At 65.0% G+C, this 114221-nt stretch carries 103 protein-coding genes, 1 tRNA gene and 1 pseudogene (2 of these 105 only partly in view); 42 read left to right on the forward strand and 63 right to left on the reverse strand.

The features are described from left to right. From BJ6T_RS03430 to BJ6T_RS03495, 14 genes are all read left to right on the forward strand, one after another. On the forward strand, nt 1–1087 hold the 3' portion of the coding sequence (locus tag BJ6T_RS03430; RefSeq protein WP_141378753.1) for a hypothetical protein. Its footprint begins 143 nt before the window's first position; only the last 1087 of its 1230 coding nucleotides appear in the window; the start codon falls outside the window, past its left edge; it ends in the stop codon at nt 1085–1087. Beyond that, a complete protein-coding gene (locus BJ6T_RS03435) occupies nt 1084–1767 on the forward strand; it encodes a tail fiber domain-containing protein (RefSeq protein WP_014490892.1) in 684 nt (227 codons plus the stop codon). The genes BJ6T_RS03430 and BJ6T_RS03435 overlap by 4 nt, the downstream gene beginning before the upstream one ends. 101 nt (nt 1768–1868) lie before the next feature. Continuing rightward, a complete protein-coding gene (locus tag BJ6T_RS03440) occupies nt 1869–3191 on the forward strand; it encodes a UbiA family prenyltransferase (RefSeq protein ID WP_014490893.1) in 1323 nt (440 codons plus the stop codon). Nucleotides 3192–3308: 117 nt separating this feature from the next. Then, the gene (locus BJ6T_RS03445; protein ID WP_014490894.1) at nt 3309–3923 is read left to right on the forward strand and encodes a ribonuclease D; all 615 of its coding nucleotides are present in this window, start codon (nt 3309–3311) and stop codon (nt 3921–3923) included. Between the two features lie 145 nt (nt 3924–4068). Further along, on the forward strand, nt 4069–4800 hold the full coding sequence (gene lptC / locus BJ6T_RS03450; RefSeq protein ID WP_028169711.1) for an LPS export ABC transporter periplasmic protein LptC: 732 nt from the start codon (nt 4069–4071) through the stop codon (nt 4798–4800). A 5-nt stretch (nt 4801–4805) separates the two neighbouring features. Next, nucleotides 4806–5522 (forward strand): LptA/OstA family protein, encoded by a 717-nt coding sequence (locus BJ6T_RS03455; RefSeq protein ID WP_014490896.1) that lies wholly within the window; start codon nt 4806–4808, stop codon nt 5520–5522. Nucleotides 5523–5768: 246 nt separating this feature from the next. Then, on the forward strand, nt 5769–6779 hold the full coding sequence (gene lptB / locus BJ6T_RS03460; RefSeq protein WP_014490897.1) for an LPS export ABC transporter ATP-binding protein: 1011 nt from the start codon (nt 5769–5771) through the stop codon (nt 6777–6779). An 89-nt stretch (nt 6780–6868) separates the two neighbouring features. After that, nucleotides 6869–8482, forward strand: a complete 1614-nt coding sequence (gene rpoN, locus BJ6T_RS03465; RefSeq protein ID WP_014490898.1) for an RNA polymerase factor sigma-54 — start codon at nt 6869–6871, stop codon at nt 8480–8482. An 84-nt stretch (nt 8483–8566) separates the two neighbouring features. Then, entirely contained in the window at nt 8567–9166 is a 600-nt protein-coding gene (gene hpf / locus BJ6T_RS03470) for a ribosome hibernation-promoting factor, HPF/YfiA family (RefSeq protein ID WP_014490899.1), read from the forward strand. Between the two features lie 221 nt (nt 9167–9387). After that, the gene (gene ptsN, locus BJ6T_RS03475; protein WP_008141251.1) at nt 9388–9849 is read left to right on the forward strand and encodes a PTS IIA-like nitrogen regulatory protein PtsN; all 462 of its coding nucleotides are present in this window, start codon (nt 9388–9390) and stop codon (nt 9847–9849) included. A 275-nt stretch (nt 9850–10124) separates the two neighbouring features. After that, a complete protein-coding gene (locus tag BJ6T_RS03480) occupies nt 10125–11861 on the forward strand; it encodes a ShlB/FhaC/HecB family hemolysin secretion/activation protein (protein ID WP_014490900.1) in 1737 nt (578 codons plus the stop codon). A gap of 19 nt (nt 11862–11880) precedes the next feature. After that, complete coding sequence (locus BJ6T_RS03485; protein WP_014490901.1) at nt 11881–14070, forward strand: two-partner secretion domain-containing protein; 2190 nt, start codon at nt 11881–11883, stop codon at nt 14068–14070. A 161-nt stretch (nt 14071–14231) separates the two neighbouring features. Beyond that, nucleotides 14232–15392 (forward strand): MBG domain-containing protein, encoded by a 1161-nt coding sequence (locus BJ6T_RS03490; RefSeq protein WP_144037980.1) that lies wholly within the window; start codon nt 14232–14234, stop codon nt 15390–15392. A 210-nt stretch (nt 15393–15602) separates the two neighbouring features. Next, nucleotides 15603–16715 carry a tetratricopeptide repeat protein gene (locus BJ6T_RS03495; protein WP_014490903.1) on the forward strand — a complete coding sequence of 371 codons (1113 nt, stop codon included), beginning with the start codon at nt 15603–15605 and terminating at the stop codon, nt 16713–16715. Nucleotides 16716–16881: 166 nt separating this feature from the next. On the opposite strand, the gene BJ6T_RS03500 is transcribed toward BJ6T_RS03495, so the two are convergent. After that, nucleotides 16882–17520 carry a TetR/AcrR family transcriptional regulator gene (locus tag BJ6T_RS03500; RefSeq protein ID WP_014490904.1) on the reverse strand — a complete coding sequence of 213 codons (639 nt, stop codon included), beginning with the start codon at nt 17518–17520 and terminating at the stop codon, nt 16882–16884. Nucleotides 17521–17799: 279 nt separating this feature from the next. On the opposite strand from BJ6T_RS03500, the gene BJ6T_RS03505 reads away from it, so the two are divergent. The 4 genes from BJ6T_RS03505 to BJ6T_RS03520 all read left to right on the forward strand — a co-directional run bounded on the left by BJ6T_RS03505 (nt 17800) and on the right by BJ6T_RS03520 (nt 22390). Beyond that, nucleotides 17800–18603 (forward strand): SDR family NAD(P)-dependent oxidoreductase, encoded by an 804-nt coding sequence (locus BJ6T_RS03505; RefSeq protein ID WP_028169715.1) that lies wholly within the window; start codon nt 17800–17802, stop codon nt 18601–18603. 36 nt (nt 18604–18639) lie between these two features. After that, the gene (locus BJ6T_RS03510) at nt 18640–19770 is read left to right on the forward strand and encodes a DUF5938 domain-containing protein (RefSeq protein ID WP_014490906.1); all 1131 of its coding nucleotides are present in this window, start codon (nt 18640–18642) and stop codon (nt 19768–19770) included. Nucleotides 19771–19827: 57 nt separating this feature from the next. After that, on the forward strand, nt 19828–21366 hold the full coding sequence (locus tag BJ6T_RS03515) for an acyl-CoA synthetase (protein ID WP_014490907.1): 1539 nt from the start codon (nt 19828–19830) through the stop codon (nt 21364–21366). A 172-nt stretch (nt 21367–21538) separates the two neighbouring features. Further along, nucleotides 21539–22390, forward strand: coding sequence for a DUF1194 domain-containing protein (locus BJ6T_RS03520; RefSeq protein WP_014490908.1), 852 nt, complete (start codon nt 21539–21541; stop codon nt 22388–22390). A 175-nt stretch (nt 22391–22565) separates the two neighbouring features. Here the strand turns inward: BJ6T_RS03520 and BJ6T_RS03525 are convergent, their stop codons facing one another. The 8 genes from BJ6T_RS03525 to BJ6T_RS03560 form a co-directional block, all read right to left on the reverse strand. Then, nucleotides 22566–22838 (reverse strand): BQ00720 family protein, encoded by a 273-nt coding sequence (locus BJ6T_RS03525; protein ID WP_011083553.1) that lies wholly within the window; start codon nt 22836–22838, stop codon nt 22566–22568. A 51-nt stretch (nt 22839–22889) separates the two neighbouring features. Then, nucleotides 22890–23315 (reverse strand): Hsp20 family protein, encoded by a 426-nt coding sequence (locus BJ6T_RS03530; RefSeq protein ID WP_014438749.1) that lies wholly within the window; start codon nt 23313–23315, stop codon nt 22890–22892. 329 nt (nt 23316–23644) lie between these two features. Beyond that, nucleotides 23645–24730 (reverse strand): sn-glycerol-3-phosphate import ATP-binding protein UgpC, encoded by a 1086-nt coding sequence (locus BJ6T_RS03535; protein ID WP_014490909.1) that lies wholly within the window; start codon nt 24728–24730, stop codon nt 23645–23647. A 6-nt stretch (nt 24731–24736) separates the two neighbouring features. Next, nucleotides 24737–25585 (reverse strand): sn-glycerol-3-phosphate ABC transporter permease UgpE, encoded by an 849-nt coding sequence (gene ugpE / locus BJ6T_RS03540; RefSeq protein WP_014490910.1) that lies wholly within the window; start codon nt 25583–25585, stop codon nt 24737–24739. Continuing rightward, the gene (ugpA, locus tag BJ6T_RS03545; protein ID WP_028169716.1) at nt 25585–26466 is read right to left on the reverse strand and encodes a sn-glycerol-3-phosphate ABC transporter permease UgpA; all 882 of its coding nucleotides are present in this window, start codon (nt 26464–26466) and stop codon (nt 25585–25587) included. Before ugpA ends, ugpE begins: the two co-directional genes overlap by 1 nt. A gap of 49 nt (nt 26467–26515) precedes the next feature. Continuing rightward, nucleotides 26516–27832 (reverse strand): sn-glycerol-3-phosphate ABC transporter substrate-binding protein UgpB, encoded by a 1317-nt coding sequence (gene ugpB / locus BJ6T_RS03550; protein ID WP_014490912.1) that lies wholly within the window; start codon nt 27830–27832, stop codon nt 26516–26518. A 383-nt stretch (nt 27833–28215) separates the two neighbouring features. Further along, a complete protein-coding gene (locus tag BJ6T_RS03555) occupies nt 28216–29418 on the reverse strand; it encodes a CaiB/BaiF CoA transferase family protein (protein ID WP_014490913.1) in 1203 nt (400 codons plus the stop codon). Nucleotides 29419–29601: 183 nt separating this feature from the next. Next, nucleotides 29602–30027, reverse strand: a complete 426-nt coding sequence (locus BJ6T_RS03560) for an organic hydroperoxide resistance protein (RefSeq protein WP_014490914.1) — start codon at nt 30025–30027, stop codon at nt 29602–29604. Nucleotides 30028–30181: 154 nt separating this feature from the next. On the opposite strand from BJ6T_RS03560, the gene BJ6T_RS03565 reads away from it, so the two are divergent. Further along, on the forward strand, nt 30182–30640 hold the full coding sequence (locus BJ6T_RS03565) for a MarR family winged helix-turn-helix transcriptional regulator (protein WP_014490915.1): 459 nt from the start codon (nt 30182–30184) through the stop codon (nt 30638–30640). Between the two features lie 4 nt (nt 30641–30644). Here the strand turns inward: BJ6T_RS03565 and BJ6T_RS46900 are convergent, their stop codons facing one another. The 3 genes from BJ6T_RS46900 to BJ6T_RS03580 all read right to left on the reverse strand — a co-directional run bounded on the left by BJ6T_RS46900 (nt 30645) and on the right by BJ6T_RS03580 (nt 31601). After that, on the reverse strand, nt 30645–30881 hold the full coding sequence (locus BJ6T_RS46900; protein WP_028169717.1) for a GIY-YIG nuclease family protein: 237 nt from the start codon (nt 30879–30881) through the stop codon (nt 30645–30647). A gap of 140 nt (nt 30882–31021) precedes the next feature. Continuing rightward, a tRNA-Ala gene (locus BJ6T_RS03575) sits at nt 31022–31097 on the reverse strand. A gap of 96 nt (nt 31098–31193) precedes the next feature. After that, the gene (locus BJ6T_RS03580) at nt 31194–31601 is read right to left on the reverse strand and encodes a TIGR02300 family protein (RefSeq protein ID WP_014490916.1); all 408 of its coding nucleotides are present in this window, start codon (nt 31599–31601) and stop codon (nt 31194–31196) included. Nucleotides 31602–31771: 170 nt separating this feature from the next. Between BJ6T_RS03580 and aroA the strand changes: the two genes are divergently transcribed. The 12 genes from aroA (at nt 31772) to BJ6T_RS03640 (ending at nt 43829) form a co-directional block, all read left to right on the forward strand. Next, complete coding sequence (aroA, locus tag BJ6T_RS03585; RefSeq protein ID WP_014490917.1) at nt 31772–33109, forward strand: 3-phosphoshikimate 1-carboxyvinyltransferase; 1338 nt, start codon at nt 31772–31774, stop codon at nt 33107–33109. Beyond that, nucleotides 33106–33744 (forward strand): (d)CMP kinase, encoded by a 639-nt coding sequence (gene cmk / locus BJ6T_RS03590; RefSeq protein ID WP_014490918.1) that lies wholly within the window; start codon nt 33106–33108, stop codon nt 33742–33744. The genes aroA and cmk overlap by 4 nt, the downstream gene beginning before the upstream one ends. A gap of 266 nt (nt 33745–34010) precedes the next feature. Next, nucleotides 34011–35714, forward strand: a complete 1704-nt coding sequence (gene rpsA, locus BJ6T_RS03595; protein ID WP_014490919.1) for a 30S ribosomal protein S1 — start codon at nt 34011–34013, stop codon at nt 35712–35714. 254 nt (nt 35715–35968) lie between these two features. Beyond that, nucleotides 35969–36949, forward strand: coding sequence for a signal peptide peptidase SppA (sppA, locus tag BJ6T_RS03600; RefSeq protein ID WP_014490920.1), 981 nt, complete (start codon nt 35969–35971; stop codon nt 36947–36949). 171 nt (nt 36950–37120) lie between these two features. After that, on the forward strand, nt 37121–37426 hold the full coding sequence (locus BJ6T_RS03605) for an integration host factor subunit beta (RefSeq protein ID WP_007598410.1): 306 nt from the start codon (nt 37121–37123) through the stop codon (nt 37424–37426). 71 nt (nt 37427–37497) lie between these two features. Further along, nucleotides 37498–37890, forward strand: a complete 393-nt coding sequence (locus BJ6T_RS03610; protein ID WP_014490921.1) for a lipopolysaccharide assembly protein LapA domain-containing protein — start codon at nt 37498–37500, stop codon at nt 37888–37890. A 66-nt stretch (nt 37891–37956) separates the two neighbouring features. Further along, the gene (locus tag BJ6T_RS03615; protein WP_014490922.1) at nt 37957–38628 is read left to right on the forward strand and encodes a phosphoribosylanthranilate isomerase; all 672 of its coding nucleotides are present in this window, start codon (nt 37957–37959) and stop codon (nt 38626–38628) included. Continuing rightward, nucleotides 38625–39842 carry a tryptophan synthase subunit beta gene (trpB, locus tag BJ6T_RS03620; RefSeq protein ID WP_014490923.1) on the forward strand — a complete coding sequence of 406 codons (1218 nt, stop codon included), beginning with the start codon at nt 38625–38627 and terminating at the stop codon, nt 39840–39842. The genes BJ6T_RS03615 and trpB overlap by 4 nt, the downstream gene beginning before the upstream one ends. Continuing rightward, nucleotides 39839–40675, forward strand: coding sequence for a tryptophan synthase subunit alpha (gene trpA, locus BJ6T_RS03625; RefSeq protein ID WP_014490924.1), 837 nt, complete (start codon nt 39839–39841; stop codon nt 40673–40675). The genes trpB and trpA overlap by 4 nt, the downstream gene beginning before the upstream one ends. Nucleotides 40676–40787: 112 nt before the next feature. After that, nucleotides 40788–41729, forward strand: coding sequence for an acetyl-CoA carboxylase, carboxyltransferase subunit beta (gene accD / locus BJ6T_RS03630; protein WP_014490925.1), 942 nt, complete (start codon nt 40788–40790; stop codon nt 41727–41729). Then, nucleotides 41726–43069 (forward strand): bifunctional folylpolyglutamate synthase/dihydrofolate synthase, encoded by a 1344-nt coding sequence (locus BJ6T_RS03635; protein WP_014490926.1) that lies wholly within the window; start codon nt 41726–41728, stop codon nt 43067–43069. Before accD ends, BJ6T_RS03635 begins: the two co-directional genes overlap by 4 nt. Before the next feature lie 19 nt (nt 43070–43088). Further along, on the forward strand, nt 43089–43829 hold the full coding sequence (locus BJ6T_RS03640) for a metallophosphoesterase family protein (RefSeq protein ID WP_014490927.1): 741 nt from the start codon (nt 43089–43091) through the stop codon (nt 43827–43829). Between the two features lie 153 nt (nt 43830–43982). Here BJ6T_RS03640 and trxA read toward each other — a convergent pair whose 3' ends face one another. From trxA to ubiE, 15 genes are all read right to left on the reverse strand, one after another. After that, nucleotides 43983–44303, reverse strand: coding sequence for a thioredoxin (gene trxA, locus BJ6T_RS03645; RefSeq protein WP_008540017.1), 321 nt, complete (start codon nt 44301–44303; stop codon nt 43983–43985). 67 nt (nt 44304–44370) lie between these two features. Continuing rightward, nucleotides 44371–47883, reverse strand: coding sequence for a double-strand break repair helicase AddA (gene addA / locus BJ6T_RS03650; RefSeq protein ID WP_014490928.1), 3513 nt, complete (start codon nt 47881–47883; stop codon nt 44371–44373). Then, a complete protein-coding gene (gene addB, locus BJ6T_RS03655; protein WP_014490929.1) occupies nt 47877–51023 on the reverse strand; it encodes a double-strand break repair protein AddB in 3147 nt (1048 codons plus the stop codon). Before addB ends, addA begins: the two co-directional genes overlap by 7 nt. Nucleotides 51024–51267: 244 nt before the next feature. Next, nucleotides 51268–51990, reverse strand: coding sequence for a nucleotidyltransferase family protein (locus BJ6T_RS03660; protein ID WP_014490930.1), 723 nt, complete (start codon nt 51988–51990; stop codon nt 51268–51270). A gap of 155 nt (nt 51991–52145) precedes the next feature. Next, nucleotides 52146–52463 (reverse strand): PilZ domain-containing protein, encoded by a 318-nt coding sequence (locus tag BJ6T_RS03665; protein ID WP_014490931.1) that lies wholly within the window; start codon nt 52461–52463, stop codon nt 52146–52148. A gap of 89 nt (nt 52464–52552) precedes the next feature. Then, nucleotides 52553–54121: a bifunctional tRNA (adenosine(37)-N6)-threonylcarbamoyltransferase complex ATPase subunit type 1 TsaE/phosphotransferase gene (locus BJ6T_RS03670; RefSeq protein WP_014490932.1), complete on the reverse strand. Its 1569-nt coding sequence runs from the start codon at nt 54119–54121 to the stop codon at nt 52553–52555. Then, nucleotides 54118–56622 (reverse strand): sensor histidine kinase, encoded by a 2505-nt coding sequence (locus BJ6T_RS03675; RefSeq protein ID WP_014490933.1) that lies wholly within the window; start codon nt 56620–56622, stop codon nt 54118–54120. Before BJ6T_RS03675 ends, BJ6T_RS03670 begins: the two co-directional genes overlap by 4 nt. Before the next feature lie 198 nt (nt 56623–56820). Next, a complete protein-coding gene (locus BJ6T_RS03680) occupies nt 56821–57420 on the reverse strand; it encodes a TetR/AcrR family transcriptional regulator (protein WP_014490934.1) in 600 nt (199 codons plus the stop codon). 10 nt (nt 57421–57430) lie between these two features. After that, the gene (locus BJ6T_RS03685) at nt 57431–58105 is read right to left on the reverse strand and encodes a cupin domain-containing protein (protein WP_014490935.1); all 675 of its coding nucleotides are present in this window, start codon (nt 58103–58105) and stop codon (nt 57431–57433) included. Between the two features lie 11 nt (nt 58106–58116). Continuing rightward, on the reverse strand, nt 58117–58827 hold the full coding sequence (locus tag BJ6T_RS03690; RefSeq protein WP_014490936.1) for an SDR family NAD(P)-dependent oxidoreductase: 711 nt from the start codon (nt 58825–58827) through the stop codon (nt 58117–58119). Between the two features lie 3 nt (nt 58828–58830). Continuing rightward, nucleotides 58831–59229, reverse strand: coding sequence for an MAPEG family protein (locus BJ6T_RS03695; protein ID WP_028169719.1), 399 nt, complete (start codon nt 59227–59229; stop codon nt 58831–58833). A gap of 133 nt (nt 59230–59362) precedes the next feature. Beyond that, nucleotides 59363–59821 (reverse strand): dUTP diphosphatase, encoded by a 459-nt coding sequence (gene dut / locus BJ6T_RS03700; protein ID WP_014490938.1) that lies wholly within the window; start codon nt 59819–59821, stop codon nt 59363–59365. Next, entirely contained in the window at nt 59818–61269 is a 1452-nt protein-coding gene (gene coaBC, locus BJ6T_RS03705) for a bifunctional phosphopantothenoylcysteine decarboxylase/phosphopantothenate--cysteine ligase CoaBC (RefSeq protein ID WP_014490939.1), read from the reverse strand. Before coaBC ends, dut begins: the two co-directional genes overlap by 4 nt. Nucleotides 61270–61326: 57 nt before the next feature. Continuing rightward, nucleotides 61327–62901 carry a 2-polyprenylphenol 6-hydroxylase gene (ubiB, locus tag BJ6T_RS03710; RefSeq protein WP_014490940.1) on the reverse strand — a complete coding sequence of 525 codons (1575 nt, stop codon included), beginning with the start codon at nt 62899–62901 and terminating at the stop codon, nt 61327–61329. Next, complete coding sequence (gene ubiE / locus BJ6T_RS03715; RefSeq protein WP_014490941.1) at nt 62898–63659, reverse strand: bifunctional demethylmenaquinone methyltransferase/2-methoxy-6-polyprenyl-1,4-benzoquinol methylase UbiE; 762 nt, start codon at nt 63657–63659, stop codon at nt 62898–62900. The genes ubiB and ubiE overlap by 4 nt, the downstream gene beginning before the upstream one ends. An 81-nt stretch (nt 63660–63740) precedes the next feature. On the opposite strand from ubiE, the gene mutM reads away from it, so the two are divergent. Beyond that, nucleotides 63741–64640 carry a bifunctional DNA-formamidopyrimidine glycosylase/DNA-(apurinic or apyrimidinic site) lyase gene (mutM, locus tag BJ6T_RS03720; RefSeq protein WP_014490942.1) on the forward strand — a complete coding sequence of 300 codons (900 nt, stop codon included), beginning with the start codon at nt 63741–63743 and terminating at the stop codon, nt 64638–64640. Between the two features lie 221 nt (nt 64641–64861). Here mutM and BJ6T_RS03725 read toward each other — a convergent pair whose 3' ends face one another. Then, nucleotides 64862–65605 (reverse strand): nucleotide-binding protein, encoded by a 744-nt coding sequence (locus BJ6T_RS03725; protein ID WP_014490943.1) that lies wholly within the window; start codon nt 65603–65605, stop codon nt 64862–64864. A 243-nt stretch (nt 65606–65848) separates the two neighbouring features. Here BJ6T_RS03725 and ggt point away from each other — a divergent pair, with 243 nt between their 5' ends. Beyond that, complete coding sequence (gene ggt, locus BJ6T_RS03730; protein WP_014490944.1) at nt 65849–67528, forward strand: gamma-glutamyltransferase; 1680 nt, start codon at nt 65849–65851, stop codon at nt 67526–67528. A gap of 69 nt (nt 67529–67597) precedes the next feature. On the opposite strand, the gene BJ6T_RS03735 is transcribed toward ggt, so the two are convergent. Beyond that, nucleotides 67598–69079 carry an aldehyde dehydrogenase gene (locus BJ6T_RS03735; protein WP_014490945.1) on the reverse strand — a complete coding sequence of 494 codons (1482 nt, stop codon included), beginning with the start codon at nt 69077–69079 and terminating at the stop codon, nt 67598–67600. A gap of 329 nt (nt 69080–69408) precedes the next feature. Then, nucleotides 69409–70767 carry a serine protease gene (locus tag BJ6T_RS03740; protein WP_028169720.1) on the reverse strand — a complete coding sequence of 453 codons (1359 nt, stop codon included), beginning with the start codon at nt 70765–70767 and terminating at the stop codon, nt 69409–69411. A gap of 91 nt (nt 70768–70858) precedes the next feature. Here BJ6T_RS03740 and BJ6T_RS03745 point away from each other — a divergent pair, with 91 nt between their 5' ends. Then, a complete protein-coding gene (locus BJ6T_RS03745; RefSeq protein ID WP_014490947.1) occupies nt 70859–71662 on the forward strand; it encodes a HesA/MoeB/ThiF family protein in 804 nt (267 codons plus the stop codon). Between the two features lie 9 nt (nt 71663–71671). Here the strand turns inward: BJ6T_RS03745 and BJ6T_RS03750 are convergent, their stop codons facing one another. After that, nucleotides 71672–72679 carry an aldo/keto reductase gene (locus tag BJ6T_RS03750; protein WP_014490948.1) on the reverse strand — a complete coding sequence of 336 codons (1008 nt, stop codon included), beginning with the start codon at nt 72677–72679 and terminating at the stop codon, nt 71672–71674. A gap of 119 nt (nt 72680–72798) precedes the next feature. Between BJ6T_RS03750 and BJ6T_RS03755 the strand changes: the two genes are divergently transcribed. Next, the gene (locus BJ6T_RS03755) at nt 72799–73710 is read left to right on the forward strand and encodes a LysR family transcriptional regulator (protein ID WP_014490949.1); all 912 of its coding nucleotides are present in this window, start codon (nt 72799–72801) and stop codon (nt 73708–73710) included. Nucleotides 73711–73713: 3 nt separating this feature from the next. Here BJ6T_RS03755 and BJ6T_RS03760 read toward each other — a convergent pair whose 3' ends face one another. After that, nucleotides 73714–74715: a 2-hydroxyacid dehydrogenase gene (locus BJ6T_RS03760; protein WP_014490950.1), complete on the reverse strand. Its 1002-nt coding sequence runs from the start codon at nt 74713–74715 to the stop codon at nt 73714–73716. Between the two features lie 312 nt (nt 74716–75027). On the opposite strand from BJ6T_RS03760, the gene BJ6T_RS03765 reads away from it, so the two are divergent. Continuing rightward, a complete protein-coding gene (locus BJ6T_RS03765) occupies nt 75028–75558 on the forward strand; it encodes an SH3 domain-containing protein (protein WP_014490951.1) in 531 nt (176 codons plus the stop codon). Between the two features lie 178 nt (nt 75559–75736). Here the strand turns inward: BJ6T_RS03765 and irrA are convergent, their stop codons facing one another. Then, nucleotides 75737–76228, reverse strand: coding sequence for an iron response transcriptional regulator IrrA (irrA, locus tag BJ6T_RS03770; RefSeq protein WP_014490952.1), 492 nt, complete (start codon nt 76226–76228; stop codon nt 75737–75739). A 363-nt stretch (nt 76229–76591) separates the two neighbouring features. On the opposite strand from irrA, the gene fabA reads away from it, so the two are divergent. The 3 genes from fabA to fabI all read left to right on the forward strand — a co-directional run bounded on the left by fabA (nt 76592) and on the right by fabI (nt 79313). Beyond that, entirely contained in the window at nt 76592–77113 is a 522-nt protein-coding gene (gene fabA / locus BJ6T_RS03775) for a 3-hydroxyacyl-[acyl-carrier-protein] dehydratase FabA (protein ID WP_014490953.1), read from the forward strand. Between the two features lie 39 nt (nt 77114–77152). Beyond that, entirely contained in the window at nt 77153–78376 is a 1224-nt protein-coding gene (gene fabB, locus BJ6T_RS03780) for a beta-ketoacyl-ACP synthase I (RefSeq protein WP_028155417.1), read from the forward strand. A gap of 139 nt (nt 78377–78515) precedes the next feature. Next, nucleotides 78516–79313, forward strand: coding sequence for an enoyl-ACP reductase FabI (gene fabI / locus BJ6T_RS03785; protein ID WP_014490955.1), 798 nt, complete (start codon nt 78516–78518; stop codon nt 79311–79313). A 160-nt stretch (nt 79314–79473) separates the two neighbouring features. On the opposite strand, the gene BJ6T_RS03790 is transcribed toward fabI, so the two are convergent. From BJ6T_RS03790 to BJ6T_RS03815, 6 genes and pseudogenes are all read right to left on the reverse strand, one after another. Further along, on the reverse strand, nt 79474–80070 hold the full coding sequence (locus BJ6T_RS03790; RefSeq protein WP_014490956.1) for a glutathione S-transferase family protein: 597 nt from the start codon (nt 80068–80070) through the stop codon (nt 79474–79476). A 166-nt stretch (nt 80071–80236) separates the two neighbouring features. Further along, on the reverse strand, nt 80237–80503 hold the full coding sequence (locus BJ6T_RS03795; protein ID WP_014490957.1) for a hypothetical protein: 267 nt from the start codon (nt 80501–80503) through the stop codon (nt 80237–80239). Nucleotides 80504–80682: 179 nt separating this feature from the next. Beyond that, entirely contained in the window at nt 80683–81039 is a 357-nt protein-coding gene (locus BJ6T_RS03800) for a hypothetical protein (protein ID WP_014490958.1), read from the reverse strand. Nucleotides 81040–81074: 35 nt separating this feature from the next. After that, nucleotides 81075–81899: a hypothetical protein gene (locus tag BJ6T_RS03805; protein WP_014490959.1), complete on the reverse strand. Its 825-nt coding sequence runs from the start codon at nt 81897–81899 to the stop codon at nt 81075–81077. Nucleotides 81900–81989: 90 nt separating this feature from the next. Then, nucleotides 81990–82446 (reverse strand): annotated as a pseudogene (locus tag BJ6T_RS03810) (GNAT family N-acetyltransferase). A 79-nt stretch (nt 82447–82525) separates the two neighbouring features. Further along, nucleotides 82526–83452 carry a hydrogen peroxide-inducible genes activator gene (locus BJ6T_RS03815; protein WP_014490961.1) on the reverse strand — a complete coding sequence of 309 codons (927 nt, stop codon included), beginning with the start codon at nt 83450–83452 and terminating at the stop codon, nt 82526–82528. A gap of 112 nt (nt 83453–83564) precedes the next feature. On the opposite strand from BJ6T_RS03815, the gene katG reads away from it, so the two are divergent. Beyond that, nucleotides 83565–85730: a catalase/peroxidase HPI gene (katG, locus tag BJ6T_RS03820; RefSeq protein ID WP_014490962.1), complete on the forward strand. Its 2166-nt coding sequence runs from the start codon at nt 83565–83567 to the stop codon at nt 85728–85730. Between the two features lie 77 nt (nt 85731–85807). Here the strand turns inward: katG and pnp are convergent, their stop codons facing one another. From pnp to rimP, 8 genes are all read right to left on the reverse strand, one after another. After that, nucleotides 85808–87961 (reverse strand): polyribonucleotide nucleotidyltransferase, encoded by a 2154-nt coding sequence (gene pnp / locus BJ6T_RS03825; RefSeq protein WP_014490963.1) that lies wholly within the window; start codon nt 87959–87961, stop codon nt 85808–85810. Nucleotides 87962–88337: 376 nt separating this feature from the next. Next, entirely contained in the window at nt 88338–88607 is a 270-nt protein-coding gene (gene rpsO / locus BJ6T_RS03830; protein WP_008131787.1) for a 30S ribosomal protein S15, read from the reverse strand. 2 nt (nt 88608–88609) lie between these two features. Then, nucleotides 88610–89728: a tRNA pseudouridine(55) synthase TruB gene (gene truB, locus BJ6T_RS03835; protein WP_014490964.1), complete on the reverse strand. Its 1119-nt coding sequence runs from the start codon at nt 89726–89728 to the stop codon at nt 88610–88612. Beyond that, nucleotides 89728–90156 (reverse strand): 30S ribosome-binding factor RbfA, encoded by a 429-nt coding sequence (gene rbfA, locus BJ6T_RS03840; RefSeq protein WP_014490965.1) that lies wholly within the window; start codon nt 90154–90156, stop codon nt 89728–89730. The genes truB and rbfA overlap by 1 nt, the downstream gene beginning before the upstream one ends. A gap of 155 nt (nt 90157–90311) precedes the next feature. Further along, the gene (infB, locus tag BJ6T_RS03845) at nt 90312–93020 is read right to left on the reverse strand and encodes a translation initiation factor IF-2 (protein ID WP_014490966.1); all 2709 of its coding nucleotides are present in this window, start codon (nt 93018–93020) and stop codon (nt 90312–90314) included. Nucleotides 93021–93092: 72 nt separating this feature from the next. Further along, nucleotides 93093–93776, reverse strand: coding sequence for an RNA-binding protein (locus BJ6T_RS03850; RefSeq protein WP_014490967.1), 684 nt, complete (start codon nt 93774–93776; stop codon nt 93093–93095). A 23-nt stretch (nt 93777–93799) separates the two neighbouring features. Beyond that, nucleotides 93800–95410 (reverse strand): transcription termination factor NusA, encoded by a 1611-nt coding sequence (gene nusA, locus BJ6T_RS03855; RefSeq protein WP_014490968.1) that lies wholly within the window; start codon nt 95408–95410, stop codon nt 93800–93802. Nucleotides 95411–95412: 2 nt separating this feature from the next. Next, on the reverse strand, nt 95413–96171 hold the full coding sequence (rimP, locus tag BJ6T_RS03860) for a ribosome maturation factor RimP (RefSeq protein WP_014490969.1): 759 nt from the start codon (nt 96169–96171) through the stop codon (nt 95413–95415). Between the two features lie 385 nt (nt 96172–96556). On the opposite strand from rimP, the gene BJ6T_RS03865 reads away from it, so the two are divergent. Then, on the forward strand, nt 96557–97639 hold the full coding sequence (locus tag BJ6T_RS03865; RefSeq protein ID WP_014490970.1) for a DUF2336 domain-containing protein: 1083 nt from the start codon (nt 96557–96559) through the stop codon (nt 97637–97639). Here the strand turns inward: BJ6T_RS03865 and trmB are convergent. The 12 genes from trmB to tsaB form a co-directional block, all read right to left on the reverse strand. After that, a complete protein-coding gene (trmB, locus tag BJ6T_RS03870) occupies nt 97636–98346 on the reverse strand; it encodes a tRNA (guanosine(46)-N7)-methyltransferase TrmB (protein ID WP_014490971.1) in 711 nt (236 codons plus the stop codon). The genes BJ6T_RS03865 and trmB overlap by 4 nt on opposite strands. Then, nucleotides 98343–99500 carry a M20 family metallopeptidase gene (locus tag BJ6T_RS03875; protein ID WP_014490972.1) on the reverse strand — a complete coding sequence of 386 codons (1158 nt, stop codon included), beginning with the start codon at nt 99498–99500 and terminating at the stop codon, nt 98343–98345. Before BJ6T_RS03875 ends, trmB begins: the two co-directional genes overlap by 4 nt. A gap of 86 nt (nt 99501–99586) precedes the next feature. Further along, nucleotides 99587–100000, reverse strand: coding sequence for a helix-turn-helix domain-containing protein (locus tag BJ6T_RS03880; RefSeq protein WP_008131807.1), 414 nt, complete (start codon nt 99998–100000; stop codon nt 99587–99589). 220 nt (nt 100001–100220) lie between these two features. Beyond that, the gene (lnt, locus tag BJ6T_RS03885; RefSeq protein WP_014490973.1) at nt 100221–101834 is read right to left on the reverse strand and encodes an apolipoprotein N-acyltransferase; all 1614 of its coding nucleotides are present in this window, start codon (nt 101832–101834) and stop codon (nt 100221–100223) included. Next, complete coding sequence (locus BJ6T_RS03890; protein WP_028169723.1) at nt 101831–102949, reverse strand: hemolysin family protein; 1119 nt, start codon at nt 102947–102949, stop codon at nt 101831–101833. The genes lnt and BJ6T_RS03890 overlap by 4 nt, the downstream gene beginning before the upstream one ends. A gap of 1 nt (nt 102950) precedes the next feature. Beyond that, nucleotides 102951–103439 (reverse strand): rRNA maturation RNase YbeY, encoded by a 489-nt coding sequence (gene ybeY / locus BJ6T_RS03895; RefSeq protein WP_014490975.1) that lies wholly within the window; start codon nt 103437–103439, stop codon nt 102951–102953. 82 nt (nt 103440–103521) lie between these two features. After that, nucleotides 103522–104517, reverse strand: a complete 996-nt coding sequence (locus BJ6T_RS03900; protein ID WP_014490976.1) for a PhoH family protein — start codon at nt 104515–104517, stop codon at nt 103522–103524. 64 nt (nt 104518–104581) lie between these two features. Then, complete coding sequence (miaB, locus tag BJ6T_RS03905; protein WP_014490977.1) at nt 104582–105976, reverse strand: tRNA (N6-isopentenyl adenosine(37)-C2)-methylthiotransferase MiaB; 1395 nt, start codon at nt 105974–105976, stop codon at nt 104582–104584. A gap of 181 nt (nt 105977–106157) precedes the next feature. Next, on the reverse strand, nt 106158–106838 hold the full coding sequence (locus tag BJ6T_RS03910; RefSeq protein WP_014490978.1) for an HAD family hydrolase: 681 nt from the start codon (nt 106836–106838) through the stop codon (nt 106158–106160). A gap of 4 nt (nt 106839–106842) precedes the next feature. Next, nucleotides 106843–107298, reverse strand: coding sequence for a Fur family transcriptional regulator (locus BJ6T_RS03915; protein ID WP_014490979.1), 456 nt, complete (start codon nt 107296–107298; stop codon nt 106843–106845). A gap of 38 nt (nt 107299–107336) precedes the next feature. After that, a complete protein-coding gene (gene rimI, locus BJ6T_RS03920) occupies nt 107337–107822 on the reverse strand; it encodes a ribosomal protein S18-alanine N-acetyltransferase (RefSeq protein ID WP_014490980.1) in 486 nt (161 codons plus the stop codon). Further along, nucleotides 107819–108514 (reverse strand): tRNA (adenosine(37)-N6)-threonylcarbamoyltransferase complex dimerization subunit type 1 TsaB, encoded by a 696-nt coding sequence (tsaB, locus tag BJ6T_RS03925; protein WP_014490981.1) that lies wholly within the window; start codon nt 108512–108514, stop codon nt 107819–107821. The genes rimI and tsaB overlap by 4 nt, the downstream gene beginning before the upstream one ends. Nucleotides 108515–108820: 306 nt before the next feature. Between tsaB and BJ6T_RS03930 the strand changes: the two genes are divergently transcribed. Then, nucleotides 108821–110506: a methyl-accepting chemotaxis protein gene (locus BJ6T_RS03930; RefSeq protein WP_028169725.1), complete on the forward strand. Its 1686-nt coding sequence runs from the start codon at nt 108821–108823 to the stop codon at nt 110504–110506. A gap of 108 nt (nt 110507–110614) precedes the next feature. Here BJ6T_RS03930 and BJ6T_RS03935 read toward each other — a convergent pair whose 3' ends face one another. The 4 genes from BJ6T_RS03935 to murJ form a co-directional block, all read right to left on the reverse strand. Further along, a complete protein-coding gene (locus BJ6T_RS03935; protein ID WP_014490983.1) occupies nt 110615–111184 on the reverse strand; it encodes a NifU family protein in 570 nt (189 codons plus the stop codon). 158 nt (nt 111185–111342) lie between these two features. Next, nucleotides 111343–111837, reverse strand: coding sequence for a universal stress protein (locus tag BJ6T_RS03940; protein ID WP_014490984.1), 495 nt, complete (start codon nt 111835–111837; stop codon nt 111343–111345). A 109-nt stretch (nt 111838–111946) separates the two neighbouring features. Then, complete coding sequence (gene trpS / locus BJ6T_RS03945) at nt 111947–112999, reverse strand: tryptophan--tRNA ligase (RefSeq protein WP_014490985.1); 1053 nt, start codon at nt 112997–112999, stop codon at nt 111947–111949. Between the two features lie 75 nt (nt 113000–113074). Next, a protein-coding gene (gene murJ, locus BJ6T_RS03950; protein WP_014490986.1) for a murein biosynthesis integral membrane protein MurJ crosses the window boundary here: on the reverse strand, nt 113075–114221 show its 3' portion. Its footprint extends 404 nt past the window's final position; 1147 of the gene's 1551 nt are visible here — the last part of the coding sequence; its start codon lies beyond the right edge, outside the window; its stop codon occupies nt 113075–113077.

The following is a 114221-nucleotide window of genomic DNA, read 5'->3' on the forward strand; positions in this document are numbered from 1 at the left end:
CTGGAGCGGTACGCGAGGTTTCCCTGCCAGCGGCTCGACGGCGGCGGGCGCCGGTACACAGGTCTATGCACCCTTGACGATTCAGGCGAGCGGGCAACCGCTCGAAAACGTGAAAGTCGATCTGCTGGGCCGGGGCGGCTATGTCTGGTCGCGGCAGTCGACGCCCGGGCTGACCGGCAGCGTCACGACCACGACCGATACGGTCGTATCGGGGACAGCAACCTATCTCGGCATTCCCGGAATTCAGCCGTTTGTCTCCATGAGCGTCAACCTTCCCTCGGGGACGACGGCTCTCTATGGCAGCGCGGCGAATGCGCGGATGGATCAGGACATCGTCGACCTCGCAACCTTTGGCGAGGGTTTGAACATCGGGCCGACTGTCGGCGTTAACCTGCCCATCGGGGAGCAACTCATCGTGACGCTCAGCTCCGGCTATACATGGCGCGGCGCATATCGCATGGAAGCGCTGCTTGATCCCGCAAGCACAGAGCCGCAGGCAACCACATTGGTGGGGCCGGGACGGGTGGCGGCGCAGACTGCGTCTCTCGGTTACCAGCTGGCAAATCTGACGTTGCTGGTTTCGGCGTCCTACGCCCGGGAGACCGCGACCTACCTGGATCACATCTCGTCCTATGCGCTCGGCGACCGCTACACGCTGTCCGGAACGGCCGGATACGCATGGACCCAATCGTCGAGCACGACTTTCACGGCGTCGTGGACCAACGCCGAGAAGAACAGGGTCCTCGATCCGGACCTGATGAAGATCATTCCCGAGTCGTTTCTTTCCAACAGCGCCGTGTATCGATACCGTCTCGAGCACAGTTTCGCGGTCGGCGGGTGGACGATTGCGCCGATGGTCAACTTCATGCGGCGCGACCAGAATTCCTACAGTCCGGTCACGCAGCAGTTCATTCCGGCAAAGGCCCGCATGGGGACCGGAGGTTCGGTGCAATACGCGATCCGAGAAGGGATGTCCCTGAAGGCGAGTGCGGAGCGCTTCTGGATCAATGAGAACTTGACCGCGCTGACGCCCGACCTGAGCGTTCGCGGATGGATCGCAACGTTTGGCGGGAGTGTGAGATTTTGACACGCGTCGTGATCGGACTGAGCGGCCTCGTTCTCGTTGCGGCGTTGATCGGCGATATCCTGGCGTCCGGTGCGGTGCTGGCGCAAGCGAACTGCCCCGAAGGGAGGAACGCCAGTGGTGCATGCGTCAACGGCGGTCTCGCCGGGTCGCTGCGCCAGCGGGCGATCATCTTCTCGCAACCCAAGCTTTCGTATACCGGCGCGCCGGTCTCACAGAGCCGTGGCGACGGCCAGGACACAAACACCCCGAGATCAATCGAGAGGTCCTACGACAAATATGGACCACCTCCGCCGCAGCCCGTGCCGGCGGTGGTTCCGACAGTGCCGCCAACGCCGCCTCCGCCCGTGACGTCTGACCGGCGGCTCAAGCGCGACATCTTCCGGCTCGGATGTCTCGACAGCGGCATCTGCTTCTACCGGTTTCGCTATCTCTGGGACGACACTTTCTATGTCGGTGTGATGGCCCAGGAGGTTGAGCGGATCGCGCCGGATGCAGTGGTGCACGGCCCCGACGGCTATCTTCGCGTCCGCTACGATCTGCTCGGACTGCAGTTCCGCACCTGGAGTGAGGAAGGCGGCTCAACGCTATCCCCATCATATCTCCCTAACAAGATTGCGGTTTTCGTCATATCTGCAGGTGCTTTGCATCCGCTTTCGGCCGCTCTTTCATCCCCGAATTAAGCCGCCCTTAGCGAATGCCCGCTAGGCTTTCGACCATCCCTTTCCTTGCTCCCCGGCCTTCGGGCCGGTCAGTCAATTTGCGGTCAGTCGAGCGTTTTCGGATGGAGCAGCCTGCCTGGCAGTACGAGTCTGGCGCCCCGACGTCGTCGGTCACGGCGGCGGCTGCGCGGACGCTGGTCATCGATCTCGAAGGCGCCCTGCTGCGGTCCGAACTCCTGATGGAGGCGCTGTTCTCGAGCCCGGCCCGCCTGCTGGCGCGGTTCGGGGCGGGCGGACGGCCGGGCATGGCGGCACTCACGGATGTGCTGGCGCAGGCCGACATCGACTACGCCCACCTGCCCTATGATTCCGACGTGCTGAACCAGGCGCTGGCGGCGCGCGCGCGTGGCGAAAAAATCTATCTGGTCGCGGGCCGCCTTGCGGGCCATGCGGCGGGCATCGCCGCGCATCTCGGTTTCGACGGCGTCGTGACGCCGGCCGATCTCGCGGCGGGCGAGCTTCCATTCGATCGCGGCGCGATCGATCGCATCGAGACCCGTGACAGCCGCCACCCCGGCCTGAAGACCTGGACGAAGGCGCTGCGGGTCTATCAATACGCCAAGAACACGCTGGTGTTCGTGCCCGCGATCACAGCGCATCAGATGAACCTCCCGACGCTCGGCTACGCGCTGCTGGCGTTCGCGGCGTTCTCGGCCTGTGCGTCGGGCGCCTATCTGATGAACGATCTGCTGGATCTCGCAGCCGACCGCCAGCATCCGACCAAACGGCATCGCGCGCTCGCGGCCGGCACCCTGCCGATCTCGTCCGCGCTGCTGGCGATCCCCGCGCTGTGGCTGCTCGCGGTTGCCGCCAGCCTCTGCATCTCGCCCTTGTTCCTTGGCGTGCTCGGCGGCTATCTCGCCACCACCATCGCCTATTCGCTCGCGCTCAAGCGCAAGATGCTGGTCGACGTCGTGACGCTCGCCGGCCTCTACACGCTGCGCATCATCGCCGGCGCGGTCGGCGTCGGCGTGGTGCTGTCGGAATGGCTCTTGATCTTCTCGCTGTTCGTGTTCACCTCGCTGGCGCTGATCAAGCGCTTCAGCGAGCTCAGCATGCGCGAGAGCGCCGGTCTTGCCGATCCCTCCAACCGCGATTACAGGATCACCGACCTGCACATCATCGGCGCGATGGCGGCGGCGAGTGCCATGAACGCGGTGACCGTGTTCTCGCTCTACGTCTCCTCCTCGGCGGTGACGCCGCTGTACAGCCGTCCCTGGATGCTGTGGCTGCTCAACCCGCTGCTGCTCTACTGGTTCGGCCGCGCCCTGATGATGGCGCATCGCCGCGAGATGCCCGACGATCCGATTCTCTACACTTTTCGCGATGGTGCCAGCCGCGCGACGGTGGCGGCGATGATCTGCATCATGCTGGCGGCGATCTGACCGCGCCCCGGCGGGACCAGCTGCCGCTTGCGCGGCCCGCCGCCAGTGGCTACATCGCGGGCAATCCGATTAGCCTATGATGCCGACCGACCAATTCGATTGAGGTTTTGAAACGCCATGACCGTACGCCTGCATCGCGGCGACCTGCCCGACCTGTCCCGCTACACCGGAGCGGTGGCGATCGACACCGAGACCATGGGGCTGAACCCGCACCGCGACCGGCTCTGCGTGGTGCAGCTCTCGCCCGGCGACGGCAGCGCCGACGTCGTGCAGATCCCCAAAGGCCACACCGACGCGCCGAACCTGAAGGCCCTGCTGGCCAATCCCGCGATCACGAAAATCTTCCATTTCGCGCGGTTCGACGTCGCGGTGCTGTACGAGACGTTTGGCGTCATGACCGGCCCGATTTATTGCACCAAGATTGCCTCCCGCCTGACCCGCACCTACACCGACCGGCATGGCCTCAAGGACCTCGTGCGCGAGGTGCTCAATGTCGACCTCTCCAAGCAGCAACAGTCCAGCGACTGGGGTTCCGACAGCCTGACCGAGCCGCAGCTCGCCTACGCCGCCTCCGACGTGCTGCACCTTCATGCCCTGCGCGAGCGGCTCGACGCCATGCTGGTGCGGGAAGGCCGCACCGCGCTGGCAAAAGCCTGTTTCGACTTCCTGCCGACCCGCGCCCTGCTCGACCTCCAGGGCTGGGCGGAAGAGGACATTTTCGCGCATTCCTGAGGCCTCCGGCCGCTGTTAGCTTAGGGCTGCCGCCCCGTTTCGGACACTTTCGTGCGGCCTGTCGCAGGCTGCATGTTCAGGCGGCGCCGGATACAATGGCGTGCGCCCTCAACCGGACGAGACGAGCGACACCTCGGGAGCTCAGGTGAATTCGGCCCAGAATCCAACCTACGACGCCGCGCTTGCGGCGAAGTTTGCCAACGCGGCGCGCCACAGCCGCCTGGTGCGGATTCTGCGCATCGCGGTGCCGGTGACGGTGGCTGCGTCCATGGCGGCGATCGTCGCCGTCTCGACCTTCCTCAATCCCTTCCAGATCCCCGTGAAGCTCGACTCCGGAAATCTCGTGGTGACAGGCACCAAGATCACGATGGAATCGCCGCATCTGGCGGGCTTCACGCCGGACCAGCGGCCCTACGAGCTCTGGGCCAAGACCGCGACGCAGGACATCACCGATCCTGATCATGTCGATCTCAACGATTTGCGCGCGAAGGTGCTGATGGAAGACAAATCGACTTTGCTGCTCGATGCCCGCACCGGCCGCTTCGACAACAAGCAGCAGCAGCTCGACCTGCGCAAGGATATCTTCCTGCGCACCTCGACCGGCTACGAGGCACGGCTGGACTCGGCCTTCGTCGACATGGGCAAGGGAACGGTCTCCTCGGATGAGCATGTCGACGTCAAGCTGACCAACGGCACGCTGACCGCCGACCGGCTGCGGATCACGGAAGGCGGTGAGGTCATCCGCTTCGAGGGCAATGTGGTGATGCATCTGGACAAGCTGGATGACCCCGCCGTCGCCCAGCCTGCACCGGCCGAGCAGCCCGCGCCGCCTGTGAAGACACGCACGCCTCAGAACAAGTCTGCCAATTCAAAGTGATTTTCATGATGGGATTCTTTTCGCGCAACGAAGACAAGCGGTGCGCCATTCTCGGTGCGGCTGCGCTCGCCGTCGGTGTCGCGCTGGTCGCAACCGGTGCGGCCGTCGCGCAGAGCACGATGCAAGGCGTGCCCAACGCGATGCAGGGCTTTTCGCAAAACCGCGACCAGCCGATCCAGATCGAAGCGGCCTCGCTCGAGATGCGCGACAAGAAGAAGGAGGCGACCTTCTCCGGCAATGTGAAGGTCATCCAGGGCGACACCACCATGACGTCGAAGACGCTCGTGGTGTTTTACGATTCGGGCGGGGACAAGCCGGCCACGCCGCAGCCTGCACCTGCGAAAGGGGCGAAGGCGGCCCCGATGCAGTCGGCGACGCCGGGCCCGGGCGGCAGTTCCTCGATCAAGCGGCTGGAGGCGCGCGGCAATGTGGTCGTCACCCAGAAGGACCAGGTGGTGACCGGCGAGACCGCCGTGTTCGACACCAAGACCAACCTCATCACCATGCTCGGCGGCGTCGTCCTCACGCAGTGCAAGAACGTGTTGCGCGGCGACCGTCTGGCGGTCGACATGACCACGGGCGTCTCGCGGGTGGAATCCGACAGCGGCAGGGTGCAGGCATTGCTGCCGCAGGGCGGCAGCAATGATTGCGGATCGGGGAGCCCGGGCAAGCCCGCTGCGGCGCCGCCGATGCAATTGCCGGGCGCAGGCAAGCAAAAGTAAATTCCTGAAGTAACTTCAAGTGCTTGGGCCAGATGCTCCGGATCCGAGGTTGAAGCTTGCCCGGCGAGGCTGTATCTAGCGCGAAGGGCATTCCAAGCGGGGTTCGCCGCTTTTCGGGCGTGTTTCACTGGGCATGAGACATCCCTTCACTCATGCTGTGCCGGCGAATCGCAAGGCCGGTGCGGCAGATGGCGGGATCACGCGCGGATCATCGCGCAGGATTGTCGTGAAAGGCTAGAAGGCGGGATGGTCGATCTCTTCAGCATGTTCCGTCGGCGCCCCGCCAAGCGCGGCCGGCCAGGATTTGCGCGCCAGGACATCACCGTCCTCGGTGACAGCGTCGGCGGTCTCGTGCCCAGCCCGGTGCGCGATGCATCGCCGATCGGCCGTGACCAGCCGATGCGCGCGCCCGACCATTTCCAGGCCGACTACCAAGCCGATTACCAGACCGAGCCGCCGCGTGCCCAGGCGGTGCATCCCGTGAGGGCCGCCAGCAGGCCCAACGGCGCCGGCGGGCCGCAGCTGCTGAAGCGGCCGGGCTTCCTGGCTGTGCATAGCGTGGAAAAGAGTTTCGGCAGCCGCCAGGTGGTGCGCGGCGTCAGCATCTATGTGCGCCGCGGCGAAGCCGTCGGCCTGCTCGGCCCGAACGGCGCCGGCAAGACCACCGTGTTCTACATGATCACCGGCCTGATCAAGCCCGATCGCGGCGCGATCGAGCTTGACGGCCACGACGTCACCAAGCTGCCGATGTATCAGCGCGCGCGGCTCGGCATCGGCTATCTGCCGCAGGAAGCCTCGATCTTTCGCGGCCTCACCGTCGAGCAGAACATCCGCGCGGTGCTCGAAGTGGTCGAGCCCTCGCGCAAGAAGCGCGAGCAGCAGCTCGATTCGCTGCTCGACGAATTCAACATCACGCGCTTGCGGAAATCGCCGTCGATCGCGCTGTCGGGCGGCGAGCGCCGCCGCGTCGAGATTGCGCGCGCGCTGGCGACGCGTCCGAACTACATGCTGCTCGACGAGCCTTTCGCGGGCATCGATCCGATCGCGGTCGGCGACATTCAGGACCTCGTCCGCCATCTCACCAACCGCGGCATCGGCGTGCTGATCACCGACCACAATGTGCGCGAGACGCTCGGCCTGACCGATCGCGCCTATATCGTCTATGCCGGTGAAATCTTGACCGAGGGCAGCCCGGATGAGATCGTCGCCGATCCCGACGTTCGCCGGCTTTACCTTGGCGAGGAATTCCGCCTCTAGCCCTTTTTCGCGTTCGTCAAGCCGTGTACATCGGGCTTGGACTAGGATAAGCAAAAATCGGACCAACTTTTGGGATCGGTTCTTGCTTCATGGCGCTCACGCAGAGATTAGAGTTCCGGCAATCGCAGTCGCTGGTCATGACGCCGCAGCTGATGCAGGCGATCAAGCTGCTGCAATTGTCCAATCTCGATCTCACGACCTTCGTGGAAGAGGAACTCGAGCGGAACCCCCTGCTGGAGCGGGCCAACGACGAGGCCCCCGCGGGTGAAGCCCCGGCCGAGACCGGCCAGTTCAGCGATTCCGACGGGAGGCACAACGACGAGCCGGGCGGCGGTCCGGGCGAGGCGTTCGAGCCGGGCCAGGAAGAATGGATGAGCAAGGATCTCGGCACCCGCGCCGAGATCGAGCAGACCCTGGACACGGGCCTGGACAACGTCTTCTCCGAGGAACCGGCCGAGGCCGCCGCGCGCAACGCCCAGGATGCGGCGCCGACCACCTATACCGAATGGGGCGGCGGCGCCTCCGGCGACGAGGATTACAATCTCGAAGCCTTCGTCGCCGCGGAGATCACGCTCGGTGACCATCTTGCCGAGCAGCTGTCGGTCGCCTTCACCGGCCCGGCGCAGCGCATGATCGGCCAGTACCTGATCGACCTCGTCGACGAGGCCGGCTATCTGCCGCCGGATCTCGGCCAGGCCGCCGAGCGCCTTGGCGCATCGCAAGCCGACGTCGAGGACGTCCTTGCCGTGCTGCAAAAATTCGATCCGCCCGGCGTCTGCGCGCGCAATTTGAGCGAATGCCTGGCGATCCAGCTCCGCGAGCTCGACCGCTACGACCCGGCGATGCAGGCCCTCGTCGAGCACCTCGATCTGCTGGCGAAGCGCGACATCGCTTCGTTGCGCAAGCTCTGCGGCGTCGACGACGAGGACATCGCCGACATGATCGGCGAGATCCGCCGCCTCAATCCCAAGCCCGGCATGAAGTTCGGCTCGGCGCGGCTCCAGACCATGGTGCCCGACGTCTATGTCCGCCCGGGCCCGGATGGCGGCTGGCATGTCGAGCTCAACAGCGACACCTTGCCGCGCGTGCTGGTCAACCAGACCTATTATTCCGAGCTGTCGAAGAAGATCGGCAAGGACGGCGACAAGTCCTATTTCACCGACGCGCTCCAGAACGCGACCTGGCTGGTGCGCGCGCTCGATCAGCGGGCCCGCACCATCCTGAAAGTTGCAACGGAAATCGTGCGCCAGCAGGACGGCTTCTTCACCCACGGCGTGGCGCATCTGCGGCCGCTGAATCTGAAGGCCGTGGCCGACGCCATCCAGATGCATGAATCCACGGTGTCGCGCGTCACCGCCAACAAGTACATGGCGACAAATCGCGGCACATTCGAATTGAAATATTTCTTCACGGCCTCGATCGCCTCCGCCGACGGCGGCGAGGCGCATTCCGCCGAGGCCGTGCGCCACCACATCAAGCAGCTGATCGATTCGGAAGCGCCGGCGGCGATCCTGTCGGATGACACCATCGTGGAACGCTTACGCGCCTCGGGAATTGATATTGCCCGCCGCACGGTCGCGAAGTATCGCGAAGCCATGCGCATTCCCTCGTCGGTACAACGCCGCCGTGACAAGCAGAGCGCTCTTGGTAACGTCCTCTCCACCGCAATGCCCGATCGCTCCCGCAACACCGAGCCGGCCTGATTGCGCTGGCGCGAAATCGGGCTACTCTCGATCCCCCATCGAGACCGATCCAAGCTGGGCATTTAAAACCAAGCGAGGCATCACATGACCCTCAGAATCTCGGGAAAGAGCGTCAGCGTCGGCGACGCCCTGCGCGGCCGCGTGACCGATCGGACCGACGAGGTCCTGCGTAAATATTTCGACGGGAACTATTCCGGCCACATCACCCTGAGCAAGGATGGCTTCGGCTTCCGCACCGACTGTGCCCTGCATCTTGATACGGGAATTACGCTGGAGGCCGATTCGAACGCGCCGGATGCCTATGCCAGCGCCGACCAAGCGCTCCTGATGATCGAGAAGCGGCTCAAGCGCTACAAGAGTCGGCTCAAGGACCGCTCGGCCCGCAAGGCCCATGTCGCCTCCGCCGCTCTCGCCGCCCTCGATGCCACGAGCTACGTGCTGGAGGCGCCGGGCGAGGGTGAGGATGAGGACGAAATCACCGGCTACAGCCCCGTCATCATCGCCGAGGCCACCACCTCGCTGAAACAGCTGTCGGTGAGCGAGGCCGTGATGGAGCTGGACCTCAGCGGAGCGCCCTGCCTGGTATTCCAGCACGGCTCCAGCGGCCGGGTGAACATCATTTACCGCCGGGCCGACGGCAATGTCGGCTGGATCGACCCGCCGGGGGCCAAACCGGACGGTTAAGGGCCGGAACCGGCCCCCGTACCAACCGCAGCCCTTGACAATGAGCGGGGCAAAGCCGCACGCAGCAGTTGGCACCGGGATTGCGTTGGAGTAGAAGCGCCCCACATCAGGATCGGGGCTAAGTCCCCCTCCTGCTTCACCTTCTTGATGCCGGCCAGGCCTGGTTTGACCAAGCTGGCCAATTCGGAACCTGACGGTTTAATTCACCTCGGAAACCTTCCATGCCGATTACCGATCTGGTCGCACCCGAGGCGATTCTCCCGGCATTGAAGGTCAACAGCAAGAAGCAGGCGCTGCAGGAGCTCGCGGCCAAGGCCGCCGAGCTGACCGGGCAGAACGAACGCTCCGTGTTCGAGGTGCTGCTGCAGCGTGAGAAGCTCGGCACCACCGCGGTCGGCTACGGCGTAGCCATTCCGCACGGCAAGCTGCCCAAGCTCGAAAAGATCTTTGGCCTATTCGCGCGCCTCGATCGCCCGATCGATTTCGAGGCGATGGACGGCCAGCCGGTCGATCTCGTCTTCCTGCTGCTCGCCCCCGAAGGCGCCGGCGCCGATCACCTCAAGGCGCTCGCCCGCATCGCTCGCCTCCTGCGCGACCAGGATATCGCCAAGAAGCTCCGCGCCTCGCGCGACGCCCAGGCGATCTATTCGGTGCTGGCGCTGCCGCCCGCGACCGCGGCGTAACGTCGCCAGTCCTCTTCGCCCGCAGAGAAGCGGAATCGATCCACGCAATTGCCAATGCACGCCGGCCATCTCCGTGGCATGCGCGCGGGATGTCGTGATCGCGTAACAACCGGCAAGATGACGCGAAAAAAATTCCCCATTTGAGACGTCCGGCACATCGCGTCATGTCGGCGTCCGCTAAGGACGGCTAGGAACGCAAGTGGCGCTCGAATCAACGCGCCGTCCTGCGCTTTCGCTGATGTCGTTACCTATCGCCCGAAGGTCGGGCCCATAGGATGAAAGTGGTTGGCGCGGTGCAGTGCAGGGCTATTGTGGTGGGGCTAGTCATAGCAGGTACCGCAGTCCCGGCCGTCGCGCAGGAAGCCGGATCGCTGCTCCGGGAGATGCAGCGGCAGCAGGAGTTGCAGCGGCAGGAAAGGCTGCCGGCCCCTGACGAGATTCGACCGTGGCAGCCGCCCGCCGCCATCCCCGACCGGGGCGAGCGCATCATCGTGAAGGGCGTTCGCTTCACCGGCAAGGTGGAGCTGCTGCCACAGGCCGAGCGCGAGCAACTCGCTGCCTCGGTGCGCGGCAAGCGCCTCGGCATCAAAGGGCTCTATGCGTTGGCCGATCAGGTGACGGCCGTGCTCCAGGGCCGCGGCCGGTTGCTGGCGCGCGCGCTGCTGCCGCCTCAGGACATCACCAACGGCATCGTCACGATCGAGATCGCCGAGGGCGCGCTCAAGACCATCACGCTCGACCGCGCCAGGGGCGTGCGCGTGCGTGAGGACCTGTTGCGCGCGATCATCGAGGGTCGTCTCAAGCCGGACGGCGTGACGCGGCAGGATCTGGAAGACGCGCTGTTGCGGATGAACGACCTGCCTGGCGTGTCGGTGCATGCCAAGCTCGCGCCGGGCGATGCGCCGAACACCAGCAAGCTCGTCGTCGGCGTCGCGCAGGCGCCCGTCGTCGGGGGCGGCCTCTGGGGCGACAATTACGGCAGCGCCAACGTCGGCAAGGCGCAGGGCAACGGGCTCATCTCGCTCACCGACGTGTCCGGCTACGGCGACCTGACGCGGCTTTCCGGCACGCTGTCGCAAGGGCAGGAGTACGGCTCGCTGACGACGAGCGTGCCGCTCGGCGCCAGCGGCTTCATTGCCAATGCGAACTATAGCTATCTCGACTACCACAACATCGACGCCATCGGCCGCGCCCTCGGCCTCACCGGTTTTGCCCATTTCGCCAATGGCGGCGTCGACTACAGCCTCATCCGCTCGCGCGATTTCAACCTCCAGCTCGGCGGCGCCGTGACCTGGAAGGCGCTGGTCGACGACAGTATCGTCGGAAAGCTTCAGGACAAGCGCTCGACCTCCGGCACGCTCAGTCTCAACGGCGACCGGCGCGACGCGCTGCTCGGCGGCGGCATCACCAATTGGTCGGTGAGCTGGACTTTTGGCGATCTCGATCTTTCGCGCCTGTCGGGCGCGCTCGCGGCGGACCTGGCCGGGCTCCGGACGCAAGGGCAGTTCAACCGGATCAATGCCGCGGTCGCCCGGCTTCAGGCCTTGCCCGGCGACTTCGCACTGTTCGGTCGCCTCTACGGGCAATGGGCCGACAAGAACCTCGATTCCTCGGAAGATTTTGCGCTGGGCGGCCCGTTCGGCGTGCGCGGCTATCCCGTCGGCGAGGCGCGCGGCGACATGGGCGTGCTCGGCACGCTCGAGCTCCGCTACTACGCGCCGCTGCCTGTGCGGTTCGGCAGCCTGCAACTCGCGAGCTTCCTGGACGGCGGCTACGTCAAGATCAACGTGTCGCCGAACGGCATCGCGCCGGTCACTGTCTGCGGCTGTAACGAATACGGGCTCGCCAGCGCCGGCCTCGCCGCGCGCTGGACGCGCGAATGGCTGAACGTCTCGGCGAACTGGGCCCATACGCTGGGCGACAATCCCGGACGTTCCATCATCACCGGGGCCAATGTCGATGGCGTCAAGGCCAACGATCAGTTCTGGCTGCAAGCCGGCATTCGCTTCTGATGTTTCGAGGGGGCACGCGATGACATCGACCCTGCCGCGGATGCGACTCGCAATCGCGCTGTCCGCGACCACGATGCTGACGCCGCCGGCGCTGGCGCAGACGCTGCCGACCGGCGGCCAGGTCGTATCGGGACAGGCCACGATCAGTCAGTCCGGCAACGCCATGACGATCAACCAGTCGAGCGACCGGATGATCGCCAACTGGCAGAGTTTTTCGATCGGCGCCGGCAGCTCCGTGACCTTCAATCAGCCCGGCGCATCCTCGGTCGCGCTGAACCGCGTCGTCGGCCAGGACCCGTCAAGAATCCTCGGCAGCCTCAGCGCCAATGGCCAAGTGTTCCTGATCAATCCGAACGGCATCGCCATCGGCAAGACCGGCAGCGTGCAGACCGGCGGCTTCGTCGCCTCCACGCTCGGCATCAGCAACGCTGATTTTCTGGCCGGCCGCTACAATTTCACCGGCAGCGGCGGCGCGATCACCAATGAGGGCAGCATCTCCGGCAAGGTGGTGGCGCTGATCTCGCCGAGCGTCAGCAATTCCGGCAGCATCACCGGCAGCACGGCGCTCGCCGCCGGCACCGACGTGCTGCTCGACTTCAACGGCGACGGCATGCTCTCGGTCGAGGTCAAGGCCTCCACCGTCAAGACGCTGGCCGAGAACAAGGGATTGATCCGCGCCGATGGCGGGCTCGCCATCCTCACCGCCAAGGGCGCGAGCGACGCCATGAAGGGCGTGGTCAACAACACCGGCGTGGTGCAGGCCGCGAGCATCGGCAGCAGGAACGGCCGCATCCTTCTGCTCGGCGACGCCAGGCACGGCGAGGTCAATGCCGGCGGCACGCTGCGGGCCCGCTCGGTCGAAACCTCCGCCGCCAAGGTCAATCTCGCCGCCGACCTGAAGGTCGATACGCTGGGCGGGCATTGGCTGATCGATCCCGTCAACATCACCATCGACGCGAACTACGCCAGTGCCTTGCAGACCGCGTTGGCGAGCGGCGACGTGACGGTGACGACCTCGGGCAGCGGCGCCGACGCGGGCAACGTCACGGTCAACTCCGCCGTCACCTGGGGCTCGCATATCCTGACGCTGCGGGCCGACAACAACATCGTCATCAATGCGCCGCTGACTTCGACCGGCACGACGAGCAGTGACGGCCTGGTCCTGCAATACGCACAGACCACGGCCACCGGTGGCTACACCATCAGCGCGCCGGTCAACCTGGCCGCGGGCAGCCTGTTCCAGACCCGGAAAGGATCTGACGCCGTCATCACCTATGCGGTGATCACCGACGTGAATGCCCTGCAGAACATCAACACCAACCGGTCCGGCAACTACGTGCTGGGCGCGAACATCGATGCCAGCGCCACGGCGGGCTGGAATGGTGGCGCCGGCTTCACACCGATCGGCGGCATCGGCGATATCAGCAGCTATTTTTCCGGCATTTTCGACGGGCTCGGTCACCACATCAGCAACCTGACCATCAACCGGCCGTCCAGCGATAACATCGGCCTGTTCGGCTACCTCGATGGCGGGACCATCCGCAATGTCGGATTGGAAGGCGGTAGCGTGACGGGCAACAATGCCGTCGGCGGGCTGGTGGGGTCGAGCGGCCTCTGGGTCTACGGCGGCACGAGCAGCGTCGCCTACAACACCATCAGCAACGTTTACAACACGGGCAATGTGACCGGCAGCGGCGCCATGGTCGGCGGGCTGGTCGGCGACGCCTATATCACGACGATCAGCAACTCATATGCCACCGGCACGGTTGCGGGTTATGGCGCCGCCGGCGGGCTGGGAGGGCGCGTCGTCGCCTCGTCCGTCTCCAACTCGTATGCGACCGGCAACGTGTCCGCTGTCTGGGACGGCGCTGGCGGGCTGATCGGGTACAATATCGGCACATGGATGGGACCGGGCCCTGCGGATTATGCCATCGGTACGGTGAGCCACTCTCATGCCACGGGTACGGTAACTGGCGGCGTCAATGTCGGTGGTTTGTTGGGGTACAGCAACATCGGTCTCGTCACCGACAGTTACGCCACCGGCAATGTCTCGGGCACAGGTTCTAATGGAGGCACAGGCACATCTGCCGGCGGACTGGTGGGGTTCGCCTCGTACAGCCAGGTCGAGCGATCTTACGCCACCGGCAACGTGTCCGGTGTCGATGCGGTCGGCGGGCTGGTGGGGGCGACTGGTACGGCGGCACGGTAAGCCAGTCTTACGCGACCGGCAATGTGTCCGGAACGAGGTCGGTCGGCGGGTTGGTCGGGCACAGCAATGAAGCCGTTTCAGTGCTCGATTCCTACGCCAAGGGAGCGGTTTCAGGAAATTCCGAGGTCGGCGGGCTGGTGGGGGTGAATCAGGAAAGCCACGTGGGCCGAAGCTACTTCGCGGGCACCGTGTCGGGAACCAGCAATGTCGGCGCGATCGTGGGGATGAACTGGGATGGCGGCGACGTCACCCAAAGCTATGCGAACAGGGACACGTCGGGGCAGAGCGCCGCCTGTGGCGCATCCTTCGGCGGCGGCATCTGCGATGGCGGCATGCTCACCACGGCACAGCTGCGCGATCCCTTCACCTTCATCAACAACGGCTTTGACTTCGTCGGCATCTGGGGCAAGTCCGTCAGCGGCGCCAACAACGGCATGCCGGTGCTGCGCGCGTTCGGCGACACCGTCTATGATGCCTATGTCAACGTCGCGGGCTCGGCCAGCACCACCTATGGCACGCTGGCCTCGCTCGGCGGATTGACGATGACCGGCGTGAACGCCAATCGCGTCACGCTCGGCTGGGGCAGCGCAGTCACCACCGCATTGGGCGCGGGCAGCTACAATCTCGGCGGCCCCGACGTTCTCAACGCGACCGGCTCGGGCGGCGCGGTCTATGTCGGCTCGGTCGCGGTCGGCCTCACCATCGACAGGGCGGCGCTCACCATCAGCGCCAACGCGTCCAAGATCTATGACGGCCTCGCCTTCTCCGGCGGCAGCGTCGCTTATTCCGGCTTCATGAACGGCGAGACTGCATCCGTACTGTCGGGCACGCTCAGCTATGGCGGCACCGCGCAGGGCGCGGTGAATGCCGGCCGCTACAGCCTGACGGCGTCGGGCCTCTCCTCGGCCAACTATGCGATCACCTATGTCGACGGTTCGCTGACCGTCAACAAGGCGCCGCTCACCATTGCAGTCAACGGCGTCACGAAGAATTACGACGGCGTGCTGTTCTCCGGCGGCAGCGCGATCTATTCCGGCTTCGTGAACGGGGAGGGGCTGTCCGCGCTATCAGGCACGCTCGTCTACGGCGGCTCGGCCCAGGGCACGCGCAATCCCGGGGTCTACAGCATCGCCGCCTCGGGGCTGACATCCGCGAACTACGACATCACCTATGTCGACGGCCGGCTCGCGATCATTCCGCGCGACGCAGGCGCCTGCTCGCTTGGGGCCGGCGGCAACCCGGTCTGCGGCGCCACTCCGCCCAATCCCGCTGCGCCCATCGGGCTGAACGACCAGGCGCCGATCGAGGTCGTGCTGCCTTAGAGCACCCAGCAGCGGCACAATCGCTGCACCTCGTGACGGCATTTGCGCCCACATGCTACGCCTGGTGAGACCGCAGAGGCGGCCCTCACGCGTTCGAACCGAAGCCCCGCCGTCTGCGACTTATTCTCGCAGCCGGGCGCTGTGATGTTTCCCCACCGGATTTGACCGTCGCGCGTCCCGGCGAGGCTTCGGTGCAGGGTTTTTTGAGCCATGAATTGCGCTTCGATCGGCCGGATTTTCGGCCTCCTTTGCTCGGTCACCATTGCCGAGACGGTTGCCGTTCATGCCGACGATACGTCCAACGACCGTGTCATCTCCGAAAAAACCGAGATCATCGCGGCTGATCCGACCAACGCGGTTGCCTACGAGCTGCGTGGCGAAGCCTGGCACCTCAAGCGCGACAAGGATCGCGCCTTCGAGGATTGCAGCGCCGCGATACGAATCGATCCGAATTTCGGGCGGGCTTACAACTGCCGCGGCCGCGCCTATTCGGCGAAGGGCGAACGGGATCGCGCTTTGGCCGATTACAACGAGGCCATTCGCCTCGATCCCGGCTACGGTCCGTCCTACACCTCCCGTGCCCTCGAATATTTCAACAAGCGCGATTTCGATCTCGCGATTACTGCCTTCACCGAGGCCGTCGAACGCAACCCCAAGCAAGCCTATTTTGCGATCGTCATGAGAGGCGAGGCGTATGCGGCGAAGGGCGACACCGATCGCGCCGTCGCCGATTACGACGAGGCGATGCGCCGCAATCCCTCCGCCGCATGGCCCTACGAGCTGCGAAGCACCGCCCATTTCGAGAAGGGCGAGTTCGATGCGGCGCTCGACGACTGCAACAGCGCGGTCCGTCTGGAGCCCAAGAGCGCCGGCGGCCATTACTGCCGGGCCGTCGTCCTCCTGAAAAAGGACGACGCCGATGGTGCCATTCGGGAGTTCGACGAGGTCACGAGGATCGCCCCGGCGTTCGTGAAGGCCTATCTCGCGCGCGCCGTCGCCTGGCACAAGAAGGGCGACGACAAACATGCCATTGCCGATTTCGACGAAGCGATCAGGCTGCAGCCGGGAAATTCGACGGCCTACAACAATCGCGCCGCTGCGTTTCGCGACATGGGCGAGCATGATCGCGCGCTCGCCGACTACAACGAGGCGATCCGGCTCGATCCCAACAACCAGGTCGCGTTGGTCAATCGCGGCCTCCTCTACATGAAACTGTCCGACGCCAAACATGCGCGCGCCGATTTCAACAGCGTGCTCGCGCTGCCGCCGGGCGACCAATGGGCCGTGGACACGGCGCGTGAAGGGCTTGGCTTTTTGAAGTGATGCGAGAGCAGGGCCGCGCTGCAACCCTACTCTCTGTCATTGCGAGGAGCGAAGCGACGAAGCAATCCAGAATCTCTCTGCGGAAAGATTCTGGATTGCTTCGCTGCGCTCGCAATGACGAGGAGAACGCAGGCGATCTATCACCCAAATGAAAACGGGCTGCGCGTCAGCAGACCGTCGGCAGCAGGCGCCGGACTTCGTCGAGCAGTTCGGGAATCGCCGTCCTGTCACCCGCGAGGTGCCTAAGCAGCGCATTTTGGAATAGACCGTCGAACAGCGCATAGAGCGCGGCGGGCGACGATGCCGGCCGCTTGCCGCCGAGCTCGGCATAGCGGGAGGCGATGCGCCAGATCATCGCTTCCAGGCTCTTGTCGATCTCGAGTACATCCTTGCGAAACGCCGCCTCGAACATCGCCTGCGAGCGCAGGTCGTACCAAAGGCGGTGCATACGGGCCTCGTTCTGCAGCGTTGCTGCGAGCTTGGCGAGGAAACCCTCCGTCAATTCGTCGCGGCTCGTTGCCGTCGCGACGACATCGTCATATCGCGTCACGCACTTCGCCTTGTAGTGGCGGACGCAGCAGCAGATCAGGTCGAGCTTGTCGCTGAAATAATAGTGGAACACGCCGTGCGTGAACGCCGAGTTCTGCGCGATTTCGCGCAGGCTGGTGCGTGCGAAGCCGAGCTCTCCAAGCGTTTCGAGCGCGGCCTCGGCAAGCTCGACGCGCCGCGCGTTGAACTTCTCGTCGCGCGGCACCTCGGCCGCATCAGCCACACGCCGGGCCGCTCCCGTCACCTGCCGCGCCATCTCGTCCCTTCCTCAGTCCCGTTCTTTCAAGGACTTATACCGCGTCGACCGCGGAACGCTCCATCCCCTCACAACCACTTCCTTTGACAACTGTCAAATTCGTTCTTGACAAGTGTCAAGATTTTGGCGGAGGTTCGCGCCAAGAATTTGGACAGTCGTCAAGACGTCCAACCATGGAGGAACGCCTCGCTGGGTGCCGCCGAAAGGCCTGCGCCCATCGACCTGGTGCGCGCCGATTGGCGCAGCACGAATCGATCACCAGCAACGGAGGAGTGCGTCATGAGTGGGAAGAGCCTTGCAGGCAGGAAAGCCCTGGTCACTGGCGGTGCCCGAGGAATCGGCGCGGCCATCGCGCAAGCGTTGGCGCGAGCTGGCGCCTCGATCATGATCGCCGACATCCTGGAAGAGACCGGCCGCGCCAGCGCAGTCGCTATCGCGAAGGAGGACGTCGCCACGGGCTTCGTCCAGCTCGACGTCACCGACGACGCTCAATGGGAGCGGGCGGTTGCCAAGACCGTCGCAACCCTCGGCGGCTACGACATTCTGATCAACAATGCCGGCATCGAGATCACGTCGCTGATCTCCGAGGTCAAGGCCGAGGACGCCCGGCGGATGTGCGACGTCAATATCGTTGGCACCGTGCTCGGCATGAAGCACGCCTTCCGTGCCATGCGCCCGGGCGGGCCGGCCGGCAAGGGCGGCGCCGTCGTCAACATCGCCTCGGTTGCGGCAACGATCGCCTTCCCGAGCATCGCGGTCTATTCGGGCACCAAATCCGCGGTTGACCGCATGACGCGGGTCGGAGCGATGGAAGCCGGCAAGCTCGGTTTCGGCGTGCGCGTCAACTGCATCTATCCGGGCCTGATCCCGACCGACATGGGCATGCAGCTCGCCAACGACATCGTCAAGGTCGGGCTCGCGGCTGACGTCAACGCCGCAGTCGGCTCGGTGGTGGAGCAAACCCCGCTCGGCCGTCTCGCCGAGGTCACGGACATCGGCGATGCCGCGGTGTTCCTGTGCTCGAACGAGGCGCGCTTCATCACCGGCATCGGACTGCCGGTCGATGGCGGCATGGGCATGTAGCAAACAACCAGACAACGAACATTTCGGAGGAACGCAATGAGTGCGAAGAAACCCGTCATCGTCTATGGCGCGTCCGGCTACACCGGCCGGCTGGTCTGCGAATATCTGCGCGAGTACAACATCCCCTTCATCGCCGCCGGCCGCAGCACCGAGAAGCTCAACGCTGCAATGAAGGCGAACGTGGCCGGCATCGAAACCGCCGACTACGAGGTGGTGGAAGTGCCGCACACCGTGAGCGCACTGACGGAGTTGTTCAATGGCGCCTCGGTGGTGCTCAACACCGTCGGTCCCTTCGCCAAGTTCGGCGGCGAGGTGGTGCAGGCCTGCTGGGCTTCCAGGTGCCACTACACCGACACCACCGGCGAGCAGGACTGGCTGATCACGCTCGAGCAGGAGTGGGGCACGAAGTTCGCCAATGCCGGGCTGCTGTTGGCGCCAGGCATCGCGCAGATGTACACCACCGGCGAGATCGCCGCGCAGCTGTGCCTGGAGACGCCCGGCCTCGACACGCTCGACATTGCCGTGTTCTGGGGTGGCAGTCCGACCATCGCATCGACGCAGACCATCCTGGTCAACGCCGCGATGGCCAAGGCCTACTACCTGGAGCAGAACAAGTACGTCGAGCATCAGCCCGATGCCGGCCTCTACAACCTCGCCATCCCCGGTCAGCACGAGCTGGCGCTGGCGTTGCCCTGGGGAGGCACCTCGCACCCGGTGTGGTTCAAGCGCGATCCGCGCGTGGCCAACGTGAAGGTGCTGGGCGGCGTGTTCAATCGCGCGCTGATGCTGGGCGTGCCGCAGATCGTCGCGGCCGCGCTGGAGGCGACCAAGGACATGAATCCCGACGACCGCTACGCCGCATTGGCGCAGACCGCCGCCGGTGTGATGAACACCATGCCGCCTCGCGAGAACCCGCGCGTCAACAAGTCGATGGATTCGGTGCATGCCTCCGGCCCGTTGGGGCGCGCGCACTGCATCATCTACGGCAACAGCAACTACAAGCAGACCGGCTTGATGCAGGCCTATGCCGCGGCGCACCTGCTGCAGCAGCCGCCGAAGCGCGTGGGGTTCGCCTCCGGCTGCCAGGCGTTCGGCCATCACGAGCTGCTCGGGCAGTTGCGCAGCTTCGGGCTCGTCAGCAAGCCGGTTCTGACCGTGCACGATTGAGTAAATCGCGGGTGGCGCGGACCTCCGCGTCACCCGCTACCGCTTCGGGTGTTGATCATGCGCTTCATCGATTACCTGGACAAAGGTGCTTCGCTCGGCGCCGACGCGCCGTGCCTCACCATGGATGGACGCGACCTCAGCTATCGCGACGTGCAGTTGCTGAGCTACCGCGTCGCGCGCGGGCTCGCGCGATCGGGGATTGCTGCCGGCGAGAAGGTCGCAATCCTTTCCGGCAACGATCCGGTCGCGTTTGCCTGCGTGTTCGGCATTTCCCGCGCAGGCGCGGTCTGGTGCCCGATCAATCCGCGTAACGAGGCGGCCGAAAATCGGCTCATCCTCGAGCAATTCGACTGCAGCCTGCTGTTGTTTCATTCAAGCTTCGCGTCGATGGTCGAGGCGGTGCGTGCAGAGCTGCCAAAGCTGCGCGCCGTCGTCTGCCTCGATGCCGAGTTGTCCTTCGCGCCCTCGTTCGAGGCCTGGCTCGCCGGTCTTGCGGACGACCATTATCAACGCGAGACGATCGACGATCTCGCGATGATCCCGGGCACCGGCGGCACCACCGGCAAGCCGAAGGGGGTCATGCTGTCGGGCCGCAACATCGAGGCGATGACGGCACTGACGCTGATGGGCTATCCGTTCAAGGGCCGCCCGGTCTACCTCGCGCTTGCGCCGCTGACCCACGCGGCCGGCGTGCTGTGTTTCCCGATCATGGCGCTCGGCGGCCGCATCGTGATCATGCATCACCCCGACATCGCAGAATTTCTCGATCTGATCGAGCGCTATCGCGTCACGCACACCTTCCTGCCGCCGACCGTGATCTACATGCTGCTCGATCATCCGAGGCTCGACTCCGCGAGGCTCGGGTCTCTGCAATGTTTCTGGTACGGCGCGGCGCCGATCTCGGCCGCGCGGCTTGCGGAAGCGCTCCAGCGTATCGGGCCGATGGCGCAGTTGTTCGGTCAGACCGAAGCGCCGATGATGATCTCGATGATGGCACCTGGCGAGCATTACAATGCCGACGGCACGATCGCGATGGAGCGTCTCGCCTCGGCCGGGCGGATCAGCCCGCTGGTGCAGGCCGGCATCATGGATGGCGACGGCAATTTGCTGCCGACCGGCGCCCGCGGCGAGATCGTGGTCCGCGGTTCGCTGGTGATGGAGGGCTATTACAAAAATCCCGAGGCTACGGCGGAAGCCTCTTCGCATGGCTGGCACCACACCGGCGACATCGGCTACATCGACGACGACGGCTACCTCTATATCGTCGATCGCGCCAAGGACATGATCATCACCGGCGGGTTCAACGTCTACTCGATCGAGGTCGAGAACGCGCTGCGGGCGCATGAGGCGGTGCAGGATTGCGCGGTGATCGGGCTGGCAGACGAAAAATGGGGTGAGCGGATCGTCGCCGTGGTGCAGCCCCGCGCCGGCCAAAGCGTCGATGCGACGGCGCTGGCTGCCTTCGTCAAGCAGCGGATCGGCAGCGTCAAGACACCGAAGCAGATCGAAGTCTGGGACGACCTGCCGCGTTCCAAGGTCGGCAAGGTGCTGAAGCCGGACATCCGCGCGCGGCTGGCGGAGCGTTCAGGCGGCTGAGGCGCATCTTGTTGCAGCGCCCATCGCTTCGAAGATATCCGCGAGACGCGCTGACGCGGACATTCGCGCGGGCACAAAACTCTCATCCGTGTCCGGGCAGGAAAGGCATGTTTCCGCTTTTCGATGCGCGTTTTGGGGGTCACCATGCTTTTGAACGGACGGGAGGGCCGCCATGCGCTGGTGTGTCTCGGTCGGAGCGGTGCTTGTTGCGGGGGCGATTGTCGGAGGTGACGTTGCCAGCATTGCCGCGCCGAGCCCGAAATCAGGGATAGCCGACGCCAGGGACAGCGCACTTTCCGTCAATGTCGAGCTCGTTATCGCCGTCGACGTCTCCTATTCGATGGATATGGACGAACTCGCCATTCAGCGCGAGGGCTATGCACAGGCCATCGTCTCGAAAGACTTTCTTCAGGCGCTAACGGCCCGTCCGGCCAGCAAGGTGGCTCTGACCTATTTCGAGTGGTCGATGTCGGGCGACGAGAGGATCATCATTCCCTGGCGGGTGATCGACGGTCCGGAATCGGCGGACGCCGTGGCGGCCGAGATCATGAAGATGCCGATTCGCCGAGGTTCGAGTACCTCGATCTCCGGCGCGATTAATTTCGCAGTGCGGCTGTTCGAAGAGAATCCCTATCGCGGGTCGCGGCGCGTCATCGATATTTCCGGCGATGGGCCGAACAACGACGGAGACCCCGTAACCGGCGCGCGCGACGCTGCCGTTGAGAAGGGCATCATCATCAACGGCCTGCCGATCATGGTGAAGGAGCCGTCCTTTGCAACGACCGATATCGAGAACCTCGATCTCTATTACGAGGACTGCGTGATCGGAGGGCCGGGCGCCTTCATCATGACAATCAAGGATCGCGAAAAATTCCAGGAAGCGATCCGGACCAAGCTTGTTCTCGAGGTTGCGGGCCTCACGCCGAAGGGGAGGATCGTCCCAACTGCCGGGAATGAGCCCCGGGTGTCCTGTCTGGTCGGCGAAGACAAATGGCGGGAGCGCGGGCGACGGAGCATGCGCTAATTGCCCGTCAGCAGCGAACCGACGTCATTCTCGATTCCCTTCTCCGAGCACCCGCTTCGGCGTTGAGCCCGATGCCAGCCGGAACTTCGACGCTTCGCCAGATGGCCATAAAAAATACGCGGGCCGCCTTGAGGCATGCCCGCGCACTTGAATTCGTCAGCTGTGCGCGCGTGCGTCAGTGCACGCTCACCGCTTGCAGCTCGTTGCTCCAGGCGTTGGCGACTGCGGCTTCGCGGCTGTCGGTCAGCATGATCGGCGTGCCGTCGGCGGCGTGGAGCGCGAAAAGCTTGAGGCCCGGCGCGATTTTCGGCGCTTCGGGAAACAGGCCCGGCACATCCTCGGAGCGGATCTGCTTCACATAGGCGATATGGCCTTCGCCGAGGGTTGCCAGCGTCTCGGGCGAGACGTTCTTGGCTTCGTATTCGAACGCAACGTGACCTTCACTCATGGTCTCGACTCCTTCACAGAAACTAAGCGGTCGAGTCCGCTACTCGTTCCATTATTCGTGCTCATTGATAGCGATTGTCTTAACGATCCTCTCCGGTTCAGGCCGGGCAAGATCGACCGACAGCAGCCCGTTCTTCAGATCCGCACCCAGCACGAGCATCCCCTCCGCCAGCACGAAGGTGCGCTGGAAGTGGCGCGCGGCGATGCCGCGATGGATGTATTGCCGGGTCTTGTCGTCCTGCTGACGCCCGCGAATCACGAGCTGGTTTTCCTCAATGGTTACATCGAGTTGGTCGCGGGTGAATCCGGCGACCGCCAGCGTGATCCGCAGCCGCTCGGGCTGGCCGTCCGACCGGTCGCACCTCTCGATATTGTAGGGAGGGTAGCCGTCGGCGCCTTTGACGACGCGGTCGAGCACACGCTCGATCTCGTCGAAGCCCAGAAGGAACGGACTGGAAAGCGTTGGAACACGAGACATAGTTTACAAAGTCCCCTCGAAGCGACTTTGGCATTTCAGGGCCCGGAAGCGGCGCCCCTTGGTCAGCAATATGGTCATAACCCCGTGTCGGTTCAAGGACGTAGCGGGGGCCTGTGGATGGGCCATGTCGCCGCGCCATGGCGCAGATCGTCATGGCCGGGCTTGTCCCGGCCATCCATGGCCTCACTCGTCGCGCCAAGAACGTGGTGCCCGGGACGAGCCCGGGCATGACGAATCGACGGACGATTTATCTCAATGAAAACAAGCCCCCGGCTACTGTGCATGGGGTTGTTTTTCACGTTTCTGATCGGCCGGCCCCTCGGAACCGGTCAGGCCTCGATCCGCGTCCGCCCGTCGCCGCTGAAAAGGTGCAGCTTCGCCCGCACCGCCGCGACCCGGATCCTCGCGCCGATGGCGGGGGCCTCGGTTCCGGGAACGCGGACGATGACCTCGCCGGGCGGCAGCTCGCCCGGGGTGGCGGCAACGCGCTGCTCGTCCTGGGCCCGGGTGCCGTAGACGAAGGTTTCCGCGCCGACGCGCTCGATCGCTTCGACCGTTAGCGGGAGCGCGACGCCGCCGGCCGGGGTCTGGTCGGTGATGACGAAATCTTCCGGGCGGATGCCGAGGATGCCGGCCTCCGTGGCGCTGCCGCCGAGCTGCGATTTGATCTCGTCGGCGCGCGTCGACATCAGGTTCATCGGCGGCGCCCCGATGAAGGAGGCGACGAAGGTCGTCGCCGGCTTCTCGTAGATCGCCAGCGGATTGCCGACCTGCTCGACCTGGCCGCCGTTCATCACCACGAGAATATCGGCGAGCGTCATCGCCTCGAGCTGGTCGTGGGTGACGTAGATCGACGTCGTGTTGAGCCGGCGCTGCAATTTGCGGATCTCGACCCGCATCGCGATGCGCAGCTTCGCGTCGAGGTTCGACAGCGGCTCGTCGAACAGAAACACCTTTGGCTGGCGCACGATGGCGCGGCCCATGGCGACGCGCTGGCGCTGGCCGCCGGAGAGCTGGCGCGGCTTGCGCTCCAGCATCGGCGCGAGCTCGAGCACGCGCGCGGCTTCCTCGACGCGGGTCTTGACCTCGGCTTCCGCCATGCCGCGGTTGCGCAGGCCGTAGGCCATGTTGTTGTAGACGCTCATATGCGGATAGAGCGCGTAGTTCTGGAACACCATCGCGATGTCGCGATCGGCGGGCTCGATCTGGTTGACGACGCGGCCGCCGATGTCGATCTCGCCGCCGGTGACGGTCTCGAGACCTGCGACCATGCGCAGCAGCGTGGACTTGCCGCAGCCGGAGGGGCCGACCAGCACGCAGAACTGACCGTCGGCGACGTCGACATTGACGCCCTTGATGGCCTCGAAGCCGCCCGTATAGGTCTTGCGGACGTTGCGCAGGGTGACGTTAGCCATGAAAACTCACTTTTCGGTCTCGACCAGGCCGCGCACGAACAATTTCTGCATGGCGACGACGACGAACACCGGCGGCAGCATGGCCAGCACGGCAGTCGCCATCACGATCGGCCATTCGGTCAGCGCATCGGTGGTGGTGATCATCTTGCGGATGCCGACCTGGATGGTCTGCATGTCGTCGCGCGTGGTGATCAACAGCGGCCAGAGATATTGATTCCAGCCGAGGATGAAGAGGATCACGAACAGCGCCGCCATGTTGGTGCGCGACAGCGGCAGCAGCGTATCCCAGAAGAAACGCAAGGGGCCGGCGCCGTCGATGCGCGAGGCCTCCAGCAGCTCGTCCGGCACGGTCATGAAGAACTGGCGGAACAGCAGCGTCGCGGTGGCCGACGCGATCAGCGGCAGCGCGAGGCCCGCATAGCTGTCGAGCATGTGCAGATCGGCGACGATCTTGTAGGTCGGGTAGATGCGCACCTCGACCGGCAGCATCAACGTGATGAAGATGATCCAGAAGATCGCCATCCGGAACGGAAAGCGGAAATACACGATCGCATAGGCCGAGATGATCGAGATCGCGATCTTGCCGATCGCGATTGCGAGCGCCATCACCAGCGAGTTCAGCATCATGTTGCCGACGGGCTCGCGGGTGGAGCCGCTCGTGCCGACGAAGATGGTCTGGTAGTAGACCTCGAAGAAGTGCCCGCCCGGCAGCAGCGACATCTGACCGTTGGCGATCAGCGCGTTGTCCTGGGTCGAGGCGACGATCGCGATGTAGACGGGGAACGCGACGATCGCGATCCCGACCCAGAGGATGAAATGGGCGACGTAGCGCCTGATACCCTCGTCCTCGACCATCAGTAGGTCACCTTGCGTTCGACGAAGCGGAACTGGATTCCCGTCAGCACGATGACCATGACCATCAGGATCACCGATTGCGCCGCGGAGCTGCCGAGATTGCCGCCGAGCAGGCCGTCGGAATAGACCTTGTAGACCAGCGTGACCGTCGACGTGCCGGGACCGCCGCGGGTCATGGTGTCGATGATGCCGAAGGTGTCGAAGAAGGCGTAGACGATGTTGACGACCAGCAGGAAGAAGATCGTGGGCGACAGCAGCGGGAAGGTCACGGTCCAGAACCGGCGCATCGGACGGGCGCCGTCGATCGCAGCGGCCTCGAACACGCTTCGGGGGATGGCCTGCAGGCCGGCGAGGAAGAACAGGAAATTATAGGAGATCTGCTTCCACGCCGCGGCGAGGATGATCAGCGCCGCCGCCTGGTTGCCGTCGAGCAGCGGATTCCAGTCGACGCCCACGCCGCGCAGATAGCGCGACAGCACGCCGAGCGAGGGATGCAGCATGAAGATCCAGAGCACGCCGACGACGGGCGGCGCCACCGCATAGGGCCAGATCAGCAGCGTGCGGTAGAGCATCGAGCCGCGCAGCGGCTTGTCGGCCATCACGGCCAGCAGCAGCGCGAACGACAGCGACGACACGGCGATCGCGAACGAGAAGAAGAAGGTCCGGACGACCGCCTCGAAATAGGCGGGGTCCTTGAACAGCTCGATGTAATTGTCGAGCCAGACAAAGGTGCTCGAGAGACCGAAGGCATCCTGGAGCAGGAAGGACTGGATCACCGCCTGCAGGGCAGGCCAGTAGAAGAATATCAGGACGATCGCGAGCTGCGGTGCAACCAGCGCGTAGGGCAATAGCCTTGATTGGAAAATGGCTTGCTTTTGCATGATGCCAGCTGAAGCGGCAGGCCGGCTTACCGGCCTGCCGCTCATCGCCTCACTTGACGGCGGTCTTTTCGAACTGACGCAGCATCGTGTTGCCGCGCTCGACCGCGGCGTCGAGCGCCTGCTTGGCGGTCTTCTTGCCGGCCAGCGCCTGCTCGATCTCTTCCGACCAGACGTCACGGAGCTGAACCATGTTGCCGAGACGCAAGCCGCGCGAATTCTCGGTCGGCTCCTTGTTGGTCAGCTCGAGCAGCGGGGTCTCGAGATAGGGCTGATCCTTGTAGAAACCTTCTTCCTTCGCCTTGGCGTAGGCCGCCTTGGTGATCGGCAGATAGCCCGAGGCCTTGTGGATGTAGACTTGGCGATCGGTGTCCGAGAGGAAGGTCAGGAACTTCGCGACGCCCTTGTATTCCTGGGCCGACTTGCCGCCCATGACCCAGAGCGAGGCGCCGCCGATGATCGAGTTCTGCGGCGCGCCCTTGGCGTCCGGATAATAAGGCATCGGCACGGCGGTGAAGTTGAACTTGGCCTGCGCCTTGACGTTGCCGAAGAACGCCGACGAGGTCAGGTAGATCGGGCATTCACCCGAGGTGAAGCGGCCTTCGCCGGTGTTGGTGCGGCCGGCATAGTCGTAGGTCTTGGTCTTCTGCAGCTCGACCAGGGTTTCGAGATGCTTGACCTGGAGCGGGCCGTTGAACTCCAGCACGGTGTCGAAACCGTCGAGGCCGTTGGCCTTGCTGGCGAGCGGCACGTTGTGCCAGGCGGAGAGCTGCTCAAGATTGACCCAGGTGACCCAGGAGCCGGAGAAGCCGCAGGTGTCATGACCCGCAGCCTTCAGCTTCTTGGCGGCCTCGAACGTTTCGGGCCAGGTCTTGGGGATCTCGACGTTCGCCTTCTTGAGCTCGTCGAGGTTGACCCACATGACGGTCGACGACGAATTGAACGGGAAGGACAGCATCTCGCCCTTCGAGGTCGAGTAGTAGCCGGTGATGGCGGGCAGGTAGATCTTGGGGTCGAACTTCTCGCCGGCCTCGGCCATCAGCTTGTAGACGGGTTTTACGGCGCCGGTCGCGGCCATCATGGTCGCGGTGCCGACTTCGAACACCTGCATGATGTGCGGGGCATTGCCGGCGCGAAACGCCGCGATGCCGGCGTTCATCGTATCGGGATAGTTGCCCTTGTAGGTCGGGATCACCTTGTAGTCGGTCTGCGAGGCGTTGAAGTCGGTGGCGAGCTTGACGATGACGTCGTTGTTGGCGCCGGTCATCGCGTGCCACCACTGGATTTCGGTCACGGCCAAGGCCGGCGATGCGCCCATGCCGATCGTGATCGCAACTGCGGCAGCCGCCCCAAAGTGTCGAAGAGCCATCAAGTAAACCTCCCTTGGCCGTCAAAAAGAAGCGCTTGCGCTAGCAGCGCCATATGACGTTCACATGACTGTGTAAGCGGGAGAAACGAAAGCAGCAAGCGCGGCCAAAAGGGAAGCCGTCAAATAGGCGAATGCCGAGCGCGCAGCCTCCTCCGTTCGCACATGCGTGCCCGCGCCGCAGTGCGGCATCATTGTGTGAGGCTGAAGATCAGGCTGCAGGCTCAAAAACCTCTCCCGCTTGCGGGAGAGGTCGCGCCGGAGGCGCGGGTGAGGGCTCTATCCTCTGGGGGATTGTCCCATTGCGGAGACACCCTCTCCCCAACCCTCTCCCGCAAGCGGGAGAGGGAGCGCACCTGCCCTGGCGCTCGATCGTCGTCGTTGTCTCAGCGCTTGCGCTCGGGGCCGCAGACGGTGCCCTTTTCGACCATCGCGTCGATCTCCGATTTGGAGTAGCCGAACTCGCCCAGCACCTCCTGGGAGTGCTGGCTGAATTTCGGCGGCAGGCGGCGCAGGCTCGGCTTGCTGCGATCCAGCCGGATCGGCGAGGCCACGCCCTTGTACCAGTCCTTCTCGATGACATCGCCGCGGGCGATCGTGTGCGCGTTGGTCAAGGCCTGGTCGATCTTCTGCACGGGACCTGCGGGCAGGCCGGCGGCGAGCAGACGATTGCACAGCGGTTCCGCCTCGTGCTGGCTGAACACGGCGGCCAACTCGGCCCGCAGCGCCTCGCGATTGGCGATGCGGTCCTTGTTGCGGGCAAAGCGCGGATCGGTGCCGAGCTCGGGCTTGCCGATTTCCTTGGCGAGCTTGCGGAAGGTGCCGTCATTGCCGACGCCGATGAAGATGTCGTCGGTCCTGGTCGGGAAGATCGCGTAAGGTACGAGGTTGGGATGTTCGTTGCCGGTGAGCGACGGCGGCTTGCCGTGCATGAAATAATTCGCGGTGTGCGGATGCATGATGGCAAGGCCGGTCTCGTACAGCGTCGTCTCCAGGAACTGGCCCTGGCCCGAGCGCTGCCGCTCCGACAGCGCCATCAGGATGCCGATCGCCGCATAGAGGCCGGTGGTGATGTCGACCAGCGGCACGCCGATCCGCATCGGACCGCTCTCGGGCGAACCGGTCGCCGCGATCATGCCGGTCATGGCCTGGATGATGGCGTCATAGCCGGGATTGCCGCCGCGCGGACCGTCGGCGCCGAAGCCGCAGATCCGGCAATGCACCAGGCGCGGAAATTTCTTGCTGAGCACATCGTTGCCGATGCCCCATTTCTCCAGCGTGCCCGGCTTGAAATTCTCGATCAGGACGTCGGCGGTCTCGAGCATCTTGAGCAGCACGACACGGCCGCCTTCGGAGGCGAGGTCGAGGCCGATCGAGCGCTTGTTGCGGTTGATGCCGATGAAATAGGCCGCGTCTTCCTCGTGGAACGGAGGGCCCCAGTCGCGTACCTCGTCGCCGGCGGGCGGCTCGACCTTGATCACGTCGGCGCCGTGGTCGGCGAGGATCTGGGTGCAGTAGGGACCGCCGAGCACGCGCGTGAGATCGATGACGCGCAGTCCGCTCATTGCGCCCAAAACGGCTTCGGTCATGCCTTCGCTTCCCCTGTGTCGATCATTGATCACAGGCCTAGCGAGGTTTTTTTGCGCCAGCAATGGCTTGGTGCGTAGGGGCGTATGCGGTGCCGCCGTGCCATCCCGGGGCGTGGCAAAACAAAAAATAAAGGGAAGCGGCCGGCCCGAGGGGGATCTCGGGCCAGCCAATCCGCCGTTTGATCAGACGACCGTCAGGCGAACGTCGACATTGCCGCGCGTGGCATTGGAGTAGGGACATACCTGGTGGGCCTTCTCGACCAGCGCCTCGGCTTCCGCGCGGGCAAGGCCCGGCAGCGAGACGGCGAGGTCGATGTCGAGACCGAAGCCGCCGGCCGAGCGCGGGCCGATGCCGACGGTGGAGGTGACCGAGGCGTCAGCCGGAACCTTCGGGCCGCCCTGCGAGGCCACGAACTTCATCGCGCCGATGAAGCAGGCGGCATAGCCGGCCGCAAACAGCTGCTCCGGATTGTTGCCGGCGCCGCCGCCGCCGCCGAGCTCCTTCGGCGTGGTGAGCTTGACGTCGAGCGCGCCGTCGAGGGTCGCCGCATGGCCGTCGCGGCCGCCGGTGGCCTTGGCGCTGGTCTTGTACAGGACGTTCACAGACATTTTCGTCTCCTCAGGTCTTCGGGTTGGGGTGGAACCTACATCGCAAACAATTAGATTGCGTGCAATTGAAATCTGCATGCCTCACATTTAATTGTTCGCAATTGAATGTACGGCCGCCCGGTCCCAGAATGGAGGAAACCGCGTGAGATTCTCGATGCCCCGGAAATTATCGGCGCTGGACCCGCAGCGCCTCGACAACCAGATCTGCTTCGCGGTCTATTCGGCCGCGCATGCCTTCAACCGGGTCTACAAGCCGCTGCTGGACCGGCTCGGCCTGACCTACCCGCAATATCTGGTGATGCTGGTGCTGTGGGAGCGCGACGACGTGCCGGTCAAGGACATCGGCGAAAAGCTGTTCCTGGACTCGGGCACGCTGACGCCGCTGCTCAAGCGCCTCGAGGCCGCGCACCTCGTCAAGCGCACGCGCTCGCGCGAGGACGAACGTCAGGTGCTGATCGCGCTGACCCCGCAGGGCCACGCCTTGAAGGAAAAAGCGCGCGCCGTGCCGCAATCCATCCTGGCGGCGTCGGATTGCTCGGTCTCGGAACTGGTCGCGATGAAGGACGAGATCGTGGCGCTGCGCGATCGGTTGAATGCGGTGATCGGGGAGTAGGGGGCTAGAAGCGCCTTTTGGCGAAGGCGCGGCCGGACGCTGACTTCAGGTACTTCTCGAACGCGACGGCCTGCTTCTCGTTGCTGAACGCAATGTAAGTCTTGAGACGCCAAGGTCCAAATTTCGAGGTGTGAGGCACCTCGCCGGCATTGTGCTTTGTCAGTCGGGCGCGCAGGTCGTCAGTGATCCCGACATAGAAGTGGAGGGAATCGAGGCTCTCGAGAATGTACACGTATTTCACGGCATGCTCCCCAGCTGTCGAGGGAGAGCTTACATCCGCTTTCGATCTGCTGAAGCCCGGCTTCGCCCTTCGGGCTACGCCGCGGCAGCCTTCGCCACGATAGGGCTTGCCGAGCCGAAGCTGGCGAAGCCAGCGAAGGCTGGTGGAGCCAGGCGGGATCGAACCGCCGACCTCTTGCATGCCATGCAAGCGCTCTCCCAGCTGAGCTATGGCCCCTTAGTCTTCCAGTTGGGAGGATCCTAGTGGATCACTCCCGACCGCCGAGCCTGGTGACTCGCGCGGTGCACCCTTTTTCACAGATCAGGGCTGATCTCAAGTCTCTTCATCACCTCCGACATCACCAATGATGTCGGTCACGTCCTCATCGCCCTCTTCTTCGTCGGCGATGAAGGTCGAATCATCGTCATCGTCGTCGTCGATGGTCTCGTCGACCTCGATATCGTCCTCGGATTCGGGCACCACCGCCTTGACCTTGCCGGTGTTCTCCTCGGCATCGGCCTCCTCGAGCGAGACCTCTTCGACCTCTGCCGGCTCCGGCGCGGTGTCGGCGGCCGCTGCGTGGCGGGCTTCGGCGCCGCGGGTTGCGCGAGCCGGCGCCACGGGCGCGATCGGCACGACTTCGCCGGTATAGGGCGAGATCACCGGATTCTTGTTGAGGTCGTAGAATTTCTTGCCCGTGGTCGGGCAAATACGTTTGGTTCCGAGTTCGGACTTGGCCACGGCAGGAATCCTGGGAATGTCTGAAAAGCGGTGTTTCACTTGGCTAGTTGGCGGCCCGCTGTCAATAGCGCATTACGGGGGAAAGACATGCCCGTGACGGCGGGCAGACCTTGTGGTACCTGCCCCGCGAGCCCCGCAGGGATGTTTCGGGCCTATCCAAGGACACAAACTTGACTGATTCCGACAAGCCGACGCCGCTTCAGTCGCGCGCAAGCGGTCCCCTGACCGGGAAAGTACGGGTCCCCGGGGACAAGTCGATCTCCCACCGCGCCCTCATCCTGGGCGCGCTCGCGGTCGGCGAGACCCGGATTTCGGGCCTGCTCGAGGGCGAGGACGTCCTCAACACCGCCAAATCCATGCAGGCGCTGGGCGCCAGGGTGGAGCGCACCGGAGATTTCGCCTGGAAGGTGAACGGCGTCGGCGTCGCCGGCTTTGCCGAGCCCAGGGCAGCGCTCGATTTCGGCAACTCCGGTACCGGCTGTCGGCTCGTCATGGGCGCCGTCGCCGGCTGCCCGATTTCGGCGGTTTTCGACGGCGATGCCTCGCTGCGCAGCCGCCCCATGCGCCGGATCCTCGACCCGCTCGAGAAGATGGGCGCCAAAGTGGTGTCCGGCGGCGAGGGCGGCCGTCTGCCGCTCACCGTCCAGGGCGCGCGCGATCCGCTGCCGATCACCTACAAGACCCCGGTCGCCTCGGCCCAGATCAAATCGGCCGTACTGCTGGCGGGCCTGGCCGCACCCGGCACCACGACGGTGATCGAGACCGAGGCCAGCCGCGACCATACCGAGCTGATGCTGAAGCACTTTGGCGCCGACATCACCTCCGCGCAGGAGGGCCAGCACGGCCGCCGCATCACGCTCGTTGGCCAGCCCGAACTGCATGGCGCCACCGTCGTGGTGCCCGCCGATCCCTCTTCGGCCGCCTTTCCGGTCGTCGCGGCGCTGATCGTCGAAGGCTCGGACGTCGTCCTGTCCGACGTGATGACCAATCCGCTGCGCACCGGCCTGTTCACCACGCTGCGCGAAATGGGCGCCTCGATCGAGGAAAGCGAAGTTCGCGGCGATGCCGGCGAGCCGATGGCGCAGCTGCGGGTGCGCGCGTCGAAACTACGCGGCGTCGAGGTGCCGCCGGAGCGCGCGCCCTCGATGATCGACGAATATCTCGTGCTGGCGGTGGCGGCTTCCTTCGCCGAGGGCACGACCATCATGCGCGGCCTCCAGGAGCTGCGCGTCAAGGAATCCGATCGGCTTGAGGCCACTGCCGACATGCTCCGCGTCAACGGCGTGAAGGTCGAGGTCTCCGGCGACGATCTGATCGTCGAGGGGCGCGGTCACGTTCCGGGCGGCGGCACTGTCGCCACGCACATGGATCATCGCATCGCGATGTCCGCGCTGGTGATGGGCTGCGCCTCCGACCAGCCCGTGACCGTCGACGACACCGCCTTCATCGCCACCAGTTTCCCGGATTTCATTCCGATGATGCGTTCGCTTGGGGCCGAGTTCTCATGATCATCGCCATCGACGGGCCCGCCGCCTCGGGCAAGGGGACGCTCGGCAAGCGCCTCGCCCATCATTACGGCTATCGTCATCTCGATACCGGCGTCATCTACCGCGCGGTGGCCTATGCCTTGATGGAATCCGGTCACGATCTCCGGGACGAGGCGGCTGCGGTGCAGGCTGCGCTGGAACTCGATCCCGAAAGGTTCGGCAATCCCGCCCTGAAGACCCAGGAGGCCGGCGAGGGCGCCTCGATCGTCTCGGCGATCCCCAGGGTTCGCGAGGTCCTGCTCAATTTCCAGCGGCAATTCGCCGCCGATCCGCCCGGCGCCGTGCTCGACGGCCGGGACATTGGAACCGTGATCTGCCCCCATGCCGACGTGAAGATTTTCGTGGTCGCCGATCCCAAGGTCCGCGCCCGCCGCCGGACCATGGAGGCCAAGGCGAGGGGCGAGGAGGCGGACGAGGCGGCGGTGCTCGCCGACATCATCCGGCGTGACGAGCGCGACAAGAACCGGCCGATTGCGCCCTTGAAACCGGCCCCGGATGCTTACTTGCTAGATAACTCCCAACTGGATATAGAAGGCGGCGTCCGGGCCGCCATCGACATTATCGAGGCCGTCCGAGCGGGCCGGTCGCGGGGTTAAGCCGCCGCCGTCATTGGAGGAAGCGCCCGCTCCCGCTCTTTGAGGTCGATAACCCCGGTCCCCTGTTTGGGCCCGGCGCGATCCAGGCTCCGGACCAAGATTTCCACGTATCGAACGCGCGGGCCTCAGCCGGCCCGCTTCCGCTGTTCCGCCTCCATGCCGGAGCAGCGGGCGGTCGCTCGAAGGTCTTGCGGACCTTCCGACACTGCGTGTGCGATACGCCCTTGAACCCAACGGCCGGCACGACATCCGCAACTGGAGAACAAATGGCTTCGACTTCTGCTGATACCTATAGCCCGTCGCGTGACGATTTCGCCGCGATGCTCGACGAGTCCTTCGCGGGTGGCAACCTGCAGGAAAGCTCAGTCGTCAAGGGCAAGGTGGTTGCAATTGAAAAAGACATGGCCGTCATCGACGTCGGCCTGAAGACCGAGGGCCGCGTCGCCCTGCGCGAATTTTCCGGCCCCGGCCGTGACAGCGAGATCAAGGTCGGCGACGAGGTCGAAGTGTTCCTCGATCGCATCGAGAACGCCCTCGGCGAAGCCGTGCTGTCGCGCGACAAGGCGCGCCGCGAGGAGAGCTGGGGCAAGCTCGAGAAGGCCTTCCAGAACAACGAGAAGGTCAACGGCGTCATCTTCAACCAGGTCAAGGGCGGCTTCACCGTCGACCTCGACGGTGCCGTGGCCTTCCTGCCGCGCTCGCAGGTCGACATCCGCCCGATCCGCGACGTTGCGCCGCTGATGAACAACTCGCAGCCGTTCCAGATCCTCAAGATGGATCGCCGCCGCGGCAACATCGTCGTCTCCCGCCGCACGGTGCTGGAAGAGACCCGCGCCGAGCAGCGTCAGGAGCTGGTGCAGAACCTCGAAGAGGGTCAGGTCATCGACGGCGTGGTCAAGAACATCACCGATTACGGTGCGTTCGTTGATCTCGGCGGTATCGACGGTCTGCTGCACGTCACCGACATCGCGTGGCGCCGCGTCAACCATCCGACCGAGGTGCTCTCGATCGGCCAGACCGTGAAGGTCAAGATCATCAAGATCAACCACGAGACGCACCGCATCTCGCTGGGCATGAAGCAGCTGCTGGACGATCCGTGGCAGGGCATCGAAGCCAAGTACCCGCTGGGTGCCCGCTTCACCGGCCGCGTCACCAACATCACCGACTACGGTGCGTTCGTCGAGCTCGAGCCGGGCATCGAAGGCCTGATCCACGTCTCCGAGATGTCGTGGACCAAGAAGAACATGCACCCCGGCAAGATCGTTTCGACCTCGCAGGAAGTCGAAGTGCAGGTGCTGGAAGTCGATTCCGTCAAGCGCCGCATCTCGCTCGGCCTCAAGCAGACCATGCGCAACCCCTGGGAGGTCTTCGTCGAAGGTCACCCGACCGGTTCGGTGGTCGAGGGCGAGGTCAAGAACAAGACCGAGTTCGGTCTGTTCCTGGGCCTCGAGGGCGACGTCGACGGCATGGTCCATCTCTCCGACCTCGACTGGAAGCTTCCGGGCGAGCAGGTGATCGACAACTACAAGAAGGGCGACGTGGTGAAAGCCGTGGTGCTCGATGTGGACGTCGAGAAGGAGCGCATCTCGCTCGGCATCAAGCAGCTCGAAGGCGACCCCTTCGCCGAGCCGGGCGATGTCAAGAAGGGCGCGGTCGTGACCTGCGAAGTGCTCGAAGTGAAGGAAAGCGGCATCGAGGTGAAGATCACCGGTACCGACTTCTCGACCTTCATCAAGCGTTCGGAGCTCGCCCGTGACCGCAACGACCAGCGCGCCGAGCGCTTCGCCGTCGGCGAGAAGGTCGATGCCCGCGTGATCCAGTTCGACAAGAAGGCCCGCAAGGTCCAGGTGTCGATCAAGGCGCTCGAAGTCGCCGAAGAGAAGGAAGCCATCGCGCAGTACGGCTCCTCCGATTCGGGGGCGACGCTCGGTGACATCCTCGGCACCGCGCTCAAGAACCGCGACAAGTAAGCGAAACACCCGTTTCGCAACCATCAAAGCCCCGGCGCGAGCCGGGGCTTTTTGTTGGACCCGTAGCCCGGATGGCGCGCAGCGAAATCCGGAGTCTTGCCACGATCGAAAGCGGTCCTCGATTGCGCTGCGCTCCATCCGGGCTACGCCAGCCTTGTTTTCTTCAAATTACGCCGCAATTGATGTATCCAGATAAGCCAATGGTCACGCTGTGACGGCACAACGCGCCCAGCCTTTCATTTGGAGATATTCCGATGTCGCTCGATTCGGACATCATCGTCGATCGCCGCAGGATTCGTCGCAAGCTGACGTTCTGGCGCGTGATGGCTGCGCTGATCGCGATCGCGGCGATTGCGGGCTTCGCGCTGATCGCGACACCCGGTGCGCGCGGCACGTTCGCATCCGCCGGTTCGATCGCGCGGGTCCAGATCGATGGCCTGATCCGCAGCGACTCCGATCGCACCCAGGCGCTGGAGCGACTGGAGAACTCGCAGGCCGCCGCCGTCATCGTTCACATCAACTCGCCGGGTGGCACCACCGCCGGCTCCGAGCAGCTTTATGACTCGCTTGTGCGGCTGAAGGCGAAGAAGCCGCTGGTTGTCGTGGTCGAAGGCCTCGCCGCGTCCGGTGGTTACATCACCGCGATCGCGAGCGACCACATCATTGCACAGCAGAGCTCGCTGGTCGGTTCGATCGGCGTGCTGTTCCAGTTTCCCAACGTCACGGAGCTGCTGAAGACCGTCGGTGTGAAGGTCGAGGAGGTCAAATCCTCGCCGCTGAAGGCCGCGCCGAATGGTTTTGAGCCGACCAGCCCCGAGGCCCGCGCCGCGCTCGATGCGCTGGTGAAGGATTCCTATGCCTGGTTCAAGGGATTGGTGAAGGAGCGGCGTGGCATGGATGACACGCAGCTCGAAAAAGTCGCCGATGGCCGCGTCTTCACCGGACGCCAGGCGATCGATCTCAAGCTGATCGATCAGCTCGGCGACGAGAAGACCGCCGTGACCTGGCTGGTCGAGCAGAAGGGCGTCAAGAAGGGCCTCACCGTCCGCGATTACAAGCTCCAGCCCCGCTTCGGCGATCTGCCGTTCCTCAAAACGGCTGCCGTCGTCACGCTGGAAGCGCTTGGTTTAGGCTCGATTGCGCATCAGATCGGGCAAACCGGCGTCGCGCAGGCTGTCGATCGGCTCGGAATGGATGGAATGCTGGCCCTGTGGCAGCCGGCCGCGTCAAATTGATGGAACCGGGCGAGCTTCAGAGGCTTTTCCCGTCTGGCGGGTAGCGGGGCAGCCCGCTTTTTCGGCATTTGTCACGCATTTTCCCGACGCTCAACCTTCATTTAGCGTCTTGACAGATCACAGTATTTTCACGGAAATGGTCATCCGCACGCTTCCGGGTCCTATCTCTCGATGATCAAATCCGAACTTGTTCAGCGTATCGCCGAGCACAACCCGCATCTGTACCAGCGGGATGTCGAGAACATTGTGAATGCGATTCTCGAAGAGATCGTAGCGGCTCTCGCGCGCGGTGATCGCGTCGAGTTGCGCGGCTTCGGTGCCTTCTCGGTCAAGCATCGCCCTGCGCGCGCAGGGCGCAATCCGCGCACCGGCGCCCATGTGCCCGTCGACCAGAAGAGCGTTCCGTTCTTCAAGACCGGCAAGGAAATGCGCGAACGGCTGAACCGCGACCATCCGGATCCAGGCGCGCCAGACTGAGACCGGCGCCAGGGTTTTCCGCGGTCGCGAGAGAGGCGGCCGGAAGCTTGATTCAAGGCGAGCGAAGCGAGATGCGAAAGTTCCTGACCGCGCTGATCGTGATTCCGGTAGGCCTGATCCTGGTGACCTTCGCCGTCGCCAACCGGCATCTCGTCACAGTCTCTTTCGACCCCTTCATTACGAACGACCCGTCATTGTCGGTGACGTTGCCGCTGTTCCTGCTCCTCATCCTGGTGGCGGCCCTCGGGGTCCTCGCGGGAGGCTGCGCGGTCTGGCTCGGCCAGCGGCACTGGCGGCGCGCGGCGCGCCGGAATGATGCGGATGCACGGGCTGCCAGGACAGAATTGGCCGATCTGCGGGCCCAGGCGGCCGCAGCGAAGCCCCAGCCCCGGCACCTCCCCGTTCCCGCCGGGGTTGGCCTTTACGGGCCCATCGGGCGAGACAAGCAGCGCGCGACGTTGTAGAAGCGGCCGCAACCGAAAACCCGGTTTTACGGCCGCAGACCTGCGGCCTTCACCTGCTTTGAGACCATGTCCCTGCTCGTCAAAATCTGTGGCCTGTCCACGCGCGAGACGCTCGAAACAGCGCTCGACGCCGGCGCCGACATGGTGGGGTTCGTGTTCTTTCCGCCGTCGCCGCGGCACGTCTCTCTGGAGCTTGGCCGCGACCTCGGCCGCCAGGTGAAGCGGCGCGCGCTCAAGGTCGCGCTCACGGTCGATGCCGACGACGCCACGCTCGACAACATCATGGACGCGCTGTCGCCGGATATCCTTCAGCTCCACGGCAAGGAGAGCGTCGCGCGCCTGCGCGACATCAAGCAGCGGTTCGGCCGCCCGGTGATGAAAGCGGTGCCGGTCGCAACCGCCGCCGATCTCGCCGTGCTGCCTGGCTACGCCGAGGTTGCCGATCGCATCCTGTTCGACGCGCGTGCGCCGAAGGATGCGACACGTCCAGGCGGCCTCGGCGCGGCCTTCGATTGGCATCTGCTCGAAAACCTGGAACTCAAGCTGCCGTATATGGTCTCGGGCGGACTTGATGCCCACAACGTCGCCGAGGCTGTTCGGGTCACGCGCGCCGGCGGCGTCGACGTCTCCTCCGGTGTCGAGAGCGCCTCCGGCGTCAAGGATCCCGAGATGATCAAGGCCTTCATTCGCGCCGCGCGCGCCACCCAAGATGCAAGTCAAGAGTTGAGCGTTCGATGAACATCGCCAAACCAAATTCCTACCGCAGCGGTCCCGACGAGCGCGGGCACTTCGGCATTTTCGGCGGCCGCTTCGTCGCCGAAACCCTGATGCCGCTGATCCTCGATCTCGAGAAGGCCTACACGGCGGCCAAGGCCGATCCGGCGTTCCAGGCCGAGATGAACGGCTATCTCAAGAACTATGTCGGCCGGCCTTCGCCGCTCTATTTCGCCGAGCGCCTCACCGAGCATCTCGGCGGCGCCAAGATTTACCTCAAGCGCGAAGAGCTCAACCACACCGGTTCGCACAAGGTGAACAATGTGCTCGGCCAGATCATGCTGGCGCGGCGCATGGGCAAGAAGCGCATCATCGCCGAGACCGGTGCCGGCCAGCACGGCGTCGCCACCGCAACGCTGTGCGCGCGCTTCGGCCTCGAATGCGTGGTCTATATGGGCGCCGTCGACGTCGAGCGGCAGCAGCCCAATGTCATCCGCATGGAGATGCTGGGCGCGACGGTGGTCCCGGTGCAGTCGGGCACGCGCACGCTGAAGGACGCCATGAACGAGGCGCTGCGCGACTGGGTCACCAACGTGCACAACACGTTCTATTGCATCGGCACGGTGGCGGGCCCCCATCCCTATCCGACGCTGGTGCGCGACTTCCAGTCGATCATCGGCAACGAGACCAAGACGCAGATGCAGGAGGTCGAGGGCCGCCTGCCGGATTCGCTGGTCGCCTGCATCGGCGGCGGCTCGAACGCGATGGGCCTGTTTCATCCGTTCCTCGACGATCCCTCCGTCGAAATCTTCGGCGTCGAAGCCGCCGGCCATGGGCTCACGCAATTGCATGCGGCCTCGATCGCGGGCGGCCGTCCCGGCGTGCTGCACGGTAACCGCACTTATCTCTTGATGGATGCGGACGGCCAGATCCAGGACGCGCATTCGATCTCCGCCGGCCTTGACTATCCCGGCATCGGCCCCGAGCATTCCTGGCTGCACGAGATCGGCCGCGTCAACTATCTCTCCGCGACCGATGACGAGGCGCTTGCGGCATTCCAATTGCTGTCGCGGCTCGAAGGCATCATCCCCGCGCTCGAGCCCGCGCATGCCATCGCCAAGGTGATGGAGCTCGCGCCGAAGCGGCCGAGAGATCACCTGATGGTCGTCAATCTCTCCGGCCGCGGCGACAAGGACGTCCCGCAGGTCGGCGACATCCTGAGGGGCAAGAACAAGTGACCACGCGTATCGACACCCGTTTCGCCGAGCTGAAGAAAGCGGGCCGCTCGGCCTTCGTCACCTATGTGATGGCCGGCGATCCCGATCTCGCGACGTCGCTCGATATCGTCAAGGCGCTGCCCAAGGCAGGCGCCGACGTCATCGAACTCGGCATTCCCTTCACCGATCCGATGGCGGATGGTCCCTCGATTCAGGCTGCAGGTCTGCGCGCGCTCAAGAACGGCATGACCTTGAAGAAGACGCTGGAACTGGTGCGCGACTTCCGCAAGGACGACAACGTCACGCCGCTGGTGCTGATGGGCTATTACAATCCGATCTACATTTACGGCGTCGACAAGTTTTTGGCCGATGCCAAGACGGCCGGCGTTGACGGCCTGATCATCGTCGATTTGCCGCCGGAGGAAGACGACGAGCTCTGCATTCCCGCGCTGAAGGCGGGCCTGAACTTCATTCGCCTCGCGACCCCGACCACCGACGACAAGCGCCTGCCCGCGGTGCTCGCGAACACATCAGGCTTTGTCTATTACGTCTCTATCGCCGGCATCACCGGTGCCGCGGCGGCGGACGCGAATGCCGTCGGTGAAGCTGTCGCTCGCATCAAGCGGCATACCAAGCTGCCGATCTGCGTTGGTTTTGGCATCCGCACGCCGGAGTCGGCGCGCGCCATTGCCGAGAAAGCCGATGGTTCGGTGGTCGGCACGGCACTGGTCGATGCACTCAAGAACAGCCTCGATGCCGAGGGTCGCGCAACCGCCAAAACCGTTAACGCCGTTGCCGAATTGACGGCGGCCCTGGCCCAGGGTGTCAAGGGCGCGAAAGCTGCGGCCGAATAGGCCATAATTCCGCTTCTGGGGCGGGCGAACACGGCGGCTTGCCGGGCAGAGGCCCGGCCGCCATATATCCTTCAGGCGGCCCTTCCGCGGGGCTCGCACATCGGAGCAAACCATGAACTGGCTTACCAATGTGGTCCGGCCGAAGATCCGCAACATGCTGCGGCGGGAGACGCCGGAGAATCTGTGGATCAAGTGCCCGGATTCCGGACAGCTCGTGTTCTACAAGGACGTCGAGGCCAACCAGTTCGTCATCCCCGGCTCGAACTACCACATGCGCATGGGTGCGGTGGCGCGTCTGAAGTCGATCTTCGACAACGAGACCTGGTACGACGTCGCGCTGCCCGACGTCACGCCCGATCCGCTCAAGTTCCGTGACGAGAAAAAATACGCCGACCGCATCAAGGATGCCCGCGCGCGCACCAATCTGAACGACGCGATCAAGGTCGGCTACGGCAAGCTCGAAGGCGCCGCCGTCGTCGTCGCCGTGCAGGATTTCGATTTCATGGGCGGCTCGCTCGGCATGGCCGCGGGCGAAGCCATCGTGCGTGGGCTGGAGCTCGCGGTCGAGAAGAAGTCGCCGTTCATCGTGTTCGCCGCGAGCGGCGGCGCGCGCATGCAGGAAGGCATCCTGTCGCTGATGCAGATGCCGCGCACCACGGTCGCGGTGCAGATGCTGCGCGAGGCGAAACAGCCCTACATCGTCGTGCTGACCAATCCGACCACCGGCGGCGTCACCGCGTCCTATGCGATGCTGGGTGACGTCCAGATCGCCGAGCCCGGCGCGCTGATCGGCTTCGCCGGCGCGCGCGTGATCGAGCAGACCATCCGCGAGAAATTGCCGGAAGGCTTCCAGCGTGCCGAATATCTGAAGGATCACGGCATGGTCGACATGGTCGTGCATCGTCACGAACTGCGCCCGACCCTGGCGCGGCTCTGCCGCCTGCTGACCAAGGCGCCGGCGCAGGAAGGCGCATCGAAATCGGTGCAGCCGGTGGTCAGTCCGGCGCAGATCGTCTCGGCCGCCGAGACGGCGCCGGCCGCGCCGCACGCGTGAACGCCTCCTCTGACAGCGCAAAGCCGCCGCTCGGCGAATTGATCGGGCGGCTGTCGGCCCTGCATCAGAAGCGCATCGATCTCGGGCTGGAGCGGATGCACCGTCTGCTCGAGCGGCTCGGCCATCCTGAAAGCAAACTACCGCCGGTGATCCACATCGCCGGCACCAACGGCAAGGGCTCGACGCTCGCTTATCTGCGCGCGACGCTGGAGGCCGCCGGCCTGCGGGTCCATGCCTACACCTCGCCCTATCTCGTCCGCATCAACGAATGCTTCCGGCTCGGCCGCGTCGGCGGCGGGGTGCTCGTCGGCGACGACGAATTGCGCGCGGCGCTGGAGGAGGTCGAGCGGGTCAATGCCGGTGAAGCCGCGACCGTGTTCGAGCTGAAGACCGCCGCGGCGCTTCATCTGTTCGCGCAGAACCCCGCCGATGTCGTGCTGCTTGAGGTCGGCCTCGGCGGCCGGCTCGATTCGACCAATGTGATCGATGCGCCGGCGGCGTGCGTGATCACACCGATCAGCATGGATCATATGGATTTCCTCGGCGATACGCTGACCTCCATCGCCGGCGAGAAGGCGGCGATCATCAAGCGCGGCGTGCCCGTGATTTGCGCCGAGCAGACGGGCGAGGCGATGGCCGTGATCGAGGCGCAGGCCAAACGCGTGCGCGCGCCGCTGTTTGCCGCGGGCGAGAGCTGGCACGTCAATGTCGAGCACGGGCGTCTGGTCTATTCCGATGACCGCGGCCTGATGGATCTCACGGCACCGCGGCTGTTCGGCCGCCACCAGTTCGACAATGCGGGGCTCGCGATCGCAACGCTGCGCGCGATTCCGACTTTCAAGGTCAACCAGGCGGCCTTCGAGGCGGGTATCGTCGGCGCCGAATGGCCCGCGCGGATGCAGCGCATCACCGCAGGCGAACTTCTCGGCTGGGGACCGCAGGGCTCGGAGATCTGGCTCGACGGCGGCCACAATGCCGAAGGCGGGCGCGTCGCGGCAGCCGCGCTCGGCGATCTCGAAGAGCGGGTGTCGCGTCCGCTTGTCGTGATCGCGGGCATGATGGCCAACAAGGACGCGCAAGGTTTTCTCGCCAATTTCGCCGGCCTGACCCGTCACATCATCGCGGTGCCGATCCCCGACACAGAGAATGCAATGCCGGTCGACCGCCTCGCGGATGCCGCGCGCAGCCTCGGCATGCGCGTCGAGACCGCGCCCGGCATCGAAGCCGCGCTGCGCGGCCTGGCGAAGCTCGCCTACGAGGTGCCGCCGCGCATCCTGATCACGGGCTCGCTTTATCTTGCTGGCCATGTGCTGGGCATCAACGGCACGCCTCCTGCATAGAGGGGCTACAGGAATGCCAATGCGATTCGCCGCGATTGCCGACGTCCACGGAAACCATCTCGCGCTGGAGGCGGTGCTCGCCGACATCCGTGCGCAGGGCATTGCCGATATCGTCAATCTCGGCGACATGCTGAGCGGCCCGCTCGATGCGCGACGAACCATCGAGATCCTGATGCAGCTCGACGCCGTGCACGTGCTCGGCAATCACGACCGCTACCTGCTCGACCGCCCGCCGGAAAAGATGGGCTCATGGGACCGTCCGGCCCATGCAGCGCTCAACGCCGAGCAAATCGACTGGCTGCGCGCGCAGCCGATGACGCGGGTGTTTCGCGAGCAGGTTTTCCTCTGCCATGCGACGCCTGATGACGACGAGGTCTATTGGCTCGATACCGTGCATCCCGACGGCTCGGTGGCGCTCTCGCCGCTCGACCGCATCGAGCAGTTCGCGCAAGGCGTCACGCAGTCGCTGATCCTCTGCGCCCACACCCATCTCGCCCGCGCGGTGCGGCTGCGCGACGGCCGGCTGATCGTCAATCCCGGCAGCGTCGGCAGCCCCGGCTATCGCGACGTGCATCCATTCCCGCATGTCGTCGAAGCCGGCACGCCGCACGCGCGCTACGCGATTCTCGAGCTGGTCGGGAGTGCATGGCAGGTGACGTTCCGGCACGTCGCATATGACCACGAGGCGATGGCCGCGCTCGCACGCCACAATGGCCAGCCCGAGCTGGCGAACGCGTTGGCGACGGGCTGGATCAAGTAGGGCTTTCGTAGCCCGGATGGAGCGCAGCGCAATCCGGGGCCGCTATCGCTTATGGCAAGAATCCCGGATTTCGCTGCGTTCTATCCTGGCTACGTAAACAAAACGGCCGGCATGACGCCGGCCGTTGCACAAACTCTTCGATCGCGCCGTCGATCAGACCGCCGACGTGATCCACTGCTGAAGCTTCGCCTTCGGCGCTGCGCCGACCTGGCGGGAGGCCATCTCGCCGCCCTTGAAGATCATCAGCGTCGGGATCGACATCACGCCGTATTTCGACGCGGTCTTCGGGCTCTCGTCGACGTTGAGCTTCACGATCTTGACCTTGTCGCCCATCGCGCCGGCGATCTCGTCGAGTGCGGGTGCGATCATGCGGCAGGGGCCGCACCATTCGGCCCAGAAATCGACGACCACGGGGCCGTTCGCCTTGAGCACTTCGGCTTCGAAATCGGCGTCGGAAACCTTGCTAACGGCCATTGGAGTACCTCACTGGGTTGAAAGAATCGGCGCGGATGGGAATCGCGCTTGGGATCATGGCGTCAACCTATGAACGGCCCCTTGCCGGGTCAAGGACGCTCACGCCGACATGAAGGGATGCCAGCGCCGCGTCCAGCGCGGGGGCTGAAATCTCCATGTATTCAAGGGCCTCGGTCCAGAGCAGGACCGCCCTGATCGGCTTTTGGGGATAAAGCCGCGCCAGCACCGCCCGGTACAGCGCAAGCTGCCGGACATAGGCGGCGGGCGCCTCCGCGGCGCTTTTGGGCGCCGCCTGGTTGGTCTTGAAATCGACGATCAGAACCTCGTCCGGACGAACGACCAGCCGGTCAATCTGCCCCGACACCAGCGCTGGCGGCCGGCCCGGCCGGTCCAATCGGCCGACGATCGAGACCTCGGCACGGCTGCCGGCGGCAAACACCGGGGCAAAGCGCGGTTCGGCGATCAGGGCGAGAACCTTGCCGGCCAGCCCGGTCCGGTCGGCCTCCGTCCAGTCGGGCGCGTTGCGCACCATGAAGCCAAGCGCGGCGTCGCGCCGGCGCTCGGGGGCGATGTCGGGGAGGGATTGCAGCAGCCGGTGCACCAGCGTGCCGCGCTGCAGCGCCAGCGCGCGCGACTGCACCGATTCGCCTGATCGCACGCTACGGCCTTCCTCGGCCGACTGGCCGGAGGGGCGCACGGGATCATCATCGACGCTCTCGCGCGGTAACGGCGTCCGCAGCCAGTCCGGCAATGCGATCGATTGGTCTTCCAACATCGCAGGCGTGCCGAGCGCCGCGACATCCTCCGGACGGGCGAACCGGGTCACCTTGCCGAGCGTCGTCTCGATCGTCTGCTTGTCCAGGCCCGAGCCGGTGAGCCCGGTGTCGATCAAATCGTACCAGCTCAGCTTGCGCACCGTCTTCATGTTGCCGGGCATGCAGCCGCCGACGATCAGCCGATCGGCCGCGCGCGTCATCGCGACATAGAGGAGGCGGCGATACTCGTCCTCGGTCTCCTCGATCATGGCCTTGCGTGCGTCGGCGACGGGCTTGGGATCATCGGCCTTGCGCCCGGCCCAGACCACGACTTCGCCGCCATTGCCGCGCGGCACGTGGATCAGCCGGACCCGCTGCGAATCCGCGGGCGATGATGTCGTGTCGACCATGAACACGACGGAGGCTTCGAGGCCCTTGGCGCCGTGCACGGTCATGACCCGCACCTCGTCACGCGAGATCTCCATGTCACGCTTCACCTCGGTGTCGGCCGAGCGCAGCCAGGCCATGAAACCCTGCAGCGAGGCCGGTGCCTTGCGTTCGTAATTCAGCGCCAGCTCCAGAAACTCGTCGAGCGCGTCGTTAGCCTCATGGCCGAGCCGGCGCAGGATGCGCGCGCGTCCGCCGTCGCCGCCGAGCAGCCAGGCGTAGAAGGCGAACGGAGGCTCGTCGCGCGACCGCGCCTCGCAGGCTTCAAGCCGCCGCAGTGCCGTGGCGAACGTCTCGCTTGTGGCGGCATGTTCGGCAAGCGCGCGGCGCAGCGAGCCCTTGCGGCCCCAGGCGAGCTGAAACAGGTCGTCGTCATCAAGCCCGAACAGAGGGCTCTTCAGCGCAACCGCGAGCGCGAGATCGTCCTGCGGCAGCAGCAGCGCGTCCGCAAGATTCATCAGGTCGATGATCGCGATGTGCTCGGTCAGCTTCAGCCGGTCGGCGCCGGCGACCGGAACGTTGGCGTGCTTCAGCGCCTGGATCACGGCGTCGAACGCATTGCCGCGCCGGCGCACCAGGATCAGCATGTCGCCATAGCGCAGGGGGCGGCGCTCGCCTTCATGCCCGGTCAGCGTGCCGCTCTCGACCAGTTGCTTGATCTCGGTCTGGATGCGGCGGGCGAGCTTCACCTCGGGGCTGGTGGCGGCGACGCCATCGAACGGCGCGCGCCAGCCCTCGATCTCCTGCCTGTCATCGACCTCGGCGAGATCCCACAGCTCGATCACGCTCGGGCCCGCATCGGCGAGCGCATTGTGCAGGGGATGGCCGATCTCGACCGAATGGATGCTCTTGTAGATCTGGGGCTCGCGGAAGACGTGGTCGACCGAGTGCAGGATCGCCGCGCCCGAACGGAACGAATAGGTGAAGGCGACCGGATCGAACTTCAGCCCGGCGGCGGTGAACTTGCGGTGCAGCTCGCGCCGGCGCGCGTCGAATTCTCGGGGCTGGGCGCCCTGAAAGGAGAAGATCGACTGCTTCTCGTCGCCGACGGCGAAGACCGTGCGGGTCAGCCCTTCGCGTGCGCCTTCACCGGCGGTGAACTCCGAAATGATGTGCGCGACGATGTCCCATTGCCGCGGGCTGGTGTCCTGGGCCTCGTCGATCAGAACGTGATCGACGCCGCGGTCGAGCTTGAAATGCACCCAGCCCGAGGAGACGCGGTCGAGCATCGCCAGCGTCTTGTCGATGAGGTCGTCGTAGTCGAGCAGCCCGCGCTCCTGCTTCTCACGGCGGTAGTTTGCGGCGGCCGCGGTCGCGATGTGCAGCAGGGCCGCGGTGCGGTCGCGAACTGTCACGGCTCGACGCTTCTCGATCAGAGCGTCGAGCCGCTGCGCCTCGCGCTCGAATAGGTGAGCGACAGACGGATAATCTTTGCAAAATTGTTTAGTTAGCAACGTCTTGCGGGGTTGCTTCTTTTCATCGGTGAGAAAGACCCCAAGATAAGCATCCACTTGCGCGCTGCCTGAGAACGCCTTCGCCGAACGTAAGCAGTCGCCTTGATCCCTCTCGGTCTTGTTGCCACCATCGAGTGCAAGGATAACTTCGTCCCAGCGCGACCGCGGCAGGAATGGGCCATCGAGAATTTCCATCTCGACGTCCTCGATCCGATCGCTCGCATCAACGCCCAGCACCGCCGCCATTTGCGCGGCGGCAGCCTCTGCGTTGCCGGCCTCGTCGGTCCAGGCCATGAAATGATCGCGGCTGAGACAGGCCTCGCGCACGACCTCCTTGAAAGTGACGTCGGCCGCGCTCGCCATCGCGGTGAGCAGCGCGCGGCCGGTGACGGTCTCCGGATCGCGCGCGGCTTCGAGCAGCACCTTCAGATTGGCACGCTCCATCATGTCGGTCTGGTCGCGCTCGTCGATCACGGCGAAGCGCGCGGGAACATTGGCCTCGAACGGAAATTGCTGGAGGAGGCGGGTGCACAACGCATGGATGGTCTGCACCTTCAACCCGCCCGGCGTCTCCAGCGCGCATGCGAACAGCTTTCGTGCTTCGCGGCGTAGTTTTCGATCGGGATGTGGGATGCCGACCGCCTTGATCGCCGCGTCGAGCGCGTTGTCGTCCAGCGTCACCCAATGGCCGAGCGTCGTGAACACGCGTTCGGCCATGTTGGCGGCGGCGGCCTTGGTGAAGGTGATGCAGAGGATCTTTTCCGGCGGCACGCCCGACAGCAGCAGGCGGATCACGCGCTGCACCAGCACATGGGTCTTGCCCGAGCCGGCATTGGCCGACACGAACGCCGACGCTGTCGGATCGGACGCGCGCGCCTGCCGCGCACGCACCTCGTCGGGAATGGGACGCGGCAGCTTCACCATTCCTCGATCCCCAAACCGCCGGCCGCGGACCATTCCTTGATCCGGGCGAGGTCGTCATAGGTGCCGTAGCGGTTGGTCCACATCGGAAGGTTCAGCGAGGTGTACGCCTGGCTCTCGTCCTCGAAGGCACGGATCAGCGCCTCCAGCTTGGCCCGTGCTTCGGCGGCGGCCGTGTCGGGCGGCTGCGGCTCGTCGCCTTGCCTATACTTGAGCTCGAGGATGCGCTCCTCGCCGGGTGGATTGTTGCCGCTCAGGCGCACATAGACGAGCTGGCTGACGGACGAACCCGCGTCGATGTCAGGGAATCCGCCCTCGCGCAGGATCGCGGCTTCCAGCGTCAGCTGCGGCGACAGGCCCATGCGGACCTGCTTGCCGGTCGGCGGCTGCCCGGTCTTGTAGTCGAGGATGGCATAGCTGCCGCCCTGGCGCCGCTCGATCCGGTCGGCGCGGGCGGAGAGCTGGAAGCTGCGCTCGTGGTCAAGCCGGATCGAGATCTCGCCACGGGTCTCCGCCGTGATGACCTCGATCACGTCGCGGCGTGCCGTCTCCCATTCGCCGAACCAGCGCGCGATGCGCTGGAAACGCGGCCACCACAGTGCGCGCGCCTCGGGACGCTCCATCAGCGGCGCAAAATATTTTTCGCCGATCGCGCGCAGCACGCGCGCGGGATCGGCGGGCAGGCGCGTGGCGTAGCTTTCCGTGAACTCGCCGAGCGCATCGTGGATCGCCGAGCCGCGGTCGGCGGCCGACAGCGGCATGTCGACGGGGTCGAGCGCGTCGAGCCGCAAAATGTGCTTTGCGTAGATCGTGTAGGGATCGCGCAGCCAGTCCTCGATCGCGGTCACCGACATCTTCAGCGGTCGCGTCGCGCGCGGCGGCCGCGGCTCGGGCTGCTTGACCGGCCTGACCTCGTCGGGCTGGTCCAGCGCGCCCGCAAACTGCACGTATTTTTCGCCCGCGCGGATGGCCGTCTTCCAGAGCTCGTCGCCCGCGACCGCCTCTAACCGGTGCAGGAAGCGCGAGGCGACCGCCGGTGCGCCGCCGGCCTTCGCGGAATGGGTCAGGATCACCTCGTCACCGCCGAGCAGTTGCGCGAAGTCGTGTGCGGAGAGGCCGATGCGGCGCTCCGGCAGATCAAGGCCAAGCTCGTGCCGCATCGGCCGGCTGAGCCAGGGATCGATGCGCGGCGCCGGCGGCCAGACGCCCTCGATCAGGCCGCCGATGATGATCCGGTCCGCCTGCATCAGGCGCGATTCCAGCGGGCCGTAGATCTGCAGCCGCGCGCCGGGTCTGTCCCGCCGCCGCACGGCCCGGTCGCTGAACGCGGTCTGGAAAACGTCGGCATAGTCAGGCAGCGTCACCATCAATCCGCTGGTGGTGCCGCCGCGCAGGAGGTCGTCGAAGGCGGCTGCGAGCGCCAGGCCCTCGCGCTCCTCGAAGGCGAGCGGGATGCCCTGCTCGTCGCGCGACAGCTCGATCATGATCTCGCGATGCCGGTGCGCGAGCTCGGCGAAGTCGTACGGTTTCGATGACGCGAGACTCTCGATCGGCGCCAACGCTTGTCGCAGGGCATCGATCAGCGCCTGGATGCGATCGAGGTCCTCCGCCTTCAGACGCGCGCGCGGTTCCGCGTGGTGGAGCGCAGAGACCTCCTTGCGCCACAGCTTTGCCAGCTCCTCGCGGAAACGATTGAATTCGCGCAGCAGGCCCGCGGTGCCCGCAGGCGGCCGCGTGCCGCGCAAGACCGCAAGCTCGAGGCCCTCGATCGCCGCCTTCCATCCGCCAGGCAGCCGGCCAAGCCGGCACAGCGGATGCTTCAGCATCGCCAGCAGCGTCGGCGGCTCTAATCCCTTGGTCGCCGCTTCCGATGCCAGACGTGCAAAAACGCCGGCGGATGTTTCCATCAGCACGTCGCCGCCGGAATCGTCGAAGGCGAGATCCCATCGCGTCAGTGCGGCCATCACCCGCCGCGCCAGCGCGCGGTCGGGCGTCACCAGCGCCGCCGATTTGTCGAGATGGCGTGCCTCGCGCATCGCAATGGCGATCGCAAGCGCTTCCATTTCAGGATTGGGGGCTTCGACGATCGCGAGATTCGTCATGCCGCCCGCGATCTTCGCGGCGACATCAGGCTGCTTCAGCCGGTCGTGCCAGACTTCCGTCCTGGCAGACGGCCGCATCGATTCCGATGCGAGCAGATCGCGGCCGCCTTCTGCTGGCGGCTGGAGGATGTCGACGTCGCTGCGCTTGATGCCGAAGCGATCCAGCAGCGCGTGCATGGCATATTGCGGATGGTTCGACGCCGGATGCTCCACGAATTTACCGAGCGAGTCGCGTACGCCGCCGATGGTTCGCCAGGCGTCCTCGTCCAGATCGGTGTCGAGGCCCGGCAGCACCACCGCGCCATGCGGTAGCGACGCGACCGCATGCAGGAATTTTGCGGTGGCCGGCATCGAGCCGGTGGAGCCGGCGGCGATCACCGGACCATGGGGATGCGCGGTCAACCGCCTGGCTTCCGCAGCGATGAGGAGATCGCGCCGCGCCGCGGGCTCGATCCGGTTGATCTCCGCGAGATGACCGGGCCAGGCAATGCGCGCGATGCGCAGGAATTCGAGCGAGTGCTGCCAGTAGCGGTCGAGCATGTCAGGCACCAGGCCGTCGAGCGCGCTCCAGTCGACGCCGCGCGTCACCATGTCGTCGATCAGGCGTGCGAGGTCGCCGGCCAGCGCGAGCGTCGAGGCGGGGCCGCCGACCACCAGCGGGGACAGCACCGGGCCCTTGGCCCAGGCAGCAACGAGCTGCGCCAGCGTCAGCCGCCGTTCCAGCTCGCCAAGCCGCGGCGGAATATCGAGCGGCGCCGCGCCGGAGAACTGCTCGCCCTCGTCGGCGAAAGCGAGTTCGTCCTCGTCGATGTCGCCGAGCGCGACGATGCGCGGCAGGACCACCGCATCGGCCGCCATCTCGTCGAGAAAGATCTCGCGCACGACGCGCATGGCGCGCCTTGTCGGCAGGTACAGCGTGGCATCCGCGAGCCGCGCTGGTTCCTTGCGCGCCTCGAATCCGTCGACCAGCCGGCCGTCGAGCAGGCTCGAGACGACCGTGCGCAGGAACGGAACTGAGATGGGAACGCTGAAAACGCGCATGGGCTGCCTGATTCGGGAATCAGGCGCCAATATAGGGAGGCGGATTCAAATGGATATGGGTGGAGGGGAGATAGTCCCCGCTGTTCGCTTTACGCCGCTCTCGTGCCCCGGACGCAACGCGGCATGAAATGACGCGTTGCTGAGCCGGGGCCTATGCTGCTTGGTCGAATTTGTGAGTTTGCTGGGTCCCGGCTCTGCGGAGCGGCACTTCGCGCCGCACAGCGTCCGGGACGCGAGAGCGGCCTTACGCCACGCTCTCCAGAAATGCCTCTTCCGCCGCATGCACGGCGTCGGGCGTGCCGACATGCATCCAGACGCCGTCGAGGCGGAGGCCGAACAGCCGCTCCTGCTCGTTGGCGCGGTCGAACATCCTGGTCAGCGAGAACTCGCCCTGCGGCGCGCCTTCGAAGATCGTCGGCGACAGGATCGCCGCGCCGGCATAGACGAACGGAACGACCTCTTTTTCCTTGCGCTTGCGCAGGGCGCCGTCGGGCAGCATGCCGTAATCGCCGCGGCCGCTATAGCCGATGCTGGTCGCGGTCGGTGCCATCAAGAGCAGGATGTCCATGCGCTCAGGGTCGAAGTTTTCCGCAAGCCGCGCCAGGTTCGAGCGCACGCCGTCGATCCACAACGTGTCGGAATTGACATGGAAGAACGGCGCGTCGCCGAGCAGCGGCAGCGCCTTGACCACACCACCGCCGGTGCCGAGCACCTGGTCGCGCTCGTCCGAGATGGTCACGCGCGGATGCTGGCGGGATGCGGTGTGGTTGATGATCTGGTCCGGCAGATAGTGCACATTGACGATCGCCTCGGTCACGCCGGCGTCGCCGAGCTTGTCGAGCACATGGTCCAGCAGTGGCTGGCCGGCCACCGGCACGAGCGGCTTCGGCATCTTCTCCGTCAACGGACGCATGCGCAGCCCGAACCCCGCGGCGAGCACCATGGCTTTGGTCGGCTTGACGGACATCGTTCGCTTTCTCAGACTCGTCTTTCCCGGATTCCTGGACTTGAGAACTTTTGAAGTTCGCGTACGCAGCAATCCTAACACGGACCGCAATCGGCCGCACCGCGTCTTAACCGCCTTAACCACCTGCCGTGACGGTTGTACGACGGGTGTGGCCGTCACGCCCCAACGGATGTGGAACGGGCCTTCTTCTTCTTGTCGCCGAGCTTGAGAAAGTTGACGCCGATCTGGTCGCCATTGACCCAGGCCAGCTCGCAGCGCCGGTACGCAAGTCCGGTGGACGACAGCAGGAGAAAAAATTCCTTCAGATGCAGGCCTTCGACCGAGCCGTCGATGGTCAGCTTGGCACCGCTCTCGGAGACGTCCTCCATGGTGCACTCGCGCCGCCAGGTGCCGTCGATCCCCATCATCTGGGCCGGTATCCCGCGCTCGAAAACAACCCGGCTGTTGCCACGATGGTCCGTCTTGACCGCCATCTGCCCTTGCTCCAGCCCCGTCCTTGTCCGGCTGCCTGCGGGCGATGATACCGATGCGATGGCTAACAGGCGGTAAATCGGGCCGCGAATCAGGCTTGGGGCTGGCCTTCAGGCAGCTCTTCAGACGATTCTTGGGACGCCCCTTGGGGCGGCGGGACGTTGGCGAGATACCAGTCGCGCAGGTGCGCCAGCGCGGGATGTGCCAGCGAGCGCTGGAGGTAGGTCCAGATCCGCGGCTGGTGGTGCAGATAATGCGGCTTACCGTCGCGGCGGTTGAGGCGGGCGAAGGTGCCGAGCAGGCGCGTGTTCCGTTGCGCCGACATGATCGCATAGAGCTCGGCGAAGCCAGCCGGATCGAAGCTCGCATCGTCCGCGCGGCGCGCCTTGATGTAGCGCGACAGCAGCGTCAGCTCGAGGTTTTCGGGCACGTCGATGCGGGCATCCTGGAGCAGCGAGACGACGTCGTAGGATTGTGGTCCGAGCACGGTGTCCTGGAAGTCGATCACACCGACGCGCGCGATGCCGGTGCGCATCCCGAGCCAGATCAGATTGGGCGAGTGGAAGTCGCGGATGATCCACGTCCTCGGCGAGGCCAGCGGCTTCTTCAGCAGCTCGCGCCACATCGCGAAAAACTCTGCGCGCTTCCCGTCGCTCAGCGGCGCATTGCGGTCGGGCAGATACCATTCCGGCATCAACCCGATTTCGATCAGAAGTGCTTCGGTGTCGAAGACGGGAATAGCGTAGGCCTGGCTCGCCAGCGGCAGTGTCTCCGGCAGCGTCGTGCGATGCAGCGCGGCCAGCACGTCGGTTGCGGCCTCGTAGCGCTCGGGAATCGGGCGCGGCGGATCGCCCTCGATCACGCCTTCGCTGCCGAAATCTTCGGTGATCAGGAAGCCGTGGTCGAGATCGGAATGATGGATCGCGGGCGCGGAGATGCCCTGCGCGCGCAGGCCCTCGTCGATGGCGACGAAGGGCTTGACGTTCTCGGCGAGATGCACCGCCGCGCTGTAGGATTTTCCGTTGTACATCGCAGCGCCGTCGGGCCGCTGCGGAAAGTTCATGAGGATGACGATCTCGTCGTCGCGCAGCAGTCGCGCGTAGGAGCGGGTCGAGGCATCGCCGGCCATGCGCCTGCGCGTTGCATCCATGTAGCCGGATGCCTCGAGGAATTCCCGCAGCGCCTTCAGCCGTGCGACTTGCGCGGCGGCCTTGCCGTAACCTGTGATGTCGGCGGCGCGCGCATTCGAGCCCAGCGCCGGCCGGTGCGTCAGCGCGATGTCGATGCGGTCTTGCGGCATCGCCGACGGGGCGCGCTCCGGCCATTCGATCAGGACGAGCGTGGCATCGGGAAGCGGCGACAGGCCGATCTCCTCGAGCTCGCTCTCGTCCTCGACACGGTAGAGATCGGCGTGCATCACCGGAAACGGCGGCAGCTCGTAACCCTGCACCAGCGTGAAGGTCGGGCTCGGGACTTCCAGCGCCTCGTCACCGGCGAGATAGCGGATCATGGCGCGCGCAGCCGCAGTCTTGCCGGCACCGAGATCGCCGGTGAGGGTGATGACGTCGCCGGGGCCGACCAGCAACGCGAGGTCGGCCATCAATTGTGCGGTGGCCGTCTCGTTGACAAGCGCGACGGAGAATGTGGTCGGTTCAGTCATTCGGCGGCGTCGCGATGCGCCGCCTGGTCGGTCGGGAAGTCGCAGATCACGACCGTGCCCCTGCCCACGATCGAATCCACCCGCACCTTGCCGCCATGCAGCTCGACGAAGGAGCGCACCAGCGACAGGCCGAGGCCGGCGCCGCGGTGACGCGACCCCTGCGAGCGGCTTTCGAACCAGTTGAACACCTTGTCCTTCATGTCGGCAGGTATTCCAGGCCCGGAATCTGTCACAGTGAAGACCACGCTGCGTTCGGTGCGGCGCGCGCTGATGCCGACGGTGGAATCCTGTGGAGAAAACCCGACGGCGTTGGCGAGGAGGTTATAGAGCACCTGCACCACGCGCTTCTCGTCGCCGACGAAGCTGCCGATATCGGGCGCGATCTCGACCTTGAGGCGGATGCGGTCGGTGGCGAGGCGGTCCTGGATGCCCTCGGCGGCGAGCTCGATGGCCTTGCTGACGTCGACGGGGCCGAGTTCCAGCTTCATGGCGCCGGCGTCGATCGTGGCGAGATCCAGGATGTTGTTGGTCAGCGCCAGCAGGGCGTTGGTCGATTTGGTGACGTAGTCGAGATATTCGGCCTGTTTCGGCGTCAGCGGCCCGGTCGAGGGATCGCTGAGGAAATGCGCGAAGCCGATGATGGTGGTGAGCGGCGAGCGCAGCTCGTAGGAGACGTGGTGGACGAAATCCACCTTCATCTGGTCGGCGGCCTCCAGCGCCTCGTTGCGCTCGCGCAGCGCACGTTCGACATTCTCGGTGTCGGTGATGTCCTGGAACGTCAGCATGGTCGCGCCGTCATGCAGCGGACGGATCATGCCGTCGAGCACGCTGCCGTCCTTGCGCTCCAGCTTCAGCGGCACGTCGGCGCGGCTCTCGATCGAGGTGACGGCCTCGCGGATCTGCCGCCAGACCACGGGGTCGTCGAACAGCTGATGGCACCAGCCTTCGACGGTCTGGATGTGCGGCTCGTCGCGCATGGCGTCGCTCGACAGCTTCCACATCCGGACGAAGGCCGGGTTGAACAGCTGCGCTCTGCCGTTGCTGCCGAACACCGCGACGCCCTCGGCGAGACTGTCCAGCGTCTCGCGCTGGACGCGGATCATGCCGTCGAAGCGGCGGGCGAGCTCGAGGCTTTCGGTGACGTCGTCGAACAGATAGGTGACGCCGCCTTCCGGATTCGGCGTGGTGACGACGGAGAGCGCGCGGCCGTCGGGCAGGTACCAGGTGTCCTTGGCGGTCTCGACCGCGCGATAGGCCTCGTGCAGCTTGGCCTTCCAGGCGCGGAAGTCCGGTTGCTCCGGCAGCTTGCGCGCTGCGCGGAGCTGGTCGAGCACGCTGGAATCGTCGGGATTGGCGTCGAGGAAGATGCGGTCGAAGTCCCACAGCCGGCGGTAGGAATCGTTGTAGAAGGCGAGCCGGCGGTGGCCGTCGAACACGGCAACGCCCGAGGAGAGCTGGTCCAGCGTGCGCCGATGCGCCTCCGCCATCCGCACCAGCGCCGAGCTCAGCCCATCCGCCTCGCTGGCATCGATGGCGACGCCGACCTTGCCGCTGCCGACCTTGACCGCGCGGACGTCGTAGATGCGCCGCTCGCCGCCGATCACGATCGGCAGTCGCGAGGTGAAACTGGCCGCGTCCTTCAGGCCCCGCTCCATCGCGGTCCGGTCGGCACTGTCGAGCAGCTCGAGCTTGCGCTGCTGGGCGTCGGTGACGCTGCTTGCCTCGGTCGCGCGCACATAGGCCGGATTGGCGTAGCTCAGCGCGCCATTCTCGGCCTTGGCCCAGATCGGCCAGGGGGCGGCGGCGGCGAAGCCGCGCAGCATCTCGGTCTCGTCGGCGAGCGCCTTGTAACGCAGATTGGTCTCGGCCAGATCGCGCCGGAGTCCGGAGAGTTCGCGAATCCTGACGATGGCCTGGCCGCCGATGGCGCGGCCGATGGCCTCCAGCGTGTGGCCGTGTGCGGTGGTCAGCGTCAGCTGGAACCCGTCGCCGCGGTCACGCAACGCATCGACCGCGTGATCCATTTGGAGCGCGGGCTCCGGCGGCAGCCATGTTCCGAACGCGAGGACGCGTTGGGGGGAGGAATCGCGCGGCAGCACCATGGAGATGTCGCCGGAAATCTGCGCGCGATTGTCGCCGGCCGGCCAGGAGATGAGGATCTGCGGCTCGGCGAACAGCAGCGCGCCGAAGCGATCGGACTGGAGTTGCAGTTCCCCGATCCGCGCGCGCAGCCGCGCCTCGTTGTTCGCCGTGCGCACGCGCGTGCGCATCAACAGGATCGCGGCCACGACCGAGAAGCCGAGCAGCGCGAGCGCGGTGGCCAGCACCGCGAGTTCCTGCCGGTTGAAGTCCAGCATTATGGAAAGTGTGTCGACGAGGTCGGCAGCCTCAGCCGGCGCAGCCGGCAGCAGCGCCGCGAGAGCGCCTCCCAACAAGCCGTTGCGCGCCAACGATGTGCACGACAGCAGCGTCCGACGCATCGACACGATCACGCCTGACATAGTTGCCCCAGATCGCACGAATTTGCGCGCGGCGACCCCCGTCGCGCGCGAATCAAACGACAATACCCCCACCGTGACTCCAGCGGTAAGAGTCCAGATCGTGAACAAGAACTCCACCGGGGAAAAAAGCAGCCCGAGGCACCGTAACCAGCTGATTCGACTGCAATGTGAGCTCGTATTTTGCCGGAGCCCTCGAGGTCAGGAACCGGCGGCGAGCTGCAGTTTCATGACGGTGATCACGTCGCGAAGCTGGCTCGCATCGCCCGTGGCGCGCTTCACCAGAAGCGCGCCCTGCAGGGCGCTGAAGATGAAGCGTGCGACCTTGGCTGGAGGTGCCGCCAGGACAAATTCGCCGCGACTCGCGCCGCGCTTGAGAATTCTGGTCAACCAGTCTTGATGGGTTTGGAAAAAACCGTCGACGCGGGAGCGGAGGGGCGGGGGCAACGCCAGGATTTCGCCGGCCAGAGCACCGCACAGGCAGATGCGGTCGGAGGTCTTGGCGAAGCCGACATAAGGCTCGACATAGAAGTCCAGCACCGCCAACGACGATTTCTCCGGATCCTCACCGATCGCCGCGAGGGCTTCATCGAAGCGCGCCACATAGCGATCGATGACGGCGGCTCCAAGGTCGGCCTTGGAAGGAAAATAGTAATGGATGCTCGCCTTGCGGATACCGAGGCCGTCGGCGATGTCCTGATAGCTGAAGGCGCTATAGCCGCGCGTCTGGATCATCGTCTCGGCGAGATCGAGAATCTGTTCTACGGTCTTTGACCTCGGCTTCGGCGCCGTCGTCGTCATGCAGTCTCCGTCATGGCATCGGGCGCAGATGATCTCGCTTCAACCAGTAGGTCGCGCCGTGGGTTGAGCCAAGGGCACGTCGGAACATAGGTGGGTTCCTGATCCAGGTCCCCTTGCCGTATTGGCCGTGGCCGTCCTGAAGTTCGCCCTCCAGCATGAATATCTCCTCACCTGCCCGGCAGTCCACTTCTTCCAGCATCGTGCCGGGCCGCAATCGCTGCAGCATCACCGTTTCCCGGCCCGGGATGGCACAGAGCGGCAGCGTGGCCACGCCGGCCCGTTCGCCCTCTTTCCACATGGCACTGGCCGTGTTGATGACCACCCGGTCCGTCTCTCCCGGATCCATTTGCCGGAGCTTGACGAGGATGGTGCAACCAGGCCCGGTCCGCGGTGTGTGACGGCTGAGCGGTGGATTTCGCACGTACGTTCCCACTGGATAGTCGCCGTGCTCGTCGGAAAACACACCGCTCAGCACCAGGAATTCTTCGCCTAGCGAATGCTCGTGCGCGGGAAACGAGCTTGCCGGCGCGTAGCGGACCAGCGAAGTGGCGCGGGCGATTTCGTCGCCGATGCGGTCGAGCATGCGGCGCTCGACGCCGGCCTGCGGCGAAGGAATCCAGGGCATGGTCTCGGTCGAGATGACGACGCGCTGGGTGAAGTCGGCATTGACGCGATCATTCGCCATCATACGGTCTCCTAAAACTTCTCGGTGAAGGGACGCAGGTCCATCTCCTGGGTCCATGCGGACGGCTCCTGCGTGGCGAGTTGCAGATAGGCCCGCGCGATGGCTTGCGAATCCATCCGGCCGGCCTGTGCGGGCCCGAAGCGCTGATCTGTTTTCGGCGTATCGATCAAGCCGTCGATCACGACATGCGTGACATGCACCCCCTTCGGGCCGAACTCACGCGCCAGCGCCTGAGCAGGTCCGCGGAGCGCAAATTTGGCGGACGCGAACGCAGTGAAGTTGGCGGCGCCGCGGCGGCCAGCCGTGGCCCCCGAGAAGATCACGGTGCCGCTTTTGCGCGCGGCCATGTGTGGAAGGATGGCTTGCGCCGCCAGCATCGCGCCAAAACAGGCGACGCGCCAAACCTCCTCGAAGGCCTGCGGCGAGATATCACCGAATGGCAGCATCATCAGGAGTTGCGCGTTGTGAACGAGCACGTCGATGTGTTCGGCAATGGGCGAAAGCGCGAGCTGAACCTCGGTTGTTCGGGTCAGATCGCAGGTGATGTGAGTATAGTTGCCACCCGCTTGTCCGACCGCCGCGCCGATCTGCTCGGACGCACGGCCGCTTCGTGAGAGGCCCAGCACATCGTAGCCTGCTTGTGCAAAGACGCCGGCGATATCGGCGCCGAGGCCTTCCGAAATTCCAGTGATCAACAATTTGGGCCGTCCGGTGCCGGACATCGGTCAGATCCAGCGCATGATGCTGGCGATGATCGCGATCTGCGCCAGCCAACCTGCGGTGAAAGTCAACGTGCGCGCAGCGGGAATGCCTGCCGCGTAGATGATGTAGTGCGCGAGCCGAGCGAGGAAATAGACCACGACGGCGGCCTTCGTCACTGCGGTCGAGATGCCGAGCACATGCGCGGTGAGCACGACCGGGGCGAAGATGGCGAGATTCTCGATCGCGTTGCTGTGCGCACGAATGGCGCGCTGCGCCCAGTCCGCAAGCTTCCCGCTATCGGGCGCGCCTCCGGCGAGCGCCCCGCCGAGCCCGGTCGAAACGATGCGGTTGAGGACGTAAGGCAGCCAGAACAAGGCCGTCATGAGTGCGGTCAGCGTTAGCCAATAGAGCTCGGTCGTCACGGGCTTCTCCTCTTTCAATTGCAATTGATATCTACCTGCCAGTAGGTAAATATTTTACCTGCTAGTAGATAGAGTCAAGGGGCGTGCGTTGAAGAAGTCGTGAGGGACAGACTCCTGATGAGAAAGGAAGGGTTTAGCGGCCGGTCGAGCCGAAGCCGCCGGCGCCGCGATCGGTCGCGGACAATGTCGCCACGGGAACCAGCGCGGCCTGCACCACCGGCGCGATCACCATCTGCGCGATGCGCTCGCCGCGCTTGACCACGAAGGGCGCCGCGCCGTGGTTGATCAGGATCACCTTGATCTCGCCGCGATAGTCCGCATCGATCGTGCCCGGTGAGTTCAGCACGGTGACGCCGTGCTTGGCGGCAAGGCCCGAGCGCGGCCGCACCTGCGCCTCGTGGCCCGGCGGCAGCGCGATCGCGAGACCCGTCGGCACCAGCGCATATTGGCCGGCGGCGAGCGTCACCGGCTCGCTGTCGGGAACCGCGGCCATCAGGTCGAGGCCGGCGGCTTCGGAGGTCTGGTAGGCCGGCAGCGGAAGGCCTTCGGCGTGGGCCAGTTGCTGCAGTTCAACCGTGACTTTCGTGCTCAAGATGCCGGCTCCCGGGATTTGTCGGTCACGCTCTTTGCGACATGCGCGACCAGCTCGATGGCGACCTGTTCCTTGGTCATCACCGGCCAGGAATCAACCGCGATCTCGCCGTCCTCCTCACCATTCTTGCGACTGATCAGATGCACAGTGTTGCGGTCGCCGCCCATCACGCCGGTCGCCGGCGAGACGTCGTTGGCGACGATCCAGTCGCAGCCCTTGCGGGCCAGCTTGGACTTGGCGTTGTCGATGAGGTGCTCGGTCTCGGCGGCAAAGCCGATCACCAGCGGCGGGCGCCGGTCGGTCAGCTTCGAGATCGTGGCGAGGATGTCGGGATTCTCGACCAGCTGAAGCGGCGGCATGCCGGCCGGGGTCTTCTTCAGCTTCTGCCCGCCCTCACTGGCGACCCGCCAGTCGGCGACCGCGGCCGCGAAGATCGCGATGTCGGCGGGAAGCGCCGCCTGCACCTGCTCCAGCATCTGCCGGGCCGACTCCACGCGCTTCACCGTCACGCCTGGGGGATCGCCGAGATCGACCGGGCCGCTGACCAGGATCACCTCGGCGCCCGCGGCTTGCGCGGCGGCGGCGATGGCAAAGCCCTGCTTGCCGGAGGAGCGGTTGGCGATGTAGCGCACCGGGTCGATCGGCTCGTGGGTGGGACCTGCGGTGATCAGCACCCGCTTGCCGGTGAGCGGGCGCGGCACCGGCGGCCGCAGCAGGCGCTCGGCGGCGGTGGCGATCTCGATTGCCTCGGACATGCGGCCGATCCCGGCTTCGCCCGCCTCGGCCATCTCGCCGGAATTCGGGCCGATCAGGACTACGCCGTCACGCTGAAGCTGCGTCACGTTGCGGCGGGTCGCCGCGTTGTTCCACATCAGCGGATTCATCGCCGGCGCCAGCAGGACTTTGCGGTTGGTCGCGAGCAGGATGGCGCTGGCGAGATCGTCGGCATGGCCATTGGCCATCTTCGCCAGGAGGTCGGCGGTCGCGGGTGCGACGACGATCAGGTCGCAGTCGCGCGCGAGGCGAATGTGCCCGGCGTCGAACTCGCTCTGGGGGTCGAACAGGTCGGTGTAGACCCGCTCATGCGACAGCGCGCTCACGGCCAGCGGCGTGACGAATTGCTGCGCCGCCTTGGTCAGGACGCAACGGACTTCGATCCGGCGTTCCTTGAGCCGGCGGATCAGGTCGAGCGACTTATAGGCCGCGATGCCGCCGCCGATGATCAGGGTGACGCTGGCCTCGGGGAGGGCGCCGGTCCGTTGCGGCGGGGGGGCGGTGGACTGGGCCGGCGGCAGCGCAAACGGCGTCAGCGGCTCCTCGCGGCCCTCGATCAGCTCCCCGAGGATGACCCGGACCTCTTCCTCGACCGACCTGCGGTTCCTGGCCGAGCGCAGGCGCAAATAGGTTTTGACGCCCTCGTCGAGCTTGCGGATGGTCAGGCTTGCCATGACGCCCCTCCAGCACGGAATGATAGCGATGCTATCGTTTCTGTGATTGCAGTGCAATCACAGATTCCGGACGGCGATCAGGATTCCGATGAAGGTGGCGGCAATGATCCAGAGCGCCACGGTGCGCCAGCGGTTCTTGCGGCCTTCGCTGCGGCCCATCGCGGCGATGCTCTCCGGCGACAGCTGGATGCCTTCCCGCGTCATGGTCTCGAGCTGCTCGAGCACCGCGACCGAGCGTTGCGCGATGTCGGGCAGGCGCATCAGTACGCGGGCGAGGTCGCTGCCGCCGGAGAGCGCGCCCTGCACCCGGCCGAGCGGGCCGAGATTGCGCTCGATCCATTCGCGCACCACGGGATCGGCGATCTTCCAGATGTCGAGTTTGGGATCGAAGGCTCGCGCCACGCCCTCAACCACCACCATGGTCTTCTGCAGCAGGATCAGCTCGGGCCGCGTCGTCATGTCGAACAGGCCGGTGACTTCGAGCAGCAGCGTCAGCAGCCGCGCCATCGAGATCTCCTCGGCGGTGCGGTTGTGGATCGGCTCGCCGATGGCGCGGATGGCCTGCGCGAAATTCTCGACCGAGTGATGCGCCGGCACATAGCCCGCCTCGAAATGCACCTCGGCGACGCGGCGATAATCGCGGGTGATGAAGCCGAGCAGGATCTCGGCGAGGAAGCGCCGCTCCTTCATCCCGAGCCGGCCCATGATGCCGAAATCGACCGCGACCAGGCGGCCGGCGTCATCGAGGAACAGATTGCCCGGATGCATGTCGGCGTGGAAAAAGCCATCGCGCAGCGCATGGCGCAGAAAACTCTGGATCACCTTGCGGCCGAGATCGGGCAGGTCGACCTGCGCCTCTGCCAGGCGCTTGTGATCGTTCAGCGCGATGCCGTCGATCCACTCCATCGTCAGCACGTTGTGCGTGGTGCGGTCCCAGTCGACGGTCGGCACACGGAAATCAGGATCGTCGAGCGTGTTCTCCGCCATCTCGGACAGCGCGGCAGCCTCGAGCCGCAGATCCATCTCCATCGCGACCGAGCGCGACATGGTGTTGATGACCTCGATGAGGCGCAGGCGCCGCGCCTCGGATGAATGGGCCTCGGCCTCGTGGGCGACGAAGAAGAAATCCGAGAGATCGCGGCGGAAGCGCGAGGCCACGTTTGGCCTGAGCACCTTGACCGCGACCGGCTTGCGGACGCCGTTGTGCTCGACCTCGCCGCGATGCACCTGCGCGATCGAGGCGGCCGCGACCGGCGGGCCGAACGTGACGAAGACATCCTTCAGCGGACGTTCCAGCGAGGTCGCGATGGCAGCCTCCGCTTCCGCTTGCGGAAACGGCGGCAGCCGATCCTGAAGGCTTTCGAGGTCGTGCGCCATGTTGACGCCGACCACGTCGGGGCGCGTTGCCAGAAACTGGCCGAGCTTGAGATAGGCCGGACCCATCCGCGTCAGAGCGCGTGCTATCCGCGGTCCGTGCTTGACGCCACGGCGTTCGATCAACCGCGCAAGCTTCAACGCAAGCTGTCCGGGCGGCGGCACCAGGGTCGGATCGACGGAACCGAACACGCCCTCGCGCGCAAACACGAACGCGGCGCGGATCAGGCGCGAAATGTGGGTAATGGAAGAAATCACAAACGCCAGCCCGAATGCAGTGCGACGATGCCGCCGGACAAGGTCTGCCAGCCGACGCGGGCGAAGCCGGCGTCGCGGATCATGTCGGCGAAGGCGTTGGGTTTTGGAAACTTGCGGATCGATTCGACGAGATACTGGTAGGACTCGGCGTCGCCCGTGACCATGCGGCCGAGCGGCGGGATCACCTTGAACGAGAACAGGTCATAGATCCGGTCGAGCCCGGGCATCTCGACCGTGGAGAATTCCAGGCACAGGAAGCGGCTGCCGGGCTTGAGCACGCGATAGGCCTCGCGCAGCGCCAGGTCGATCCGCGGCACATTGCGAATGCCGAAAGCGATCGTATATGCGTCAAAGCTGCGGTCGGCGAAGGCGAGCGCTTCGGCATTGCCCTCGACGAAATCGACCTGGGTCTCGAGATGCCGCTTCGCGGCACGCTCGCGGCCCACGGCCAGCATCTCGGCGTTGATGTCGCAGACCGTGGCATGGAAGCCGGGACCTGCCGCCTTGGCAGCGCGGAACGAGATGTCGCCGGTGCCGCCGGCAACATCGAGCAGCGCGAACGGCCGGTCACCCCGCGGCGGGTTGAGTGCGTTGATCATGATGTCCTTCCAGACCCGGTGCAGGCCACCGGACATCAGGTCGTTCATCAGGTCATAGCGCGACGCCACGCTGTGAAACACATCGTTCACCAGCGTCTGCTTGTCCCCCAGGGGAACGTCCCTGAAGCCAAAATGCGTGGTTTCGCCCGGCCGATCCATTACTCTACTCCACTGGGCGGACCATAGCGCGGCCGCCGCAATGGCGCTATCACACCGCCCTCATAAGGTGAATGCCTGACCATGCCTGAATTGCCCGAAGTCGAGACCGTCCGCCGCGGCCTTCAGCCCGTCATGGAGGGTGCGAAAATCCTCGTCGCGGAGGCCCGCAGGCCGGATCTGCGCTTTCCCTTCCAGCCCGATTTCGTGGCCCGGCTCCAGGGGCAGGTCGTCACGGGGCTTGGCCGCCGTGCAAAATATCTCATGGCCGATCTCGCCTCCGGCGACGTGCTGCTGATGCATCTAGGCATGTCGGGCTCGTTCCGCGTCATCAAGCCGGACAACGAGGCCGCGCCGGGCGAGTTTCACTACCCGCGCGGTAAGGACTCCACGCACGACCACGTGCTGTTTCGGATGTCCTCCGGCGCCGACATCGTGTTCAACGACCCGCGCCGCTTCGGTTACATGAAAGTGATCGCGCGCAAAGTGCTTGAGGACGAGCCGCTGCTGCGCGATCTCGGTCCCGAGCCGCTCGGCAACGAATTCGACGCCGCGATGCTGGCGCGGTCGTGCGAGGGCAAGACGACGAGCCTGAAGGCCGCGCTACTCGACCAGCGCGTGGTCGCCGGGCTCGGCAACATCTATGTCTGCGAAGCGCTGCATCGCTCGCATCTGTCGCCGCGTCGCATTGCTGCGACGCTCGCGACCAAGGGTCGCAAGAGTGTTGGCGGCAGCGAGCCGACCGATCATGCGAAGCGGCTGGTGAGTGCCATTCACACCGTGCTCAACGACGCGATCAAGGCCGGCGGCTCCAGCTTGCGCGACCATCGCCAGACCTCGGGCGAACTCGGCTATTTCCAGCATTCCTTCAAGGTCTATGACCGCGAGGGCGAGACCTGCAAGACGCCAGGGTGCGGCGGCACGATCAAGCGCTTCACCCAGAACGGCCGTTCCACCTTCTGGTGTGCGAAATGTCAGAAGTGAAGATCGGGCCTGCCGCCGATAGGCCGTGAGTCTCGGCGAGGGCGACGACCCCACCACGCCGTCATTGCTTCGCTGCGCTCGCAATGACGAGGACGATGGTTGCTCGCCTAAAAATACGAAGCGAAACAATCCGGCCGGGCTGATGGCCGGATCGCTTCGTCGCTCGGATTCTTCAACCGGATAAGTGAAGAGGCCGCCTGTCGTCCGAGCGATCGCCCCGCTCAGGACGCGAGTGTCGTGGTCTCGTCCGTCGCCTGTTCGGCGGCGGCGTGCAGCATCCCGTCCGCGACCGAGATGACCTGGTCGATCAGCACATTGGTCGTGGCTTCGAGCTCGAGCCGGGTCTCGATCCAGCGCCAGAGGCCGCGGATCTCGTCCGCCGACTTGCCGTTCGGTGCGAATTCGCTGACCGCGAGGCCGCTCGCGAGCGAGTCCTGGTGGTCGTTGCGCATCACGATCAGCGGGCGCGCGAGCACCTCGGCGAGATCGAGGGCGGCTTCCTCGGCGAGGGTGTTGGCGGCGTTGTCGATGCGCTGGCCGCGGATCGGCGCCTGGTTCAGCACGAAGCTGTAGGGCCGCTTCCAGGCGCGCGCGACGCTCAGCGTGGAGACCGTCGCCTCGATGTCGGCAACGCTCGGGCGAGCCGGAATCAGGCAGAGGTCGGAATGGCGGATCGCGGCGGTGGTCGCGGCGCCGAGGCCGGCCGCGGTATCGACGATCACGAGCTGCAGGCCGCTGTCGGCCAGCATCTTCAGGCGCGGCGCGATGTCGGCCGCGTGATAGATCGGCTCGACGACGAGATCGTCGGCGTGGCGGCGACGCTGCCAGTTGGACAGGGTACCCTGCGGGTCGGTTTCGATCAGGCGGACGGTGAAGCCGGCCTGCTTGGCCGCCAGCGCGAGGCCGATGGCAAGCGTGCTCTTGCCACTGCCACCCTTTTGGGTGGCCAGTACGATCGTGTGCATGGAAAGTTGAATCCTTTGGAATGCTTGGGTCTGTGGGGTAACGCCACGCGAACGTGCATCGCTTCTCGATGCTGAGCTCTACTCGCTCAGGACGTGCCCTGCCCGATCCAAAGGGGACCGCGGATGTCCGAATCAACGGTAACGAAGATGGCAGAATCGGGAATGCCAGCTAATCCGTACCAATACTGGACCCGTAGTCGCGCGTATGATGTGTTGCCGCCGTGAATAAAAGGGGCAGGCGGCATGGGCGGAAACTGGCGCGACCGGACGGCAACGACCTTTGAATGCCAGAAGATGCCGGCGGTCTCGAGCCGCGGCATGGTGGTCAGCAACCATCCGCTGGCCTCCAGCGCCGGCGCCGAGATGCTGGCCGCCGGCGGCAACGCCATCGACGCTGCGATCGCGACCCTGTTCACGCTGACCGTGGTCGAGCCGATGATGGTCGGCATCATCGGCGGCGGCATGGCGCATATACGTCTGGCTGACGGCAGCCACCGTTTCATCGACGGGCAGAGCACCGTGCCTGCGGCGGTGCGTGACACCACCTACACCTCCAGGCCGGGCTCGGCGCATGACGTGTTCGACACCGTCGGCAACGAGAACCTCAACGGCCCGAAGGCGGTCGCCACGCCGGGCTCGCTGAAAGCCTGGTGCGAGACGCTGCGCCGGTTCGGCACCATGAGCCTCGCGGACGTCATGCAGCCCGCGATCAAGCATGCCGCGCGCGGCTATGCGGCGACGCCGTATTTGCACGAATGCATCAGCGAGAGCGCCGCCGAGATGCGCAAGGACAAGCCGATTGCGGCGATCTATTTGCCTGATGGCGAGCCGCTCAAGGTCGGCGAACGCGTGGTGCAGGCCGAATATGCCGAGACGCGCCGCACCATCGCCGACCACGGCGAGAAGGCCCTCTACGAGGGGCCGCTTGGTGATATCCTCGTCGACTACATGGAGAAGGCCGGCGGCTTCATCCGCCGCAACGATCTCACCGGCTACAAGACCGTCGAACGGCAACCGATCCGCGCCGACTATCGCGGCTGGACCATGCTTGGCCCGCCGCCGCCCGCGGCCTCCGGCGTCCACATCGCGCAGATGCTGAACATTCTCGAGGGCTATGACATCGGAGGCCTCGGCTTCGGCACATCAGAGACCATCCACTATCTCGCCGAAGTCCTGAAGATCGCCTTCGCCGATCGCGCCGCGGCCAGCGGCGATCCGGATTATGTCGGCGTCCCCGTGGAGCGGCTGACGTCGAAGGCCTATGCCGAGGAACGCCGTCGCGCCATCGATCCGGCGCGGGCGCAGGCCTGGGGCGCCGGCGTCTCGCAGCTCGAAGGCGCGCACACCACGCACATGACGGCCGCAGATGCGTTCGGCAACGTCGTCGCAACGACGCAGACCATCAACAATCTCTTTGGCGCCAAGATCATGATCCCGGGCCTGGGTGCCATCGCCAACAACTACATGAACCTGTTCGATCCGCGTCCCGGCCACGCGCTGTCACTGGCGCCGGGCAAGCGCGTCACTACCTCGATGTCGCCGATGATGGCGCTGCGTGACGGCAAGCTCTGCTATGCGCTCGGGCTGCCGGGCGGAAAACGCATCTTCCCTAGCGCGATGCAGGCGCTGGTGAATCTGATCGACCACGGCATGAGCCTGCAGGAAGCGGTCGAGGCGCCGCGCATCTGGACCGAAGGCAACGCGCTCGAAGTCGAGCAGAAGGTGCCGGAGGCCGTGCGCGCGAAGCTTGCGGGCCTCGGCCACAAGGTGCAGCCCGTCGCGACGGTGGCGGGCGGCATGAACGGCATTGCCTTCCACGACGACGGCAGCATGACCGGCGCCGCCTGCTGGCGCGCGGACGGCACGCCGGTCGGAATTTCGGGCGGGCTTGCGAAGGCCGGGGTCAGGTTCAGGCTGAGCTAGCGACCACGGCGACGGTGCGCTCACCTCTCCCGCAAGCGGGAGAGGTGGAGTCCGCGGCATCGCGCTTCCCTAACGCATCACAAACGGATTCGCCGGCACGTCCGTCGCGGTCGAGATCCAGACGCTCTTGGTCTCCTGATACTCGCGCACCGCGTCGATGCCGCTCTCGCGGCCGACGCCGGAATGCTTCATGCCGCCGAACGGCATCATGTAGCTGATGGCGCGATAGGTGTTCACCCATACGGTCCCGGCGCGCAATTGCTTCGGCACGCGGATGGCGCGCGCGAGGTCGCGGGTCCAGATGCCTGCGGCAAGGCCGTAGATCGTGTCGTTGGCGATGCGGATGGCGTCCTCCTCGGTATCGAAGGCGATGATCGAGAGCACCGGGCCGAACACCTCCTCGCGCGCGATCCGCATGGTGTTGTCGACATCGGTGAAGATGGTCGGCTCGACGAACTGGCCGCCGATAATGCCTTCGCCGGAGGCCGGCTTGCCGCCAAGCAGGCAGCGCGCGCCTTCCGCTTTGGCGATGTCGATATAGTCGAGGATCTTCTTGTACTGCGCGGGCGTCGTGACGGGGCCGATGTTCGTGTCGGCCTGCATGGGATTGCCGATCTTGGCCGAGCGCGCGAGTTCGAGCAGGCGATCCACGAACTTGTCCTTGATCGAGCGCTGCACGAGCAGACGCGATCCGGCGATGCAGGTCTGGCCCGTCGCCGCGAAGATGCCGGAGACGGCGCCGGCGGCTGCCGCGGCAAGATCGGCATCCTCGAACACGATGTTCGGCGACTTGCCGCCGAGCTCCAGCGATACGCGCTTCAGGCTCCGCGCCGCGGTTTCGTAAACGCGTGCGCCCGTCGTGTCCGAACCCGTGAAGGTGATCTTGGCGACGCCGGGATGCGAAATCAGCTCGCTGCCGATCTCGGGGCCGAAGCCCGTCACGACGTTGAAGATGCCGTCAGGAATTCCTGCTTCCTTGGTCAGCGCAGCGAATTCCAGCGTGCTGGCCGAGGTGAATTCCGACGGCTTGACCACGACGGCGCAGCCGGCGGCGAGCGCTGCGGCGCATTTCCAGGCGACAAACAGCAGCGGCGAATTCCAGGCGGTCAGTGCGGCGACGACGCCAACAGGCTCATGCGTCGTGTAGGCAAAGGTGTCGGCCTTGTCGATCGGCACCAGGCCGCCTTCCAGCTTGTCGACGAGCCCGCCATAGTACCACCACCATTCCGCATGGTAGCGGAGCTGGCCGAGCATCTCCGCCATCAGTTTGCCATTGTCGCGCACCTCGATCTCGGCGAGACGCTCGGCATTTGCCGCGACGAGGTCGCCGAGCTTGTGCATCACCTTGCCGCGGGCCGAAGCCGTCATCTTCGCCCACGGGCCGCGCCACATGGCCTCGCTGGCGGCCTTCACGGCTTTGTCGGCATCCGCGGCCGATCCGCGCGGAATCCTTGCCCAAGGCTTGCCCTGATAGGGGTCGACCGAATCGAACCACTCGCCATTGGCGGGATCGACATAGGCGCCGTTGATGTAGAGCTGATAGGTCTTCACGAAGTCCTCCCGTCCGAGCGCATTATGATTGCGGCTGGAGGGGAAGCTATCACGGCTTTCATGACTTCGTTGCGGCGAAGCCACCCACAAAAGTTGCGTCAGCTCTGCTTACCGCGCCAGTCCATTCTCGGATTGTCGCGTGCCGCGGACGCAGCGCAGCACCAAAAGCGCGTTCACGCGCGTCTTCGACGCGCTATGGTGATGCGCTGCTGAGCCGGGGCCGAGAGAACTGATGCGTTGAATTTGACGTGGCGTAGGTCCCGGCATTTCGCAGCAACGCTGGCGCATTGCAGCGCGTCCGGGACACGAGAGCGGTGTTCGGCGCTCGCCTATTTCCGCACGCAGATCACGCGGACGACGGCCGCCTTCGCATCCGTCGACGTGCCAGTCGCCGTGACGGCGTTCGCCTTCAGGAAATCGCGCACCGTTTCTGCAGACACCATCACCGCTTGCGACGCCGGCACTGATGTCGGGGGCCCGGCGACCATCGCCGGCTTCAACAGTGCGACGCCGGCGAACTTGCCGTCGCCGTCGATGGCCGGGCTGCCGGAGAAGCCGACCGCCGGCGGAGGGGACAGCGCGGAATCGCTTGCTGTGACCGGCGCCAGCGCGCCCTTGAGGCTCGATACGCCCGCAGCTCCGCCCTGGCTCTGCGGATCGGCAATACCGATGACATCGACGCCCGTCTTCGCCGCGCCGCCCGTGAGGCTGAGCGGCTTCAGGCCGCGCGCGCCGTAGATGTGCAGGAGCGCGAGATCGTGCTCCTTGTCCTCGGCGAGACGGTCGGCGCTGCCATAGCCGGCAATGGTGATCGCGAGACAGCTATCGGTAATGAGGCGGTCCGTGACAATCGCACCGTCGTCGCTGACGACGATGCCGGTACCATACTCGACGGTCTTGCGCGGCGGCGGCCCGGCCTGCGGTCCCGTCGGAAATGCATTGAACGCGCTCGACATCGCGATCACGACCGGCTCGACGGTGTTCTCGGTCGCCTGGTCGTAGAGGATCGTCATGGTGCGGACTTCGTCGCCCTTGAAGGTGCCTCGCACGTAGAATTTCTTGAGGCCCTGCAACCCCGACAACACGAAGAAATCGGGCTTCACCACGGTGTAGTCGACCTTGCGCCCCGACGGTTCCTTCTCCAGCTCGGCGAGTTTCGCCGTGGTCGGGTTGGCTTCCTTGCGGCGGCTCAGCAGCACCTGCACCGTGCCGGTCGGCGAAGTCCATTTCGAGCCGTTGGCATCGGTCGCCTGCTGCGGCACCAATTTGCCGGGGATGCCGAGCCGGGCGCCGCTGGTCGGCTCCATCACGATCTTCCAGCCGACGCTTTCCTGCTTGCGCCGCGCGGTCTCGGCGAGCGCAGCGCGCTCCTGCGGATTGAGCACGCCGGTCGGCTTGCCACCCTTGGCCTTCTGATATTCCTTGATCGCCTCGACCATGCGCGCGCTGACGTCGCCGGTGATGGCACCGTTATATTGGCCGACCCAGGCGAGGTCGGACTGGAGCGACAGCCGTTCCGCCTGCGCCATCGCATCAGCCGTCGCCGACGGCCTCTGCAGTGCGGGAGGCCGGATCGGCATGGTCTGGACCGGCTTCGGCTTGGTGCCGGGGACCTCCGGCGCCGTCATCTGGGCGCTCGCACCTGTGGCAGCCGCAAACATCAGTGTTGCCGCAAGCATCGATCTCATGACAAATCCAGCCAGCCCATTGAACGTGCCGCCATTGAAGCACATCTCGTTGGTCGCGAACAATGTTGGGGCGGTTCAGGAGTAAGAGAAGGTGCTGAGCCCGGACGAACTCGAACGCTATGCCCGGCATATCGTGCTGCGCGATGTCGGCGGGCCGGGCCAGGCCGCGCTGAAGCGGGCCTCCGTGCTGGTGGTCGGCGCCGGCGGGCTCGGCGCGCCCGCGCTGATGTATCTGGCGGCCGCCGGCATTGGTACGCTCGGCGTGGTCGATGACGACGTGGTCTCGCTGTCAAACCTCCAGCGCCAGGTGATCCATACGACGCCCGATATCGGCCGGCACAAGGTCGAAAGCGCGGCCGAGCGGATCTCCGCGCTCAATCCGCATGTCCGCTTCGTCGGCCATGCCACCTGGCTCAATGCCGACAATGCGCTGAGCATGATCGGAGACTATGATCTCGTGCTCGACGGCTCTGACAATTTCTCGACGCGTTATCTGGTCTCGGATGCCTGCTTCTTCGCGAAGCGGCCGCTTATCACGGCGGCGCTCGGCACCTTCGACGGCTCGCTCACCACCATCCGCGCGCATGAGAAGAACGAGCAGGGCGTGTTCAATCCGACCTATCGCTGCCTGTTTCCGGAGGCGCCGCCGCCCGGCACCGTGCCGGCCTGCGCGGAGGCCGGTGTCATGGGCGCGCTTGCGGGCGTGATGGGCTCGATGATGGCGCTGGAGGCGATCCGCGAGATCGTCGGCTTCGGCGACGGCCTCGTCGGCCGCCTCCTGATGATCGACGCGCGCGCGATGCGCTTCGAGACGCTGCGCTACGCGCGCGATCCGGCCAATCCGCTCAACGGCGATGGGCCCGTGATCACCGATCTCAGCGCCCATCGCACCTGATCGCTGCCGTTACCGCGTCGCCGGCTTCTCGCTGTCGAGATGCGCCATCTGCTCGGCCGCGTAGCGCGTGCCGGAAGCGACGTCGGGCGGAAATGCCTTTGCAAGCGCCGCAAGATGCGCCGGCGTCAGCGTTAGTTTCGCCGCGCCGAGCGCTTCGGTGAGACGGTTGCGCGTGCGTGCGCCGACCAGCGGCACGATCTCCTTGCCTTGAGCCGCCACCCAGGCGATCGCGACCTGCGCCGGCGTCGCGCCGATCTCCGTGGCGATGGCGCGGAGCTGCTCCGCCAGCGCGAGATTGGCATCGAGATTTGCACCCTGGAAGCGCGGCGTCATCAGCCGGTAATCCCGGCCGGTCTTGCCGGAGTCCTTCGACCAATGGCCGCTGATCAGGCCGCGCGCCAGCACGCCATAGGCGGTGATGGAAATACCGAGCTCGCGGCAGGTCTTGAGGATGTCGCGTTCGATGCCGCGCTCGATCAGCGAATACTCGATCTGGAGATCGGCGATCGGATGCACGGCGTGCGCGCGGCGAATGGTGTCTGAGCCGACCTCGGACAGGCCGATATGCCTGATGTAGCCGGCCGTCACGAGATCAGCGAGACCGCCGATCGTCTCTTCGATGGGGACGTTGGGGTCGAGACGTGCCGGGCGGTAGACGTCGATATGGTCGGTGCCGAGACGTTGCAGCGAATAGGCCAGGAAGTTTTTCGTCGCGGCTGGCCTTGTGTCCATGCCGGCGAACTCGCCGGCGGGCCCGCGCAGTGCGCCGAACTTCACGCTGATCTGCACTTTTTCGCGCGGCACATCCTTCAGGGCCTCGCGCACCAGCATTTCATTGTGACCCATGGCGTAGAAATCGCCGGTGTCCAGCAGCGTGATGCCGGCATCGAGCGCTGCATGGACCGTGGCGATGCTTTCGCCGCGGTCGGCAGGGCCATAGACCTCCGACATGCCCATGCAGCCGAGACCAAGGGCGGAGACGGTCGGACCGGTTGAACCGAGTTTGCGCTGTTCCATGATGGCTCTCCTCAAGAGGCGGCAGGCTGATTGCGCCGCGTGACGAGGCCAGATATGCGCCTGACCGATTAGGCCGATAAGCTGGACAATCTAGAATAGCTTGTTCATCATAGCGAACAATGGCCGAGTCCGATCTGCGTGATCTCGACGTCTTCGTGGCGGTTGCCCGCACCCGCAATTTCCGGCGTGCGGCGATCGAAATTCGCGTGTCGGTGTCGAGCCTTAGCCAACGGCTGCGGGATCTGGAGGAGCGCCTTGGCGTCCGCCTGATGAACCGCACCACCCGCAGCGTCGCGCTGACCGAGGCGGGCGAGCTTTTGTTGTCCCGCATTGCTCCGGCGCTGCGCGATGTCGGCGATGCCCTGGACCAGGTCCGCGGCCTGCGCGAAGTGGCTTCGGGACGCCTGCGCATCAACGCCCCGCCGCCCGCGGTGGACCTCGTGCTGGCGCCGATGGTCGGGCCGTTCCTTGCGACCTACCCGCAGGTCGACCTCGACATCGTTTCCGAAAGCGGCTTCGTCGACATCGTCAGCGCCGGCTACGATGCCGGCGTGCGTTATGGCGAGCATCTCGCGCAGGACATGGTGGCGATCCCGCTGAGCGGTCCGCAGAGCTATGTCGTCGTCGCATCGCCTGCGTACATCGCGCGCCGCGGCAAGCCGAAGCATCCGAAGGATCTGCTCGACCATGACTGCATCCGCGCCCGCTACTCGAGCGGCGTCATGCATGATCTGGAGTTCGAGAAGGCTGGCCAGATCGTAAAGGTCGATCCGCCCGCAAAGCTGATCTCGACCAACATGGGCCTTGCCATGCGCGCTGCACTCGACGGCGCCGGCATCTGGGCGACGCTCGATGGCTACGTTCATGACGCCGTGACGTCCGGCGCGCTGGTCAGCTTGATGGAAGATTGGTGCGAGCCGTTTCCGGGCCCGTTCCTGTACTATCCGAGCCGACGCCAGACGCCGCCCGCGCTACGCGCTTTCATAGATTTCGTCGCGGATTGGCGCAAACGCGAGACGCGCGGCAAATAAACCTCAGAGCATGCTCGGCAGCACGCGGTCCGGCGGCTTGTGCGCGTCGAGGAAGGTGCGGATGTTGATGATCACCTTCTCGCCCATCTCGACGCGGCCCTCGATCGTGGCCGAGCCCATATGCGGCAGCAGCGCCACCTTGCCGGCCTTGGCGAGCCGCACCAGCTTTGGATTGACCGCGGGCTCGTGCTCGTAGACGTCGAGGCCGGCGCCACCGATCTCGCCGCCTTCGATCAGCTTGATCAGCGTGTCCTCGTCGGTCACCTCGCCGCGCGCGGTGTTGACGATGTAGGCATCCTTGCGGATCAGCTTCAGCCGTCGCGCCGAGAGCAGGTGATAGGTCGCCGGCGTGTGCGGGCAGTTCACCGAGATGATGTCCATCCGCGCCAGCATCTGGTCGAGGCTTTCCCAATAGGTCGCCCCTAACTCCTCGGCGATCTTCGGCGCGACGGGACGGCGATTGTGGTAGTGGATCTGGAGGCCGAAGGCGCGGGCGCGGCGCGCGACCGCCTGGCCGATGCGGCCCATGCCGATGATGCCGAGACGCTTTCCCCCGATACGGTGGCCGAGCATCCAGGTCGGCGACCAGCCGGGCCACGGTTTTCCTTCGGTCAGGATCGAGGCGCCTTCGATCATCCGGCGCGGCACGGCCAGGATCAGCGCCATGGTCATGTCGGCGGTGTCTTCGGTCAGAACCTTTGGCGTGTTGGTGACGGTGATGCCGCGGGCATGCGCGGCCTCGACATCGATATTGTCGACGCCGTTGCCGAAATTGGCGATCAGGCGGAGCTTGCAGTCGGGCTGGTTAACGATGTCGGCGGTGATGTGGTCGGTGACGGTCGGAACGAGCACGTCGGCGGTGCGCGCGGCCTCGGCGATCTGCTCGGCCGACATCGGTGTGTCCTCGAGATTGATCCGCGCGTCGAACAGCTCGCGCATCCGGGTCTCGATCGAGTCCGGCAGCTTGCGCGTCACCACCACGAGGGGCTTTTTCTTCACCGACATGTCATGCCCTCATGAGGCGCCGCAAGCCGCCTCTGTCACCAAAGGCCGGCCGTTGAGGCCTCATTAACCCGGTTGTTCGACACTGCCTTTGCCGTGTCGTCCCCGGCGCTTCCTTCAAGCTCTCCCGACATTTCCGACCGGAAAATCGGGGCAAACTGGTTGTTCAAGTGTCCGTCCTCTCTAGCAGAAGGCCGGGCCAAGACAAGAACCACGGGTTAAGGCTTCGGGAACACGGGAGACGGGCTTGCGCGGCAGGTTCTGAATTTGGGGTGAGGGCCCCGGCGTGGCGGGCCCTCGACAGGAGACGGGTTGATGGCGTTGGGGCGTTTTTGTTCGGTAATGGCGCTCGTTTGCACCTGGTTGAGCGCCTCGGTCAGCCCCTCCCATTCGGCGAAGGACAGCACCCCCCAGACCGCGAGCGGCCTGCCGGTGCCGCGTTATGTCAGCCTCAAATCGGATCATGTGAACGTCCGCGCCGGTCCGACCAAGGACAATGACGTCGCCTGGGTCTACACCCGCGCCGGCCTGCCGGTCGAAATCACCGCCGAGTTCGAGAACTGGCGCCGGGTGCGCGATTCCGAGGGCGCCGAGGGCTGGGTCTATCATTCGCTGCTGTCGGGCCGCCGCACCGCGGTCGTCACCATGAAACACAAGGACGACCTCGCCCCGATCTACGACCGCGCCGATCTCGACAGCGCGGTTGCGGCCAAACTCCAGGCCGGCGTCGTCACGCAGGTCAAGAAGTGCACTGCAAACTGGTGTCGCGTCACCGGCAACGGGTTTGACGGCTGGATCCAGCAGGAGCGCCTCTGGGGCGTCTATTCGGACGAGCAGGTCAACTGACCCGAAGGGTCATCCCGGGTTGGCGCAAAGCGCCAGACCCGGGATCTCGAGATTCCCCGATGCGCAATTGCGCATCTGAGGTCTGTTCCTTCGGACCATTCCGGAATGACAGCGCAAAAACGACGATGGCCGGGACAAGCCCGGCCATGACGACAAATTCAGCAGCTTTGGATCGATCTCAGCGCTTCTTGCGCAGGCGCACGACCATGTCGATGCGCGCGATCTCGTAACCCTCGGGCACCTCCGGCATCTTGGACAGCGCCAGATGCGGATCCTCGATATCGACCAGCTCGTGGCTGTTCTCGAGGTAATAATGGTGGTGGGTGGTGACGTTGGTGTCGAAATAGGTCTTGGTGCCGTCGACGCTGACCTGGCGCAGCAGGCCGGCATCGGTCAGCTGGTTCAACGTGTTGTAGACGGTCGCGAGCGATACCGGCACCTTGGCCAGCGTCGCCTCCTCATAGAGCATTTCAGCCGTGAGGTGGCGAGCACCCTTGCCGAACAGGAGCCAGCCGAGCGCCATGCGCTGGCGCGTCGGACGAAGCCCCGCGGACTGGAGCATTTCGTTGACGTCATGCCACGGGCACCCGGTCAAGGCCGGCTGGCGGCCGGACAGGAGAGCGGCGGAATGGACGTCGTCGTCGTGATGGGGCGCGGTATTCTCGCTCATTTCCAGATTTCGGGCACGCGTGGACACTGAATCTACATGCAATATATGGACAGAATATGGACAGATAGATGCAGATGCAAGTTTCTCGCAACTAGAGAGGTTCTAATGAGAAGTGGAACCGGGCGAGCGGGTGGTCACTTTACCTTCATGAGATCGCTTTGCCACCCGAAATGCCTGTGTTAGAGAGCCCGCGGTTCCGCTTGGCCGATTATGGCGCAGCCGGGCATTGAGGCCCGGCCCGCAGTCCATCCTGGCTCGTGGCAGTCGCGCCTGACGACGGGAATTGGCGCGGCTTTCCGAACGAAACGGGGCCCATTTTCGCCAGAAACGCCGCTCAATCGGGATTTGAACAGAGGCTTCCGCATGCTGAACAGGCGCAACGGCTACGAATATGAAGATTTGCTGGCATGTGCTCGCGGCGAGATGTTCGGTCCGGGCAATGCCCAGCTGCCGCTCCCACCGATGCTCATGTTCGACCGCATCACGGAAATCAACGACAATGGCGGGGAGTTCGGCAAGGGAATGGTGCGGGCGGAGCTCGACGTGAAGCCCGACCTCTGGTTCTTCGGCTGCCACTTCAAGAACGATTCCGTTATGCCCGGCTGCCTCGGTCTCGATGCGCTGTGGCAGATGGTCGGCTTCTTTCTGGGCTGGAGCGGTGGAGAGGGGCGCGGCCGCGCGCTTGGCCTGAACGAGCTGAAGTTCAGCGGTCAGGTGCTGCCCGAGGCTCGCAAGGTTGTGTACAACATCGACATCAAGCGTGTGATGCGCTCAAAGCTGGTGCTCGGCATCGCCGACGGATGGCTTTCGGTCGATGACCAGATTATTTATCGCGCGAAGGATCTGAAGGTCGGCCTGTTCAAGCAGGGCACGAACCTGGGCTGAGCGCATCACTACGAAGACAACGATTAAGGCGAGGCTGTCATGAGGCGGGTTGTGGTCACCGGGATGGGTATCGTCTCGTCGATCGGAAACAACACCCAGGAAGTGCTTGCGAGCCTCCACGAGGCGAAGTCGGGCATTTCGCGGGCTGAGAAATATGCCGAGCTCGGCTTCCGTTCGCAGGTGCAAGGTGCACCGACGATTGATCCTGCGACGGTCGTCGACCGGCGTGCGATGCGCTTCCTCGGCCAGGGCGCCGGCTGGAATCACATCGCGATGGAGCAGGCGATCCAGGATTCCGGTCTGTCGCCTGACGAAGTGTCCAACATCCGTACCGGCATCATCATGGGTTCCGGCGGCCCCTCCGCCCGCACCATCGTCGAATCCGCCGACATCACCCGCACCAAGGGACCGAAGCGCGTCGGACCGTTTGCCGTGCCGAAGGCGATGTCGTCCACGGCCTCCGCGACGCTTGCGACCTGGTTCAAGATCAAGGGCGTGAACTATTCGATCTCCTCAGCCTGCGCGACCTCGAACCACTGCGTCGGCAACGCCTATGAGACGATCCAGATCGGCAAGCAGGACGTCATCTTCGCCGGCGGCTGCGAGGAGCTGGACTGGTCGCTCTCGGTGCTGTTCGACGCCATGGGCGCGATGTCCTCGAAATACAACGACACGCCCGCCACCGCCTCGCGTCCCTATGACGTCAACCGGGACGGTTTCGTGATCGCCGGCGGCGCCGGCGTGCTGGTGCTGGAAGAGCTCGAACATGCCAAGGCGCGCGGCGCGCGCATTTACGGCGAGATCGTCGGCTACGGCGCGACCTCGGACGGTTACGACATGGTCGCGCCCTCCGGTGAAGGCGCCGAGCGCTGCATGCGCATGGCGATGTCGACGGTGAAGACCAAGGTCGACTACATCAATCCGCACGCGACCTCGACGCCCGCCGGCGATCCGCCGGAGATCGACGCGCTGCGTCGCGTGTTCGGTGCCGGCGAGAAGTGCCCGCCGATCTCGGCGACCAAGGCGCTGACCGGTCACTCGCTGGGCGCAACCGGCGTGCAGGAGGCGATCTACTCGCTGTTGATGATGAACAACGGCTTCATCTGCGAGAGCGCGCACATCCAGGAGCTCGATCCCGTGTTCGCCGACATGCCGATCGTGCGCAAGCGCATCGACAACGTCAAGATCGGCACCGTGCTGTCGAACTCCTTCGGCTTCGGAGGCACCAACGCCACGCTGGTATTCAGCCGGCTGGACGTGTGACGTCATTGCGGACGCACTGGTAGTTTTTCGTCATGGCCGGGCTCGTCCCGGCCATCCACGTCTTTGCTACCAGTTGCGGGGGAACGTGGATGCCCGGGACAAGCCTTGGGCATGACGGAGAGCGGAGAGTAATTGCGAGATGGAAGGACTGATGAAAGGCAAGCGCGGTCTGATCATGGGCATCGCCAATGATCATTCGATCGCCTGGGGCATGGCGAAGGCGCTGCATGCCCACGGTGCCGAGCTTGCCTTCACCTTCCAGGGCGAGGCGCTGGGCAAGCGCGTCAAGCCATTGGCAGAGCAGCTCGGCGTGGAATTGGTGCTGCCTTGCGACGTCGAGGACATCGCCAGCGTTGATGCCACCTTCGCTGCACTCCGCGAGAAATGGGGCAAGCTCGATTTCGTCATCCACGCGATCGGCTTTGCCGACAAGAACGAGCTCAAGGGCCGCTACGCCGACACCAGCCGCGAGAACTTTTCGCGCACCATGGTGATCTCCTGCTTCTCGTTCACGGAGGTCGCAAAACGCGCCGCCGAGCTGATGACGGAGGGCGGCAGCATGATCACGCTGACCTTCGGCGCCTCGGAGCGCGCGATGCCGAACTACAACGTGATGGGTGTGGCCAAGGCGGCGCTGGAGGCCTCCGTGCGCTACCTCGCCTCCGATTTCGGACCGCGCGGTATCCGCGTCAACGCCATCTCCGCAGGCCCCATCCGTACGCTCGCCGGCTCGGGCATCGGCGAGGCGCGTGCGATGTTCGGCTTCATGCAAAAGCATTCGCCGCTCCGCCGCGGCGTCACGCTCGACGAGCTCGGCGGCTCGGCGCTGTATCTGTTGTCGGATCTCTCCGGCGGCGTGACCGGCGAGATCCACTATGTCGATTCCGGCTACAACGTCATCCTGATGCCGAGGCCGGACGATTTGAAGCCGGAATGAGGAGAGCTGGGCCATAGGAGTAGGTCGTCGTGCCCCGGCTTGACCGGGGCATCCAGTACGCCGCAGCTTCTCGGTTCAAGCACAGACGTCTCTGGAATACTGGATCATCCGCCCCAGTGCGCAAGAGCGCACAAGGCGGACGATGACAGGGAGTGAGTTCTCACCCCGCCGCGATCTGCTCCGCCCGCTGGAACGCCGGCCGCGCCATGCAGCGCGCGAGATAGGCATCGAAGGCCGGGCGTGACGGCACCATCTTGAACAGGCGGACCGCGAAGTTCAGGCCGGAGCCGACCGTGACGTCGGCGGCCGAAAATTCCTCGCCGAGAATCCACGGTCCCTTCGCGAGCGCAGCTTCCAGCACGTCGAACACCTGCGTGGCGCTGCCCCAGGCCGCCGTCGAGGTCGGGATCTCGATCTTGGTGAAGATCTGGATGATGGCAGGCTCGATGCAGCCCGGCGAAAAGAACAGCCATTGCAGATAGCGCGCACGACGCGGATCGGTTACCGCGGGCGCGAGCTTCGCTTCGGGATAGCGGTCGGCGATATAGGCGCAGATCGCAGCGGCTTCGCCGAGCGCGGCATCGCCGTCGCTGAGCGCCGGCACCTTGCCCATCGGATTAACCTTCAAATAATCCGGCGCTTTCTGCGCACCGGTCGAGATGTCGGTCAGCACGCGCTCATAGGGCAGGCCGCTCTCTTCCATCAGCCAGAGCGTCGTGAACGAGCGCGAGCGTGGCGACCAATAGAGCTTGATCATGGCGGGGAACCCTCCGTGGGCGTGAAGGCAAATAGCGCGCAATTCATGGCGCGTTTGCCGTGCATTCGCAACGCACTACGCCTAGGCAAGGGGTCAGCTGCGCGAACGACATGTTGGTCAACGCGACCGGTTGACGGTGGTGTTCTCAATCAGCGCGCAGGCTGTCCTAGTGCCGGAGCAAGGGCGGCAATGTCTTGTCGAGACTTGCCGTCAGCATGGCACGCACGCCGTCGCGCAATACCTGATTGTTGACAACATCCGCGGGCTTCTCCGGAAACATCGCCTGATCCAGCTCGCGTGTCAGTCCACCAAGCGGATTGCGCAGCAAGCGGTCGACGTAGGTGTCGTCAGTCATCAAGGCCTGCGCTTCCTGGATCAACGCAAAAGACCCGCCGTCGTAAACACGGATGTACATGATCGCGTAGAGATGCACGGATCTGTCGTAAGGGTACTGCGAGATCCCAATGCCGTATTCGCGATGCGTTCCGCCGTGCCGGTGGACGACGACATAACGTTCGCAACGGAGTCTTGGTGCGAGAAACCGAACGAAGTCCGCGATGTCTCTTTCGGCGCGGTAGAAGAACGGATTCTGCTCCCGCTGGCCGCCGGATTTCAGCTCCTCCCTTGTGATTTCAGCTCCTCCCTTGTGTAGGTGACTCTGCGCACGGAGCTGCCGGGCGCAGCCGCGCGAACGCGGGACACGACGAGGTCGTCGAGTGCCCATGCGGTCACGGCGGTCCGCGAGTACTTGTCCAGGAACTTCAGGGGACCGTACTTATTGATCATGAAGAGGTCGCCGGCGATCGGGATGACGCCGATCTGACATGGGCCGCTCTCTGCTGGCGTCGTTGAGGACGCGTTCGATGACTTGGCCGTGCTCGTCTTTGACGCAGCCTGGGCCCCGACTCCCGACGCCGAGAGCAGATGAGCCGCGACGATCATTGCGAAGGCCTGCATCGCCCTGATCATCGCTTTCTTCCGAGCTTGGCTTCCTTTCAGCATCGTCACTGCGCGAAATACGGCGGCAATATCTTGTCCAGCCGTTTGGTCAGGAAGTCGCGCGTGATGTCGCGCAGGGCGATGTTGTTGGCGGAGTCCGCGGCCGTCTCCGGAAACATGGACTTGTCCACCTTCTGCAAAAGCTCGTTCGAAACGAAGTTGTCCGCCATACGCTTCATGACACCTTCGAACGTTACGGCGGGGCCTTTCATGATTTCGAAGGTGCGGCCGTCGACCCACGTCACGCCGATATAGGAGAAGACATATGCATATGAGATGAGACCGACACCCCGGCTGAAGATGCCGACGCCGCTGAGCGACTGATTGGTACCGTCAAGCTGTCCTTCGCTGCGCATGACGACGAGATAGCGCTCGCAACCGGCATTGCCTGCGACCTGCCGGATCAGGTTCGACAGCTCATCGCGCTGATTGCGGAACAGGCCGGATTTGGGGTGGTAGTAGGAATCGAGTGCGCCCTTGGCGTAAGTGATCCGTCGCACCGGCGTGTTGCCTGCCGCGGCCCGCGCCCGCGCAAAGACGAGGTCGTCGAGGCCCCAGGATACCGGGACTTCGGCATAGTCGTTGCCGAACACGGTCAGACCGATCTTCTGGACGACGAAGATGTCCCCCGTCCCCGCAATCACGCCGACGCCACACGGACCGGCAGTCGCCGACTCCGCAGGCTTCGGCTTCGCCGTCACTTTCTTGGCTGTTGGCTTTGCTTGTGGCGCGGTCTGAGCGGCGGGAGCGGTGGTTGCGGGAGGGGTTTGCGCCGCTGCCGAAGTCAGGAAGAACAGCAGGATGAGCACCGGGGCAGCAAATCGAAGCATGGATTCCAAGGATCAGAGGCGGGAGGTCATCGGATACGCCACACTAGGGTGGGATCGTGACAACCGCAAGCTGCAGCCCGGGATCGCTGTCTATCCGGTGAGCCGCGGCCGCTTCCACCGATAATACTTCATCACGAACCCATTCGACGGCTCGATCTCTTCCTTCTCGAACACAGCGCTCGTACCAGCGCCAGGCCTTTTCGTTTTCGCGGACGCAGCGCAGATACATTTCATCCGGCATTTGCGTGCGCGTGAAGGCGAGCAATTGCCGTCCGAGCGATTGGCCCTGGTAGGCGGGCCCGACGAACAGCATGTCGAGATAGAGTTTTGGCAGATGCAGCGCCAGCATGGCGGCGATCGTGCCATTGTCGTCGGCGACGAACAGGCACCAGCCGTTCTCGATCTCACGCCTGATGCGTGCGCGCAGGTTTGCCAGCAGGAACTCACTCGCCTCGGCGAGGCCGGTCGAGACCCAGCTTTCCATCCAGACGCGGCCGATCTCGTCATATTCGTCAGGGCGGGCGGTGCGGATGATCGGATCAGGCATCGGTGCTCTCGGTTCGATCTGCCCGCCTTGCGCGCGGGGGCCCGCTTGAATGATCGCGGCTATTCAGGAAAATTCCCGCCTAGCCACGTTGGCCGCGCGTGGCCTGCCGCGGGCGCGCCTTACCGGCCGACAGGCACACCACCTCGGAGATCTGCAGCAGCTGCCGCGCCAGCGGGCTGGTCTTGCGCCAGACCATGCCGATGGTGCGCGAGGGCTCGGGATCGCGGAAGCGCGACAGCGAGACCGAGGCCGATCGCGTCTCCACCGACACCGCCATTTCCGGGATCAAGGTGACGCCGATTCCGGCGCTGACCATCTGGACCAGCGTCGACAGCGAATTCGCATCCAGCATCTCGCGCGGCGGCGCCGATTGCATGTTGCAGAACGACAGCGCCTGATCGCGGAAGCAGTGCCCCTCTTCGAGCAGCAGCAGCCGCATCTCGCGCATCATCTCGCGCGATGGCACCGGTGTGCCTTCGTCGGAGCCCGGTCGCACCAGCAGGAATTTTTCGTCGAACAGCGCGACCTCGGTGAGCGAAGGCTCGGACACCGGCAGTGCGACGATGGCCGTGTCGAGCCGGCCTTCCACCAGTTCCTGGATCAGCCGCGGCGTCATCGTCTCGCGCACGCGGATGTCGAGCTCCGGATGCATGCGCGTCAGATTCTTGGTGATCTTGGGCAGCAGATAGGGCGCGATCGTCGGGATCATGCCGATCCGCAGCCGGCCCGCAAAGCGGTCCTGCGAGGCGCGCGCGAAATCGCCGAGCTCATCGACCGAGCGCAGGATGTCGCGGACGCGCGGCGCGAGCTCCTCGCCGAACCGGGTCAGCGCCACCTGCCGGGCGCTGCGCTCCAGCAGCAGGCCGCCGAGCGCCTCCTCCAGTTCCTTGATCTGCATCGACAGGGCCGGCTGGGAGATCGAGCTTGCCTCCGCCGCGCGGCCGAAATGGCCGTGACGCGCCAGCGCGTCGAAATATCTGAGCTGGCGCATCGTCACGTTGACCATCAGAAAATCCTATCGCAGCGATCATTAAAGTCAACTTCCCCTGATCGAATGCGAAGCCTAGAGTAATTCTACCTGGTCAAGGGCGAGTTCGACGCCACCAGAGGAGGTATTCATGGATGACACTTCGAAGTGCCCGTTTTCGGGCGGAAAACCCACGCGCGTGAACCGCGACTGGTGGCCGACCCAGCTCAGCATCGAGATGCTGCACAAGAATTCAACCCTGTCCGACCCCATGGGCAAGGAGTTCGACTATGCCAAGGAGTTCAAGTCGCTCGACCTGAATGCCGTCATCAAGGACCTGACGGCTCTGATGACGGACTCGCAGGAATGGTGGCCCGCCGATTTCGGCCACTATGGCGGCCTCATGATCCGCATGGCCTGGCACAGCGCCGGCACCTATCGCACCACGGACGGCCGCGGTGGCGCCGGCGCCGGTCAGCAGCGTTTTGCGCCGCTCAACAGCTGGCCCGACAATGCCAATCTCGACAAGGCACGCCGTCTGCTCTGGCCGATCAAGCAAAAATACGGTCGCAAGATCTCCTGGGCCGATCTGATGGTGCTCGCCGGCAACGTCGCGCTGGAATCGATGGGCTTCAAGACTTTCGGTTTCGCCGGTGGCCGCGCCGACGTGTGGGAGCCGGAAGAGCTCTATTGGGGTCCCGAAGGCACCTGGCTGGGCGACGAGCGCTACAGCGGCGAACGCCAGCTCGCCGAGCCGCTCGGTGCGGTGCAGATGGGCCTGATCTACGTCAATCCGGAAGGCCCGAACGGCAAGCCGGACCCGGTCGCCGCGGCCAAGGACATCCGCGAGACGTTCGCCCGTATGGCGATGAACGACGAGGAAACCGTCGCGCTGATCGCCGGCGGCCACACCTTCGGCAAGACCCACGGCGCAGGCGATCCGTCGCTGGTCGGTCCGGAGCCGGAAGCGGGTGCGCTCGAGGACCAGGGCCTCGGCTGGAAGAGCAAGCACGCTTCGGGCCTGGCGGGTGATTCCATCACCAGCGGTCTCGAGGTGACCTGGACGACGACGCCGACGAAATGGAGCAACAACTTCTTCGAGAACCTGTTCAAGTACGAATGGGAGCTGACGAAGAGCCCGGGCGGCGCGAATCAGTGGACGGCCAAGGGCGCCGAGGCGATCATTCCGGATGCCTTCGACAAGTCGAAGAAGCATCGGCCGACGATGCTGACGACCGACCTCTCCCTGCGCCTCGATCCGGCCTACGAGAAGATCTCGCGTCGCTTCCTGGAGAACCCGGATCAGTTCGCGGACGCGTTTGCCCGTGCCTGGTTCAAGCTCACCCACCGCGACATGGGTCCGATCCAGCGCTATCTCGGCCCGCTGGTGCCGAAGGAAACGCTGATCTGGCAGGATCCGATTCCGAAGGTGAACCACGAGCTGGTCGGCGACCAGGACATCGCCGCGCTGAAGACCAAGATCCTGGCTTCCGGCCTTTCGGTCTCCGAGCTGGTCTCGACCGCATGGGCGTCGGCTTCGACGTTCCGCGGCTCGGACAAGCGTGGCGGCGCCAACGGCGCGCGTATCCGTCTTGCGCCGCAGAAGGATTGGGAGGTGAACCAGCCGGCTCAGCTCTCCAAGGTTCTCGGCAAGCTCGAAGCAATCCAGAAGGACTTCAACGCATCGGCCGGTGCGAAGAAGGTCTCGCTTGCCGACCTCATCGTCCTCGGCGGTTCTACCGCGGTCGAGAAGGCTGCGAAGGATGCCGGCGTCGACGTGAAGGTTGGCTTCACGCCGGGCCGCATGGATGCCTCGCAGGAGCAGACCGACGCGGACTCCTTCGCCCCGCTGGAGCCGCGGGCCGATGGCTTCCGCAACTATGTCGGCAAGAAGCATCAGTTCCTGCAGCAGGAGGAAGCCCTCGTCGATCGCGCGCAGCTGCTGAAGCTGAGCGGACCCGAGCTGACCGTGCTGGTCGGCGGCCTGCGTGTGCTCGGCGTCAATGCGAACGGTTCGAAGCACGGCGTCCTCACCGCGAAGGTAGGCACGCTGAGCAACGACTTCTTCGTCAACCTGCTCGACATGAGCGCGCAGTGGACGCCGGTGGCTGACGGCACCTACGAGGCCCGCGACCGCAAGACCAACGCGGTGAAGTGGACCGGCACGCGTGCCGATCTGATCTTCGGTGCGCACTCGCAGCTCCGTGCCTTCGCCGAGGTCTATGCCTCGTCGGACGCCAAGCAGCAGTTCGTGCAGGACTTCGCCAAGGCCTGGACCAAGGTGATGAACCTCGATCGGTACGACATCGCGGCTTGATCCCTGAGCTTCAAGCAAGCGACAAACAAAAAGGGCGGCCGCGAGGCCGCCCTTCGTGTTGCTGATGTGCGAAGCGATTACTCGCCGGCGGCTTCGCGCGGGGCCTTCTCGCCCTCGCCCTTGCCCTCGAGGTCTTCGCCGGTGGCCTGGTCGACCACCTTCATCGACAGCCGGGTCTTGCCGCGGTCGTCGAAGCCGAGCAGCTTGACCTTGACCTTGTCGCCTTCCTTGACGACGTCGGAGGTCTTCTGCACGCGCGCCGAAGCGAGCTGGCTGATGTGGACGAGGCCGTCCTTGGAGCCGAAGAAGTTCACGAAGGCGCCGAACTCCATCACCTTGACGACGGTGCCGTCATAGATCTGGCCGACTTCCGGATCGGACGCGATCGACTTGATCCACTTGATCGCGGCCTTCATCGCCTCGCCGTCGCTGGAGGCGACCTTCACGGTGCCGTCGTCCTCGATGTTGACCTTGGCGCCGGTCTTCTCGACGATCTCGCGGATCACCTTGCCGCCGGTGCCGATCACTTCGCGGATCTTGTCGGTGGCGATCTTGAAGGTCTCGATGCGCGGCGCGTATTCGCCGAGCTCGGCGCGGGCGTTGGTGAGCGCCTTGGCCATTTCGCCGAGGATGTGGATACGACCTTCCTTGGCCTGACCGAGCGCGACCTTCATGATCTCCTCGGTGATGCCCTCGATCTTGATGTCCATCTGGAGCGAGGTGATGCCCGCTTCCGTGCCGGCCACCTTGAAGTCCATGTCGCCGAGATGATCCTCGTCACCGAGGATGTCCGAGAGCACCGCGAAGCGCTTGTCTTCGAGGATCAGGCCCATCGCGATACCCGCGGTCGGCCGCTTCAACGGCACGCCCGCATCCATCAGCGCGAGCGAAGCGCCGCAGACCGAAGCCATCGAGGACGAACCGTTCGACTCGGTGATCTCCGACACCACGCGCGTGGTGTAGGGGAACTCGTGATGCGGCGGCAGCACCGGGTGGATCGCGCGCCAGGCCAGCTTGCCGTGGCCGATCTCGCGGCGCTTGGTGCCGCCGAGGCGACCGGTCTCACCGACCGAGTAGGGAGGGAAGTTGTAGTGCAGCAGGAACGTCTCTTTGTACGTTCCGGACAGCGCGTCGATATACTGCTCGTCCTCTCCGGTGCCGAGCGTGGTCACGACCAGCGCCTGGGTCTCGCCGCGGGTGAACAGCGCCGAGCCGTGGGCGCGGGGCAGCACGCCGACTTCGGCGATAATGTTGCGCACAGTCTTGCTATCGCGGCCGTCGATGCGCTTGCCGGTGTCGAGAATGTTCCAGCGAACGATCTTGGCTTCCAGCTCCTTGAACACGCCCGAGACGCGCAGCTTGTCGTATTTCGGCTCCTGCCCTTCGGGGAAGTAATGGGCGATCACCTTTTCCTTGACCTTGCCGACCGCGGCGTAGCGATCCTGCTTGACCGGAATGGCGTAGGCGGCGCGCAGCTCCTGCTCGACGAGGCCGAGCATTTCCTTCTCGAGCGCCGAATTGTCGATCACCGTGACTTCGCGCGGCTCCTTGGCGGCCTTCTCGGCGAGCTCGATGATGGCGTTGATCACCGGCTGGAAGTGGCGGTGACCGAACATCACGGCGCCGAGCATGATGTCCTCGTTGAGCTCCTTGGCTTCCGATTCCACCATCAGCACGGCGTCGGCCGTGCCGGCGACGACGAGGTCGAGCTGGGTGTCGACCATCTCGTCGAGCGTCGGGTTGAGGATGAACTCGTCATTGGCGAAGCCGACGCGCGCTGCGCCGATCGGGCCCTTGAAGGGCGCGCCGGACAGGGTCAGCGCGGCCGATGAGGCCACCAGCGCCACGATATCGGGATCATTCTCCATGTCGTGCGACAGCACGGTGACGATCACCTGGGTCTCGTTGCGCCAGCCGTCGACGAACAGCGGACGGATCGGACGGTCGATCAGGCGGGAGACCAGCGTCTCCTTCTCGGTCGGACGACCCTCGCGCTTGAAATAGCCGCCGGGAATGCGGCCGGCTGCGTAGGTCTTCTCCTGGTAGTCGACCGTCAGCGGCAGGAAGTCGACGCCTTCGCGCGGCGCCTTCGCCGCGACGACGGTGGCGAGCACCACGGTCTCGCCATAGGTGGCGACGACGGCGCCGTCGGCCTGACGCGCGATCTTGCCGGTTTCAAGCTTGAGAGGGCGTCCACCCCAGTCGATCTCGACTGAATGCTTATTGAACATAGAGGTCTTCTTTCATGGGTTCTCGAAAGAAGGACGGCCCGAAAAACAAAAACCATGCGCAAGATTGCGGGACGTTGATCGAAGCGGGCGATCAGCGTCCTGCGATCCTGCCATGGTTTTCGGATTTCGGATGGCGTCCATCCTTTCGGGTCATACGGGCGCCTTGCCCGTTGTGCCCAGCCGCCGGATTGCTGCTGGACTGTCAGTCGGCACGAACGCGAACACCGGATTGCGGTCCTCGCCCATCGTGCCCCGGATGCTCGCCGTCAACGGCTCGCACCCGACGTGCACGCAGCCTCGATCAAAAACCTTTAAACAAACGCTTTCGCTCGAAACCGCGCACGAAAACGCGCGCCAGTGGCGCGCGCGGGAACACTTAACGACGAATGTTGTGCTTCTCGAGCAGCGCCTTGTAACGCGCCTCGTCCCTCTTCTTGAGGTAGTCGAGCAGCGAGCGGCGGGTCGAAACCAGCTTCAAGAGGCCGCGACGCGAATGGTTGTCCTTCACGTGGGTCTTGAAATGGTTGGTGAGGTTGTTGATGCGTTCCGACAGGATCGCGACCTGAACCTCCGGCGAGCCGGTGTCGCCGGCCTTGTTGGCATTCGTCTTGATGACTTCCGCTTTGCGTTCTGCGGCAATCGACATCGTCAATTTCTCTCGTTGCGACCGGTGCTGGCAGTCAGACCGGTCAGGTTGAACACACGCTTGGGGATGATTTCGCCGTTGCCGACTTCAGCAAGCGCCAATAGACGGCCTGCCACCGTGACATAGACTGTGCCGCTACTAGTGGGCGCATCCCGTCCGCGCAATAAAACGGCCTGGCCCCTATGGAGCCTTGCCGCATCAGCCCGAGTGACGGCCAGTGCCGGGATGTCGTCCAGCGCGGTCTCAACGGGCATCAGCGCGTCGGCGAGGCTGCCCTCGCCGGACGCGGCTCTATCGCATAAAGCCTCCAACTGATCCAGCGGAATCATGTCGTTCTCGCCAAATGGGCCGACCAGGGTCCGCCGCAGCGCGCAGATATGGCCGTAAGTGCCGAGAATCCGGCCCATATCGCGGGCCAGCGCCCGGACATAGGTGCCCTTGCCGCACTCGGCCTCGAACACCGCCCGGTCGTTATCCGGTTGATCCACAAGGGTTAAATGGTGAATTTCGACCGGACGGGGGGCCAGTTCCACGACCTCGCCGTCGCGGGCGAGGTCATAGGCGCGCTCGCCCTGGACCTTGATCGCGGAATAGCGCGGCGGGATCTGCTCGATCACCCCGGTGAAGCGGGGCAGCAGGGCCAGGATGGCCTCCCGGGTCGGGCGCTGGTCGGAGGTCGCGGTGACCCGGCCCTCGATATCATCGGTGTCGCGCTCCTCGCCCCAGCACACAGTGAACTGGTAGCGCTTGCGGCCGTCCATCACGAAGGGAACCGTCTTGGTGGCCTCGCCGAGCGCGATCGGCAGGCCGCCGGAGGCGAGCGGGTCGAGCGTGCCGGCGTGTCCCGCGCGCTTGGCGTTGAACAGGCGCTTGAGCACGGCGACCGCCTGCGTCGAGGTCATGCCGATCGGCTTGTCGAGCACGACCCAGCCATGGACGTCGCGGCGGTCGCGGCGCGGCTGGTTGCCCTTCTGCTTGTTGGCGCGGGGATCGTTGTTGACGCGGCGCGGCTCCTGATGCGGCTGGGAATCGCCGCCGAGATCCGCAAAATTATTTTTCTGCACGTCGCGCTGATCGGTCTCTTCGCCGCCGATCGTGCCGTGAGCCGGGTCCATCGTCATCACTCTTCTTCCCGATCCGAATCCGGATCCTGTTCCAGGTCCTTCTGCACCGCAGGTGTTCGCAAAAGCTTCTCGATCCGTTCCGCTTCGTCGAATCGTTCGTCGACGCGGAAACGAAGGTCAGGTGCAAATTTCAGGTTAACGCGATGCGCGACCTCGCCGCGCAGGAATTTCTTGTTGCGCTCGAGCGCAGCAATGACGACCTCGGTATCGCGGCCACCAAGCGGCATCACATAGACTGTCGCGAGCTTCAGGTCGGGCGACATCCGCACCTCCGGCACGGTGATGATGTGACCCTCGAGGTCATCATCATGCACATTGCCTTGCGCCAGAATCTCGGCCATCGCGTGGCGAACCTGCTCGCCGACACGCAACTGGCGTTGCGAGCCGCCCGGCGCGGAACTTTTCTTCTGATGGTGGCGGGGCATGGTTGGAAATCACCTCGTCGTGCCCGCGTTTGGGACACGAGCATTGTCATTTGTCCTGTTGAAACGAATGCGGCGCGATGGCCGGAATAAATCCGGCCATCGCACTCCCGCAATTTCAGCTCAAAAAGATCCGGGCGCTTCGGTAAGATTTGGACTTACAGGGAGCGCTGGATCGTCTCCACGCGATAACACTCGATCACGTCACCGGCACGCATGTCGTGGTAGTTCTCGAAGGCCATGCCGCATTCCTGACCGGACTGGACTTCCTTCACTTCGTCCTTGAAGCGCTTCAGCGTCGACAGCTTGCCTTCGTGCACGACGACGTTGTCGCGGATCAGGCGCACATTGGCGCCGCGTTCCACGGTACCGTCGGTGACGCGGCAGCCGGCGACCTTGCCGACCTTGGAGATGTTGAAGATCTCCAGGATCGAGGCATTGCCCAGCATGGTTTCGCGCAAGGTCGGCGCGAGCAGGCCGCTCATCGCCTTCTTCACGTCGTCCACGAGGTCGTAGATGATGTTGTAGTAGCGGATCTCGATGCCGTTGCGCTTGGCGGCCGCAGCCGCCTCCTTGTTGGCACGAACCGAGAAGCCGATGATCGCGGCGTTGAAGCCTTCCGCGAGCGTCACGTCCGATTCCGAGATGCCGCCGACGCCGGCATGCAGGATGCGGGCAGCGACTTCGTCGGTGCCGAGCTTCTCCAGCGAGCCGAGGATCGCTTCCAGCGAGCCCTGCACGTCGGCCTTGATGATCAGCGGGAATTCCTTGCGGCCCGCCGTCTTCAATTGCGACATCATCTGCTCGAGCGAGCCGCGCATGCCGGAGATCGAGGCAGCCGCGTTCTCGCGCTTCTGGTGCGCGCGGTAGCTGGTGACCTGGCGGGCGCGGGCTTCGTTCTCGACCACCGCGAGACGATCGCCGGCCTCCGGCGGACCGTTGAAACCGAGCACCTCGACCGGCACCGAAGGACCCGCCTCCTGCACGGTCTCGCCCTGATCCGAGATCAGCGCGCGGACGCGGCCCATCTCGGCGCCGGCGACGATGATGTCGCCGACACGCAGCGTGCCGCGCTGGACCAGCACGGTCGCGACCGGGCCACGGCCGCGATCGAGCTTGGCTTCGATCACGGTGCCTTCGGCCGGGCGATCCGAATTGGTCTTGAGGTCGAGGATGTCGGCCTGGAGCGCGATCATCTCGAGCAGCTTGTCGAGATTGGTCTTGTTCTTGGCGGACACTTCGACGTCGACGACTTCGCCGCCGAAGGATTCGACCTGCACCTCGTGCTGGAGCAGCTCGGTGCGCACGCGCTCGGGCTTCGCATCGGGCTTGTCGATCTTGTTGATGGCAACGATGATCGGCACCCGCGCCGCCTTGGCGTGGTTGATGGCTTCGATCGTCTGCGGCATCACGCCGTCATCGGCCGCAACCACCAGCACGACGATGTCGGTCACCTTGGCGCCGCGGGCGCGCATCGCGGTGAACGCGGCGTGGCCGGGCGTGTCGATGAAGGTGATCTTCTTGCCGCTTTCGGGCGACAGCACCTGATAGGCGCCGATATGCTGGGTGATGCCGCCGGCCTCGCCGGAGACGACGTTGGCATGGCGGAGCGCGTCGAGCAGCGAGGTCTTGCCGTGGTCGACGTGACCCATCACGGTCACCACCGGTGAACGCGTCTCGGTGTCGGTGGAATCGTCGACCTGGTCGAACAGACCCTCTTCGACGTCCGACGCGGCAACGCGCTTGACGGTGTGACCCAGTTCTTCCGCGATCAGCTGCGCGGTGTCGGCGTCGATCACGTCGGTGATCTTGTGCATCGCGCCCTGCTTCATCAGCATGCGGATGACGTCGACCGCGCGCTCGGCCATGCGGTTGGCGAGCTCCTGGATCGTGATCGCTTCCGGAATGATCACCTCGCGGATGAGCTTTTCCTTCGGCTCGTTCGAGGCGTGGCCCTTCAGGCGCTGGGTCCGGCGGCGGAAGGAGGCAATCGAGCGCTCGCGCACGTCGTCGGCATTGAATGCGGTGACGACGGTCAGGCGGCCGCGCTCCTTCTGCGGACCGGGCTTGTGGGTGGTCTTCGGGGGCGGCGCGGGACGCGCAGCGCCGCCAGGACCACGGCGGATCTGGCGCGGACCCTCGTCCTCGTCCGGTCCGGCTGCGACAGCGGGGGCGCGACCCACCGGGCCACCCGGCCGCTGCGTGGTCGTTCCGGGCCGCGCCGTCGTTGTTCCCGGGCGGGCCGTGGTGGTGGTGCCGGGCCGCGCCGCGGGCGCTCCGGGCCGCGGTGCAGGAGCAGGTGCGGCCGTCGTCGTCGTTGCAGGGCGTGCCGCGGATTGCGGTTGCTCGCCTTCGCCAAAACGCTTCTTGGCCTCGGTTTCGGCCTTGCGCTTGGCTTCCTCTTCGTGGCGGTGGCGCTCTTCCTCGGCCTTGCGGCGGGCTTCGGCAGCCTCGCGCTCGGCGCGCTCCGCGCTTTCGCGGACAGCGCGGCGCTGGGCCTCTTCCTCGGCATGGCGGCGTTCTTCGACTTCGCGCACCTTGGCATCGGCCAGCGCGCTGGCGCGGGCGGAACGTTCGTCCTCGGTCAGCGTGCGCAGCACCACGCCGGAGCCGGCGTTGCGCGGCGGTGCTGGGCGCGCGGGAGCGGGAGCGGACGCGGCCGGCGCCGGCTTTGCAACAACCGTGGGAGCCTGCGGCTCGGGGCTGCCGTCGACGCGGCGCTTGCCGCGCTTCTCGACCACGACCTGCTTGCTGCGGCCATGGCTGAAGCTCTGGCGGACAGTGCCCGTTTCGACGCGCGGCTTGAGCGATAGCGTCTTGCTCGGAACGCTCAGCTTCTTGTCGTCAGGGGTCTTGGTATCAACCATTCAGAGTAGTCCTAATCCTGATCTGTTAGCATTGTGCGTTGCCGCACCGTCCTATCGGGTCGTCGTTGTCTCTCAGAAATCCTGGCCGGGCTTTTCGGCAGTCTTGTCATCGTCCGCCATCCGGTATCGGACCAGCATCTGGCTACGTGACAGGAATGACTTGCTCGCCGGGCCCGCGAGCAGGGCAGCATGTATCACATTTGACCGGGTAAGTGCCAAATCCAATTCTATCGATTTCAGCGCAGTGACGACGGGAATCTGCGGCTTCGCGCCGCGATTCCCGTCATTTTGACGTGCCAGCATGTCTAATTTGCGGATTCCGTCCGCGGCCCCGTCGCTGGCATGGATCAGGACCTCGACCGTGCCTTCCCGCAGGGCGCTTTCGACCTTGCCGAAGCCGGCCACAATCTGGCCCGCCTTGGTGGCAATCCCAAGGGCTTCCGTCACGCTCCGGACCAGGAGCGCCTCGATGTCGGCGGGAAGCGTCTGGGGAGTGCGCAGCTCGCGCTTGAAGGCTTTGCTAAATTGGTGACGCCGGACGGCTTCCGCAACCACCTCGCGCGAGGCGGTGACCCACATGCCGCGTCCGGGCAGCTTGCGCTTGAGATCGGGAACTATGTCGCCTTGCGGCGAAATGACGAAGCGGATCAGCTCGTCGATCGGCCGGACCTCGCGACTGACCGCGCACATCCGCATGGTCGCGGACCTTTCGGTCCGCGGTCCATGGTCGAGATCGTGGTCAGTTTCTGCGAGCATCCGGGCGACATTCTCCTTCGTCCTTAAGCCGGCTGATCTTCGGTCGCCTCGGCCTCTTCGGCGGGCTTCGCGAGATCGGCTTCGGTGATCCAGCCGGCCTTGACGCGGGCCTGCATGATCATGGCTTCGGCGTCGTCACGGGAAATGTCGATACCGTCGAGCGCACCAGGGAATTTGGTCTGCTCGCCGCCTTCCTTGCGCTCGGTCCAGCCGACCAGATCGTCGGTGGCGCAGCCGGCGAGATCCTCGACCGTCTTGATGTCGTTCTCGCCGAACTTCACCAGCATCTTGGAGGTGACGCCCGGCACGTCCTTGACGGCGTCCTCGACACCGAGCTCCTTGCGCTTGGCCTCGATCTCGGCCTCCTGCTGCTCGAGATATTCGCGGGCACGGTTCTGGAGCTCCTGCGCGGTCTCCTCGTCGAAGCCTTCGATGCCGGCGAGTTCCTTCAGGTCCACCATCGCGAGTTCCTCGACCGAGGTGAAGCCTTCGGACGCCAGCAATTGGCCGACCACCTCGTCGACATTGAGCGATTCCATGAAGACGCGGGTGGAGTTCTCGAAGTCGGCCTGGCGGCGCTCCGATTCCTCCTGCTCGGTCAGGATGTCGATGTCCCAGCCGGTGAGCTGCGAGGCCAGACGCACGTTCTGGCCGCGGCGGCCGATCGCCAGCGAGAGCTGGTTGTTGGTGTCGGGCACCACGACCTCGATGCGCTCGCGGTCTTCGTCGATGACGACCTTGGAGACTTCGGCCGGCGCCAGCGCGTTGACCACGAAGGTCGCGATGTCGGGCGACCACGGAATGATGTCGATCTTCTCGCCCTGCAGCTCGTTCACCACCGCCTGCACGCGCGAGCCGCGCATGCCGACGCAGGCGCCGACCGGATCGACCGAGGAATCGCGGGAAATCACGCCGATTTTCGCGCGCGAGCCGGGATCGCGGGCCACCGCCTTGATCTCGACGATGCCGTCATAGATCTCAGGCACTTCCTGCGCGAACAGCTTCGCCATGAACTGCGGATGGGTGCGGGAGAGGAAGATCTGCGGGCCGCGGGTCTCGCGACGGACGTCGAAGATGTAGGCGCGGACGCGGTCGCCGTTGCGGAACACTTCGCGCGGCAGCATCTCGTCGCGGCGGATGATGGCTTCACCGCGGCCGAGGTCGACGATCACGCTGCCATATTCGACGCGCTTGACGACGCCGTTGACGATGTCGCCGATGCGGTCCTTGAATTCCTGATATTGCCGGTCGCGCTCGGCCTCGCGTACCTTCTGCACGATCACCTGCTTGGCCGATTGCGCGGCGATGCGGCCATATTCCAGCGGCGGCAGCGTATCGGCGATGGTGTCACCGACCTGGGCGCCGGGATTGGCGCGCTGCGCATCCACCAGCGAGATCTGGTTGGAATGATTTTCGACCTTCTCGACCACCAGCATGTGGCGCGACAGCCGCAGCTCGCCCTTCTTCGGGTCGATCTCGGCATGAACGTCAGTTTCGCTGCCGTAACGTGCCCGTGCCGCCTTGGCGATGGCGTCTTCCATCGCAGCGATGACGATGCCGCGGTCGATCGATTTCTCGCGCGCGACGGCATCGGCGATCTGGAGCAGTTCAAGTCGATTGGCGCTGACTGCCATGGCTAATCTCCTTCGTCAGGCTCGATCTCGCCCCGCCGCGCGCGTTCGGCGGCCAGGCGGTGCTTCTTCGTATTGGTCGGGGCCGGCTTCTTCTTTTGCGGCTTGGTGTTCTTGGTGGTCTTCGCACTGATCTCCGCGTGCGGCGCAGCCGGCGGCTCGATGCCGAGATCGCGGCGCATCTGGCGCTCCTCGGCCTTGCCGCGGCGCATGGATTCCGCGATCAGCTCGTCGGTCAGAACCAAGCGTGCCTCACCGATGTCCTCCATCGTCAGGAGAACGTCGGGATTGTCGCTCGCCTTGGCGTCGTCGCGACGCAGATGCACGCGGTCGCCCTCGACGGCACCGAGCGTGCCGCGGAACCGCTTGCGTCCCTCATGGGCGACGGCCATGTCGATCTTCACCAGATGGCCGGAATAACGCTCGAAATCCGATCGGCGTACCAATGGACGGTCAATCCCCGGTGAGGAGATTTCCAGCCGATAAGCGCGATCGATGGGGTCGGCGACGTCGAGCACCGGCGACAGCGCCCGCGAGATCGCTTCGCAATCCTCGAGCTGCATCGAGCCGTCTGGCCGCTCGGCCATGATCTGCACGGTGCAGCCGGCCTCGCCGGAGATGCGGATCCGCACCAGGCGGTAGCCCATGCCCTCGAGCACCGGAGCTGCGACCGCGGACACACGTGCCGCCACGCCCGGCTCGACCACGAGCCTCGGCTCGGCCAGCAACTCGGCATCCGTGGAACCAGTGTTCGGTTCGGTCATATCAGGGGTCAAGGCGCTCGATGGTTAAGGCTTGGTTAAGGACTTGAACAGGTCAGGATTTGCAGAGCCTGTTTCGGAACTCTTTATCCCGGCAGCTCGCCGGGCCGCATATCTTCCACCAAGCCGCGTTCAGGTAATAAAAAAGAGCGGGTCCTTTCGGGCCCACTCTCACTACGCGGATCGTATGAGAAGATGAATTGGCGCTGATATAGCCCTTTCCGTCCTCCCGGACAAGGCCCATCGCGGGAAAGACGAGGCTTTTTGCGGCCCGGCCTGTGGCCCCCCGCGCAACGCTTCCTTCATCTAGCAGGCCTAAATTCCCTGATTGTGGGGCGGCTTGGACCAAGGGCGCACCCGCGGCGTGCCCTGTACGAGTTGCGTTTTCATGACCGCTGCCACGTCGCTCATTCCCGGACTGGACGAGATCGTCAAACGCGGCGACCCCCGGCGTCGCGGCGAGATTGCGCGCGCCATCGCCCAATTGTTCTTCCAGGACGCCGAGAAGCTCCGTCCCGATCTCGTCGATCTCTTCGACAATCTGCTGATCGATCTCGTTCCGCATGCCGAGCTCGCCTCGCGCGTCGACCTCGCCGAGCGCTTCTCGCGCCTGAACAATGCGCCGCCGCATCTGGTGAGCCAGCTCGCGCGTGAAAACGAGATCATGGTGGCGGGCCCCGTGCTGCGCCGCTCGCTGGTGCTCGACGACGCCGCGCTCGTCGAGATCGCGCGGCTGAAGGGCCAGGGCCATCTGCTGGCGATGACCGAGCGCCCGGTACTGTCAGCTGCCATCACCGACGTGCTGGTCGAGCGCGGCGATCGCGACGTGGTGCGCCGCGCCGCGGGCAATGCCGGTGCGGTGTTCTCGCAAGGCAGCTATTCCGAGCTGATCAAGCGTGCGTCGCAGGACGGCGTGCTGACGCTCAAGATCGGCCAGCGCAACGATCTCTCGGGCGAGCACCTGAAACAGCTGCTCGACGGCACGCTCGACGTCATCCGCCGCCGCCTCTCGAGCGTGGTCAATCCCGTGCGCCAGGCCGAGATCAAGCGCGCCATGGCGGCGATCGAGGAGGCCGCGCTGCCGCCGGGGCCGCGCCGCGATTTCTCGGCGGCACAGCGCACGGTGCTGACCTTGCATCGCGAGGGTCATCTCGGCGAGAGCGCGCTGCTCGGCTTCGCCAAGGCGCTCAAATACGAGGAATCGATCGCCTCGCTCGCGGCGATGTCCGGTGTCCGCCTCTCGATCCTCGATCGCCTGGTCGCCGGCGACCGCTACGATCCGATCCTGATCCTGGGCCGCGTGCTCAATCTCGGCTGGCCTACGGTGCGCGCGCTGATCCTGATGTGGTACGGCCCGCATCGCACGCCGGCCGATGCCGATCTCGAGCAGGCGCGCGTGAACTTCACGCGCCTGATGCCGTCGACGGCCGAGCGCGTCGTGAAATTCTGGCGCAACCGCCAGACGATCTAGCGCCGCCTGAACCGCAAGTAAGTCGTCTTGCGCCCTTCGCGCGTGGCCTTCCGGCCGTAGCGCGTCATGGTGTAGCCCGCCCATGGCTGCCGGAAATCGTCGGCGCGTTCGGCGAGCCAGACGAAATCCTGCGAGCGCGCCAGATGCGACAGCGTCCAGGCGCAGTAATCGTCGATGTCGCAGACGAAACGGAATTCGCCGCCCGCCTTCAGCACGCGTGCCATCGCAGCGATGGTGCGGTCCTGGACGAAGCGCCGCTTCCAGTGCCGCCGCTTCGGCCAGGGATCGGGATGGATCAGGTCGATCCGCGACAGCGATGCCGGCGGCAGCCAGGCCAGGAGCTCGGCGGCATCGCCCGCGAACAGACGGATGTTGCCGATATTGGCGGCCTCGATCTGCGCGAGGATCTTTGCCATGCCGTTGACATAGGGCTCGCAGCCGATGAAGCCGGTCGTGGCGAAGGTCTGGGCCTCCGCCGCAAGATGCTCGCCGCCGCCGAAGCCGATCTCGAGCCGCACATCGTCCGCCGCGGGACCGAAAATCTCGTTGGCATTCGTCGGCTTCTCGCCCGCGATGTCGAGCGAAAGATGCGGCAGCAGATGATCGATCAGCTCGGCCTGGTGCTGCCTGAGCTTGTGGCCCTTGCGGCGCCCGAAGAAGGCGCGCTCGCTGTCATCGCGATCGGGGTCTGATTTTCGTTCGCTCATCGCAGCGTCTGGTACAGGCGATGGAGCAGCCGCGCGCGGGGTTCGAGCGACGAGACGTAGATCTGCTCATAATGGGTGTGTGCGCCCTTGCCGTCGACGCCGAGTCCATCGAGCGTTGCGGTGTGGGCGGCGGTGAAATTGCCATCCGAGCCGCCGCCGGTGTGGGTGTCGACCAGCTCGAAGCCGATCTCGGTGGCAAGCGACTTCGCATGCTCGTACAGCGAGGCGCCTGCATTGCTCTTCTCATAGGGCGGACGGTTGAGCCCGCCCGTAACCTTGACGGTGACGCCATCCGTCTTCGATGTCAGCCCGAGGATCTTGCCGACGAACTCTTCCGCATCGGCAAAGCTCGGCACGCGCAGGTCGACTTCGGCATAGGCCTCCTCCGGCGTGACGTTGGGGCGCGTGCCGCCGCGCGCCACGCCGACATTCACCGTAACGCCGCGTGCCAGATCGTTCATCGCCTCCAGCGCCAGGATGACGTTGGCAAGCTCGCGGATCGCGCTGCGGCCATCCTGGGGCCGCGTGCCGGCATGTGCGGGCACACCCTTGATGAAGACTTCGAATCGTCCGACGCCCTTGCGTCCGGTGACGATCTTGCCGCCGTCGCGCGCGGGCTCCGTCACTAGCACGTATTTGGCCCTGCGCCCTTCCGCCTCGATCAGCTTGCGCGAGGTCGGGCTGCCGATCTCCTCATCGGAGGTGAACAAATGGGTGATGCCGAGCGGCGAGCGATCGCCGGCGGCGCAGAGCGCGCGAAAGGCGTGATGGGCGATATAGGCGCCGCCCTTCATGTCGTAGATGCCGGGACCGAACGCGCTGTCGCCTTCGACCTTGAACGGCAGGCGCTCGATGAATCCCATGGGATGAACGGTATCGAGGTGGCTCAGCACCAAAATGCCCGGCCGGTCCTGGCCCCAGGTCGAGCGTGCAGCGAGATGATCGCCGCAGCCATCGACGCCGGCGACGCGCTCGAGCGTAACCGGCAGATCGCGGTATTGCTCCGCGACCACGGAGATCAGCCTGTTGACCTGTTCAGGTGTGTCCGTCGGCGTCTCGATCTCCACCCAGCGGCGGATGCCATCGAGAATGGTTTGTGAATCGAACCAATTGGACTTGGTCATGAACGCATCTGTGCCTTTGAACCGGATCATCGAAGAGGGCGCGCACCAAAAACGCGCCCGCAAATGACGACATAGGCCAGATTTGACGCAGTCTCAAATCGGATTGAGCCGTCGCGTCAGCGTTTGTCGGGACCTTCGCGGGCGGCGATCTGCTCGACGAGATCGACGATCGAGCGGCGCATCTTCGAATCAGTGATTCGGGTGAACGCCTTGGTCAGAGCGAGACCTTCGGAGGTCGCGAGGAAGTCCGAGACATAGGAAGGCGAGGCGCCTTCGGCGAAGCCGTCCGGGCCAGCCACGCCGCTCGGTCCGCCCTCGAACAGGAACGACACGGGCACCTGCAGGATCTCGGCGATCTGCTGGATGCGGCTCGCGCCGACGCGATTCGTGCCCTTCTCGTACTTCTGGATCTGCTGGAAAGTCAGGCCCAAAGCTTCACCGAGCTTTTCCTGGCTCATGCCCAACATGATGCGGCGCATACGCACGCGGCTGCCGACATATTTGTCAACAGGGTTGGGCGCTTTCGACATTTCCTCAGCCTCCAAACATCACCTTCGGCGCAATCACAAGAATGCCTCCGGTGCCAGCATCGTCAAAATCAAACCCTGTTATTGGGAAACATTGCGGAGAAATTTAGCAACGCCCACTGTCTTTCGCAGTGGATGCAGAATGAGGAACCCGTGTGCAGTCTGTCAACCGTGGGACTACGGTTGTCAAAGGATTCCGGCCACGGCGGCGGCGAGGGCGTGATCAGGGGTGCCGTTTGGCAACACGTCGGCGGACCGCCAGAATCACGGCCAGCGCAACGAGCATGGCTGCGGGCACGTCGCCCACCCGCGCATAGACGGTCGGCGGAATTGCGGCGGGCAGGTTTGCATCCAAAATGCCTTCGACGCCGAGGCCAAGGCTGGCAACGGTTCGTCCCACCGGATCGATCACCGCTGACACGCCGGTATTGGCGGACCGGACCAGCGGCAATCCGAGCTCGATCGCACGCATCCGGGCCTGCTCGAGATGCTGATAGGGACCGGTCGACATGCCGAACCAGCCGTCGTTGGTGAGGTTCACGATCCAGCCCGGACGCTCATTGCGGCCGGCGACCTCGCCTGGAAAAATTGCTTCGTAGCAGATCAGCGGCAGCGCGGGCGGCGCGCCGGGCACCGATAGCGCGTGTCGCACGCTGCCGGGAATGAAGCCGCCGCGCACGCGCGTGAGTTGCTCGAAGCCGAGCTTCTCCATCAGGTCCTGGTAGGGCAGGAATTCGCCGAACGGCACGAGGTGCAGCTTGTCGTAGACCGAGAGCACGCTGCCGTCGTGATCGATCACGTAGATCGAGTTGTAGGCGCGCGTGATCGGCGTGCCCCGCGGCAGGTCGGGGGCGCGGACCGAGCCCGTGATCAGCACCGTGCCCTTCGGCAGCAGCTCGGCGATTTGCGCCATCGCGTCGGCTTCGCGGGTCAGGAAGAACGGAAAGGCGGATTCCGGCCAGATCAGGATGGTGGCATCGCGCACGCCGGTGGATTGCGGTCCCGAGGCGCGGTCCGACAGCGCCAGGTATTTCTTCATCACCTCCGCCTTGGCGGCGTAGTTGAATTTCGCGTCCTGCTGGAGGTCCGGCTGCATCAGGCGCAGCTTCACACCCGCGACCATCGTGGTCGGATGCAGCGACAGGCGGATCGCGCCGAAGATGCTCATGACAATCAGAAGTGCAATCGCAGCCGCCGGCGCGCGCCATGCCGGGCGGCGATCGGGCGTGCGGTCGATCAGCGCCGCCGGGCTTGCGAAGATCGCGACGCTGAGGAACGTCATGCCCCACAGGCCGATCAGCGACGCCGTCTGCGCCAGCGGCAGCGGCTCGGACAGGGCGTAGCCGAAGGCGTTCCAGGGAAAGCCGGTCAATGCGTGACCGCGCAGCCATTCGGCGATGGTGAGGCTTGCGGCGAGCGCGAGGATGCGCGTGGCATCCTTGGTCCAGAGCAGGCGGGCCAGCGCGAATCCGATCGCGGTGAAGATGGAGAGATAGGCCGGCAGGCCAAGCACGGCGAACGGCGTCAGCCACGCGAACACGTCGGCGTCGACGAAGAAGGCGTAGCCGGTCCAGTAGAGGCCGGGGACGAAATAGCCGAGCCCGAACCAATAGCCCGTCAGTGCCGCGGCGGGGACGCCGCGATATCGTCCGGCGCCCGCGCCGTCGATCAGCCAGACCAGCACCGGGAAGGTAATGAACAGCACCGGAAAGACATTGAATGGCGCCAGCGCCAGCACCGACAGCGCACCGCATCCCATCGCGATGAGCGCACGCTTCCACCCCCAGGTGAGGATGATGGCAAGCGCAATCTGCCGAAACCGCTGGAACGAAGTCACTGCGAACCGGTCCCGTCGCTTGGCGGCGGGACGGGCGTGTCGCTGGAAGGCGGTTGACCGCTCTCAGGCGCGGCCTCGCGGCGGCGGCTCTCGCGCTGGGTACGCGGCGCGGGGCGCTCCTTCCGTGTCGAGATGCGCAGCCGCTTGACGCGGCGCGGATCGGCATCGAGCACCTCGATCTCGTAATTGCCGGGGCCGGAGATCACCTCGCCGCGCACCGGCAGGCGCCCGACGAAGCTGACGAGATAGCCGCCGAGCGTCTCGACTTCCTCGCCCGCCTCGCCGGTGACGAAATCCTCGCCGATCACCGTGCGGACGTCGTCGAGGCTGGCGCGGGCGTCTGCAATGAAGGCGTTGTCGGGCAGCCGCACGATCGAGGGCGGCTCGTCGCTGTCGTGCTCGTCGTCGATCTCGCCGACGATCTGCTCGACGATGTCCTCGAGCGAGACCAACCCGTCGCTGCCGCCATATTCGTCGACCACCAGCGCCAGATGAATGCGCGTGGCCTGCATCTGCGCCAGCAGGTCGATCGCCCGCATCGACGGCGGCACGTAGAGCAGCTTGCGGATGATGCGCGCATCCTGCAGCGGTAGCGCCAGGTCGACCGTACGCAGGTCGAGGCCGGCCGGCAGCGGCTTCTTGCGCTTGGTCTTCGTGGCCTCCGACACCCGTGCGCGCGCAGTCATGAAAGCGAGCAGATCGCGGATGTGGACGATGCCGACGGGGTCGTCCAGCGTCTCGTTGTAGACGACGAGGCGCGAGTGGCCGGCGCTCTCGAAGCGGTCCATCAATTCGCCGAGCGGGATGTCGCGCTTCACTGCGATGATGTCGGCACGATGCACCATGACGTCGGCGATGCGGCGCTCGTGCAGACCGAGGATGTTGCGCAACATGGTGCGCTCGACGGTCGAGAAGCCGGTGTCGTCAGGCGTCGTGGCGTCGAGCACGACCTGGAGATCGTCGCGCACCGATCCCGCCTTCCAGCCGAACAGGGTGCGAATGGCACGCAGCAGCCAGCCTTCCGCGGTCGGCCGCATCACCTCGCCTGATGTCACCACGACCGGCAAATTCGCGGTATTGCGCGGATTGTCGTGAATAGGGTCGGAATCGGGCATCTCAATGAGTCCCCGGGCGGTCTGCATAGGGATCGGGTATGCCGAGATGAGACAGGATCTCTCGTTCGAGCGCTTCCATCTCCTCCGCGTCGCCATCGTTGTCGTGGTCGTAGCCGATCAGGTGCAGGAAACCATGCACGGCGAGATGGCTCAAATGATGATCGAACGGCTTCTGTTCCTCGTCCGCCTCGCGCCGCATGGTCTCGTAGGCGATCGCGATGTCGCCCAGCATGCGCGGCGCATCGCCTTCCTTCCACTCGCCCTCCGGCTGGAGCGCGGGGAACGACAGCACGTTGGTCGGCTTGTCGATGCCGCGCCAGTTGCTGTTGAGCGTGCGGATGCCGGCATCATCGGTCAGCATCACGGCCACTTCGGCGTCGGCAACGTCCTCGTCGACACTTTCGGCGGCGGCCGCCACCGCACGCTGGATCACCGCTTCGGAATCGGGCTCGCGCTGCCAGCAATCGGCGACGACGAGGACCTCGGTCATGGGAAGGTTTGGATGTGACATCTTGTTTGTTCGGAACCAAAGGACGCCCTGTCCGCGCCCGTTTGGTCCGGCTGTTGTCTCGTTACGATTTACCGGTGGCCGGCCGCTGCGGCGAACCTTCGTAGGCGGCGACGATCCGCGCCACGAGCTCGTGGCGGATCACGTCCTCGGCTTTGAAATGAACTTGTGCAATGCCTTCGACGCCGCCCAGCAGGCGCGTCGCTTCCGCAAGGCCCGAAGTCTGGCCGTTCGGCAGGTCGATCTGCGAGGGATCGCCGGTCACGATCATGCGGCTGTTCTCGCCGAGACGGGTCAAGAACATCTTCATCTGCATCGACGTGGTGTTCTGCGCCTCGTCCAGGATGATCGCGGCGTTGGTCAGCGTGCGGCCGCGCATGAAGGCGAGCGGTGCGATCTCGATCTCGCCGGTCTGGAGCGCCCGCTCGACGATGCGCGCGTCCATGAGGTCGTAAAGCGCGTCGTAGATCGGACGGAGATACGGATCGACCTTTTCGCGGAGATCGCCGGGCAAAAAGCCGAGCCGCTCGCCGGCCTCGACCGCCGGACGCGACAGGATGATCTTGTCGACTTCCTTGCGCTCGAACAGCTGCGCGGCATGCGCGACCGCGAGCCAGGTCTTGCCAGTGCCGGCGGGGCCGATGCCGAAGACCAGCTCGTGGCGCTTCAGCGCGCGGATGTAGGAATCCTGCGCGGCGGTGCGCGCGCGCACCGGTCGCTTGCGCAAATTGATGCTGTCGAAGGTGGATTTGGCCGATTTGGCGTCAAATTCGAACAGCGAGCCCTGTGCGATCACGGCGCGGATCGCACCTTCGACCTCTCCCTGGTCGAGATCCTGCCCCTTCACGGCCTGCGCGTAGAGTGCCTCCAGCACGCGGCGCGCGGCGTCGCAGCCGTCACGCGTGCCGCCGATGGTGATGTGGTTGCCTTTGGAGTCGACCACGACGCCGAGCCGCCGCTCGATCTGGGCGAGATGCTGGCCGTAGGGGCCGACCAGCGCGGAAGCGGCGCGATTGTCGTCGAAGTCGATGACGACCTGGGTCTCGGGCGGAACTTGCATGTCGCGGTCAAATTTGCGGCTGGGAGCGAACGAAGACGAATCCGATGCGCTTTTTGGCAAGGGTTCAGGCTCCAATGGCTTGCGATAAAGCGGGCTCGCGTGCGTTACGCGGCGTCACGAGCTCACCGAGGAAACTATAGCGTTCGAGGCTGTCGATCCGGACCGGCAGGATCTGTCCGATGATGTCGGGCGAGGCCATCACATGCGCAGGCTGGAGGAAGGCAGTGCGGCCGACGATCTGGCCCTCCTTGCGGGCCGGACGCTCGAACAGCACATCGACCGTTGAGCCAATCGCGGCCTTGTTGAAGGCCGATTGCTGGCTGTCGATCAATTCCTGGAGCCGCTCCAATCGCTGGTCCATCTCGGCGGGGGACACCGTCTCCTGCATATCCGCAGCCGGCGTTCCCGGCCGGGCGGAGTATTTGAACGAATATGCCGCAGCGTAGCCGATTTGCGTGACAAGCGCGAGGGTGGCGAGAAAATCTTGCTCGCTTTCGCCGGGGAAGCCCACGATGAAATCTGATGAAAAAGCAATATCTTGGCGCGCGGACCGGAAACGGTCGATGACACGCCGATAATCATCGGCGGTATGTTTCCGGTTCATGGCGGCGAGAATCCGGTCCGAACCCGACTGCACCGGCAGGTGCACGAACGGCATCAGCTCACCGAGATCGCGATGGGCTGCAATCAAGCTGTCATCGACATCGCGGGGATGGCTGGTCGAATAGCGCAGCCGTGCGATGCCCGGAATCTTCGCCAGATGTTCGAGCAGCCGGCCGAGCGGCCAGCTTGTCCCGTCCGGTCCCTCGCCGTGATAGGCGTTGACGTTCTGCCCGATCAGCGTGAGCTCGCGCACGCCGTTGTCGGCGAGCCGCTTCACGTCGTCGACGATCTTCGCCACGGGACGCGAGACTTCGGCGCCGCGGGTATAGGGCACGACGCAGAAGGTGCAGAACTTGTCGCAGCCTTCCTGCACCGTGACGAAAGCGGAAATGCCGCGCGCGCGGATCGCATCGGGTTTTGGCTGGGCCAGGAAGCCGAACTTGTCGGCTGCGGGAAATTCGGTCTCGATCGCACGGCCTTCGTGGCGCGCGCGCTTCAGAAGCTCCGGGAGGTGATGATAGCTCTGCGGGCCGACCACGACGTCAACCACCGGCGCGCGGCGCGTGATCTCCCCACCTTCGGCCTGCGCGACGCAGCCCGCCACCGCGATCTGCATCGCCCGGCCCCCGCGCGCGGCCTCTTCCTTGGCGACCCGCAGCCGGCCGAGCTCGGAATAGACCTTCTCGGAGGCCTTCTCGCGGATATGGCAGGTGTTGAGGATGACGAGGTCGGCATCCTCCGCGTTGGCCGTCTCCACGAATCCTTCCGGAGCCAGCGTGTCCACCATGCGCTGGGCATCGTAGACGTTCATCTGGCAGCCATATGATTTGATGTGCAGCTTGCGCGGCGGCGTCATGGAACCCGGAATTGAGGTGGAGGACGCCCTTCAGATATAGGCTGGAGGGGCGAAAATCCAGCGATCGACACCCAGCGGGGTGGTTCCGGGGCGCCCGCAAGGCGGGAGAACCCGGATTTCGGCCCAAAACCTCCGTATTCCGGTTCACGCGTGTGCCCGGCAACGACGATGAGAGGCAGGATCACCCCGCCAGGGTGTTCCCCGCGACCCGCTGGACCAGCTCCGGCAAGTGCCGCATGTCGTCGAACGTCAATCCGGCGCCGGCGGCGCGCAGTCTCTCGGCGTGACCCGGCGGGCAATGGCTGCCACCGTGAAAGCCCAGCACGCTCATCCCGGCGGCGTGGGCGCCGGTCACGCCGGGGACGCTGTCCTCGATCACGACGCACCGCTCCGGCGCGGCTTTCATCTGTTCGGCGGCAAACAGGAACAGATCGGGTGCGGGCTTGCCGCGTGCGACCTGGCTCGCAGAAAAGATGTTCGGAGCGAGCAGGTCGTAGAGCCCGGCACAGGTCAGGCCGTGATGGATCTTCTCCGGTGTGCCGCTCGACGCAACGCATTTTGGCAAATCGATTGCGCCAATCGCAGCGGCCACGTGGGTGATCGGTTGCAGATCGCTGGCGTAGAACTGCAGCGTGGCTGCATTCACCTGCTGCTCCAGATCGTTGGGGAGACTGCGGCCGATTTCCTGTTCGACCATCCGCCGCGCGTCCTTCTCGGATACGCCAAGAAAGCGGACCAGCACCTGCTCCGACGTGATGGGATAGCCGTGCCGTGTCAGCACATCGGCATGTGCGCGACAGGAGATCACCTCGCTGTCCACGAGCACGCCGTCGCAATCGAAGATGATGAGATCGATGGGCACTAGATCAATTCGTCGGCTTGTCGTCGTCGAGCGGGACGCAATAGAGCTCGAGCCGATGGTCGACCAGCTTGTAGCCGAGCTTGCGGGCGATCTCCGCCTGCAGCTTCTCGATCTCCTCGGAGGTGAACTCGATCACTTTGCCGTCGCGCAGATTGATGAGGTGGTCGTGATGGCTGTCGCGCATCGTCTCGTAGCGCGCGCGGCCCTCGCGGAAATCATGGCGCTCGATGATGCCGGCATCCTCGAACAGCTTGACGGTGCGATACACGGTCGAGATCGAGATCTTGTCGTCGACGGCGACACAGCGCCGGTAAAGTTCCTCGACGTCGGGGTGGTCGACCGATTCCGCCAGCACGCGGGCGATGACGCGGCGCTGCTCGGTCATGCGCATGCCGGTGGCGGCGCAGCGAGCCTCGATGCCGGTCGCCTTGGAGGCGGAGGAAGGTTTAAGTCCAGTCATAGTGTGTCTGCCTGACGGGGCGCTTTCTGCCATCAATGTTACGACAAGTCACGTCGCATCAGAAGTGCGTTCAATTGTTCCCCGTTGGGCTGCTTATAGTAGCGTTCGCGGCGTCCGACCACCATGAATCCGGCCCGATCGTAGAGCCGCCGCGCCGGCTGGTTATTTTCCTCGACTTCGAGAAATATTGTGCGCACGCCGCGCCCCGCGAGGTGGCCGAGATGCGTCATCAGCAGCGTGCCGGACAGGCCGCGGCCGCGGTGTGCCTGGTCGACCGCGATGGAGAGGATTTCCGCTTCGTCCGCGCCGATCCGCGAGATCGCGAATCCGATGGTCTTGCGGCCGAGCCGCAACCGATGCACGAGCGTGTTGCGCTCGCCGATCATGCCCTCGAACTCGCCTTCGCCCCAGCCGCGGGCAAAGGATTGTCCGTGCAGCTGCGCCAGTCGCGCGGCGTCGCGCGTGGTCGCCGGCTCGACGGCGGCCGTGCCGCCGCGCCACCATTCTGAAAGCCATTTCATCATGAGGTTGCGGCTTGTGCGGCGAGCGGTGGCTGTGCGGCCGGCTTTGCGTCGGGCGCCTTCAGATAGAACGGCCGCGCCGGCGTGGTTTCGGGATTGGCCGCGGCGCCGAGCCAGGCGACCCAGCCGATGTCGGGCGCGGGCTGGGCGTCGACCGCAACGGGTTGCGGACCGTCCTTCGGCCAGCGATCGGCGAGGATCCTTGCGGCATTGCCGACCAGATGCGGCGCACCGAATTGCGAGGCCGCGATCGCCGCGTCAATTGGAGCGACGCTCGGCCGCACCAGCTGGCTGCCGTCGCCGGCCACGATCTGGAAGTAGACGTGATCGTGCCGCGCGTCGATCGCCGAGATCACCGGCGCCGTTCCGCTCTGGCCGACGACGGTGGCGGCATAGGCCGATAGCGTCGTCAGCCCGACCGCGGGCCGCTTCGCCGCAAGCGCAAGGCCGCGCGCCGCCGAAATGCCGACCCTCAGGCCCGTGAAGCTTCCGGGGCCGACGGTGACGGCGAGGCGGTCGAGCGAGGTGAAGGCAAGATCGGCCGATTGCATCACACGCGCGATCATCGGCATCAGCGCTTCGGCGTGGCCGCGCTTCATCAGAAGGGATTCCTGCGCGAGCAGCTGGCCGGCGTCGGTGTCGAGAACGGCGGCCGCGCACGCCTCCAGCGCGGTATCGATGGCAAGGATCAGCATCGAATCAGCTTAGTCGGTCGAGCCGCGCTCGAACCAGTCCAAGTTTGATTTCTCGACAGGCGCACGATCGGCCCCGTAATTCTACGTGGACGCGAAGCCAACAAAATTTTCGCTCCCCATTTTCGATGCAGATGCATCAATTTGCAACCTTAGAGATAGCTAAGTTATTGAAATCTTGGCATTTTAAGCAATCCTTAGCAAACCAATGACACCGTCAACGGGTGGGAGAGTGAGTCAACGACGACTCAGACGCGGCGCTTTGGCAGATCAGGCCGCGCCCGTTCGGTCATTTGGAAGGGTTCATTTATGTCTTTTTGGCGAAGCGGTTCTTCGGCTAGGGAGGCTTTGGCTCAGGTCATTGCACTCGGCAAGTCGCAGGCAGTCATCGAATTCAATCTCGACGGCACCATCATCACGGCCAACCAGAATTTCCTGGACGCGATGGGCTACCGGCTCGACGAGATCGCCGGCAAGCACCACAGCATGTTCGTGATGCCGGAGGAGCGGGGCAGCGCGGCCTATCGCGAGTTCTGGGCGCAGCTCGGCCGCGGCGAATATCAATCAGCCGAATACAAGCGGCTCGGCAAGGGCGGTCGCGAGATCTGGATCCAGGCGTCCTATAATCCGATCATCAACGAAGCCGGCAAAGCGGTGAAGGTCGTCAAGTTCGCGACCGACATCACCGCGCGCAAGATCCGCAGCCTCGAAGATGCCGGCAAGATCTCCGCGATCGGCCGCGCCCAGGCGGTGATCGAGTTCAATCTCGACGGCACCATCATCACAGCCAACGAGAATTTTTTGGCCACGGTGGGCTATCGGCTCGACGAGATTCAGGGCCGCCACCACAGCATGTTCGTCGGACGCGGCGAGCACGACAGTGCGGCCTATCGCGAATTCTGGGCGAAGCTCGGCCGCGGCGAATTCCAGTCCGGCGAGTACAAGCGCTTCGGCAAGGGCGGCAAGGAGGTCTGGATTCTCGCTTCCTACAATCCGATCCTCGATGAGACCGGCAAGCCGTTCAAGGTGGTGAAGTTCGCCACCGACGTCAGCGCGCAGAAGCTGTCGAATGCGAATTTCGCCGGCCAGATCGAGGCGATCGGCAAGTCGCAGGCCGTGATCGAGTTCAGCATGGAGGGCAAGGTTTTGACCGCCAACGAAAACTTCCTCGGCGCGCTCGGCTATGCGCTGTCCGAAATCGTCGGCAAGCATCACAGCACGTTCGTGGGCGCCGACGAGCGCGACAGCGAAGCCTATCGGGCCTTCTGGGCCAGGCTGAACGCCGGTGAATTCCAGTCCGGTGAATATCAGCGCGTCGGCAAGGGTGGCCGGCAGGTCTGGATCCAGGCCTCCTACAACCCGATCCGCGATCTCAACGGCAATCCGTTCAAGGTCGTGAAATACGCCTCCGACACCACCGCCCAGGTGATCGCGCGCAAGCGCAGCGAGAAGGTGCGCGACATGATGGAATCGGTCGCCGCCGGCGCCGAGGAGCTCAACGCCTCGGTGCGCGAGATCGCGGAAGCCATGACGCGCTCGCGCGAGACCGCATCGACCGCGGTCGATCGGGTCGAGGCGGCGGACCAGCAGGCGCAGCGGCTGACGCAGGCGGCGGAGTCGATGAGCATGATCGTGCAGCTGATCGGCAGCATCACCGGCCAGATCAATCTGCTGGCGCTGAACGCCACCATCGAATCCGCGCGCGCCGGCGAGGCCGGTCGCGGCTTTGCCGTGGTGGCATCTGAGGTGAAGAACCTCGCCAATCAGGCCAAGCAGGCGGCTGATCGAATCGAGCAGGAGATCGGCAACCTGAGCGGCATCTCGGTCGACGTGGTCGCCGCGCTGGGGGCGATCCGGGGGGCGATCGAGGGTGTCAGCGAATATGTGTCGTCAACGGCCGCCGCCGTCGAGGAGCAGAGCACCGTCACCAGCGAAATGTCGGCGAGCATGCGCAAGGCCGCGGAAGAGGCGGCGAGTATCGGCCAGGCGGCGTAGGAGAGATCTCGCAGGGTGGGCAGCGAAGCGTGCCCACCTCTTCTTTTGGTGATGATTGCATGGTGGGCACGGCGCAAGCGCGCCTTTGCCCACCCTACGGCACTTCGCCTACATCGGCCGGACTTCGACCACGTCGGGCACGAAATGCTTGAGCAAATTCTGGATGCCGTGCTGGAGCGTCGCGGTCGATGACGGGCAGCCGGAGCAGGCACCCTTCATGTTGAGATAGACGATCCCGTCCTTGAAGCCGCGGAAGGTGATGTCGCCGCCGTCATTGGCGACCGCCGGCCGCACGCGGGTCTCGATCAGATCCTTGATCATGTCGACGGTCTCGGCATCGGCCTCGTCGAAGAACTCGTCCTCGTCGTCGAGCTCGGCATCGCTCGGGGCGGCACCGTCGGCGAGCAGCGGCGCGCCGGACATGTAGTGCTCCATGATGGCGCCGAGGATCGCGGGCTTGAGCTGCTGCCATTCACCGTTCGCCTTGGTCACGGTGATGAAATCCGATCCATAGAACACGCCGGTGACGCCGGGCACGTCGAACAGCTTTTCGGCGAGCGGCGAGCGCGTAGCCGATTCGCGGCTCGAAAATTCCATCGGGCTGCCGTCGACGACGACGCGGCCTGGAATGAACTTCAGCGTGGCGGGATTGGGGGTGGCTTCGGTTTGAATGAACATGGTTTTCTCCAGACGTCGCCGGTTCAAGGCCGGCGCGCAAGCTATCCAGTAGCAGATGGCGACGGGGAACGCACGGTCAAGGGGGAGTGGAGTATTAGTCCAACATTTTCAGCGGCTTGGGCTTTGCTTGCCCTCCCCTGGAGGGTAAGAAAGAGTGCCTACGACAGAGAATCCACGCTTCCGTCGCTCAGCGCGCCCGAGATGATCGTCACCGGCACCGGGAACGTGCCCAGCGCATGCGCGAGCAGCGAGACCAGCGGTCCCGGACCCTCTGCGCCGGGATTGGCGGCGAGCACCAGCATGGCGATGTCAGGGTCCTCATCGATCACCGCGAGCAGTTGTTCCATTGCATCGCCTTCGCGGATCACCCGCTCCGGCGTGATCGCGGCGATGCCGTTGGCGCGGCCGGCGGCGCGGTCGAGCGCAGCTTCCGCCGCCTCCTGCGCCTCGGCGCGCATGATCTCGGCCACCCCTAGCCATTCCTGACTCTGCTGCTCGGGCTCGATGATGCGCAGCATCACCACGCCGCCGCCGGCGCGGATCGCCCAGCGGCTGGCATAGTAGACCGCGCGATCCCATTCGGCGGTGTCATCGACGATCACGAGGCATTTGGGCTTGTGACCCGGCTCGAAGCAAAGTCGCTTGCTGGTCATGCATGTCCCGGAATGTGCACGGACGGCATGCTGCCACACTCCCTCACGCTTGGGGAGAGGAGAAGCGGCCGGTGCAGTGGGCGCCGGCCGGGTCTCGCAAACGCGGGAATCAGCGCCGGCGGATGAAGCCGACGATGTCCTTCGAGAGCTTCATGGTCTCGTCGGCGATGGCGCGGGCCCGGTCGGCGCCATCGTTCAGGATCGCGTCGATATGGCCGGGGTCGGCGACAAGGCGCTTCATCTCGCCGGCGATCGGCGAAAGTTTCGTGACGCACAGATCCACCAGCGAATTCTTGAAGCTGGAGAACTGGCCGCCGCCGAATTCTCTGAGCACGTCGGCCTTGGAGCGGCCGGAGAGCGCGGCGAAGATGCCGACGAGATTGTCGGCCTCGGGGCGCGCTTCCAGGCCCTTTTCCTCTGACGGCAGCGGCTCCGGATCGGTCTTCGCCTTGCGCACCTTCTGCGCGATGGTGTCGGCGTCGTCGGTCAAATTGATGCGCGAATTGTCGGACGCATCCGACTTCGACATCTTCTTGGTGCCGTCGCGCAGGCTCATCACGCGCGTCGCGGGGCCCGTGATCAGCGGCTCCGGCAGCGGGAAGAACAGGCCGTCATTGGCGCCTTGGCTGCGGATCGAGTCGCCGAAATCGTTGTTGAACTTCTGCGCGATGTCGCGCGAGAGCTCGAGATGCTGCTTCTGGTCCTCGCCGACCGGAACGTGGGTGGCGCGGTACAGCAGAATGTCGGCGGCCATCAGCACGGGATAATCGAACAGGCCCACGGACGCGTTCTCGCGGTCCTTGCCGGCCTTCTCCTTGAACTGGGTCATGCGGCCCAGCCAACCCATGCGCGCGACGCAATTGAAGATCCAGGTGAGCTCGGCGTGACCCGAGACCTGGCTCTGGTTGAAGACGATGTGCTTCTTCGGATCGATGCCGCTCGCGATGAACGCCGCGGTCACCTCGCGGGTGTTGCGCGCGAGCTCGACCGGCCCGCCCCAGACGTCCACGCCTTGCGTGATCGCGTGCATGTCGACCACGCAATAGATGCAGTTGTGGGTTTCCTGCATCTTCACGAAGTTGACGATCGCGCCGAGATAATTGCCGAGATGCAGATTGCCGGTCGGCTGGACGCCCGAAAAGACCCGTTCAACGAATGCCATGGTAAGTCTTCCTGGAAAGTATTCGGCCGTCGTTTCCAACAGCGGCGCTGCCCCGTCAAGGGTAATTCGATGGCATCACGCCTCGGACTCGGTCCGGGCCGGGCGCTTCAGCACGTTAGCCGCCTCGCGCCATGAGGCCGCGCCGAGGACCTGCAGGAGCACGCCATAGACGGCGATTCCGGCCGCGATCTGCACGCCCAGGACGATGAAGCGGATCAGCCCGTGCGCCTCGGCGGGCGACAGGCCGGTCGTGAGCCAGAGCAGGGCGCCCATGGCAGCCGCGGCGAGCATGATCCGCGGCAGCCGGTTGCGGGCGGCGGCATCGACCGAGAAGCCGAACTCGCTGGTGCCTTTCCGCAGCAGCGAGATCGCACTGCTCCAGGCGCCGGCCGCGATGCTGGCAGCGATTCCGCTCGCGCCAAGGACGTGTCCGAGCACGACAGCGAGGGCGACGGCGACCACCAAGCCCTTGGCGGTCGCCAGCAGCGGCGTCATCGTGTCGCTGCGGGCATAATAAGCCGGCGACAGCGCCTTGATCAGCACATGCGCCGGCAGGCCCAGCGCCAGCCACATCAGCGCATGCGCGGTAGCCGTGCTGTCGTCCGCGCCGAACGCGCCATGCTCGAACAACAGCCGCACGATCGGCTCGGCCAGCACGATCAGGCCGAGCGTCGCGGGCAGCGCCAGCCCGGTCGCCAGCTCCAGCGCACGCGATTCCGCATGCGCCACGGCGTTACGGTCGCCGCTACGCACCGCGCGCGTCAGCTCCGGCACCAGCACTGTGCCCATGGCGACACCGACGATGCCGAGCGGCAGCTCGATCAGGCGGTTGGCGAAATAGAGCCAGGACACAGCGGAGGGCGTCGCGGAGGCGATGATCGCGCCCGCAACCATCAGCCATTGCGGGCCCGAGCTTGTGATCATGCCGGGGATTGCCTTGGCGAAAAAGCCGCGCATCTCCTGGTCGAAGCTGATCCGCAGCGGCGTCGCCAGTCGCGCGCTTCGCAGCGACAGCAGCATCAGCAATTGCAGCAGTCCGGCCACGCCGACGGTCGCCGCCAGCATCCATGCTGCGAAGCCGGCGTCGGCATGCCAGACGAGCAGCATTGCAATGGCCGCAATCAGCGCGATGTTGAACAGCAGCGGCGAGAATGCCGTCAGTGCAAAGCGCCCCTGCGCATTGAGCAGCCCCATCAGCACGGTGACAGGTCCGGCGAAGGCG

Origin of the sequence: Bradyrhizobium japonicum USDA 6 (genome assembly GCF_000284375.1) — a bacterium.
In the GTDB taxonomy this organism is placed as follows: Bacteria; Pseudomonadota; Alphaproteobacteria; order Rhizobiales; family Xanthobacteraceae; genus Bradyrhizobium; species Bradyrhizobium japonicum.

What these genes read in the sequence shown, in the direction of transcription:
- BJ6T_RS03440 (WP_014490893.1), top strand. Translation starts at nt 1,869, where the DNA reads ATGGAGCAGCCTGCCTGGCAGTACGAGTCTGGCGCCCCGACGTCGTCG.
- BJ6T_RS03445 (WP_014490894.1), top strand. Translation starts at nt 3,309, where the DNA reads ATGACCGTACGCCTGCATCGCGGCGACCTGCCCGACCTGTCCCGCTAC.
- BJ6T_RS03455 (WP_014490896.1), top strand. Translation starts at nt 4,806, where the DNA reads ATGATGGGATTCTTTTCGCGCAACGAAGACAAGCGGTGCGCCATTCTC.
- lptB (WP_014490897.1), top strand. Translation starts at nt 5,769, where the DNA reads ATGGTCGATCTCTTCAGCATGTTCCGTCGGCGCCCCGCCAAGCGCGGC.
- rpoN (WP_014490898.1), top strand. Translation starts at nt 6,869, where the DNA reads ATGGCGCTCACGCAGAGATTAGAGTTCCGGCAATCGCAGTCGCTGGTC.
- hpf (WP_014490899.1), top strand. Translation starts at nt 8,567, where the DNA reads ATGACCCTCAGAATCTCGGGAAAGAGCGTCAGCGTCGGCGACGCCCTG.
- ptsN (WP_008141251.1), top strand. Translation starts at nt 9,388, where the DNA reads ATGCCGATTACCGATCTGGTCGCACCCGAGGCGATTCTCCCGGCATTG.
- BJ6T_RS03480 (WP_014490900.1), top strand. Translation starts at nt 10,125, where the DNA reads ATGAAAGTGGTTGGCGCGGTGCAGTGCAGGGCTATTGTGGTGGGGCTA.
- BJ6T_RS03485 (WP_014490901.1), top strand. Translation starts at nt 11,881, where the DNA reads ATGACATCGACCCTGCCGCGGATGCGACTCGCAATCGCGCTGTCCGCG.
- BJ6T_RS03495 (WP_014490903.1), top strand. Translation starts at nt 15,603, where the DNA reads ATGAATTGCGCTTCGATCGGCCGGATTTTCGGCCTCCTTTGCTCGGTC.
- BJ6T_RS03500 (WP_014490904.1), bottom strand. Translation starts at nt 17,520, where the DNA reads ATGGCGCGGCAGGTGACGGGAGCGGCCCGGCGTGTGGCTGATGCGGCC.
- BJ6T_RS03505 (WP_028169715.1), top strand. Translation starts at nt 17,800, where the DNA reads ATGAGTGGGAAGAGCCTTGCAGGCAGGAAAGCCCTGGTCACTGGCGGT.
- BJ6T_RS03510 (WP_014490906.1), top strand. Translation starts at nt 18,640, where the DNA reads ATGAGTGCGAAGAAACCCGTCATCGTCTATGGCGCGTCCGGCTACACC.
- BJ6T_RS03515 (WP_014490907.1), top strand. Translation starts at nt 19,828, where the DNA reads ATGCGCTTCATCGATTACCTGGACAAAGGTGCTTCGCTCGGCGCCGAC.
- BJ6T_RS03520 (WP_014490908.1), top strand. Translation starts at nt 21,539, where the DNA reads ATGCGCTGGTGTGTCTCGGTCGGAGCGGTGCTTGTTGCGGGGGCGATT.
- BJ6T_RS03525 (WP_011083553.1), bottom strand. Translation starts at nt 22,838, where the DNA reads ATGAGTGAAGGTCACGTTGCGTTCGAATACGAAGCCAAGAACGTCTCG.
- BJ6T_RS03530 (WP_014438749.1), bottom strand. Translation starts at nt 23,315, where the DNA reads ATGTCTCGTGTTCCAACGCTTTCCAGTCCGTTCCTTCTGGGCTTCGAC.
- BJ6T_RS03535 (WP_014490909.1), bottom strand. Translation starts at nt 24,730, where the DNA reads ATGGCTAACGTCACCCTGCGCAACGTCCGCAAGACCTATACGGGCGGC.
- ugpE (WP_014490910.1), bottom strand. Translation starts at nt 25,585, where the DNA reads ATGGTCGAGGACGAGGGTATCAGGCGCTACGTCGCCCATTTCATCCTC.
- ugpA (WP_028169716.1), bottom strand. Translation starts at nt 26,466, where the DNA reads ATGCAAAAGCAAGCCATTTTCCAATCAAGGCTATTGCCCTACGCGCTG.
- ugpB (WP_014490912.1), bottom strand. Translation starts at nt 27,832, where the DNA reads ATGGCTCTTCGACACTTTGGGGCGGCTGCCGCAGTTGCGATCACGATC.
- BJ6T_RS03555 (WP_014490913.1), bottom strand. Translation starts at nt 29,418, where the DNA reads ATGACCGAAGCCGTTTTGGGCGCAATGAGCGGACTGCGCGTCATCGAT.
- BJ6T_RS03560 (WP_014490914.1), bottom strand. Translation starts at nt 30,027, where the DNA reads ATGTCTGTGAACGTCCTGTACAAGACCAGCGCCAAGGCCACCGGCGGC.
- BJ6T_RS03565 (WP_014490915.1), top strand. Translation starts at nt 30,182, where the DNA reads ATGCCCCGGAAATTATCGGCGCTGGACCCGCAGCGCCTCGACAACCAG.
- cmk (WP_014490918.1), top strand. Translation starts at nt 33,106, where the DNA reads ATGATCATCGCCATCGACGGGCCCGCCGCCTCGGGCAAGGGGACGCTC.
- rpsA (WP_014490919.1), top strand. Translation starts at nt 34,011, where the DNA reads ATGGCTTCGACTTCTGCTGATACCTATAGCCCGTCGCGTGACGATTTC.
- sppA (WP_014490920.1), top strand. Translation starts at nt 35,969, where the DNA reads ATGTCGCTCGATTCGGACATCATCGTCGATCGCCGCAGGATTCGTCGC.
- BJ6T_RS03605 (WP_007598410.1), top strand. Translation starts at nt 37,121, where the DNA reads ATGATCAAATCCGAACTTGTTCAGCGTATCGCCGAGCACAACCCGCAT.
- BJ6T_RS03610 (WP_014490921.1), top strand. Translation starts at nt 37,498, where the DNA reads ATGCGAAAGTTCCTGACCGCGCTGATCGTGATTCCGGTAGGCCTGATC.
- BJ6T_RS03615 (WP_014490922.1), top strand. Translation starts at nt 37,957, where the DNA reads ATGTCCCTGCTCGTCAAAATCTGTGGCCTGTCCACGCGCGAGACGCTC.
- trpB (WP_014490923.1), top strand. Translation starts at nt 38,625, where the DNA reads ATGAACATCGCCAAACCAAATTCCTACCGCAGCGGTCCCGACGAGCGC.
- accD (WP_014490925.1), top strand. Translation starts at nt 40,788, where the DNA reads ATGAACTGGCTTACCAATGTGGTCCGGCCGAAGATCCGCAACATGCTG.
- BJ6T_RS03640 (WP_014490927.1), top strand. Translation starts at nt 43,089, where the DNA reads ATGCGATTCGCCGCGATTGCCGACGTCCACGGAAACCATCTCGCGCTG.
- trxA (WP_008540017.1), bottom strand. Translation starts at nt 44,303, where the DNA reads ATGGCCGTTAGCAAGGTTTCCGACGCCGATTTCGAAGCCGAAGTGCTC.
- addA (WP_014490928.1), bottom strand. Translation starts at nt 47,883, where the DNA reads ATGGTGAAGCTGCCGCGTCCCATTCCCGACGAGGTGCGTGCGCGGCAG.
- addB (WP_014490929.1), bottom strand. Translation starts at nt 51,023, where the DNA reads ATGCGCGTTTTCAGCGTTCCCATCTCAGTTCCGTTCCTGCGCACGGTC.
- BJ6T_RS03660 (WP_014490930.1), bottom strand. Translation starts at nt 51,990, where the DNA reads ATGTCCGTCAAGCCGACCAAAGCCATGGTGCTCGCCGCGGGGTTCGGG.
- BJ6T_RS03665 (WP_014490931.1), bottom strand. Translation starts at nt 52,463, where the DNA reads ATGGCGGTCAAGACGGACCATCGTGGCAACAGCCGGGTTGTTTTCGAG.
- BJ6T_RS03670 (WP_014490932.1), bottom strand. Translation starts at nt 54,121, where the DNA reads ATGACTGAACCGACCACATTCTCCGTCGCGCTTGTCAACGAGACGGCC.
- BJ6T_RS03675 (WP_014490933.1), bottom strand. Translation starts at nt 56,622, where the DNA reads ATGTCAGGCGTGATCGTGTCGATGCGTCGGACGCTGCTGTCGTGCACA.
- BJ6T_RS03680 (WP_014490934.1), bottom strand. Translation starts at nt 57,420, where the DNA reads ATGACGACGACGGCGCCGAAGCCGAGGTCAAAGACCGTAGAACAGATT.
- BJ6T_RS03685 (WP_014490935.1), bottom strand. Translation starts at nt 58,105, where the DNA reads ATGGCGAATGATCGCGTCAATGCCGACTTCACCCAGCGCGTCGTCATC.
- BJ6T_RS03690 (WP_014490936.1), bottom strand. Translation starts at nt 58,827, where the DNA reads ATGTCCGGCACCGGACGGCCCAAATTGTTGATCACTGGAATTTCGGAA.
- coaBC (WP_014490939.1), bottom strand. Translation starts at nt 61,269, where the DNA reads ATGGCAAGCCTGACCATCCGCAAGCTCGACGAGGGCGTCAAAACCTAT.
- ubiE (WP_014490941.1), bottom strand. Translation starts at nt 63,659, where the DNA reads ATGGATCGGCCGGGCGAAACCACGCATTTTGGCTTCAGGGACGTTCCC.
- mutM (WP_014490942.1), top strand. Translation starts at nt 63,741, where the DNA reads ATGCCTGAATTGCCCGAAGTCGAGACCGTCCGCCGCGGCCTTCAGCCC.
- BJ6T_RS03725 (WP_014490943.1), bottom strand. Translation starts at nt 65,605, where the DNA reads ATGCACACGATCGTACTGGCCACCCAAAAGGGTGGCAGTGGCAAGAGC.
- ggt (WP_014490944.1), top strand. Translation starts at nt 65,849, where the DNA reads ATGGGCGGAAACTGGCGCGACCGGACGGCAACGACCTTTGAATGCCAG.
- BJ6T_RS03740 (WP_028169720.1), bottom strand. Translation starts at nt 70,767, where the DNA reads ATGAGATCGATGCTTGCGGCAACACTGATGTTTGCGGCTGCCACAGGT.
- BJ6T_RS03750 (WP_014490948.1), bottom strand. Translation starts at nt 72,679, where the DNA reads ATGGAACAGCGCAAACTCGGTTCAACCGGTCCGACCGTCTCCGCCCTT.
- BJ6T_RS03755 (WP_014490949.1), top strand. Translation starts at nt 72,799, where the DNA reads ATGGCCGAGTCCGATCTGCGTGATCTCGACGTCTTCGTGGCGGTTGCC.
- BJ6T_RS03760 (WP_014490950.1), bottom strand. Translation starts at nt 74,715, where the DNA reads ATGTCGGTGAAGAAAAAGCCCCTCGTGGTGGTGACGCGCAAGCTGCCG.
- BJ6T_RS03765 (WP_014490951.1), top strand. Translation starts at nt 75,028, where the DNA reads ATGGCGTTGGGGCGTTTTTGTTCGGTAATGGCGCTCGTTTGCACCTGG.
- irrA (WP_014490952.1), bottom strand. Translation starts at nt 76,228, where the DNA reads ATGAGCGAGAATACCGCGCCCCATCACGACGACGACGTCCATTCCGCC.
- fabA (WP_014490953.1), top strand. Translation starts at nt 76,592, where the DNA reads ATGCTGAACAGGCGCAACGGCTACGAATATGAAGATTTGCTGGCATGT.
- fabB (WP_028155417.1), top strand. Translation starts at nt 77,153, where the DNA reads ATGAGGCGGGTTGTGGTCACCGGGATGGGTATCGTCTCGTCGATCGGA.
- fabI (WP_014490955.1), top strand. Translation starts at nt 78,516, where the DNA reads ATGGAAGGACTGATGAAAGGCAAGCGCGGTCTGATCATGGGCATCGCC.
- BJ6T_RS03790 (WP_014490956.1), bottom strand. Translation starts at nt 80,070, where the DNA reads ATGATCAAGCTCTATTGGTCGCCACGCTCGCGCTCGTTCACGACGCTC.
- BJ6T_RS03800 (WP_014490958.1), bottom strand. Translation starts at nt 81,039, where the DNA reads ATGATCAGGGCGATGCAGGCCTTCGCAATGATCGTCGCGGCTCATCTG.
- BJ6T_RS03805 (WP_014490959.1), bottom strand. Translation starts at nt 81,899, where the DNA reads ATGCTTCGATTTGCTGCCCCGGTGCTCATCCTGCTGTTCTTCCTGACT.
- BJ6T_RS03815 (WP_014490961.1), bottom strand. Translation starts at nt 83,452, where the DNA reads ATGGTCAACGTGACGATGCGCCAGCTCAGATATTTCGACGCGCTGGCG.
- katG (WP_014490962.1), top strand. Translation starts at nt 83,565, where the DNA reads ATGGATGACACTTCGAAGTGCCCGTTTTCGGGCGGAAAACCCACGCGC.
- pnp (WP_014490963.1), bottom strand. Translation starts at nt 87,961, where the DNA reads ATGTTCAATAAGCATTCAGTCGAGATCGACTGGGGTGGACGCCCTCTC.
- rpsO (WP_008131787.1), bottom strand. Translation starts at nt 88,607, where the DNA reads ATGTCGATTGCCGCAGAACGCAAAGCGGAAGTCATCAAGACGAATGCC.
- truB (WP_014490964.1), bottom strand. Translation starts at nt 89,728, where the DNA reads ATGACGATGGACCCGGCTCACGGCACGATCGGCGGCGAAGAGACCGAT.
- rbfA (WP_014490965.1), bottom strand. Translation starts at nt 90,156, where the DNA reads ATGCCCCGCCACCATCAGAAGAAAAGTTCCGCGCCGGGCGGCTCGCAA.
- infB (WP_014490966.1), bottom strand. Translation starts at nt 93,020, where the DNA reads ATGGTTGATACCAAGACCCCTGACGACAAGAAGCTGAGCGTTCCGAGC.
- BJ6T_RS03850 (WP_014490967.1), bottom strand. Translation starts at nt 93,776, where the DNA reads ATGCTCGCAGAAACTGACCACGATCTCGACCATGGACCGCGGACCGAA.
- nusA (WP_014490968.1), bottom strand. Translation starts at nt 95,410, where the DNA reads ATGGCAGTCAGCGCCAATCGACTTGAACTGCTCCAGATCGCCGATGCC.
- rimP (WP_014490969.1), bottom strand. Translation starts at nt 96,171, where the DNA reads ATGACCGAACCGAACACTGGTTCCACGGATGCCGAGTTGCTGGCCGAG.
- BJ6T_RS03865 (WP_014490970.1), top strand. Translation starts at nt 96,557, where the DNA reads ATGACCGCTGCCACGTCGCTCATTCCCGGACTGGACGAGATCGTCAAA.
- trmB (WP_014490971.1), bottom strand. Translation starts at nt 98,346, where the DNA reads ATGAGCGAACGAAAATCAGACCCCGATCGCGATGACAGCGAGCGCGCC.
- BJ6T_RS03875 (WP_014490972.1), bottom strand. Translation starts at nt 99,500, where the DNA reads ATGATCCGGTTCAAAGGCACAGATGCGTTCATGACCAAGTCCAATTGG.
- BJ6T_RS03880 (WP_008131807.1), bottom strand. Translation starts at nt 100,000, where the DNA reads ATGTCGAAAGCGCCCAACCCTGTTGACAAATATGTCGGCAGCCGCGTG.
- BJ6T_RS03890 (WP_028169723.1), bottom strand. Translation starts at nt 102,949, where the DNA reads ATGCCCGATTCCGACCCTATTCACGACAATCCGCGCAATACCGCGAAT.
- ybeY (WP_014490975.1), bottom strand. Translation starts at nt 103,439, where the DNA reads ATGACCGAGGTCCTCGTCGTCGCCGATTGCTGGCAGCGCGAGCCCGAT.
- BJ6T_RS03900 (WP_014490976.1), bottom strand. Translation starts at nt 104,517, where the DNA reads ATGCAAGTTCCGCCCGAGACCCAGGTCGTCATCGACTTCGACGACAAT.
- miaB (WP_014490977.1), bottom strand. Translation starts at nt 105,976, where the DNA reads ATGACGCCGCCGCGCAAGCTGCACATCAAATCATATGGCTGCCAGATG.
- BJ6T_RS03915 (WP_014490979.1), bottom strand. Translation starts at nt 107,298, where the DNA reads ATGACTGGACTTAAACCTTCCTCCGCCTCCAAGGCGACCGGCATCGAG.
- rimI (WP_014490980.1), bottom strand. Translation starts at nt 107,822, where the DNA reads ATGATGAAATGGCTTTCAGAATGGTGGCGCGGCGGCACGGCCGCCGTC.
- tsaB (WP_014490981.1), bottom strand. Translation starts at nt 108,514, where the DNA reads ATGCTGATCCTTGCCATCGATACCGCGCTGGAGGCGTGCGCGGCCGCC.
- BJ6T_RS03930 (WP_028169725.1), top strand. Translation starts at nt 108,821, where the DNA reads ATGTCTTTTTGGCGAAGCGGTTCTTCGGCTAGGGAGGCTTTGGCTCAG.
- BJ6T_RS03935 (WP_014490983.1), bottom strand. Translation starts at nt 111,184, where the DNA reads ATGTTCATTCAAACCGAAGCCACCCCCAATCCCGCCACGCTGAAGTTC.
- BJ6T_RS03940 (WP_014490984.1), bottom strand. Translation starts at nt 111,837, where the DNA reads ATGACCAGCAAGCGACTTTGCTTCGAGCCGGGTCACAAGCCCAAATGC.
- trpS (WP_014490985.1), bottom strand. Translation starts at nt 112,999, where the DNA reads ATGGCATTCGTTGAACGGGTCTTTTCGGGCGTCCAGCCGACCGGCAAT.